The sequence below is a fragment of the Paraburkholderia tropica genome (assembly GCF_014171495.1).
Taxonomy (GTDB): Bacteria; Pseudomonadota; Gammaproteobacteria; order Burkholderiales; family Burkholderiaceae; genus Paraburkholderia; species Paraburkholderia tropica.
On record NZ_CP049136.1, the window covers coordinates 747,992 to 861,629 of the forward strand.

At 64.6% G+C, this 113,638-nt stretch carries 104 protein-coding genes and 1 pseudogene (2 of these 105 cut by a window edge); 47 read left to right on the top strand and 58 right to left on the bottom strand.

What is annotated here, in order from left to right; all coding sequences use genetic code 11:
* Both G5S35_RS26870 and G5S35_RS26875 read right to left on the bottom strand, forming a co-directional pair.
* On the bottom strand, positions 1 to 445 hold the 5' portion of the coding sequence (locus G5S35_RS26870; RefSeq protein ID WP_065060979.1) for an ABC transporter permease. Its footprint begins 278 nt before the window's first position; 445 of the gene's 723 nt are visible here — the first part of the coding sequence; it begins with the start codon at positions 443 to 445; its stop codon lies beyond the left edge, outside the window.
* A gap of 95 nt (positions 446 to 540) precedes the next feature.
* Positions 541 to 1,389 carry a transporter substrate-binding domain-containing protein gene (locus G5S35_RS26875; protein WP_065060980.1) on the bottom strand — a complete coding sequence of 283 codons (849 nt, stop codon included), beginning with the start codon at positions 1,387 to 1,389 and terminating at the stop codon, positions 541 to 543.
* A gap of 539 nt (positions 1,390 to 1,928) precedes the next feature.
* Here G5S35_RS26875 and G5S35_RS26880 point away from each other — a divergent pair.
* Positions 1,929 to 2,432: a hypothetical protein gene (locus G5S35_RS26880; RefSeq protein ID WP_065060981.1), complete on the top strand. Its 504-nt coding sequence runs from the start codon at positions 1,929 to 1,931 to the stop codon at positions 2,430 to 2,432.
* 183 nt (positions 2,433 to 2,615) lie between these two features.
* On the opposite strand, the gene G5S35_RS26885 is transcribed toward G5S35_RS26880, so the two are convergent.
* The 3 genes from G5S35_RS26885 to G5S35_RS40195 form a co-directional block, all read right to left on the bottom strand.
* Positions 2,616 to 3,158, bottom strand: coding sequence for a hypothetical protein (locus tag G5S35_RS26885; RefSeq protein ID WP_234774686.1), 543 nt, complete (start codon positions 3,156 to 3,158; stop codon positions 2,616 to 2,618).
* Between the two features lie 198 nt (positions 3,159 to 3,356).
* A complete protein-coding gene (locus G5S35_RS26890) occupies positions 3,357 to 3,560 on the bottom strand; it encodes a hypothetical protein (RefSeq protein WP_074981881.1) in 204 nt (67 codons plus the stop codon).
* 49 nt (positions 3,561 to 3,609) lie between these two features.
* Positions 3,610 to 3,843, bottom strand: coding sequence for an RcnB family protein (locus G5S35_RS40195; RefSeq protein WP_110330037.1), 234 nt, complete (start codon positions 3,841 to 3,843; stop codon positions 3,610 to 3,612).
* Between the two features lie 509 nt (positions 3,844 to 4,352).
* On the opposite strand from G5S35_RS40195, the gene G5S35_RS26900 reads away from it, so the two are divergent.
* From G5S35_RS26900 to G5S35_RS26910, 3 genes are all read left to right on the top strand, one after another.
* Positions 4,353 to 4,979 carry a DUF47 domain-containing protein gene (locus tag G5S35_RS26900; RefSeq protein ID WP_065060985.1) on the top strand — a complete coding sequence of 209 codons (627 nt, stop codon included), beginning with the start codon at positions 4,353 to 4,355 and terminating at the stop codon, positions 4,977 to 4,979.
* Between the two features lie 12 nt (positions 4,980 to 4,991).
* Entirely contained in the window at positions 4,992 to 6,002 is a 1,011-nt protein-coding gene (locus G5S35_RS26905; protein ID WP_065060986.1) for an inorganic phosphate transporter, read from the top strand.
* A gap of 129 nt (positions 6,003 to 6,131) precedes the next feature.
* Positions 6,132 to 7,799, top strand: coding sequence for a Na/Pi cotransporter family protein (locus tag G5S35_RS26910; RefSeq protein ID WP_074981877.1), 1,668 nt, complete (start codon positions 6,132 to 6,134; stop codon positions 7,797 to 7,799).
* Positions 7,800 to 7,880: 81 nt separating this feature from the next.
* Here the strand turns inward: G5S35_RS26910 and G5S35_RS26915 are convergent, their stop codons facing one another.
* From G5S35_RS26915 to G5S35_RS26945, 7 genes are all read right to left on the bottom strand, one after another.
* Entirely contained in the window at positions 7,881 to 9,206 is a 1,326-nt protein-coding gene (locus G5S35_RS26915; protein ID WP_237181735.1) for a leucine-rich repeat-containing protein kinase family protein, read from the bottom strand.
* 218 nt (positions 9,207 to 9,424) lie between these two features.
* The gene (locus tag G5S35_RS26920) at positions 9,425 to 10,759 is read right to left on the bottom strand and encodes an MFS transporter (protein ID WP_074981874.1); all 1,335 of its coding nucleotides are present in this window, start codon (positions 10,757 to 10,759) and stop codon (positions 9,425 to 9,427) included.
* Positions 10,760 to 10,851: 92 nt separating this feature from the next.
* Positions 10,852 to 11,535, bottom strand: coding sequence for a 4-carboxy-4-hydroxy-2-oxoadipate aldolase/oxaloacetate decarboxylase (ligK, locus tag G5S35_RS26925; protein ID WP_065061047.1), 684 nt, complete (start codon positions 11,533 to 11,535; stop codon positions 10,852 to 10,854).
* Between the two features lie 2 nt (positions 11,536 to 11,537).
* On the bottom strand, positions 11,538 to 12,563 hold the full coding sequence (locus G5S35_RS26930) for an amidohydrolase family protein (RefSeq protein WP_065060989.1): 1,026 nt from the start codon (positions 12,561 to 12,563) through the stop codon (positions 11,538 to 11,540).
* A gap of 37 nt (positions 12,564 to 12,600) precedes the next feature.
* On the bottom strand, positions 12,601 to 13,950 hold the full coding sequence (locus G5S35_RS26935; RefSeq protein WP_065060990.1) for an MFS transporter: 1,350 nt from the start codon (positions 13,948 to 13,950) through the stop codon (positions 12,601 to 12,603).
* A 963-nt stretch (positions 13,951 to 14,913) separates the two neighbouring features.
* Positions 14,914 to 15,534 carry an H-NS histone family protein gene (locus tag G5S35_RS40050; RefSeq protein ID WP_269453904.1) on the bottom strand — a complete coding sequence of 207 codons (621 nt, stop codon included), beginning with the start codon at positions 15,532 to 15,534 and terminating at the stop codon, positions 14,914 to 14,916.
* A 507-nt stretch (positions 15,535 to 16,041) separates the two neighbouring features.
* Complete coding sequence (locus tag G5S35_RS26945) at positions 16,042 to 16,236, bottom strand: hypothetical protein (protein WP_124263098.1); 195 nt, start codon at positions 16,234 to 16,236, stop codon at positions 16,042 to 16,044.
* Between the two features lie 254 nt (positions 16,237 to 16,490).
* On the opposite strand from G5S35_RS26945, the gene G5S35_RS26950 reads away from it, so the two are divergent.
* From G5S35_RS26950 to G5S35_RS26960, 3 genes are all read left to right on the top strand, one after another.
* On the top strand, positions 16,491 to 16,769 hold the full coding sequence (locus tag G5S35_RS26950) for a hypothetical protein (protein WP_124263097.1): 279 nt from the start codon (positions 16,491 to 16,493) through the stop codon (positions 16,767 to 16,769).
* An 84-nt stretch (positions 16,770 to 16,853) separates the two neighbouring features.
* Positions 16,854 to 18,077, top strand: coding sequence for an MFS transporter (locus tag G5S35_RS26955; RefSeq protein WP_080180775.1), 1,224 nt, complete (start codon positions 16,854 to 16,856; stop codon positions 18,075 to 18,077).
* 68 nt (positions 18,078 to 18,145) lie between these two features.
* A complete protein-coding gene (locus G5S35_RS26960) occupies positions 18,146 to 18,526 on the top strand; it encodes a hypothetical protein (protein WP_065060994.1) in 381 nt (126 codons plus the stop codon).
* A 65-nt stretch (positions 18,527 to 18,591) separates the two neighbouring features.
* Here the strand turns inward: G5S35_RS26960 and phbB are convergent, their stop codons facing one another.
* The 5 genes from phbB to G5S35_RS26985 all read right to left on the bottom strand — a co-directional run bounded on the left by phbB (position 18,592) and on the right by G5S35_RS26985 (position 23,263).
* A complete protein-coding gene (phbB, locus tag G5S35_RS26965) occupies positions 18,592 to 19,335 on the bottom strand; it encodes an acetoacetyl-CoA reductase (RefSeq protein ID WP_176080895.1) in 744 nt (247 codons plus the stop codon).
* 212 nt (positions 19,336 to 19,547) lie between these two features.
* Complete coding sequence (locus G5S35_RS26970) at positions 19,548 to 20,729, bottom strand: acetyl-CoA C-acetyltransferase (protein WP_183039991.1); 1,182 nt, start codon at positions 20,727 to 20,729, stop codon at positions 19,548 to 19,550.
* Positions 20,730 to 20,932: 203 nt separating this feature from the next.
* A complete protein-coding gene (gene phaP, locus G5S35_RS26975) occupies positions 20,933 to 21,466 on the bottom strand; it encodes a TIGR01841 family phasin (protein ID WP_183039992.1) in 534 nt (177 codons plus the stop codon).
* A 330-nt stretch (positions 21,467 to 21,796) separates the two neighbouring features.
* Complete coding sequence (locus G5S35_RS26980; RefSeq protein WP_065061542.1) at positions 21,797 to 22,921, bottom strand: porin; 1,125 nt, start codon at positions 22,919 to 22,921, stop codon at positions 21,797 to 21,799.
* 195 nt (positions 22,922 to 23,116) lie between these two features.
* Entirely contained in the window at positions 23,117 to 23,263 is a 147-nt protein-coding gene (locus tag G5S35_RS26985) for a hypothetical protein (protein WP_167371395.1), read from the bottom strand.
* Positions 23,264 to 23,481: 218 nt separating this feature from the next.
* Here G5S35_RS26985 and G5S35_RS26990 point away from each other — a divergent pair, with 218 nt between their 5' ends.
* Positions 23,482 to 25,932 carry a DNA polymerase II gene (locus tag G5S35_RS26990; RefSeq protein WP_183039993.1) on the top strand — a complete coding sequence of 817 codons (2,451 nt, stop codon included), beginning with the start codon at positions 23,482 to 23,484 and terminating at the stop codon, positions 25,930 to 25,932.
* An 18-nt stretch (positions 25,933 to 25,950) separates the two neighbouring features.
* Here G5S35_RS26990 and G5S35_RS26995 read toward each other — a convergent pair whose 3' ends face one another.
* The 5 genes from G5S35_RS26995 to G5S35_RS27015 form a co-directional block, all read right to left on the bottom strand.
* Positions 25,951 to 26,550, bottom strand: coding sequence for a GNAT family N-acetyltransferase (locus tag G5S35_RS26995; RefSeq protein ID WP_074981866.1), 600 nt, complete (start codon positions 26,548 to 26,550; stop codon positions 25,951 to 25,953).
* Positions 26,547 to 28,571 carry a heavy metal translocating P-type ATPase gene (locus tag G5S35_RS27000; protein WP_237181737.1) on the bottom strand — a complete coding sequence of 675 codons (2,025 nt, stop codon included), beginning with the start codon at positions 28,569 to 28,571 and terminating at the stop codon, positions 26,547 to 26,549. The genes G5S35_RS26995 and G5S35_RS27000 overlap by 4 nt, the downstream gene beginning before the upstream one ends.
* On the bottom strand, positions 28,568 to 29,602 hold the full coding sequence (gene hflK, locus G5S35_RS27005; protein ID WP_183039994.1) for a protease modulator HflK: 1,035 nt from the start codon (positions 29,600 to 29,602) through the stop codon (positions 28,568 to 28,570). Before hflK ends, G5S35_RS27000 begins: the two co-directional genes overlap by 4 nt.
* Positions 29,599 to 30,666, bottom strand: a complete 1,068-nt coding sequence (gene hflC / locus G5S35_RS27010; protein WP_124263345.1) for a protease modulator HflC — start codon at positions 30,664 to 30,666, stop codon at positions 29,599 to 29,601. The genes hflK and hflC overlap by 4 nt, the downstream gene beginning before the upstream one ends.
* A gap of 78 nt (positions 30,667 to 30,744) precedes the next feature.
* Positions 30,745 to 32,799, bottom strand: a complete 2,055-nt coding sequence (locus G5S35_RS27015) for an SPFH domain-containing protein (protein WP_237181739.1) — start codon at positions 32,797 to 32,799, stop codon at positions 30,745 to 30,747.
* Between the two features lie 358 nt (positions 32,800 to 33,157).
* Here G5S35_RS27015 and G5S35_RS27020 point away from each other — a divergent pair, with 358 nt between their 5' ends.
* Together G5S35_RS27020 and G5S35_RS27025 are read left to right on the top strand one after the other, a co-directional pair.
* A complete protein-coding gene (locus G5S35_RS27020; RefSeq protein WP_183039995.1) occupies positions 33,158 to 34,588 on the top strand; it encodes a sensor domain-containing diguanylate cyclase in 1,431 nt (476 codons plus the stop codon).
* A gap of 140 nt (positions 34,589 to 34,728) precedes the next feature.
* Entirely contained in the window at positions 34,729 to 36,264 is a 1,536-nt protein-coding gene (locus G5S35_RS27025; RefSeq protein WP_183039996.1) for an alkaline phosphatase family protein, read from the top strand.
* A gap of 15 nt (positions 36,265 to 36,279) precedes the next feature.
* Here the strand turns inward: G5S35_RS27025 and G5S35_RS27030 are convergent, their stop codons facing one another.
* From G5S35_RS27030 to G5S35_RS27045, 4 genes are all read right to left on the bottom strand, one after another.
* Complete coding sequence (locus G5S35_RS27030; protein WP_237181741.1) at positions 36,280 to 36,945, bottom strand: septal ring lytic transglycosylase RlpA family protein; 666 nt, start codon at positions 36,943 to 36,945, stop codon at positions 36,280 to 36,282.
* A gap of 63 nt (positions 36,946 to 37,008) precedes the next feature.
* The gene (locus tag G5S35_RS27035) at positions 37,009 to 37,782 is read right to left on the bottom strand and encodes a peptidoglycan DD-metalloendopeptidase family protein (RefSeq protein WP_237181743.1); all 774 of its coding nucleotides are present in this window, start codon (positions 37,780 to 37,782) and stop codon (positions 37,009 to 37,011) included.
* 154 nt (positions 37,783 to 37,936) lie between these two features.
* Complete coding sequence (locus G5S35_RS27040) at positions 37,937 to 38,140, bottom strand: hypothetical protein (protein ID WP_183039997.1); 204 nt, start codon at positions 38,138 to 38,140, stop codon at positions 37,937 to 37,939.
* 211 nt (positions 38,141 to 38,351) lie between these two features.
* The gene (locus tag G5S35_RS27045) at positions 38,352 to 38,843 is read right to left on the bottom strand and encodes a flavodoxin family protein (protein ID WP_183039998.1); all 492 of its coding nucleotides are present in this window, start codon (positions 38,841 to 38,843) and stop codon (positions 38,352 to 38,354) included.
* Between the two features lie 98 nt (positions 38,844 to 38,941).
* On the opposite strand from G5S35_RS27045, the gene G5S35_RS27050 reads away from it, so the two are divergent.
* The 3 genes from G5S35_RS27050 to G5S35_RS27060 all read left to right on the top strand — a co-directional run bounded on the left by G5S35_RS27050 (position 38,942) and on the right by G5S35_RS27060 (position 40,965).
* The gene (locus tag G5S35_RS27050) at positions 38,942 to 39,466 is read left to right on the top strand and encodes a DUF1697 domain-containing protein (protein ID WP_183039999.1); all 525 of its coding nucleotides are present in this window, start codon (positions 38,942 to 38,944) and stop codon (positions 39,464 to 39,466) included.
* A gap of 98 nt (positions 39,467 to 39,564) precedes the next feature.
* Positions 39,565 to 40,230, top strand: a complete 666-nt coding sequence (locus tag G5S35_RS27055; RefSeq protein WP_065061559.1) for a DUF2278 family protein — start codon at positions 39,565 to 39,567, stop codon at positions 40,228 to 40,230.
* A 198-nt stretch (positions 40,231 to 40,428) separates the two neighbouring features.
* Complete coding sequence (locus tag G5S35_RS27060; protein WP_183040000.1) at positions 40,429 to 40,965, top strand: molybdopterin-dependent oxidoreductase; 537 nt, start codon at positions 40,429 to 40,431, stop codon at positions 40,963 to 40,965.
* 20 nt (positions 40,966 to 40,985) lie between these two features.
* On the opposite strand, the gene G5S35_RS27065 is transcribed toward G5S35_RS27060, so the two are convergent.
* The 4 genes and pseudogenes from G5S35_RS27065 to G5S35_RS27080 all read right to left on the bottom strand — a co-directional run bounded on the left by G5S35_RS27065 (position 40,986) and on the right by G5S35_RS27080 (position 45,318).
* Positions 40,986 to 41,711: a copper homeostasis protein CutC gene (locus tag G5S35_RS27065; RefSeq protein WP_065061557.1), complete on the bottom strand. Its 726-nt coding sequence runs from the start codon at positions 41,709 to 41,711 to the stop codon at positions 40,986 to 40,988.
* 42 nt (positions 41,712 to 41,753) lie between these two features.
* Complete coding sequence (locus G5S35_RS27070) at positions 41,754 to 42,746, bottom strand: ROK family protein (RefSeq protein WP_183040001.1); 993 nt, start codon at positions 42,744 to 42,746, stop codon at positions 41,754 to 41,756.
* Between the two features lie 165 nt (positions 42,747 to 42,911).
* Positions 42,912 to 44,057: pseudogene (locus tag G5S35_RS27075) on the bottom strand (cysteine desulfurase family protein); the annotation flags it as partial.
* Between the two features lie 169 nt (positions 44,058 to 44,226).
* Positions 44,227 to 45,318, bottom strand: a complete 1,092-nt coding sequence (locus tag G5S35_RS27080) for an aromatic acid exporter family protein (protein WP_183039481.1) — start codon at positions 45,316 to 45,318, stop codon at positions 44,227 to 44,229.
* Positions 45,319 to 45,664: 346 nt separating this feature from the next.
* On the opposite strand from G5S35_RS27080, the gene G5S35_RS27085 reads away from it, so the two are divergent.
* Positions 45,665 to 46,675 carry a glycosyltransferase family 2 protein gene (locus G5S35_RS27085; protein ID WP_074981852.1) on the top strand — a complete coding sequence of 337 codons (1,011 nt, stop codon included), beginning with the start codon at positions 45,665 to 45,667 and terminating at the stop codon, positions 46,673 to 46,675.
* 16 nt (positions 46,676 to 46,691) lie between these two features.
* On the opposite strand, the gene G5S35_RS27090 is transcribed toward G5S35_RS27085, so the two are convergent.
* Complete coding sequence (locus G5S35_RS27090) at positions 46,692 to 48,044, bottom strand: MFS transporter (protein WP_065061531.1); 1,353 nt, start codon at positions 48,042 to 48,044, stop codon at positions 46,692 to 46,694.
* Between the two features lie 286 nt (positions 48,045 to 48,330).
* On the opposite strand from G5S35_RS27090, the gene G5S35_RS27095 reads away from it, so the two are divergent.
* The gene (locus G5S35_RS27095; protein ID WP_065061530.1) at positions 48,331 to 48,783 is read left to right on the top strand and encodes a PRC-barrel domain-containing protein; all 453 of its coding nucleotides are present in this window, start codon (positions 48,331 to 48,333) and stop codon (positions 48,781 to 48,783) included.
* Between the two features lie 121 nt (positions 48,784 to 48,904).
* On the opposite strand, the gene G5S35_RS27100 is transcribed toward G5S35_RS27095, so the two are convergent.
* Positions 48,905 to 49,849, bottom strand: coding sequence for a LysR substrate-binding domain-containing protein (locus tag G5S35_RS27100; RefSeq protein ID WP_065061529.1), 945 nt, complete (start codon positions 49,847 to 49,849; stop codon positions 48,905 to 48,907).
* A 154-nt stretch (positions 49,850 to 50,003) separates the two neighbouring features.
* On the opposite strand from G5S35_RS27100, the gene G5S35_RS27105 reads away from it, so the two are divergent.
* The 6 genes from G5S35_RS27105 (at position 50,004) to G5S35_RS27130 (ending at position 56,428) form a co-directional block, all read left to right on the top strand.
* Positions 50,004 to 50,849 (top strand): HTD2 family dehydratase, encoded by an 846-nt coding sequence (locus G5S35_RS27105; protein ID WP_183039482.1) that lies wholly within the window; start codon positions 50,004 to 50,006, stop codon positions 50,847 to 50,849.
* Positions 50,850 to 50,904: 55 nt separating this feature from the next.
* A complete protein-coding gene (locus G5S35_RS27110; RefSeq protein WP_065061528.1) occupies positions 50,905 to 52,068 on the top strand; it encodes an acyl-CoA dehydrogenase family protein in 1,164 nt (387 codons plus the stop codon).
* A 15-nt stretch (positions 52,069 to 52,083) separates the two neighbouring features.
* The gene (locus G5S35_RS27115) at positions 52,084 to 53,262 is read left to right on the top strand and encodes a CaiB/BaiF CoA transferase family protein (RefSeq protein ID WP_183039483.1); all 1,179 of its coding nucleotides are present in this window, start codon (positions 52,084 to 52,086) and stop codon (positions 53,260 to 53,262) included.
* Positions 53,263 to 53,375: 113 nt separating this feature from the next.
* Positions 53,376 to 54,785, top strand: coding sequence for an MFS transporter (locus G5S35_RS27120; protein ID WP_065061526.1), 1,410 nt, complete (start codon positions 53,376 to 53,378; stop codon positions 54,783 to 54,785).
* A gap of 157 nt (positions 54,786 to 54,942) precedes the next feature.
* On the top strand, positions 54,943 to 55,107 hold the full coding sequence (locus G5S35_RS27125) for a hypothetical protein (RefSeq protein WP_167371394.1): 165 nt from the start codon (positions 54,943 to 54,945) through the stop codon (positions 55,105 to 55,107).
* Positions 55,108 to 55,450: 343 nt separating this feature from the next.
* A complete protein-coding gene (locus tag G5S35_RS27130) occupies positions 55,451 to 56,428 on the top strand; it encodes a LysR family transcriptional regulator (RefSeq protein WP_065061525.1) in 978 nt (325 codons plus the stop codon).
* Positions 56,429 to 56,671: 243 nt separating this feature from the next.
* On the opposite strand, the gene G5S35_RS27135 is transcribed toward G5S35_RS27130, so the two are convergent.
* Positions 56,672 to 57,964 carry an NAD(P)/FAD-dependent oxidoreductase gene (locus tag G5S35_RS27135; protein WP_065061524.1) on the bottom strand — a complete coding sequence of 431 codons (1,293 nt, stop codon included), beginning with the start codon at positions 57,962 to 57,964 and terminating at the stop codon, positions 56,672 to 56,674.
* Positions 57,965 to 58,184: 220 nt separating this feature from the next.
* Here G5S35_RS27135 and G5S35_RS27140 point away from each other — a divergent pair, with 220 nt between their 5' ends.
* A complete protein-coding gene (locus G5S35_RS27140) occupies positions 58,185 to 58,844 on the top strand; it encodes a TetR/AcrR family transcriptional regulator (protein WP_183039484.1) in 660 nt (219 codons plus the stop codon).
* A gap of 305 nt (positions 58,845 to 59,149) precedes the next feature.
* Complete coding sequence (locus G5S35_RS27145; protein WP_237181476.1) at positions 59,150 to 59,638, top strand: hypothetical protein; 489 nt, start codon at positions 59,150 to 59,152, stop codon at positions 59,636 to 59,638.
* Positions 59,639 to 59,659: 21 nt separating this feature from the next.
* Here the strand turns inward: G5S35_RS27145 and G5S35_RS27150 are convergent, their stop codons facing one another.
* The 5 genes from G5S35_RS27150 to G5S35_RS27170 form a co-directional block, all read right to left on the bottom strand.
* The gene (locus tag G5S35_RS27150; protein ID WP_065061523.1) at positions 59,660 to 60,400 is read right to left on the bottom strand and encodes a GGDEF domain-containing protein; all 741 of its coding nucleotides are present in this window, start codon (positions 60,398 to 60,400) and stop codon (positions 59,660 to 59,662) included.
* An 11-nt stretch (positions 60,401 to 60,411) separates the two neighbouring features.
* Positions 60,412 to 60,798, bottom strand: coding sequence for a DUF1987 domain-containing protein (locus G5S35_RS27155; RefSeq protein WP_110329193.1), 387 nt, complete (start codon positions 60,796 to 60,798; stop codon positions 60,412 to 60,414).
* Between the two features lie 17 nt (positions 60,799 to 60,815).
* Complete coding sequence (locus G5S35_RS27160) at positions 60,816 to 61,379, bottom strand: SiaB family protein kinase (RefSeq protein ID WP_065061521.1); 564 nt, start codon at positions 61,377 to 61,379, stop codon at positions 60,816 to 60,818.
* A gap of 14 nt (positions 61,380 to 61,393) precedes the next feature.
* On the bottom strand, positions 61,394 to 62,509 hold the full coding sequence (locus G5S35_RS27165; protein ID WP_420874548.1) for a SpoIIE family protein phosphatase: 1,116 nt from the start codon (positions 62,507 to 62,509) through the stop codon (positions 61,394 to 61,396).
* A gap of 488 nt (positions 62,510 to 62,997) precedes the next feature.
* Entirely contained in the window at positions 62,998 to 64,131 is a 1,134-nt protein-coding gene (locus tag G5S35_RS27170) for a GGDEF domain-containing protein (RefSeq protein ID WP_183039487.1), read from the bottom strand.
* Between the two features lie 234 nt (positions 64,132 to 64,365).
* On the opposite strand from G5S35_RS27170, the gene G5S35_RS27175 reads away from it, so the two are divergent.
* Positions 64,366 to 65,955: a tetratricopeptide repeat protein gene (locus tag G5S35_RS27175; protein WP_183039488.1), complete on the top strand. Its 1,590-nt coding sequence runs from the start codon at positions 64,366 to 64,368 to the stop codon at positions 65,953 to 65,955.
* A 20-nt stretch (positions 65,956 to 65,975) separates the two neighbouring features.
* Here G5S35_RS27175 and G5S35_RS27180 read toward each other — a convergent pair whose 3' ends face one another.
* Both G5S35_RS27180 and G5S35_RS27185 read right to left on the bottom strand, forming a co-directional pair.
* Positions 65,976 to 66,383 carry a DUF2000 domain-containing protein gene (locus tag G5S35_RS27180; RefSeq protein ID WP_110329209.1) on the bottom strand — a complete coding sequence of 136 codons (408 nt, stop codon included), beginning with the start codon at positions 66,381 to 66,383 and terminating at the stop codon, positions 65,976 to 65,978.
* A gap of 50 nt (positions 66,384 to 66,433) precedes the next feature.
* Positions 66,434 to 67,315, bottom strand: a complete 882-nt coding sequence (locus G5S35_RS27185; RefSeq protein ID WP_237181477.1) for an AraC family transcriptional regulator — start codon at positions 67,313 to 67,315, stop codon at positions 66,434 to 66,436.
* Between the two features lie 185 nt (positions 67,316 to 67,500).
* Between G5S35_RS27185 and zwf the strand changes: the two genes are divergently transcribed.
* Together zwf and G5S35_RS27195 are read left to right on the top strand one after the other, a co-directional pair.
* Positions 67,501 to 69,138, top strand: coding sequence for a glucose-6-phosphate dehydrogenase (gene zwf, locus G5S35_RS27190; RefSeq protein ID WP_183039489.1), 1,638 nt, complete (start codon positions 67,501 to 67,503; stop codon positions 69,136 to 69,138).
* A gap of 139 nt (positions 69,139 to 69,277) precedes the next feature.
* Complete coding sequence (locus G5S35_RS27195; protein WP_065061517.1) at positions 69,278 to 70,078, top strand: ROK family protein; 801 nt, start codon at positions 69,278 to 69,280, stop codon at positions 70,076 to 70,078.
* A 35-nt stretch (positions 70,079 to 70,113) separates the two neighbouring features.
* Here G5S35_RS27195 and G5S35_RS27200 read toward each other — a convergent pair whose 3' ends face one another.
* Both G5S35_RS27200 and G5S35_RS27205 read right to left on the bottom strand, forming a co-directional pair.
* Positions 70,114 to 70,755: a DUF1109 domain-containing protein gene (locus G5S35_RS27200; RefSeq protein WP_065061516.1), complete on the bottom strand. Its 642-nt coding sequence runs from the start codon at positions 70,753 to 70,755 to the stop codon at positions 70,114 to 70,116.
* Entirely contained in the window at positions 70,752 to 71,297 is a 546-nt protein-coding gene (locus G5S35_RS27205; RefSeq protein WP_074981830.1) for a sigma-70 family RNA polymerase sigma factor, read from the bottom strand. The genes G5S35_RS27200 and G5S35_RS27205 overlap by 4 nt, the downstream gene beginning before the upstream one ends.
* Positions 71,298 to 71,741: 444 nt before the next feature.
* On the opposite strand from G5S35_RS27205, the gene G5S35_RS27210 reads away from it, so the two are divergent.
* The 7 genes from G5S35_RS27210 (at position 71,742) to G5S35_RS27240 (ending at position 78,010) form a co-directional block, all read left to right on the top strand.
* Positions 71,742 to 72,401: a cytochrome b/b6 domain-containing protein gene (locus G5S35_RS27210; protein WP_183039490.1), complete on the top strand. Its 660-nt coding sequence runs from the start codon at positions 71,742 to 71,744 to the stop codon at positions 72,399 to 72,401.
* A gap of 51 nt (positions 72,402 to 72,452) precedes the next feature.
* Positions 72,453 to 73,238, top strand: a complete 786-nt coding sequence (locus G5S35_RS27215; protein ID WP_074981827.1) for a molybdopterin-dependent oxidoreductase — start codon at positions 72,453 to 72,455, stop codon at positions 73,236 to 73,238.
* Between the two features lie 85 nt (positions 73,239 to 73,323).
* Complete coding sequence (locus G5S35_RS27220; RefSeq protein ID WP_074981826.1) at positions 73,324 to 73,599, top strand: pentapeptide MXKDX repeat protein; 276 nt, start codon at positions 73,324 to 73,326, stop codon at positions 73,597 to 73,599.
* A gap of 283 nt (positions 73,600 to 73,882) precedes the next feature.
* On the top strand, positions 73,883 to 74,977 hold the full coding sequence (locus tag G5S35_RS27225; RefSeq protein WP_176080924.1) for an LLM class flavin-dependent oxidoreductase: 1,095 nt from the start codon (positions 73,883 to 73,885) through the stop codon (positions 74,975 to 74,977).
* Positions 74,978 to 74,997: 20 nt separating this feature from the next.
* Positions 74,998 to 75,810 (top strand): class II aldolase/adducin family protein, encoded by an 813-nt coding sequence (locus tag G5S35_RS27230; protein ID WP_183039491.1) that lies wholly within the window; start codon positions 74,998 to 75,000, stop codon positions 75,808 to 75,810.
* The gene (locus G5S35_RS27235; protein WP_065061511.1) at positions 75,810 to 76,406 is read left to right on the top strand and encodes a cysteine dioxygenase family protein; all 597 of its coding nucleotides are present in this window, start codon (positions 75,810 to 75,812) and stop codon (positions 76,404 to 76,406) included. Before G5S35_RS27230 ends, G5S35_RS27235 begins: the two co-directional genes overlap by 1 nt.
* Complete coding sequence (locus G5S35_RS27240; protein ID WP_065061510.1) at positions 76,403 to 78,010, top strand: rhodanese-related sulfurtransferase; 1,608 nt, start codon at positions 76,403 to 76,405, stop codon at positions 78,008 to 78,010. Before G5S35_RS27235 ends, G5S35_RS27240 begins: the two co-directional genes overlap by 4 nt.
* A gap of 49 nt (positions 78,011 to 78,059) precedes the next feature.
* Here G5S35_RS27240 and G5S35_RS27245 read toward each other — a convergent pair whose 3' ends face one another.
* The gene (locus tag G5S35_RS27245) at positions 78,060 to 78,971 is read right to left on the bottom strand and encodes a LysR family transcriptional regulator (protein WP_065061509.1); all 912 of its coding nucleotides are present in this window, start codon (positions 78,969 to 78,971) and stop codon (positions 78,060 to 78,062) included.
* Between the two features lie 180 nt (positions 78,972 to 79,151).
* On the opposite strand from G5S35_RS27245, the gene G5S35_RS27250 reads away from it, so the two are divergent.
* Both G5S35_RS27250 and G5S35_RS27255 read left to right on the top strand, forming a co-directional pair.
* Positions 79,152 to 80,111, top strand: coding sequence for an ABC transporter substrate-binding protein (locus G5S35_RS27250; protein WP_183039492.1), 960 nt, complete (start codon positions 79,152 to 79,154; stop codon positions 80,109 to 80,111).
* A gap of 232 nt (positions 80,112 to 80,343) precedes the next feature.
* A complete protein-coding gene (locus G5S35_RS27255) occupies positions 80,344 to 81,429 on the top strand; it encodes a porin (protein WP_065061507.1) in 1,086 nt (361 codons plus the stop codon).
* Between the two features lie 109 nt (positions 81,430 to 81,538).
* Here the strand turns inward: G5S35_RS27255 and G5S35_RS27260 are convergent, their stop codons facing one another.
* Positions 81,539 to 83,095: an amino acid permease gene (locus tag G5S35_RS27260; protein ID WP_183039493.1), complete on the bottom strand. Its 1,557-nt coding sequence runs from the start codon at positions 83,093 to 83,095 to the stop codon at positions 81,539 to 81,541.
* A 561-nt stretch (positions 83,096 to 83,656) separates the two neighbouring features.
* Positions 83,657 to 84,892, bottom strand: coding sequence for a DUF1444 family protein (locus G5S35_RS27265; RefSeq protein WP_183039494.1), 1,236 nt, complete (start codon positions 84,890 to 84,892; stop codon positions 83,657 to 83,659).
* Positions 84,893 to 85,172: 280 nt separating this feature from the next.
* Between G5S35_RS27265 and G5S35_RS27270 the strand changes: the two genes are divergently transcribed.
* Both G5S35_RS27270 and G5S35_RS27275 read left to right on the top strand, forming a co-directional pair.
* A complete protein-coding gene (locus G5S35_RS27270; RefSeq protein ID WP_065061504.1) occupies positions 85,173 to 85,661 on the top strand; it encodes a cupin domain-containing protein in 489 nt (162 codons plus the stop codon).
* Between the two features lie 129 nt (positions 85,662 to 85,790).
* A complete protein-coding gene (locus G5S35_RS27275) occupies positions 85,791 to 86,222 on the top strand; it encodes a MarR family winged helix-turn-helix transcriptional regulator (RefSeq protein WP_065061548.1) in 432 nt (143 codons plus the stop codon).
* Here G5S35_RS27275 and G5S35_RS27280 read toward each other — a convergent pair whose 3' ends face one another.
* Positions 86,223 to 87,005 (bottom strand): enoyl-CoA hydratase, encoded by a 783-nt coding sequence (locus G5S35_RS27280; RefSeq protein ID WP_074981813.1) that lies wholly within the window; start codon positions 87,003 to 87,005, stop codon positions 86,223 to 86,225.
* 208 nt (positions 87,006 to 87,213) lie between these two features.
* Between G5S35_RS27280 and G5S35_RS27285 the strand changes: the two genes are divergently transcribed.
* The 3 genes from G5S35_RS27285 to G5S35_RS27295 all read left to right on the top strand — a co-directional run bounded on the left by G5S35_RS27285 (position 87,214) and on the right by G5S35_RS27295 (position 89,448).
* Entirely contained in the window at positions 87,214 to 87,936 is a 723-nt protein-coding gene (locus G5S35_RS27285; protein ID WP_183039495.1) for a GNAT family N-acetyltransferase, read from the top strand.
* A complete protein-coding gene (locus tag G5S35_RS27290; RefSeq protein WP_183039496.1) occupies positions 87,933 to 88,391 on the top strand; it encodes a GNAT family N-acetyltransferase in 459 nt (152 codons plus the stop codon). The genes G5S35_RS27285 and G5S35_RS27290 overlap by 4 nt, the downstream gene beginning before the upstream one ends.
* A gap of 202 nt (positions 88,392 to 88,593) precedes the next feature.
* Positions 88,594 to 89,448, top strand: a complete 855-nt coding sequence (locus tag G5S35_RS27295) for an alpha/beta fold hydrolase (RefSeq protein WP_074981811.1) — start codon at positions 88,594 to 88,596, stop codon at positions 89,446 to 89,448.
* A gap of 52 nt (positions 89,449 to 89,500) precedes the next feature.
* Here the strand turns inward: G5S35_RS27295 and G5S35_RS27300 are convergent, their stop codons facing one another.
* From G5S35_RS27300 to G5S35_RS27320, 5 genes are all read right to left on the bottom strand, one after another.
* A complete protein-coding gene (locus tag G5S35_RS27300; RefSeq protein ID WP_183039497.1) occupies positions 89,501 to 90,547 on the bottom strand; it encodes an ABC transporter substrate-binding protein in 1,047 nt (348 codons plus the stop codon).
* A gap of 50 nt (positions 90,548 to 90,597) precedes the next feature.
* Entirely contained in the window at positions 90,598 to 91,464 is an 867-nt protein-coding gene (locus G5S35_RS27305) for an ABC transporter ATP-binding protein (RefSeq protein ID WP_183039498.1), read from the bottom strand.
* Positions 91,458 to 92,495: an ABC transporter permease gene (locus G5S35_RS27310; protein ID WP_183039499.1), complete on the bottom strand. Its 1,038-nt coding sequence runs from the start codon at positions 92,493 to 92,495 to the stop codon at positions 91,458 to 91,460. The genes G5S35_RS27305 and G5S35_RS27310 overlap by 7 nt, the downstream gene beginning before the upstream one ends.
* A gap of 25 nt (positions 92,496 to 92,520) precedes the next feature.
* Entirely contained in the window at positions 92,521 to 93,522 is a 1,002-nt protein-coding gene (locus tag G5S35_RS27315; protein ID WP_074981809.1) for an ABC transporter substrate-binding protein, read from the bottom strand.
* 158 nt (positions 93,523 to 93,680) lie between these two features.
* Positions 93,681 to 94,106, bottom strand: a complete 426-nt coding sequence (locus tag G5S35_RS27320; protein ID WP_065061495.1) for a VOC family protein — start codon at positions 94,104 to 94,106, stop codon at positions 93,681 to 93,683.
* A gap of 113 nt (positions 94,107 to 94,219) precedes the next feature.
* Between G5S35_RS27320 and G5S35_RS27325 the strand changes: the two genes are divergently transcribed.
* Complete coding sequence (locus G5S35_RS27325) at positions 94,220 to 95,095, top strand: LysR family transcriptional regulator (RefSeq protein ID WP_183039500.1); 876 nt, start codon at positions 94,220 to 94,222, stop codon at positions 95,093 to 95,095.
* A 113-nt stretch (positions 95,096 to 95,208) separates the two neighbouring features.
* On the opposite strand, the gene G5S35_RS27330 is transcribed toward G5S35_RS27325, so the two are convergent.
* On the bottom strand, positions 95,209 to 97,320 hold the full coding sequence (locus G5S35_RS27330) for a phosphocholine-specific phospholipase C (protein ID WP_183039501.1): 2,112 nt from the start codon (positions 97,318 to 97,320) through the stop codon (positions 95,209 to 95,211).
* A gap of 92 nt (positions 97,321 to 97,412) precedes the next feature.
* Positions 97,413 to 97,778 (bottom strand): hypothetical protein, encoded by a 366-nt coding sequence (locus G5S35_RS27335; protein ID WP_156773814.1) that lies wholly within the window; start codon positions 97,776 to 97,778, stop codon positions 97,413 to 97,415.
* 515 nt (positions 97,779 to 98,293) lie between these two features.
* On the opposite strand from G5S35_RS27335, the gene G5S35_RS27340 reads away from it, so the two are divergent.
* The 3 genes from G5S35_RS27340 to G5S35_RS27350 all read left to right on the top strand — a co-directional run bounded on the left by G5S35_RS27340 (position 98,294) and on the right by G5S35_RS27350 (position 101,378).
* Positions 98,294 to 99,433 (top strand): DUF2252 family protein, encoded by a 1,140-nt coding sequence (locus G5S35_RS27340; RefSeq protein ID WP_375790454.1) that lies wholly within the window; start codon positions 98,294 to 98,296, stop codon positions 99,431 to 99,433.
* A 180-nt stretch (positions 99,434 to 99,613) separates the two neighbouring features.
* On the top strand, positions 99,614 to 100,678 hold the full coding sequence (gene zapE, locus G5S35_RS27345) for a cell division protein ZapE (RefSeq protein WP_183039503.1): 1,065 nt from the start codon (positions 99,614 to 99,616) through the stop codon (positions 100,676 to 100,678).
* 97 nt (positions 100,679 to 100,775) lie between these two features.
* Positions 100,776 to 101,378, top strand: a complete 603-nt coding sequence (locus G5S35_RS27350; protein WP_065061490.1) for a flavin reductase family protein — start codon at positions 100,776 to 100,778, stop codon at positions 101,376 to 101,378.
* Between the two features lie 2,542 nt (positions 101,379 to 103,920).
* Here G5S35_RS27350 and G5S35_RS27355 read toward each other — a convergent pair.
* Both G5S35_RS27355 and G5S35_RS27360 read right to left on the bottom strand, forming a co-directional pair.
* A complete protein-coding gene (locus G5S35_RS27355) occupies positions 103,921 to 104,916 on the bottom strand; it encodes a ParB/RepB/Spo0J family partition protein (protein ID WP_183040030.1) in 996 nt (331 codons plus the stop codon).
* Entirely contained in the window at positions 104,913 to 106,121 is a 1,209-nt protein-coding gene (locus G5S35_RS27360) for an AAA family ATPase (protein ID WP_065061489.1), read from the bottom strand. Before G5S35_RS27360 ends, G5S35_RS27355 begins: the two co-directional genes overlap by 4 nt.
* A gap of 1,413 nt (positions 106,122 to 107,534) precedes the next feature.
* Here G5S35_RS27360 and G5S35_RS27365 point away from each other — a divergent pair.
* Positions 107,535 to 108,863 carry a replication initiation protein gene (locus G5S35_RS27365; protein WP_234774693.1) on the top strand — a complete coding sequence of 443 codons (1,329 nt, stop codon included), beginning with the start codon at positions 107,535 to 107,537 and terminating at the stop codon, positions 108,861 to 108,863.
* Positions 108,864 to 109,142: 279 nt separating this feature from the next.
* Here the strand turns inward: G5S35_RS27365 and G5S35_RS27370 are convergent, their stop codons facing one another.
* From G5S35_RS27370 to G5S35_RS27380, 3 genes are all read right to left on the bottom strand, one after another.
* The gene (locus G5S35_RS27370; RefSeq protein WP_074981800.1) at positions 109,143 to 109,625 is read right to left on the bottom strand and encodes an SET domain-containing protein; all 483 of its coding nucleotides are present in this window, start codon (positions 109,623 to 109,625) and stop codon (positions 109,143 to 109,145) included.
* Between the two features lie 158 nt (positions 109,626 to 109,783).
* Positions 109,784 to 110,176 carry a YybH family protein gene (locus tag G5S35_RS27375; RefSeq protein WP_074981798.1) on the bottom strand — a complete coding sequence of 131 codons (393 nt, stop codon included), beginning with the start codon at positions 110,174 to 110,176 and terminating at the stop codon, positions 109,784 to 109,786.
* Position 110,177: 1 nt separating this feature from the next.
* Positions 110,178 to 111,074, bottom strand: a complete 897-nt coding sequence (locus G5S35_RS27380; protein WP_074981796.1) for a helix-turn-helix domain-containing protein — start codon at positions 111,072 to 111,074, stop codon at positions 110,178 to 110,180.
* Positions 111,075 to 111,223: 149 nt separating this feature from the next.
* Here G5S35_RS27380 and G5S35_RS27385 point away from each other — a divergent pair, with 149 nt between their 5' ends.
* Entirely contained in the window at positions 111,224 to 112,075 is an 852-nt protein-coding gene (locus G5S35_RS27385; RefSeq protein ID WP_065061484.1) for an SDR family NAD(P)-dependent oxidoreductase, read from the top strand.
* 40 nt (positions 112,076 to 112,115) lie between these two features.
* On the top strand, positions 112,116 to 113,638 hold the 5' portion of the coding sequence (locus tag G5S35_RS27390; RefSeq protein WP_183039504.1) for an FAD-dependent oxidoreductase. The gene runs 262 nt beyond the window's last position; only the first 1,523 of its 1,785 coding nucleotides appear in the window; the start codon lies at positions 112,116 to 112,118; its stop codon lies beyond the right edge, outside the window.

Here is a 113,638-nt window from a genome sequence, read left to right on the forward strand (position 1 = left end):
GCGCCATCGTGAGCGTGGGCATGCCGATCGCGCGCGCGGCTTCGAGTTCTCCGCGCGACACCGCCTGCACGGCGGCGCGATAGACCTCGGCCTGATACGCGCCGGAAATCATGCCGACGGCGAATGCGCCGATCACGAACGGCGGCACGCCGATAAAGCCGTCCGCGCCGAACCACTGCCCGATCGAGGACACCAGCGACGAGCCGCCGAAATAGAACAGATAGATGACGAGCAGTTCCGGCACGCCGCGAAACACCGTCGTGTAGAAGTCGCCGATCACGCGCGCCGTGCGAAAGCGCGAGAGCTTGGCGGCCGCCACCATCGCACCGAACACCGCGCCGATCGCGAGCGCTGCGATCGTCAACACCACCGTCATGAGCGCGCCGAGCAGGAGCACGCCGCCCCAGCCTTCGGTCCCGAAACCGAGCATTTGGAAAAGAGCCATCACGCCACCTCAAGCAAGCCTGCGAAACCCACCGCGCGACAGCCGCCGCTCGCTCCGGAGCCGGCGGCCGCGCGCGCTCACGCGACGCGCGCCAATCAGGGCGTCACGTCGGTCTTGAACCACTTCTCCGAGAGCTTCTTCACGGTGCCGTCGGCAATCGCCGCCGTGATTGCCGCGTCGAACTTCGCCTTCAGGTCCGCGTCCTGCTTGCGAAACGCGAGGCCCTCGCCGGGTCCCCAGATCGGGCCGCCGATCTTCGGGCCGGCCGCGACGGTGGGCACCGCCTCTTTCTTGTCGGCGTTCGCGGCGTAGTAAGTCACGTCGTCGAAGGAGGCATCGATACGGCCGTTGGACAGGTCGAGATCGCGTTCCGGCGAGGTCTTGTAGACGCGGATCGAAGCAACGTCCTTGAAGTTCTCGTTGATGAAGCGCGTGTACACCGTGCCCGACTGGATGCCGATGGTCTTGCCCTTGAGCGCGGTGCGCAGCGCCTGCACGGCGGGCGCGTTCGATTTCGCGTCGGTGTCGAGCTTGAGCGCCGCCGCGGTCGGGCCCGCCTTCGGCAGGATCTTTGTGTCGGTCACGGCGAAGGTCGCCGGCGTGGACGCATACGGCTTCGAGAACGCGATGATCTTCTCGCGCTCGGGCGTGATCGAAATCGCATCCATCAGGACGTCGAACTTTCCGGCCTGGAGGCCCGGAATCATGCCGTCCCAGTCCTGCGCCACGAGATTGCACTTGAGCTGCGCGCGTGCGCACAGATTCGCGGCGAGTTCGGGCTCGAAGCCGCCAAGCTTGCCGCCCGGCAGCGTCATGTTCCATGGCGCGTAGCCGCCTTCAAGCGCGATCGTCACATCCTTCGCCTGCGCGGCGCCGCCGAACAGGGCCGTGCCGATGGCCGCCCCGATCATTCCCTTGGCCAACTTGCTGTACTTCGACTGCATCTCGATGCTCCTTTGATTGGCGAAACAGCGGAACGGCTCGTGAGGCGATGACGCCTCGCGTGTTGTCTAGACAAGATGCGGGAACAAAATAATTGAAGCAAGCGGAATTCTCAGAAATTCACCCGCTCCAGGGTATGCCCTGGACATTGGGCCCGCTTCAGACAGCAGGAAGCGCGTATTCGTCGGACGCATGCCCCAGAATCGTGCGGGTCGACAGCAAATAGAAAGCGTCCGTGCGGCGCATGCACACAGTTGACTAGACGAGATCGCGCGAGCGAGATGGCTTGCGGTGCGGAGGCTGCTGCACGACGCCGCCGGGCCAACAGACGAGCGTTGAATCGCGCACTTGATAGATTACAAAAAATACAGCCAGAATGATGCCGCGACGAGTGATGGCGATCCGTATGTATGTATCTGCATACATCCCTACCCAATGACACTCCCGAGGATTTCGAACATTGCCGAAAAACCGCATTCCCCTTCGAAACGCCGGCCAGAAAAATCACCCAGAACCTGCCTCCAACCCTCGGGAGCCGCAAATGAAGTCTCTTTGGCGCTTTTTTACGCTGATCCATGGGCTGATGGCGGCTCTCTTCACATGTGCCGCGCTGATGTTGATTGCGATTGCCGCACACACCGGATGGACAGCGTTCACACACCAGTGGGACCAGACAGCCGCGCTATCGATCATCGAAGCGCTGGGACTGCTGGCCGGCGCCGTTGTGGCAATCCAGATTGCCGAGACGATCGTCGAAGAAGAGGTCATCCGGGAAGCGGACGTTAGCGGACCGACTCGCGTACGACGTTTCATGTCCCGGTTTCTTGTCGTTGTGGTCGTCGCGCTTGCCATCGAGGGACTCGTGGCGACATTCAAGGCGCTACATCAGGATCCCTCGCAGCTCTGGTTTGCGGCGGCGCTGATCGCGTCCACTGCCTTGCTGCTTGCGGCCTGGGGGGTGTTCGTCCACCTGAATCGGTCGGCGGAAGAACTGGAACCGGAAGCCATGGAGAAAGCAAAACGCGAAGACGCGAAGATCCAATAGACCCGCACTCAACGCACTTCTCCGGCACAAAAAACGCCGCGCGGTTTTTAGCGCTGCCGTGCCAATACCGGAGCGTGCAGATAAAAAAACAGCCGGCAATTGGCCGGCTGAAATGTCGTAGCGATGCACTTCGCTACGCGATTTGCGATTTGCGATCCGGGGTTATCGGAATCGCCCTTAAAGTCACGACTTTTTCTTGTCCTTTTCCTGATGCGCCGGCGCCTTGGCAGGTGCATGTTGCGCCGTCACCTGCGCATGTGCGGCCACGGCATTACCACCACGTTGCTGGCCGCCGGGTTGAGCGCCGGTGTGCGCGGCTCCAGCCGCCATATGCGGATTGCCCGTCGCATGATCCGGCAGATGACCTTCGTGATGCGCCATCACGTTATGCAGTTCATCTCGTCGATGGAAAACGTCTGCGCGATGATCGCCATGTGCATAGAATTGGCGATGGCGTCTGCCATCCGGACCGATAATCCAGATGTAGGTCGAACCGCCGATGAAAACCACATCGCTATCGGCAACGACCGCGATCGACGCGTCATAAGGCATGGGGGCGTAGTAGTCTTCGACCACGACGGGCGCAGGCGGCGGCGGAGCGAGCACGCTCTGAATCGCCGCGCCCACGTTGGGATCGACGACGAGTTGCCCCTGAGGGTTAGTCACACAGCCTGCAAGCAGCGAAAAAACGGCAAAAGCCGCGCAGCGCGTGGTTGTTATTTTCATGGTCATTCCTCGATGCGGTCATTTTTTGTTTTCGATTCTGTATCAACGACCCCCGCATCGATTTCTTAAGAACTTATTGATAAGTCTATATTTCTGATCGTTACAGCTCCGCCACGCACAAAGCGTTCGCGGCGCGCGTTCGTGGAAGCCTCGCAATTGCCCCGTTCATTCGCGATCGAAGCCGCGGACATTCAACGTTCAAAGGCTCGATATGGCGGATGCCGATGCCCGCATCCACCCGCGCGTGTCGAAGGCGAAAGAGCAATCGATCACGAAGCTCACCAGAGCCTTGCACCAGTATTCGGACACGTCGTGCGATTGCGCGATCATTGCGCCGTCGCGAAACACGCGACACAGCGGCACATCCGTGCGGATGTCGACGTCATCGCCCATATCCGTCATGAAGGGATCGCCAGCGCGCCGCACTCACGCGGCGCGTGGCGTCGATGCGTTAGCGCGGCGAAGCGAGCACGCTCGCGATCACGCCGGTCGCCACCGCTGCCAGCACGTAGTCGCCGTTCACGCCGACCCAGTGATAGCCGCGCGGCGGTGCGGAGAGTCCGTGGCCGCGCCAGTCGTCGACGACATAGTTGCGATCGCGGTATTCCGGCGGAATGCGGTCGCCTTTGTGCCAGTCGTTATGCGGCACCGGACCGCCCGGACGGGAAATCGACGCGTCATGCATCGGCGCACCATGCCCCGGGTTGCCGTGAGGTGCGCCATGCGGCGCCCCATGCGGCGCGCCGTGGCTCGCGCCCGGATGACCCTGACCATCGGGTCCACCGTCCTGATGCGGTTGAGCGTACACAACAGCCGACACACCGAACAACGAGCAAATAAGTGCACTCGCAACAGCTTTGCGATACATAAAGATTCCTCCCTGGGTTATGACTGAGTCATGCTCGCGTCCCGGCTGGATGTTCGCTACACGCCGCCGGTCGCAGCAAAAGGTTAGCAGAGGCAGCTAGCCCCCGCAGAAAAGCACACACTCGCCTGTCGGCAAGCACGCCACGTTCCGCGGCCGACGCCCATGCCAGTCGTTTTGCCGCAAGCCGTCGCCGGTACGATCGTGTGCGCGTTTGCGGCACACAATCCAGCCAATATTGGCCGGACAAGGCGCAATTCAAATGCCTGTATCATGAGCGGTTTTTCGATGACGCGGTCGGCGCGCCATCAAACCCGAGGTAATGCCCTATGTTCGGCCGATTCATGCCCAGAGACGGCAATTTTTTCGAGATTTTCAATGCCCATGCCCGATATATCGTGGACGGCAGTCATGCTCTCGAAAAGCTGATCGAGAATCTCGACGACGCGGAGCGACACCGGCGAAACATCAAGATCAACGAAAAGTCGGCCGATAAACTGACTCGCGACTGCAACGATCTGCTGCACAAGACCTTCATCACGCCGCTGGATCGCGATCAGATCCAGCAGCTCATCAACACGCTGGATGACATCATCGACGTGATTGAGGATGTTGCGAACACCATTACGCTGTATGACGTGCAAGCGTTGCCCGACGATGCGATCGAGTTCGCGCGGCTGAGCACGAAGACAGCCATTCAGGTTCAGCAGGCCGTCAGCATGCTTTCCGACATGAAGCAGGCAGATCAGATCCTGCGATGCTGCAAGGAAATCGACGAACTCGAATCCGAAGTCGACCGGTTGCTGCGTATCGCGATCTCGCGGCTATTCCGCGAGGAAGCCGATGTCAAGACGCTCATCAAACTGAAAAGCGTCTACGAACTGCTTGAAACCATTACCGATAAATGCGAGGTCGCCGCAACCATTATCGAGGGCATTGTGCTGGAAAACGCTTGAGCGAATTCAACCATGCATCCGATTCAACTCGCTCTCTGGGCCATCATTCTGCTCGTCGCGATCGCCCTCCTGTTTGACTTCATGAATGGGTTTCACGACGCCGCCAACGCCATTGCGACCGTGGTGTCCACCGGGGTGTTGAAGCCGCAGCAAGCGGTCGCATTTGCGGCGTTCTTCAACGTCGTTGCGTATTTTGTCTTTCACCTCGGCGTGGCCGCCACCATCGGCAAAGGCACGATCGATCCCGCGATAGTCGATCAGTACGTGGTGTTCGGCGCACTGATCGGCGCCATCGGCTGGAATTTCATCACCTGGTACTACGGCATTCCCTCCAGTTCGTCGCATGCGCTGATCGGCGGACTGGTCGGCTCGGCGCTGGCCAAATCCGGCTGGGGCGCGCTGAATCTCGACGGCGTCATGAAGACCGTGGCCTTCATCGTCATCTCGCCGGTGCTGGGTTTCGTGCTGGGCTCGTGCTTCATGCTCGGCATCGCCTGGCTCTATTTCCGCGTGCCGCAAAGCAAGGTGGATCGCCAGTTCCGCAGCCTGCAATTGATCTCGGCGGGCCTTTACAGCCTCGGGCACGGCGGCAACGACTCGCAGAAGACCATCGGCATTATCTGGATGCTGCTGATCGCCGCGGGCTATGCATCGCACAACGCCGTCGCGCCGCCGCTCTGGGTGGCCGCCGGATGCTATGCGTCGATGGGACTCGGAACCCTTTTCGGCGGATGGCGCATCGTGCGGACGATGGGGCAGAAGATCACGAAGCTCAAGCCGGTGGGCGGTTTTTGCGCCGAACTCGGCGGCGCGCTCACCTTATTCGTCGCCTCGGGGCTCGGCATTCCCGTTTCGACGACGCATACCATCACCGGCGCGATCGTCGGCGTCGGCGCCACGCAGAAGCTCTCCGCGGTGCGTTGGGGCGTGGCGGGCAATATCATCTGGGCCTGGGTGCTCACCATCCCGGCTTCCGCGGCGATGGCGGCAATGGCCTGGTGGATCGGGACCCGGCTGCTTTAAGAAAACGGCCGCCGTTTTTTATCGCATCGAATCGCGCCATTCTGTGTGACACTAGTGTTACATCCAGACGCCGATCGCAAGGCGCCCCGTCAACGGGGCCCCAAAGTCGTGCAGTAACCGTCGCCTATCGTGTTGATCCTTCTGAATCTGCTTTCCGGTGTGTCGCTTCTGGTGTGGGGCACACACATCGTTCGCACCGGCATACTGCGCGTGCTCGGCGCCGATCTTCGCGCGATCCTCGGCCGCAGCACGGGTAGCCGCCTCAAGGCCTTTCTTGCCGGGCTGGGCGTCACCAGCCTCGTGCAAAGCAGTAACGCCACGGCGGTCATCATCTCGTCGTTCGCCGCGCAAGGCATGGTGTCGCTGGCCAGCGGCCTGACCATCATGCTGGGCGCCGACGTGGGCACCGCGCTCATGGCGCGGGTGCTGACACTCGATCTGTCGTGGCTGTCTCCGCTGCTGATACTCGCCGGCGTACCGCTGTTTCTCACGCGCAAGCAGACGCGCGCCGGCCAGACCGGGCGCACGCTCATCGGGCTCGGTCTGATCCTGCTGGCGCTTCACCTGATCGTGGAAGCGGCGCAACCGATGATGCAGGGCACGAGCGTCCGGGTGATGTTCAGCGCCCTGACCGGCGACACGATGCTCGATGCGCTCGTCGGCGCGGCCTTCGCGATGCTCTCGTATTCGAGCCTCGCCGCCGTTCTTTTGACCGCGACGCTCGCCTCCTCCGGCGTCATTTCGTTGAAGGTCGCCTTGTGTCTCGTGGTCGGCGCGAATCTCGGCAGCGGTCTGCTCGCGCTGATGAGCGCATTGCCCCAAAACGCCGCGGCGCGCCGCCTCGCCGTGGGCAGTTTCGCCTTCAAGCTGCTCGGCGCGGTGATTATCCTGCCGTTCGCCTCGTTGCTCGCACGCGCATTGCCGGTCATCATTTCGAATCCGCGCGAGGCCGTGGTCGGCTTCCATCTCATCTACAACACGGTGCGGTGTTGCGCCTGCCTCACGATGGTCGACCGGGTCGCCGCCATCTGCCGTCGCTTGTTGCCCGACCGGCCGCAGGTGGCCGGCGAACTGCGTCCGCTCCATCTCGACCCCGCCGGGCTGGCCACGCCGGGACTCGCGCTGGCCAACGCGTCGCGCGAAGTGCTGCGGATTGGCGACATCGTCGGCGTGATGCTGGAGAACGTGTCGGAACTGCTCAGACGCAACGATCTCGCCGTCGCGCGCGAAACCATGCGCATGGACGACGACGTCGACCAGCTCTACGCCGAAGTGAAAAGCTATCTGACGCTGATCTCGCGCGAGCAGCTCGATGAAGCCGAAAGCCGCCGCTGGACGGACATCATTTCCCTCACGATCAATCTCGAACATGCGGGCGACATCATCGAGCGCATCGTGAGCGACATCGAAGAGAAAAAGATCTCCCAGCGGCTCGCGTTCTCCGAGGAAGGACTGGGTGAACTCGACGATCTGCACGCGCGGCTGGTGAGCAATCTGCGGCTAGGCCTGTCGGTGTTCCTGAACAACGATCTGCGCTGCGCGGAGCAGCTTCTGGCCGAGAAGGAACGCTTCCGCGATCTGGAGCGCGTGTATTCCCACAAGCATCTGGACCGGCTGGCAGGCCAGTCGCTTCGCAGCGTGGAAACCAGCGCGCTGCACCTCGATCTGATCAGCAATATGAAGCGGCTGAATTCGCTGTTCTGCTCGACGGCGTATCCGGTGCTCGACGCCGCCGGCGCGCTTCATGAAACGCGCCTGCGCAAACGTTCGCTCGACAGTCTGCACACGAAGGAGTGACGCCGCTGTTCCTGCTCGCCGACGTGTTCCAGACGGTGCCGCAGACGGTGCATTCGCGGCGCGCCCGCGCCGCCATATCCGTTATAGCGGCGCCAGGCGCTCCACGACCTCGTCGAACGACGGTCTGTGCTCGACGCTTGCGGCCAGACAATCCGTAACCAGCGCCTGAAACGCCGCAGCCAGCTCGCCAGCCTCCCCCACCAGGCGAGACGCCAGTTCCTCGAGCAAACACCCGAACGCCCGCACCTCGATCCGCTCGAGCGACTGCGCCAGCGACTCGTCGCGCGCGTCGAACAACGACGCCGCGCCAAAATCCCCGAGCAACGCGTGCCCCGCGCCGTCATGCAGAATATTGTGCGCATACAGATCGCCGTGCATGATCCCGCGCCGATGCAGATGCCGCGCCGCCGACGCCATTCCGCTCGCGATCCGCAGCGCCACGGTCCGGTCGAACAGCGTATCGGCGGCGTACACATCGCGCGTGCACGAATCGAGACTCGGCGGCCCGGCGAGATTGCCGAACGCCGGATCGATCAATGCCATCACGAGCCCATGCTCGCCGAGCGGATGCCCCGTGGCCTTGCCCAGCACGGGAATCAGATTCGGATGCGGCCCCGCCTGCAAACACGCCGCCATTTCCAGTTCCGGCAATCCGTCGCTGGTCACCGCGCCCTTGAACAGCTTCACGGCGACCGCTTCGGCCGGATGCCCGTCCTTCAACAGACGCGTCGCGCGATGCGTCACGCCCGACGCGCCCTCGCCCAGCGTTTGCCCGAGCGCGAGCGTATGCCAGTCGATATCGGGCACCGAGGCATCCGTGAGCGCAGCCTGTTCGCGCGTCGCATTCAGCGGATTGCCCGCATAAGCCAGCCACGCGAGCCGCGGCAGACGCAACAGCCAGTCCGGCAACGCGTCGAGCCGGTTCGCCGACACCCGCAGCAGTTCGAGCCGCTCGCAGGCCGCCATCGTCTCCGGCAGCGCGCGCAGCCGGTTGCCCGCCAGCATCAGTTTCTGCAATTGCGGACGATCGCCGATTTCCTGCGGCAACGCATCGATGTTGTTGTCGGTCAGGATCAGCCAGCGCAATGACGGCGGCAGCGCGCTCGCCGCAACGTGGCGAATGCGGTTCGCCTTGAAACCGACCATGCTCAGCGACGCGCAATCGCCGAGCATCGGCGGCAGCTCGGTGAACGGATTATTCGACGCGAACAGAATGCGCAGATGGCGCAGCTTCGGCAGGTCGTCGGGCAGCGAAGTCAGCGCGTTGCCCGAAAGGTCGAGCACTTCCAGCGTGTCGGCGAGATCGAAAATCTCGCGCGGGAATTCGGTCAACCCGCAAGCGAGCTTGAGCTGTCGTGCGCCGGCAAGGCGGCCGGCGCGCAGTTGTTCGAGGGTGGCGGTGGTCACGCGTGGATCGAATCGGAGAATGGCAGGGAGTGTCGGATGCGCGCAGGCGGCGTCCATGCTGCCAATTCTAGCGGGAACGATCCGCGAGGGCGGCGATGGCGCGATTTCACGCGTGTCGAACGGGGCGCGATCCCTTCGCGAGCGCCATGTCGGCGGGCAGAAATGACAACGGCGCCGCGTGAGCCTCCACGCGGCGCCGTTGCTGCATCACGTCTGATTTACGGGCGGCGCGCGCCGCCTGCGTCCTCGGTGACGCTCACGCGTTGCAGACGCGCGTCGGAGGGTTGCGTGTCTTGCGCGCGCTCCGCGTCGTCGTCCGTTGCGACCTGCGAGAGATCGCGGCCGCGCGTTTCGGGCAGCATCAGCGCCGCCGTCACCACGAGCAGATACGAGACGCACGCGCAGATGCCCATCGCCGCGCCGAGTTCGAGTTTCGCGCTCAACACGCCGACCATCGTCGGCATGATCGCGCCGATCGCGCGGCCCGCGTTGCCGCACAGCCCTTGCGCCGATGCACGGATGCGCGTCGGGAACAGTTCGGCGATATACGCACCGGTGCCCGCCGCCGTGCCCGATTGCAGCGTGCCCAGCACGAAGCCGAGCACCAGCGTGACCGGCAGCGTGATGTGCACGAGCGTGTACGTGGCCACGGCAATCGCCTGCAGGCACGCGATCACGATGAACGTATAACGGCGGCCGAAGCGATCCGCCATCCAGCCGTTCAGGAACGCGCCCGCGAACGAACCGAGAATGTTGATCGCGAGATAGCCGCCCACGTTCGTGATCGACAGATGCAGCGCGAGTTTCAGATACGCCGGCAGCCACGTAATCATCACGTAGTTGCCGCCGTAGATGCCGAACGTCAGCAGGATCGCCTTGAAGGTGGTCATGCGCGTGGGCGCGGCGAACACTTCCCAGATGCTCGGGCGGTCCTCGGCGTGCTCGCGCTGGATCTGCGCGAACACCGGCGCTTCCTTGATGTGTCGGCGAATCCACAGCACGAGCAGCGTCGGCAGCAGGCCGATGGCGAACATCACGCGCCACGCGAGCGCCGGTTCGAGCGTGTTGAACAGCAAGGTGGAGAGCAGCACGGCCACGCCGTAGCCCACGGCCCAGCCCGCCTGAAGCGAGCCGACCGCGCGGCCGCGCACTTGCGGACGGATCGTTTCGCTGATGAGCACCGCGCCCACGGCCCATTCGCCGCCGAAGCCGAGGCCTTGCAGCCCGCGCGTGATCATCAGTTGCCAGAACGAGTCGGTGAACGCGGAGAGCAGCGTGAACGCCGAGAACCACAGAATGGTGATCTGCAGGATGCGCACGCGTCCGTAGCGGTCGGCGAGAATACCCGCGATCCAGCCGCCCAGCGACGCCATGATGAGCACCGTCGTGCCCAGAATGCCGGCCTGGCCGCGCGTCATGCCCCAGAGGGCGATCAGCGTGGGAATCGCGAGGGCATACATCTGCGTATCCATCGCATCGAGTCCCCAGCCGCTGAAGCACGCCCAGTAGGTGCGCTTCTCCGGCTTCGTCAACTCGGTGTACCACTTGAACATGCTCTGTCTCCTTCCACCTGCCTGATGCCGTGCCTCACTTGCCTGCATGCGCCGAAGCGCTACGACAACCGCGACAACCCAGCGAAAACCACTCAGTCGATATAGCGCAGCCCGAGCTTTTCGAGCGGCTCGCGCATCTTGTACATGTCGAGGCCGAGCACGCCCGAAGCGAGCTTCGCGCGTTTTTCGCCTTCGAACGATTCGCGTGCGATGGCTTTATCGAGCGTATCGACGGCCTTCGCCGACGGCACCACGACCACGCCGTCGTTATCGGCCACGATCACGTCGCCCGGATTCACGAGCGCGCCCGCGCACACCACGGGAATATTGACCGAGCCGAGCGTCGCCTTGATGCAGCCCTTCGACGAAATGGCCTTGCTCCACACCGGGAAGCCCATTTCCTGCAGCACGCTCACGTCGCGCACGCCGCCGTCGATGATCAGCGCACGCGCGCCGCGCGCCTTGAAGCTGGTCGCCAGCAGGTCGCCGAAATAACCGTCGGTGCATTCGGCCGTGATGGCCGCGACCACGATGTCGCCGGGCTGAATCTGCTCGGCGGCCACGTGCATCATCCAGTTGTCGCCGGGATGCAGCAGCACCGTCACGGCCGTGCCGCTCACCGGCGCGCCCGCGTAGATCGGCCGCATATACGGCTTCATCAGGCCGACGCGGCCCATGGCTTCGTGCACGGTCGCGCTGCCCAGCGCGCCGAGTTCGTCCGCCGCGCGGCGTTCCGCGCGGGCGATGTTGCGATACACCACTCCGAGTTCAGTCATGTTCAACGTCCTTGTGCCTTGAGCGTGGCGTCGAGGCGCGAATACACGCGACGCGCATTGCCTTCGTAAATCTTGTAGCGCTGGTCCGGGTTCATGTCCGCGGCTTCCACGTAGCGCTTCGTATCGTCGAAATAATGGCCCGTTTGCGGATCGATGCCGCGCACCGCGCCGATCATTTCGCTGGCGAACAGAATGTTGTCGACCGGAATCACCTTCGTCAGCAGGTCGATGCCCGGCTGGTGATACACGCAGGTGTCGAAGAAAATGTTTTTCAGCAGATGCTCTTCGAGCAGCGGCTTTTTCATTTCCTGCGCGAGACCGCGGAAACGGCCCCAGTGATACGGCACCGCGCCGCCGCCGTGCGGAATCACGAATTTCAGCGTGGGGAAATCGCGGAACAGATCCGACGTGAGGCATTGCATGAACGCCGTCGTGTCCGCGTTCAGATAATGCGCGCCGGTGGTGTGGAAGCACGCGTTGCAGCTCGTGCTCACGTGCACCATCGCCGGAATGTCGTACTCGACCATTTTCTCGTAGATCGGATACCACGAGCGGTCGGAGAGCGGCGGGCTCGTCCAGTGGCCGCCCGAGGGATCCGGATTCAGATTGATCGCGACATTGCCGTACTGCTCCACGCACTTCACGAGTTCGGGAATACAGGTGGCGACATCCACGCCGGGGCTTTGCGGCAGCATCGCGGCTGGAATGAAATGCTCCGGAAACAGCTGGCTCACGCGGTAGCACAGCTCGTTGCAGATCGCGGCCCACGTAGCGGAGACTTCGTAATCGCCGATGTGGTGCGCCATGAAACTGGCCCGCGGGCTGAACACCGTGAGGTCGAGGCCGCGCTCGCGCATCAGGCGCAACTGGTTCTGCTCGATCGACTCGCGCAGCTCGTCGTCGCTGATCTTCAGCTCGGAGACGGACGGCATCTCCGACGGGCTGTTGATGCCCGCGATCTGGCGGTTGCGCCACGTTTCCAGCGCCTTGGGAGCGGTCGTGTAGTGACCGTGGATGTCAATGATCATCAGTATTCCGTACTACATGAAAAATTCTTGAAACGGTTCAATGCGAGGCGCCCACCGTCGCGTTCGCCGCCGCCACGCTCGTACGCTGCGCGAACAGGATCGCGATGGCTGCGAGCACCGCCGGCACCGCCAGCGTCGCGAGAATCGACTCGAAACCCCAGCCGAGACCGAGCAGCGCACCGCCGATCGCCGAGCCGAAAATGCTGCCGAAACGGCCCATGCCCAGCATCCAGCTCACGCCCGTGGCGCGCGCCTGGGTCGGATAACGGCCCGGGGCAAAAGCATTCAACCCCGTCTGCGCGCCGCTCATGCAGAAGCCCGCAGCAAACACCAGCATCGTCAAGCTCGACGACAGCGCGCCCACCGACGCCACCGCCAGCACGCACAGCCCGCCGCCCACGTAAGCCGCGCTGATCACCGGCGCGGGACGCGTCTTGTCCATCAGCCAGCCGACGATCACCGCACCGATCGTGCCGCCGATCTGGAACATCGCCGTCACGTTGGCCGCGACCGTCACCGAAAGGCCCGCGTCCTTGATCAGCGTCGGCAGCCAGCCCGTCAGCAGATAAATCACCAGCAGGCCCATGAAATACGTCACCCACAACAGCAGCGTCATCGCGCCATAGCCCTGCGAGAACAGGATGCCGATGGGCTTGCGCGACGGCACCGGCGGCTCGTTCGAGATGAAGCGCTCCTCACCCGTGAAGCGGCCTTCGCAGACGCGGTTCAGGATCTGCGCGATCCGCGCCGAGGCCGCACCACGCACCGCCAGCAGACGCGCCGATTCCGGCAGCAGCCACAGATGCAGCGGGATCATCACCAGCGGCAACGCACCGCCGACGATCAGCACCGCACGCCAGCCGTGCGTCGGAATCAGCCAGCCCGCGACGAAACCAATCAGCGCCGAGCCCAGATTGAAGCCCGTGAACATGATGGTGATCATCAGCGCGCGCTTGCGTTGCGGCGCGTACTCCGACAGCAGCGTCGTCGTGTTCGGCATCGCCGCGCCGAGACCGATACCGGTCAGCAGACGCAGCACGGCCATTTCAGTCGGCGTGCTCGTGAACGCTGTCGCGATCGTGAAGATCCCGAAGACGAAAATCGACGACAGCAACACCACCTTGCGCCCGAAGCGGTCCGACGACGGACCCGCCACCAGCGCGCCAATCACGAGGCCGAGCGGCGCCGCGCTCATGACGAGGCCAAACGCGGGGCGGGAAATCGCCCATTCGTGAAGAATCGGCGGCGCGACGAAACCCATGATCGCCACGTCCATGCCGTCCGCCGTCACCACGAGAAAACACAGTGCGACCAGCAACCACTGGTACGCCGTAATCTTCTGCTCGTCGATGAAGGCCTTGATGTCGATAACCCTGCTCCCCGCCATTGCCTCGTCTCCTCTGTCATGGCGGTGCTGCCCGCACATTCGTGCTACGCGCACCGCGAATTCATCTTGTCTAGCCGCGCTCGCCGGATTTTCCGGTCGATTGGCGCTGACAATAAGGAGACCGCCGACCCGAGGCTACTACGGGTTAACCACAAGTCAAGCGGCCGAACGTGGAATGCAAGGGGCAGCGCGACGCTTTCCGCGCCAGGCTTGCAAGCCTGAAAGGCAAGCCGCATAAGGCCTGGCGCGGCTTGCGGCGGATCACAGCGCGGTGCCCGAACGCAGTGGCGCGCGAACCAGTCGATAAACGAAACAGATGGGGATTGCAAGACTTCGCAATCGGGCTCCGCGCGGGGGCATGAAATCGGAGAAACCCGCTGAATTCGATCGAAGGGCGTGCGGGTGTCCGTGCGGCCGGGTGGAGATCGTCTGTCGAAAGCGTAGGTGAAAACGATCAGGCGGGCACGGCGAGCGCCTGTCGGCCGGACTAACGACAGGCGCATGAAAGCGAACGCCTTGCGATCGAAGGCGCTTGAATCGTTCGGAAAACTGATCAAATATGTGCCGCCTTTAGCCAACTGGCGATGCAGTAACGTGTTCGTACGAAGTCAGGCGAATTAAAACGCGCCTGGGGAAAAACGGTTCGGCTTCCGCGAGTCGCCCAACTTTTGGCGCGCGAGTTTTCTCGTCGCGCGATTCAGGGCTAACTGGAAATGTAGGGAAATCGAGTGGAATTGGCGCAGTGCAGCAGAATGCACCACGCGATTGCAGATTGCAGATTGGAGGAGCGGAAGATAAACCGACTCGCTGTTGAAGTTAGCTGTTGATGTTAGCTGTTGAACTGAGCGGTCGAAACGATCAAGCGGTGAAGCGGTAAAGGAATTAACGACCGTAGCCGGCATTGCGCCATCGAAAAGCGAAGCAGCGCTCCGCCAGCCACGGTTATTCGACCACCATGTGGCTTTATTCTGCAGCCGCTGCCGGTGCTGCAGCAGTCGTTGCCGCCTTTGCAGCCGTCTTGCGCGGCGCACCGCGCTTTTTCGCAGCGACGGTCTTGCGTGCGCGCGTGGCGCCAGCCGGTGCTGCTGCGCGACGGCCAGCGGCCTTCTTCGCTGCAACCGGCTTCTTGGCAGCAGCGCGTTTTGCTGGTGCTTTCTTTGCTGCGGCGGCCTTGCTTTCCACCGCGCCGGCGATCAGGAATTTCGAGCGGTCTTTCACGTCGCGAATCCAGGCCGGTGCACGGCCACGGCCGGTCCACGTTGCGCCCGTTTTCGGGTCGGCGTATTTCGGCGCGACCGGCGCGCTTGCACGCCGCGTTTTAACGACGCCGTTCGCGGCCTTGACGCCCGGCTTGCGACCGCGCCTTTTCCCGACAAAGCTTTCGATATCGACGAGGCTCAAGCCATGCTTGTGCATCAGATCGCGAATTTTCGCGAGGCCGACCGAAGTCTGCTTTTCCGCAATGGCGGTCGCCTGCTTCTGGAGTTTTGCAATTTTCGAGTTGATCGAGTCGAGCGTAACCATTCTTCCCTCCCTGTCAGGAATGCGTCTGCCGGCTCTGCCTGAAAAAGACTTCTTTGGCATCTCGAAGTTTGGCCGGAGACATTGTGGCGATATCATTGCGCCACGCAGATTATGAAGGCAAATCGGCAACACATGCAAATTGCGTGTCCGTATTCGATCAATAGACGGGCTGAAATTGACTTTTTCGCCACGAAAATCTTTCGAACGCTTTCACCACAAGCTAACAGCGAACGAAATACCCAGTCATTTTTCTCTTCGCATGCCATGTCGTGCGCTTGATGAAGCCGGTCCGCAGTTTCAAAAATTGAAACATACGACGCTTGTGCATGCGCTTGCGCAGGCTTCTATCGCCGCGAAAAAAGTGCTGCGCCGTCTTTGCCGCATTTTTCATGCAAGACCGGCATCGTGATTTCGACTATCGGTAGTCGCGCACGTCTGCGGTTGTGTTTTTCTTTTAAGAACGATGATCCGCCAGGACGCCAATGGCCGCCAAGGGCGATTCGATTCGCGCTTGAGTGGCGTGGCGAAATGAAGCGATCGATACCGTCGATCGCGACTTCGCAATCGTCATCGCACACGATAAGCGGTTGCGATTGAAGCGCGTTTTTGCACCGGCTTGTGCGCCTGGCCGTTCATCTGATAGCGCGTGGCAAAAGTGAAGCGACGATCACGTGAAGGCACAAGATCTGCGCCTTCCAGCCCAGAATACCCATCGAGGCACACCGCTTCATGCGCACATTTTTTGGCAAACGGGATCGTCATTGTCTACAAATCATATAATGACGCGAAGAACTGTCCTTCGCGGACGCTTTCCATCGCCGAACGCAAGCTCACGCAACAGCCGATCAGCGCCGCGTCGCGCCGCACGATCACCACCAAGAACGCACGCTGCGTCTCGGTGTGAAAGCGATTTGCCGTTTCGTTTGCGCGCAATATAGTCAGTTGCATATCGGTGGCGAACGAAGCCGGACTCGATACACCCCACATCCGAGATGTCGGCCAACGAGCGCTGATTCGTGATCGCGGATGCGGCGTTGTCATGCGCGAACGTGCAACAGGTGATACGCTGCGAACCGGTCTCATCTGAAAGATGGCAAACCGCCGGGCAATACACCGGCAACATCACTGGCCAAATCACCGGCCAAATCACCGACCGAACCAAACTGACCGAACGCCCACTGAACCGCTCAACGCCCGCTCGCGGTCACCCAAAGCTTTCGTCTGCGCATTCGCTTCACACCGTCTTTTTGCTTGCTTTTTTGCACTTGATTTGTGCATTTATTTTGTTCATTTAACCTGCAGCCTCCGTCAACCCGCTTTCCACCACGCCAAATGGGCAAATCGCCCATCCAGTACGCAATAAGTCTTTAGAAAAATTCATGAGTGCCTCTGCAGAAACCCCTGTTCGGGAAGAACACGTCGAGCGCGTCGTGGCGCCGATCGAGCCGCCGCACGGGCTCGGCATCGCCGAACTGTCGCTTGCCCTGGGCGGATTCGCCATCGGCACCGCCGAATTCGCCGCGATGGGCATCCTGCCCGAAATGGCCGGCGATCTGCACGTATCGATTCCGCAAGCGGGCCATATGATCAGCGCGTATGCGGCGGGCGTGGTCGTCGGCGCGCCGTTGATCACCGTGTTGCTCGCGAGAATGCCGCGGCGCGCGCTGCTGATTCTGCTGATGCTGCTTTACGCGATCGGCAATGGCGCGAGCGCGATTTTCCACAGCTACTCGCTCGTGCTCGTGAGCCGCTTTATTGCCGGTCTGCCGCACGGCGCGTATTTCGGCCTCGCCGCGCTCGCCGCCGCCGCGCTCGTGCCGCCGCACAAACGCGGCGCGGCCATCGGCAAGGTCATGTTGGGACTGAGCGTCGCGAATGTGATTGGCGTGCCGGTCGCCACCTGGCTCGGTCAGGGCCTCGGCTGGCAGGCGTGTTTCGCGGCGGTGGCGATCATCGCGCTCGTCACGGCGGGCATGATCGCGTGGTCGGTGCCGGCATTGCCGATGTCGAACAAGGCGAGCCCGCTGACCGAACTCGGCGCGCTCGGCCGCCCGCAAGTGCTGCTCACGCTGCTCGCCTCGGCGGTCGGCTTCGGCGGCATTTTCTCGGTTTATAGCTATGTGGCGTCCACGCTCACCGAAGTCACGCACGTCGCCAGCTATCACGTGCCGTGGGCGCTTGCGCTGATCGGCGTTGGCATGATTCTCGGCAATATGGCCTGCGGCTGGCTCGCCGACCGCTGGCTCAAGCGCACCATGTTCGGCATGTACGCGTTCACGGCGGTCATCCTGCTCGTGTTCGTGGTCGCCGCGCCGCATCTCTGGGCGATGCTGCCGATTCTGTTCTGCGTGGGCTTCGGTTCCGCCTGCACGCCGGCGTTCCAGTCGCGCCTGATGGACGTGGCCGGGGACGCGCAATCGCTCGCCGCCGCGCTCAATCACAGCGCGTTCAATATCGCCAATGCGCTCGGCGCGTGGCTCGGCGGCATTGTGATCGCGATGGGTTTCGGCTGGATCGCGACCGGCTGGGTGGGCGCGATTCTCGCGGTGCTCGGCATCGCCGTGTTGATGGTGTCGTTCTCGCTCGACCGCAAGGCGGCCTGAGCGGCGCGATCACGTATGATGTTTCGCGAGGTCCCGCTCGTGGCGGGACCGTCGAGGAACCGAACACCATGCCGTCTTCCATCCGCAATTCGCTGGTCTGGATTTTCGACGCCTTCGAGCGCGAACCGAATTACGTCCGCAAGCTGATGTTCGGCTGCGACGCCGCCTATCTCGACGGCCTGCTCTGTCTGATTGCCGCCGATCGCGGCGAGCCCTGGAGCGGCATGCTCGTGTGCACGTCGAAAGACCGTCACGCGGCGCTGATCGACGCGATTCCGGCGCTGCGCCCGCATCCCGTGCTCGGGAAATGGCTGTATATCTCGCAGGCCGACCCGGCCTTCGAAACGGTCGTGGAGGAGTTGACGGCCCTCGTGCTCGCGCGCGATGAGCGCGTGGGCGTCGAGCCCAAGCCGCGTAATCGCAGCCGCAAGAGCCTGTTGCCGAAATAATGGCGCAACGGACAACGCGCGCACCACGGCGCGCGTTGTCTTCACTTCAATACTGCATCACTGCGTCACTGCATGTGCTGGCCGCCGTTGATCGGAATATTCGCGCCGGTCACGAAACCTGCGTCGTCCGAACACAGAAACAGCACGAGCGCCGCCACTTCGTCCGGATTGCCGAGACGGCCCATCGGAATTTGCGGCAGGATCTTCGAATCGAGAATGTCCTGCGGAATCGCGGTGACCATTTTCGTCGCGAGATAACCCGGCGAAATCGTATTCACCGTCACGCCCTTGCGCGCCACTTCCAGCGCGAGCGATTTGGTGAAACCGTGCATACCGGCTTTCGCGGCCGCGTAATTGGTCTGTCCCACCGCCCCCTTCGACCCGTTCACCGACGAAATATTGATGATGCGCCCCCACGCGCGCTCCACCATGCCGTCGCACAAGGGCTTCGAGATATTGAAGATCGAATCGAGATTGGTGCGCAGCACCGCGTCCCAGTTCACCTTGTCGAGCTTGCGGAACGTCATGTCGCGCGTGATGCCGGCGTTGTTCACCAGAATGTCGATCGGACCGATTTCGCTCTGAATCTTGTCGGCGCCGCGCTGGCACGAATCGTAATCCGCCACGTCCATCGCATACGCATGAAATCCGCGGCCCGCCGACTCCATGCGCGACAGCCAGTCCTTCGCTCCGGCGTTATCGGGTGAATGCGTGACGACGACCTTGTAGCCCGCGTCGTGCAGGCGCACGCTGATCGCCTCGCCAAGACCGCCCATTCCACCCGTTACCAATGCAATACGATTAGTCATCCTGTATATCCGCGAGAGTCATACTTCATATAATGGCGTGACACCACTCGATGGTTCGTCACGTTGTTCGTTGCCCGGCAAGCGTCGTGTGTGTGGGGACGCCGCAAGCAAGCGCGCGCGGGTTTTACTAACGTCTGATATTGCGCGAACACTTTTTTGGGGCCCGCCGGCACGCCGGCGCCGTGCGGGACCCCATCAACCTTAAAGGTGGATCAGCCGCGCTCGAGCGCGAGCGCCACGCCCATGCCGCCGCCAATGCACAGCGATGCCAGACCGCGCTTCGCGTCGCGGCGCTGCATTTCGTGCAGCAGCGTCACCAGAATCCGGCAACCCGACGCGCCGATCGGATGGCCGATCGCAATCGCGCCACCGTTCACGTTGATCTTCGACGTGTCCCAGCCCATCTGCTTGTTCACCGCGAGCGCCTGCGCCGCGAACGCCTCGTTGATCTCCATGAGATCGAGGTCGCTCGCCGACCAGCCCGCACGTTCCAGGCAGCGCTTCGACGCCGGTACCGGACCGATGCCCATCACCTTCGGATCGACGCCCGCGCTCGCGTACGCCTTGATGCGCGCGAGCGGCTTCAAACCGAGTTCTTCGGCCTTCTTCGCCGACATCACGACCACCGCCGCCGCGCCGTCGTTGATCCCCGACGCATTCGCCGCCGTCACCGTGCCTTCTTTCGCGAACGCGGGCTTCAGGCTCGCGAGCGATTCCGCCGTCACGCCATGACGCACGAATTCATCGGTCTTGAACACGAGCGGATCACCCTTGCGCTGCGGAATTTCGACCGGCACGATTTCGTCGTCGAACCGACCGGCCTTCTGCGCGGCTTCCGCCTTGTTCTGCGAGGCTGCGGCGAACGCGTCCTGTTCCTCGCGCGTGATGCCGTATTCCTTCGCGACGTTCTCGGCCGTGACGCCCATGTGGTACTGGTTGTACACGTCCCACAGGCCGTCGACGATCATGCTGTCGATCAGCTTCGCATCGCCCATGCGGAAGCCGTCGCGCGAGCCCGGCAGCACATGCGGCGCCGCGCTCATGTTTTCCTGACCGCCCGCCACGACGATCTCTGCGTCGCCCGCGATGATCGCGTTCGCGGCCAGCATCACCGCTTTCAGGCCCGAACCGCAGACCTTGTTGATCGTCATCGCAGGCACGGCCGCCGGCAGACCCGCCTTGATCGAAGCCTGACGCGCCACGTTCTGGCCCGAACCGGCCGTCAGCACCTGCCCCAGAATCACGTCGCTGACCTGCTCGGGCTTCAGTCCCGCGCGCTCCAGCGCCGCCTTGATGACGATGGCACCCAGATCCGGCGCCGCCACCTTCGCGAGCGAGCCACCGAACTTGCCTACCGCGGTGCGGGCGGCCGAAACGATCACAATCTCAGTCATTATCCATTCCTGCGTTAGAAGTACTCACGAAATCCGCGATGCATATTCACGCTGATCGAACGACCCACCACGCATGCGATGACATGATCGACGCAGCGGTTTGAGGTCTTATCACATGCGAATGACGAATCGGTGAAACCGCGAAAGACGCTGAGCACACGACGTCGTGCGCAGCGTCATTCCGCGTGACGTAAAGCGAAGGATTATTGTTTGGCGGCCGCGCTGGCCGTGGCGGCGGCCGTGTCGAATTGACCTTGCGTCGCTTCGATGGCCTGACGGGTCATGCCGCGAATGCTCTCGGCAGCATTGCCGAACGCGGAAAACGTGGAGCGCATGGCCGCGATAAAGGCTTCCGAACCCGCGGGTGCATGCTTTGAGAATTGATCGGTCAACGCCTTCAGGCCGCGCTCTTGCTGCGTGGCCTGCGCTTGCACGACTTCGGTCCATGCGGCTTGAGTCTTCGTGGCGATGTCGAATAGATGGCGGCTATACGAGAGGCTTTTCGCGGCCAGTTGCTGCGAGGCGCTCACTTGCTGCGTGAAGAATTCCACCGGGCTGCCGGTTTGCAAGGCGCCCTTGAACGCGGCTTCGTTCTCGTTGAGCGCCGCGCGCGCTGCCTGCATGTTGAGCGCGATCACGGCTTCCGCGCCTTGCCATGCGGGCGTGATCAGAGCAAACCAGGTCGCGACGCCGGATGCGTAATTGGCGCGAAGATGCTCGGGTGCGGAAACAGTCATCGACGATGCTCCATGATTAGAAATGCTAAATGGATTGACTAAATGGCGCATCCGAAAAGCGGCCCGGAACGTAGCGTTCGATCTCTCATTTCAGCGGCCTGCTCGATTCGCGGCGCCATTTAGAGATTTGATTCTAAGCCAGAAATTTAACAATTTTGTGCAACACGGAATTAGGTATTAACCCTGGTGTATTCGGGATGGGTTTATTTTTTGCGGTTGTCAGGCAAATAAAGAATAGCCCTTGAATACAGGCTAAAACGTATTAGCGAGCGTTGAACGGCCCAATACCGCAGCCGGACAACGCATCGCCATGGGTTGGAGGTCAGACGATCAGAAGCCGTGAATTATTGCGATGCGATAAATCATCTGGTTTTCTCCAGACGAAATATCGGCCGAACCCGGAATGTTCGCGTAGTCGAATTGGGTACCGGTGTGGGCGCTCACTGCATGCTGCCATGCGCCTTCGAGATAAACGGACGTACGCGACGAGAGGTCGTAATTGAGCTTGAGGCTCACCTGATGCCATTTCGGGCGGAAGCTGCCCACGTTCGAGGTGAGATTCGCCTGGGTGTAGGTGTACGCGCCGCCGAGATACAGCGCGTGCGTGAAGTGATAGAGCGCATTGACTTCGACGTTGTCGAACTTCCACGCGTGCCACGTGCCGCCCGCGGGCTGCGTCGAGCCGCCGTCGGACGTGAAATAGGCGTTAGCGGTCGGATCGTAGACATCGACATGCGAATACGCAATGCCGAGCAGCCAGTCCGCAAACGCGTAATTCACGCCCACGCCGATATTCTGCTGCGACGACGCACTGAACGTGCTGTCGTCGGAGACTGCGCCCGAGGTGGTGCCGGGGTGATTCAGCTTCAAATACGACGCCGCGACCGTCAAGCCGCCGTGCACGTATTGCGCGGCGAAGCCATAAAGGCGGTTATCCGCGAATCCGCCTGCCTGATTGCTGAACGCATACATGGCTTCCGCGCTGAATCCGCGGTAGGTCGGCGAAACGTATTTGACAGCGTTATTCGCGCGAAATGAGTAGTCGGTGTTGTCGTTGTCGTAGGGGTGCGCAAAGATGTAGCCGGTCCAGTTGCCGTTGGCCGTCGTCGGCGAAAACATGTCGACGCTCGGATCGTACTGGCGGCCCAGCGTCAGCGTGCCGTACTGGTCGGATGCGATGCCCACCCATGCCTGACGCCCGAACTCGCGGCCGCCCTGGCTATTGCGCCCGGTATTCACGTCGAAGCCGTTTTCGATCTGGAAGATCGCGTGCGTGCCGCCGCCGAGATCCTCGCTGCCCTTCAATCCCCAGCGGCTACCGTAGTCATACCCGCTTTCCAGTTGATACGCGCTTTGGCCCCGGGCGTTGCTCGTGTAATTGAGCCCGTCCTCGATCTTGCCGTACAGCGTCACGCTGCTTTGTGCGTGGGCCGCACCGCTCGCGACCAGCGCCATGAACAGCAGGCCGCCGCTCTTTCCCCATGTTCTTGCGTACAAATCCGATCTCCCCGATTCAATGGGAACGGCACGGCGCGCAAGCCGTGTCGATCCGTTGTTGATGAAGGGAGGAGTGTCGAATACCGAAATTTTCGCACTAAGTGCTTGTGCGAGAAGAGACCTTTGCGAGATCCGGTGGAATCAACGCGTCCTTCAGCGCGGCTGCGCGACCGATGCGATCGCATCGCGACGCACTTTGTCGATGTACTTGCCCAGCGCGACCGTGGAAATCACGCCCACGGCGAGCGTGATGGCGAAAGCGGCGAGATGCTCGAGCGGCGAGTTGTGATGATTGAACATGTGCGTGGCTCCGTTGTGCGTCGTTAAGCGCGCTGCGTTTTGGGCGGCTGCATCAATCCGAGGCGGACGAGCACGCAGCGCAAAGTAATCTATGTCGGCATCCGGACAGGCTGTGTCCGGATGCGCGAACGCGTTCGGACACAGCTGCTGCACGCTGCCGTCGCCCGGCTTGCGCCGCGCCGCACATCCGCACGTCCGCCGCCGCACGCAGCGGTACAATGCCTGCAATCCAAGCAGGCCTGCGGGTACGGGACGTGAGCGAGTTTCAGGGTGAATTGACGGCGGGCGCCGATGCCGACGCGCAGGCGAGTTTGAACGAAGGCTTCATCCTCACCCGCCATTGGCGCGACACGCCCACGCATACCGAAGTCGACTTCTGGCTGGCCACGCCCACGGGGCCGCGCCAGTTGCGCCTGCGCGCGCAAACCTCGGTGGCCTTCGTGCCCGTCGAGCAGCAGGACGCGGCACGCGCTGAATTCGACGCAAAACCCGGCGTGGAATGGCGCCCGCTCGCATTGAAGGACTTCCATCAGCGGCCCGTGTTCGGGCTTTACGCGCGGCAGTATCGGCAATTGTCCAGCGCGGCGAAGCGGCTCGCGAAAGCGGGCGTGAATATCTACGAAGCCGATATTCAGCCGCCCGACCGCTACATGATGGAGCGTTTCATCACCGCGCCCGTGCTGTTTCGCGGCACGCCCGACGCGCGCGGCGTGCTGATCGACGGCGAGATGAAACCTGCGAGCGATTATCGCCCCGCGTTGAAACTCGTGTCGCTCGATATTGAAACCAGCGCGCGCGGCGAACTGTATTCGATCGCGCTCGAGGGTTGCGGACAACGTCAGGTGTATATGCTCGCGCCCGAAAATGGCGACGCGAGCGGGCTCGATTTCGATTTCGAGTATTGCGACACCCGAGCGCAGATGCTGGAGCGCCTGAATGCGTGGATGGCGCTGCACGATCCCGATGCGATTATCGGCTGGAATCTCGTGCAATTCGATTTGCGCGTGCTGCACGAACATTCGCGTCAATATGGTGTGCCATTGCGCCTCGGCCGCGGTGGCGCCGTCATGGAATGGCGCGAGCACAGTATCAATCAGAATCACTATTTCGCTGCGGCGGCGGGCCGATTGATTATCGACGGCATCGAGGCCCTGCGTTCCGCGACCTGGAGTTTTCCGTCGTTCAGCCTCGAATCGGTGTCGCAAACGCTGCTGGGCGAAGGCAAGTCGATCGACAATCCGTATCAGCGCATGGACGAAATCCAGCGCCGCTTCGACGAGGATAAACCCGCGCTCGCGCGCTACAACCTCAAAGACTGCGAACTCGTTACGCGCATCTTCGAGAAAACCGAATTGATGGCGTTTTTGCTGGAACGCGCCTCGGTTACGGGCTTGCCCGTGGATCGCAGTGGCGGTTCGGTCGCGGCTTTCACGCATCTGTATTTGCCGCGCATGCATCGGCTCGGTTATGTCGCGCCCAATCTCGGCGACATCGTGGGCGAAAACAGCCCCGGCGGTTTCGTGATGGATTCGCGGCCCGGCATTTACGATTCGGTGCTCGTGCTCGATTACAAGAGCCTGTATCCGTCGATTATCCGCACGTTTCTGATCGATCCGGTCGGGCTGATCGAAGGCTTGCGTCAGCCCGGCGACGAGGCCTCAGTGCCCGGCTTTCTCGGCGCGCGTTTTTCGCGCACGATGCACTGTCTGCCCGAAATCGTGCGGCAGGTCTGGGAAGGCCGCGAACAGGCCAAGCGCATGAAAAACGCGCCGCTTTCGCAGGCGCTCAAGATCATCATGAACGCGTTTTACGGCGTGCTCGGTTCGACGGGTTGCCGTTTTTTCGATCCGCGCCTCGCCTCGTCGATCACCATGCGCGGCCACGAAATCATGCGTAAAACGCGTGAATTAATCGAGTCGCAAGGTTACGACGTGATTTACGGCGATACCGATTCGACCTTCGTCTGGCTCAAGCGCGCGCATTCGGAAGAGGACGCCACGCGCACGGGCCGCGAACTGGTCGCGCACGTCAACGCCTGGTGGGAAGCGCATTTGCAGACGCGCTTCGGTCTGGAAAGCGCACTCGAATTGCAATTCGAGCGTCATTATTCGCGCTTTCTGATGCCCACGGTGCGCGGCGCCGAGGAAGGCAGCAAGAAGCGTTATGCGGGCCTGTCGCGCGCGAAAGACGGCAGCGAAGAAATCGTGTTCAAGGGACTCGAAACCGTACGCACCGACTGGACGCCGCTCGCACAACAATTCCAGCGCGAACTGTATCGCCGCGTATTTCAGCGCGAGCCGTACGCCGACTATATTCGCGACTATGTGCAGCAGACCTTGCGCGGCGAATTCGATGACCAGTTGGTGTTTCGCAAACGGCTGCGCCGCCCGCTCAGCGAGTATCAGCGCAATGTGCCGCCACATGTGCGCGCCGCGCGTGTCGCCGACGAGTTCAATCGCCAGCTCGGCCGCCCGCTGCAATATCAGAATGGCGGCTGGATCAGCTACGTGATGACCACGGCCGGTCCCGAACCGCTCGAAACGCTCAGTTCGCCGCTCGATTACGCGTTCTATCTCTCGCGTCAGTTGCAGCCGGTCGCCGATGCGATTCTGCCGTTCCTGCGCGAAGAATTCGAAACCGTGATTTCCGGCCAGGCGAGTCTCTTCTAGTTTCCGAATTCACGCAGATTAACGCGACTTCAAACGCGCTTTGAGATTCGCCCGCACGTCCGGCCATTCGTCGTCGATGATGGAAAAGCGCACGGAATTGCGTTTGCGTCCATCGGGCATGATGCGTTCGTGGCGTACGATGCCTTCCTGTTTCGCGCCGATGCGCAAAATAGCCGCGCGCGATTTCTCGTTCAATTCGTCGGTGGTGAATTGCACGCGCACACACTGCAACGTGTCGAACGCATAAGTCAGCAGCAGATATTTCGCCTCGGTATTCGCCGCCGAGCGTTGCATCGACGCCGAGAGCCACGTATGGCCGATTTCGAGTTTGCGATTCGCGCGGTCGAGTTTCCAGAAGCGCGTGCTGCCAATCACACGCCCCGTCGCGCGCTGCACGATCGCGAACGGCATGACGGTGCCTGCGCGCTCGCCTTCAAGCGCCTTGTCGATATAGGCGTCGGCGGTGCCCGGTCCCGGCACCAAGGTCACTTTGAGATTCCAGAGTTGGCCGTCGGCGGCGGCATCGATCAGGGCACTCGCGTCATCCGCGCGCAGAGGACGCAGTTCGACGATGTCGCCCGTCAGCGTCGGCGTTGAATGGGAAGACGTGTCGTTCATGATGGTTCGTGTGTTGGCGTTCGGCGCGAGGTAGCGTGCTGTTCGTGGTCCTCGCGGCGCAGCAGGCGGCCCGCGTTCGCGATCACGACGAACGTGCCTACGTTATGCAGGATCGCCGTCGCCACCGCACCCAATGCGCCCAGCGCCGCCAGCGCGATCACGGCCACCGTCCACGTCAAGCCGATCGCGGCGTTGGCCGTGGCGATGCGGCGACAGCGGCGGCCCAGCCGGATGCAGTCGGGCAGGCGGCGCAGATCGTCGGCGAGCAACACCACGTCGGCGGACGCCACGGCGATGTCGGTGCCGCGCTCGCCCATCGCCACGCTCGTCGAGCCCGCCTTGATCGCGAGCACGTCGTTCAGGCCGTCGCCGACCACGAGCGGATGATGCCCCGCGTCGATCTCGCGCAGCACGTAATCGAGCTTGTCGTGCGGCAGCGCCTGCGCCACCACAGTCGCGATGCCGACCTGCGCCGCCAGCTTGTGCGCTACGTCCGCGCGGTCGCCGGTCACGAGCGCTTCGCGTGCGATGCCGAGCGCGCGCAGATCGGCGAGCGCCTCGCGCGCCTCGGCGCGCAAGGTATCCGCGAAACCGAACCACGCGAGCAGCTTGCCGTTTTGCACGATACCCGCGCGCGGGCCGTCGAATTCAGCGGGCGCGGACGGCAGCGCATCCACGTATTGCGCGAGCAGTTCGTCGCGGCCCAATACGGCTTCGCCGTTGCGCGTGTTCGCGTGCACGCCGAGGCCGCGAAGCTCGCGCAGATCGTGCACGTCCTGCGCCTGCGCTTCGGCTTCCGCATTCAGACCGTCGCGCACCAGCGCGCGACACACCGGATGCGCGCTGCCTTGCGCGAGCCGCACGGCCAGCGCGCGCGCCCGCGCTTCATTCACGCCAGGCTGCCACGCGATCTGCGTGACGCGCAGCTCGCCGTGCGTGAGCGTGCCGGTCTTGTCGATCACGAGCGAATCGATCTCGGCGATCTTGTCGAGAAAAGCCGCGTTGCGAAACAGCATGCCGCGCCGCGCGCCCGCCGCGATGCCCGCAATGGCCGTCGCCGGGGCGGCCAGCACGAGCGCGCACGGGCAAGCCGCGACGATCACCGCGAGCATCGCCGACGCGTTCGCGCTCACGAACCAGACAATCGCCGCGATCAGCAACACGAGCGCGAGATATGCATCCATATAGCGTTCGAGCGCCTGCGTGATGGGCGGCTTCGCGGCTTCCGCGCGCTGCATCAACTCGACGACCTTGCCGAGCGTCGACGCCTCGCCCACCTGCGTGACCTCCACGCGCAGCGGTCCGTCGAGATTGATCGCGCCGCCGTAGACGCTCGCGCCTTCGGCGGCGTCCTGCGGCAGCGACTCGCCGGTGATCGGGCCGTTGTCGACGCTCGACCGGCCTTCGCGCACGCACCCGTCGGCGGGAATGCGTGCGCCCGGCAGCACGTCGACGAGATCGCCGGGACGCAGCGCGTCGTACGCGACTTCCTCGATGGCGCCCGTCGCGCTCACGCGCCGCACGATGCCCGAGGTAAGCCGTCCGAGCGCGCGGATCGCTTCCTGCGAGCCGAGCACGCTGCGTTCTTCGAGCGCGTGGCCGAAGGTCATCACGATGGGCAGCAGCGCGGCGGTCGTCATGTCGCCGACGGCCCACGCGCCCAGCATCGCGAGCGCGATCAGGCGGTCTGTCACGCCGTGCAGACTTGGCGACTTGAGGCTGTGCCACGCACCTGCGAACACCGGCGGCGCGACGACGATCGAAGCGGCCGCCGCGAGCAATTGCGCGAGCGTCGTATCGCCCTGAACGAGATGCGGCCACGCGAGCGAGAGCAGCAGCAAACCGCCCGAGATCAGCGCGAGCAGCGTGTGGCGCGTGATCGCGCGGCGCTCCTCGGCGGACATCGCGAGGCCGGGCGCGAGGTGATCGGCGTGGGCTTCGTGCGTATGGTGAGGCGCCGCGTACGGGTCGAGGCTCGCTTCTTCGCGTTCGAGCGCTTCCGTTTGCGTATTCATCGTCATGGCGCGCGTCCCGGCAATACGAGGCTCGACGCGTCGTTCGGATCGAGCGTCGTCACGCGCGCGGCCCTGGCCAGCACGGCCTGCACGCGCTCGCGATACGCACGCGCCACCAGCCCCGGATCGTGATCCTGCGCGAGCGCCGCTTCGAGCTGCGCGATCGTCGAGGTTTCGGATTGCGCCGTCGCCACGCGTTCGGCGGCGCTCGCCTGCGCATCCTGCACGATGCGGTCGGCGTTCTGCTGCGCGCCCTGGCGCGTTTTCTCCGCGATCGTGCGCGCCTTCGCGACATCGCGTTCGGCGTTCTGCATCGACGTCAGCACCGCATTGAACGCATCGATCGCCGAGCCCGGAAACGACGCCTGCACGTCCACGCGCGCGACTTCGATGCCGAGGCTCGCATGCGCGGCCGCGAGCGCATCGAGATGACGCTGGATCGCGCGCGCGAGATCGCCGCGCAACTGTTCGCGGCGCACGGCCATCTGTTGATCGGCGGCCACCATTTCGGGGCGCGCGACGAGAATCGCGTCGAGGTCGCGCTGCGCCGTCGTCTCCACGACCGCCGCGCTGACGATGCGTTCGAGCGCGTCGTCGAGATGATCGAGTTGCAGCGCGTAGGCGTAGGGATCGGCGACGCGATAGAACAGCGTCGCGCTCACCTGCACCACGCCGCTGTCGCCGGTCAGCACGTAGCCCGAACCGGCGAGCGCGTCGCTGTCGAGGCCGGGCGTGGCGCTCGCGCGCGGATCGCGCGACAGCGACACGATGCGCCGCTCCAGCACGCGCTCGCTGCCCGGCACGAGCAGCACGCTCTCGAACGGACGTGGCCACGCCACGAGCAGGCCCGCGCCCTGGCTGCGCGCGAACGCGCCGAAACGCGTGACCACCGCGCTGCTGTCCGCCGGAATGCGGCGCACGTTCGAGGTCGCCCACGCGAGCGCGGCCAGCACCGCCAGCACGGCGACGAACCAGAACGCCAGGCGCACGGCCTGGGCGCCGGGTCCGAGCGCGGGGAAGTCGTCGCGTGTGCTCATCGGGCCTTTCCAGCGGCTTTGGCGCTCGCGTGCGTCGGCGGCGCCGTGAAGGTCGTGCTCGCGCCGCCCAGTCCCGGCGGCCCTTGCACGAGCGCGCGGAACGGCGCGGCGTCGGTGCGCAGAATCAGATTCGTGTTCGTATTGACGACCGACCCGAGCGTGTCGAGCGAGCGCAGCATCGTATAAAGCTGCGGATCGGCGGCGTAGCTCTTGCCGTAGATCGCGGCCGCGTCCTTGCGCGATTGCGCTTCGAGTTCGGCGGCCTTCACGTTGGCGTCGGCGATCAGCACGCGCGCGTCGCGGTCGGCGTCGGAGCGGATCTGTGCCGCTTCGCGCGCGCCTTGCGCCGTGCGCTGCGCGGCCACGGTCTCGCGCTCGGCGCGCATGCGCTCGACGGTCGCCGCGAGCGTCACGGCGGGCAGCGTGAGCTTCTCCAGCCCGACCTGCGTGACGTGCACGCCATACGCGGTGTACACCTGCGCATCGACCTGACGGCGCAGCTGCTCCTCGAATTCGGGGATATGAACCTGCGTGGGATCGGTATTCACCAGCGAGGCGAGATCGAAACCCGCCGACGTCGTCTGCAACGCGGAGCCCACCAGCGAGCGGATCTGCCGCGCCGCTTCGTCGGGCTCGTTGCGCACCGCGCGCACGAAGCGGCCGATGTCGTTCGCGTTCTCCGGCACGCGCCACGCCACGTACGCCTGCACGATGATGCGCAGACCGTCGCGCGTGCCCACGTCCTGCAAGCCGCTCGACGTCGTATGCAGACGCAGATCGACGGGCACCGCCGCTTCGATCGGCGCGGGCCAGCGCCACGCGAGGCCCGGCTTGAGCAACACGCGCACGGGATCGCCGAAACGCGTGACCACCGTGGCCTCGCCTTCGCGCACCTGCACGAAGCTCGCGACCACGAGCGCGATCAGCACGCAGAGCGCGGCCAGCGTCACGCGCAGCACGAAACGCGGGCGCGGCGCGGGCGCGCCCGCCGCGCCGTGCGCGTGGCCGTGATGACCGTGATGATGATGTGAATGCGCATCGCCGTGCGCGTGATAGTGGCCCACGTTCAAATACCCTTGCTCAAGGTTCGCTCAAGTTTGAACCGGTTGATCCGGTCGAATGCCCGCTCAATGTCGCGCCGCTCACCATGCCGGCCTCACGCCCGCCGCCGCCGTGGCCGGCGTGAACGTGCGCAGGTCGATGGTCGCGCGGTTGCCGCTCGCGAGGCGGTCGTCGATGATCGTCACGCTCGCGTTTTGCAGGCCTTTTTGCAGGCGATGCAGGTAATACTCGAACGCGAACGCGGGGCCGCCGAGGCCTTGCGCGATCACGTCGGCGTCGAAATCGATCTGTTGCACGCGGGCGGCGGCGAGCGTGTCGGCGGCATCGGCGCTGCCTTGCGCCACCGCTTCGATCGCCTGCTGCTGCGCGCCGCCGAGCGTGGCCGCCGCGAAGCCGCGCGCTTGCACCACGCTCGCCTGCGCGCGAATCTGCGCCGCCTGCACGCCGTGATAGGCCGCCGCCGCGCCCGCCGGCGGATGCACGCTCTCGATCACCACCGCCATCACTTCGATGCCGCTCGCGAGACGGTCCAGCTCGCCCTGCACGCTCGCGCGCAGCGTGTTCGCCATCGCGGTCTGCGGCGTGTCGATCAGCGACTGCAAGGTGCGCGAGGCGAGATAGCGCACCACGGCGCGGTTCGCGATTGCGCGCACGGTTTCGTCCATATCGACGGCGCGATAGAGCGCCGCGCGCGCCGCCGCGTCCGAGAGCGCGATGCGGTAGTCGAGGCGCACATCGGCGCTCACGACCTGGAAGGCCTGCTGATCGCCGCTCGTGCCCGCGATCACCTGAGTGGTTTCCCACGGATGCGCGACGTCCCAGAGGCGGTTGAGCTGATCGGGCGGCGCGGCGTCGGCGGCGACGGGCGGCGCGGCCTGGCTCGCATCGTTCGCGCTGCCCGAGACGATCAGTTGATGCACCGCGCCGTTGTCGATCACGCGCGTGCGCCCGAACGGCCAGGGCAAGCCGACGTGCAAGCCCGGTTGCCAGACGGCGACCGGCGCGCCGAAGCGCTCGTACACGGCGCGCTGATCCGGCCCGAGCACGGCGACGCCGCCCAGCAGCCAGCCGAGCACGACCACGGTCGCGATCGCGGCGGGCAGCAGGCGCACGAAACTTTGCAGCGCCCAGTTCTGGCGCAGATCGATGCCGTAACGCATGCGCAACTGCGCGCTCAGCGCCGCGAAGGGCCGCGCCTCGACGCGCAGCGCATTCGCGAGCGCGCTGTGCAGCAACCCCGTATCCGATGACGATGACGACGCCGGTCCCGCAACGAACGCGGCCCACACCGAACGCGCCGCCAGCTCGACAGCGACGAGGCCGCTCAGCACGGCGACGAGACGCACGAGCCAGGTCAGCGCCTCGCCCGTCTGCGCGAACCAGGCCGCGCCCGCCGCCGCGCTCAACGACGCGACGAGGATCACGCGCAGCAGGCCGGCCAGCGCAGCGGGTTCGCGCGAATCCTGTGCGGCTTGTGACGCTTGCGCCGCTTGCGCCGCTAGCGAAGCGCGATGCGTCTGCACGCGTTCGGCGTACAGCGCCGCGAACGCCAGCAGCAACGCCGCCACGCCCGCGACGAGCAACGGCGCGTGCGAGCCGGCCGACGCGGCAACAGACGCATCGGCCATATTGGAGAGATCGGCGGAAATGGAAACCGTCGCGGCACCCGGCGCGGGCATCGTCCACGCGAACACCGCGAGCGCAATCGACACGAGCGCGCCAAACGGCACGACGGCGGGCCGCCACGGCAATGCGCGCAACAAGGCTTGCCACTGCGCGCGCTCATCGTCGGCGGATGAGGCTTCGTGCTGCGCGGCGGCGGCCTTCGAGCGGTCATGCCGGAACGCGAGACGCGCGAGTTGCAGCAGCGTCTTCCAGAGCGGCGTGCTCGCGTGCCTACGCTGCATGGCGAGACGCGTGCCGATCACCGCGAGCAGCAGGTTCAGACACGCACTCGCCAGCACCGCGCACGCACGCGCATCGATCATGAGACGCGGCGCGAGCATGGCGGCAAGCGCGAGCCCGGTCCACACGACGACGAGTCCCGCTGCGCAGCCGGCCAGCTTCGCATGACCCGCGCGGGCGGCCAGGCCGTACCCGGCGTCGCGGTTGTCGCGCGCTGCGCGATGCACCATCGGCAATCCTTACATGGAAATTACGGAGATCGGGCGCGCAAACGTTGTCTATTCACGCGCCCCGAAACGCGCGCCCAATGTAGCGCGCTCGTTAAGGAAACTCAACATTAATAGACCGCCGCTGAAGCCGTGAGCGCGTGTCAAAACGGTCCGCATGCATCGCTGAACGGGCATCGCGTTCACGTACGACAGCGCGCTATCGACGCACTTTCGGCGCACTTTCGGCGCACAATAGCCGAGGCGGTGCGGGGGACAGGCAGGACTCGAATTCAAGCGGACGGCAAGCAGGCGATGGGCGGTTCGAGCGCCTGTGCGAGGCTGTCGTCATCGACGCTCAATCCAACATCGGCCATACGCTATGGACGGCTTGCTGATCGGACCGGCAACACGCAGGCAGGCGATCGCCGCAGCGCTCTGCGCGCTCGCGATCCTGCTCGCGCTCGCCCTCGCCGCGCCCCGCGCGCGCGATGCGCTGCCGCCCGTCGCGCCCTTCATGCCGATGTGCGCGCTCACCGTCTTCACCACGTCGGGCATCGCCGCCTTTCTGCTCGGCGGGCGTTTCGCGGCCACGCGCCTGCCGATGCTCGGCGCGCTCGGCGGCGCCTACGCGTTCACGGCCATCGCCGTCGCGCTCCAGCTCCTGATGTTTCCTGGCGTGTTCACGCGCAGCGGCCTGCTCGGCGCGGGGCCGCACAGCGCCGCGTGGATGTGGGTGTTCTGGCACGCGGGCTTCCCGGTCTTCGTGATCGTCGCGGCAAGCGTGCGCAACCGCGCGAACGCCGTGACATCGTCGATGGCGACGGCGTCGACCTTTGGCGGCGCGCGCGGCTGGCTGCTCGTGGCCGGTCCCGCCGTGCTCGCAGCGCTGCTCGGCGTCCTCGTGATCCAGGTCGATTTCGCGCAGCCGTGGCCGGTGGCGCACGTCGCCGCGCCAGGCGGGTTGAGCGTTCAGGGCAATCCGCTTGCGGCGCACGCCGTGGGCATCGTCATCGGCGTGCTGAATCTGGCGGCCATCGCGGTCGTGCTGCTCAAGGGGCGGCTGCGGCTCGTGCTCGATCTGTGGATCGTGGTGGCGCTGCTCGCCTCGTTCGTCGATGTCGCGCTCAACACGCTGAGCGTCGAACGCTTCACCCTGGGCTGGTACCTTGCGCGCGTGTTCAGCATGTTCGCGCCGGGCGTGCTGGTGTGCGTGCTGGTCTGGGAAGTGACCGCGCTCTACCGGCGGCTCGCGCAGGAGCACGCCTCGCTCGTGCACAGCTCGGCGCACGATGCGCTCACGCGCATCTACAACCGCAGCTATTTCGACGAGCAGTTCCGCCGCGAGGTCGAGCAGGCGGCGCGCGCGGACCGGCCGCTGTCGCTGGTGATGATCGACGTCGATCACTTCAAGCAGTACAACGACGCCTACGGCCATCTGCACGGCGACGCCTGTCTCGGCGCGGTGGCGGGCGCGCTCGCGAGCACGCTGCGGCGGCCCGGCGAATTCGTCGCGCGCTACGGCGGCGAGGAGTTTGCGCTGGTCCTGCCCGATACCCCCGCCGACGAAGCGGGCACCATCGCCGAACGCGCCCGCGCGGCGGTGGCGCGGCTCGCGATCGCCGCGCCGAGCCCGGACGGCCACGTGACGGTAAGCGCGGGCTGCGCGACCCGCAGTCCCTTGCCCGTCACCGTCGACGACACGCCGAACGCCGGCGCCCTCGCACTCATCGAAGCCGCCGACGCCGCGCTCTACGCGGCCAAGCGCGCCGGTCGCAACCGCATCGCGCGCGCGGACGCGAGCCTCGCCTGAGGACGTTTGCGTGACGATCGCGCTGCCTCATCGCCGCCGTCGATTCACCGCGCATGACGCGATTTCCCGCGCCGCGCGGCCCGCGTCGCACCGCGCGAAAGCCGTGCTACGCTAGGCCTCTTCCTCAGCGGGAGACGTCCATGGCCGACATCGCACACGTGTTCGTCCTGATGATGGAGAACCGTTCCTTCGATCACGTCTTCGGGCTAGCGGGCCTCGAAGGCGTCGCGCCGCCGCCCGCTTCGTGGGGCTTCGCCGCGGGTGCGCCCGACCGCATCACGACCGACCCGCCGCACGAATTCGACGACGTGGCCGCGCAGATCGCGGGCACGCCGCCCATGAGCGGCTTCGCAAACGGGCCGAACGCGGCTGTTGCGATGCAGGGCTTCGGCGCGGGCGCGCTGCCCGTCGTGGACCAGCTCGCGCGCGAGTTCGTGCTGTTCGACAACTGGTTTTCGTCGATGCCCGGACCCACCTGGCCCAACCGCTTCTTCGCGCATGCGGCGTCGTCGGGCGGCCTCGCCAACAGTCCGGGCGGACTGACGAGCGCGGCCTCGGAAACCATCGACAGCCTCGGCTTTTCGTTCCAGAACGGCACGCTGTTCGCGCGCCTCGCCGCGAGCGGCAAGCGCTGGCGCGTCTATCACGCCGACGCCTTTCCGCAGGTGCTGGCCATCAAAGGCCTCGTGGGCGGCTTCTTTCACGGCGACACCTTCCGCACGATCCGACCCGGCAGCGCCGACGACGCCTTCCAGCAAGATCTCAACGACAGCAGCGGCTACGACATCGACTACACCTTCATCGAGCCGAGCTACGGACTGCTGAGCGCGAATTTCGCCGATGGCAATTCGCAGCATCCGGTCGGGTCGATGTCCTCGGGCGAGCGCTTCATCCAGTACGTGTACGAGACGATCCGCAACGCGCCGGCCGTCTGGGCGCGCAGCGCGCTGCTGGTGACGTGGGACGAACACGGCGGCTTTTTCGATCACGTGCCGCCGCCCGCCGCCGAGCCGCCGGGCGACGCCGATCTGAACAGCCATCGCGCCGCCGTGCCCAGCGAGTTCGCGTTCGACCGGCTGGGCGTGCGCGTGCCCGCGCTGCTGATTTCGCCGTGGGCGCCGCGCGGACGCACGGGCAGCGCGCTGTTTCCGCGCGCGGCGGGCGCGCCGCAGGACACGGCGTTCGACCATGCGTCGATCGTGCGCTCGGTGCGCGAGCTGTTCGGCCTTGGCGCGCCGTTGACGCAGCGCGACGCGACATCGCCTTCGTGGCTCGGCGCCTTGCTTGCCGCCCCGCGGGCAAGCGGCGACGACGGGCCCGCGCGGTTGAACGTAACCGGCGCGGCCGCTGCCACTGCGCCCTCGCCCGCCGACGCCGCCGCCCCCGCCGTGGCGCGCGCGCCGCTGGCCGGCGTGGCCACGCCCACGTTCAATCAGGTCAGCGGATTCGCGTCGATTGCGCACGCACTCGATCTGCAAATGGCCGAGGACACGAGCGACGTCCCCGCCATCGAGGATCCGTCGCTGTTCGGCGCGCGGCTGCGCGGGCAGTCGCCGGGCTCGGCCATGCCGCGCGCCGCCACGCCCGGACACCCGACCGCGCAAGCCGTGGCCGACTATGTCGCCTATATCGCGAAGCAGACCGACGCGCATCGGCGGCGAAGCGGACGTCGCTGAGCCGCGCGCAATGCGTCAGCGTGCGCGATCGACGCGATCGACGCGATAGCGCTTCGGCGGCGGCACGGGCTTCGCGCGGCGCGCCGGACGTTTGGCGCGCCGCGCGCCGGATTGCGCCGCGGCTTCCCGCGCCGCCACCGGCTCGATGCGCACACGCGCCGACCCCGCGCCCGAATAACCGAGCACGCGCGCCGCGCCGAACGACAGGTCGATCACGCGACCGCGCGCATACGGCCCGCGATCGTTGATGCGCACGACCACGGAGCGCCCCGTCGCGGGCAGCGTCACGCGCGCGAACGAGCCGAACGGCAGCGTGCGATGCGCCGCAGTCAATGCGTACATGTCGAAACGTTCGCCGTTCGCGGTGCGATGGCCATGGAATTCGCGTCCGTACCACGACGCGATGCCGGTCTGAAAGCGTCGCTGCGCGTGCCGCATGCGCTCGACATGCTGGCCGGATACCGCGTGGTGCGACGCGACACGCGTGTGCTTCTGCGCAGAGACTGCGTGCCCTTCGCGCGTCTCATGCCTGATCGGCGAAACCGGCGCGGGCTTGCGCGCCTGCGCCGTGCCCATCAACGCAACAAGCAGCGGCACCAGCGCGACGCGCCAACGCCGCGCGACGGGTGCGTTTTGGCCCCGCGCGCGCCCGAGCGCCACGGCAGACTGGATCTTCTTCAACGTGTTCCCGAGGGTCTGATTGTTCTTCCGCCCGCGCCTGGCAGGCGTGCAGCGTGCGCCCGGTCAGGGCTGCGTGAGCGGCCCCGAGCCGGCAGGCAGATGCGCGAGCGGGTCGACCGGCTTGCCGCCTTCGCGCATCTCGAACTGGAGCAGCGCTTGACCATCGGCGCGTGCCCCCATTTCGGCGATGGACGCGCCCTGCTGCACCGGATCGCCTTCCGCGACGAGCAGGCGGCGGTTGTTGCCGTACGCGGTCACATAGCCGTTCTCGTGCTTGACGATCACCATCAGCCCGTAAGCCTTGATGCTGTCGCCCGCATACACCACGCGCCCGGGCGCGGCGGCGCGAATCGGCGTGCCCGCATGACCGGCGATCTCGATCCCGCGTGCGCCATCGGCACCGAACTCGCGCACGATCACGCCGCTCACGGGCCACACGAAGCGACTGCTCGCGCTCGCCGACACCGCGCCCGCGGACGGCTGCGCTTGAGCCGACGCGCCGTCATGCCACGCACGCCAGTCCGGCGGCCCCATGCGCAGCGTCTGCCCGGCATGCAGCGGCGCGTTTTCCTCCAGGCTGTTCCATTGCGCGACGTCGCGCGCAGTGCGCCCGAAGGCGAACGCCACGCTCTGCAAGGTGTCGTTGGGCTTCACGCAGTAGTAGCCCGCGATCACGCCATGGCACGCGGACGCCGCGCCGCCGCGTTCGAAGTCGCCGTCGAACGCACAACCGGACAGCGTCGCGGCCGTGGTCACCGCCACGGTCGCTACCAGACCACTTGCCCACCCCGCGCCGCGTCCCGGCCTGACCATGAACGACCCCAGCCACGATTTCATTGATTCGTCATCCTATGTTTATCGGCAATGCAGGCGGCGCGTCGATTCGACGGAGGCCGCCACGCGGCCAGTCGAATGCGCAAGCGGCGCAAGTCCCGTTCGGGAGCCTGCGCCGCTGTGAAATGCGCCGCTTCAGGCGGCCATGACGTTGGCGTTAGTGCTGAAATGCCGGCGCCTGATCGAGCGGCTGTGCGCGATCGGCGGGCGATTGCATGGCGACGTCGCGGCGGGCGTGGTGCTTGCCGCTGTGCTTGTGGGCGTGCTTGTGATGATGGCCGGCGGACGCGGCGGATGCCGTCTGCGTGAAGGCAGCGGCGGAAACGAAAAGGGCGAGGCTGGCGATCAGGATGCGCTTCATGGTGTGACTCGATAAAACGGGATTAAGAAGGATCGAGAACCAACCAAGCGATTGGCCCTCGCCCGCAAAACGCCCACCTTATCGCCCAGTTGACGCCCCGCTCTCACACCTGACAATCCTTTACAACAATGCGCGAAACCCGACCATCTCTGCAAATTTCCCTTAAATTGCGGGGCCGTTTTGCGCGTCGCGGATGACCTTCGCGATCGCCTCAGAACACGCCGAGTGCGAGTCCCGCCGCCAGTCCTTCGCCGAGTTCGGCGCAGCGCGCGAGATCGTCGGGGCCGATGATCTTCGGCGCGAGAATGCGCTCCGGCGTTTGCGCGTGCGTGCACACGATCATTCCTTGCGCCACGGCTTTCAGCCGCCAGCCCGTCGCGATGCGTTCGATCTGGCGCAGCGCGTTTTGTCCGTCGCTGCCCGCGCAGATCATCGCGGCATAAGGACGCCCGCTTACGCGGTCGAGTGCCGCGTAATAGCAGCGATCGAAGAAGTCCTTCATCAGCCCGGACATCGATGCGAGATTCTCGGGCGTCGCGAACAGATAGCCGTCGGCGGCCAGGACATCGTTTGGAACGCTGGCGTCGGCGCGTTGCAGACGCACGTTCACGCCCGCCTGCGCACGCGCCGCGCGCGCGGCCGCTTCGGCCATCTGCTGCGTGCCGCCCGTCATCGAGTGATAGACGATCAATAGCGTTTTCATTGCGTCTTTGTGAGCCTGTTCGCTTCGCGAAATGCCGATGATACCGTGCGCGCCCGCGCCCACAGCGCGCGCCCGGCGCTTCGCAGTATTATCAGGCGATGCCTACCTCTACCTATGTCGCCCTGCTGCGCGCCGTGAATGTCGGCGGCACCGGCAAACTCGCCATGACCGAACTGCGCGCGATGTGCGAAGCGCTCGGTTTCGCCAACGTGCGCACCTATATCGCCAGCGGCAATGTCGTGTTCGACAGCCGCATCGCCGCATCGAGCGTGAAGAAGCAACTCGAAGCGAGCCTCGAGGCTTACGCGGGCAAACCCGTCGGCGTGCTGTTGCGCAACGCCGCCGAGATGGCGGCCATCGTCGCCGCCAATCCCTTCGCCGATGCGCCGCCCGATCGCACTGTCGCGATCTTTCTCGACACCGCGCCGCCCGCGAACCTGCTCGAAACGGCGCGCGGCCAGCAAGCGGAAAGCATCGTCGCGGGCAAGCGCGAAATCTACGTGCAGTATCCGGACGGCATTGGCCGCTCGAAGCTCAAACTGCCCGCTGCCGCCGACGGCACCGCGCGCAATATGAACACCGTCGCCACGCTCGCGCAATGGGCCAATCAGCGCGCCGAATAAAAATGAAAGCTCGCTGACGCCTTCGCGAAGCCGCGGTGCAGCACGGCTGTCACGCGTCTGTCTTATGATGAAACGCCATGCACCCGGAGATGCAGACGATGACGCTTCCCTACGGTTTCGCAAAAGGCAAGATCACTTCCGCGCCGCAACTCAAGCCCACGCAGCGGCCGCATGAAGTGCAGTATCACCTGCATTTCGGCCTCGATGTGGGCGGCGCGCAGTGGGATGTGGCGGTCAATGTCGGCACCACCGACGCCGACGACCTGCTCAAATACAAGCTGCTCTTCGATTTTCGCCACGCCATGTTGCAGACGCTGCAAGCCGATGCCTCGGGCGAGCAGAATCTCACGGGCCAGCACGCGCTGCCCGCGCTCGATTTCCAGCGCAGCGACTTTCTCGCCAACACCGGCGCATGGCGCAACAGCGACGTGATGGACGGCACCGATGCCGTCGAACCGGTCGCCACGCTCCAGCGTCTTTTGTTGCGCGCGCAACAATCCAGCTACGACGTTTATGTGTATGGCCGCTTCTACAGCGAAGGCAACGGCGTCCACGACGTGCACATGAATCAGGGATCGAAAGGCGAATTCATTCATCGCGCGGGCAACGACCGCAACGATCACAACGACATCTGGCAGGACGGCGCGCTGCTCGTCGACGTGGGCGCGCCGCAATGGGCGCTCTATGTGGCCGCGTTCGATCAGCAATATCTGCCGACCGACGATCTCGGCAATCCCACCGCGGACTCGAAACCGATCGCCTGAGCGGTCAGCGCGATTCAGCCCCGCCGCAAGATAAGCGCGGCAATATGCGCGACATGTCAGGCCGATCGTTGATACAGCGGCGCGGGCTATCGTAATATACGCGAAGTTATATCGACGCTTTGTCGATTTTTCCGGTCGATTTTCAGCCGATCCCCTGTCGATCGCCGTCAGGCCGCCGCGCGGCCCGGAGCCTCCACGATGAACCTCGCGCCCCACGCCGCTGCGGCCACTTCCACCGATCACACCGATCACACCGATCACACCGATCGCACCGATCCTGCCGACGAAGACGTCGTACTCACGCTCTCCGGCAGCGTGGTACGGCCTCAAACGCTCACGCTCGCAGCCTTGCGCGCGATGCCGAGCGTCACGTGCGCGCCCTTCGATCTGCGTTGCTACACCACGCAGCGGTTCATCCGCACGGTCGAGCCTTATCGCGGCGTGCTGCTGACGGCGTTGATCGAGCACGCGGGCCTGCACTACGAAGCGCCCGGCGACTTCAAGCGCATGATCTTTCTGGCCGTCGGCCATGACGGCTATGCCGTGCCGTTCACGTGGCACGAGCTGTTCAACTCGCCGGTGGGCGAGCAGGCCATCGTCGCCTATGAATGCGGCGGCCAGCCGCTCAGCGCCGCGGACGGCGCGCCCGTGCTGTTCTCCGGCGCGGACAGCGTGCCCGCGCCGCGCCATCTGAAGCGTCTCGCGCGCATCGAAACGCGCGTGCTTGCGCCTTGAACATGCCTTGAGCACGCCGCTCAGGCGAGCGCCGCCATCGCGTGCTTGAGGCCCATCACCGCGCGCGCCGACGTCATACTCCCGCGCTCCGGAAAGAAGCCAAGTTCGACGCCCTTGTGCTCGCCGTGCGCAAACACCGCGCGGCATGACGCGTGCACCTGCGTCGCGCCGCTCGCGCGCACGATGCCCGCCACGTTGAGCGCGTCGATGCCGCTGCCCGGCATGATGCCGATGCGGTTCGCCGCGTGCCGCACGAGGGCGTTCAGCGCGACGATGCCATCGGCCGCGCGCGCGGCGCCGCCCGAGGTCAGAATGCGTTCGAAGCCCAGCGCCACCGCTTCTTCGAGCGCGCGCGCCGGATCGGGCACGAGATCGAAGACGCGATGCAACGTGGTACCGAGCCCGCGCGCGCGTTCGCACAAGACGGCCAGCATCTGCACGTCGAGCTGACGATCGGCCCGCGCCGCGCCGAGCACGACGCCCGCGAGACCGGCCGCGCGCATGGCGTCGATATCGGCGAGCATGGCTTCCGTGTCGGCGGGCGACCACGCGAACGAGCGCGCGTGCGGCCGGATCATCGCGTAGACGGGAATCGGCGCGTGCGCCGCCGCCGCGATCAGGCCGGGCGTCGGCGTGAGGCCCCCCAGATCGAGCGCCGAACACAATTCAATCCGATCGGCGCCGCCCGCGACGGCGGCGTCGAGTCCGTCCACGCTGTCCACGCAGATTTCGAGCGTTATAGGCATCGGCGATCCTTGTTTCATGAGGTGAAAGAGCGTTGACGAGGCTTAGCGGTTTGAAGCCTGGCGCGCGAGCAGCGCCGCGCCGATCAGGCCGCCATCGGCGCTGAAACGGCCGGGCACCACGAGCGGTTCGTCGCGCCGATGCAGCACGTGCGAGCGGACCGCCTGATCGAGCCGCCCTATTAGCGCGGGCGAACCGGCGAGCCCGCCGCCCACCGTCACGCGCGACGCGCCCGTGACGTTGACCACGGCAGCCAGCGGATCCGCGACCAGTTCGAGCCAGACGCCGATCGTGCGCACGGCGGCGCGATCGGCGTGCGTCCAGGCATCGAGGATCGCGTGGCTGTCCAGCGCGGGTGTCGGCGAATCGGTGGTCGATGCCGCGTTCAGGAACACATGCAGCCGCTCGATCCCGCGCGCGCCGCCTATCGTATCGACACAACCGCGCTGACCGCAGCCGCACGCGAAGCGCGGCACGTACAGCGGCTCGGGCTCGCCTTCCGGCTGACATTGCGTGTTGACGATGGGACCGTGCCCCCACTCGCCCGTCACGCCGCCCGCGCCCTGTATCAGCTGTCCGTTCGCGACGAGGCCGCCGCCGACGCCCGTGCCGAGCACGGCGGAGAACACCACGCGATGACCGGCGCCCGCGCCGGCCACGGCTTCCGCGAGCGCGAGGCAGTCAGCGTCGTTCGCGGCGAACACCGGGCGGCCGAGCCGCGCGCCGAGTTCGCTCGCGAGCTTGCGGCCCGTGATACAGGGAATATTGGCGGAAAACGCGGTGCCGTCGGCGGGATCGACGAGGCCCGCAATCGATAGCGCGAGCGCCGCATCGGCGGCACCGTCGACATGCGCCGCGAGCATTGCACTCAACGTATCGACGAATTGAGTCCAGTCGCGCGCGGGCGTGGGCTGCTTCGCGAGCGCGACGAGTTCGCCCGCGTGCGTGCAGGCGGCGAGGCGGATGAACGAGCCGCCGATATCGGCGGTATAGAGCGTGCGCGCGCCCGCGAGTGCGGGCAGGGCGTGATCCGGCATGAAGGGCCTCTCGCAGCGCCGCCCGCGCGGCTTGCGCGCGCCGCGCCGGGCGATCCCGGCCGACGCCTGTGAGCGGCAGCCCTCACACTTTACGCGGCGCGCCGTGGTCGAAGCAAACGCGCCGCGTTCAGCGCCTCAGACCGCCGCCGGCGCTTCGCGGCGTTGCGCCGGCTGGCATTGCGTCACGACCTGGGCGAGACGGGCGATGGCGTGATCGACATCGGCTTCGGTCGTGTAGCGGCCGATGCTGAAACGCAGCGTGCGGCTCGCGGCGTCGGCGTCGAGACCGATCGCGCTCAGCACGTGCGAAGGCGCGCCCGATGCCGAGTTGCACGCCGACGTGGACGACACCGCCACATCCGCCGCCAGCATGAACGGGAAAAAGCCCGCGTGGCCAATCGTGAGACTCAGCGTATGCGCAATGCGGCGCGCCGCGCGCGCGTTCTGCGTGACGCCGTCGAGACGCAGCGCACCGTCGAGCAGACGCGCGGCCAGTTGCGCGATGCGCTGCGTATCGGCGTCCATGCGCTCGGCGGCCAGCGCGCACGCCGTGCCCATGCCGACGATCTGATGCGTCGCGAGCGTGCCCGAACGCAGTCCGCGCTCATGGCCGCCGCCGTGCATCTGCGCCGCGATGCGCGCGGCGGCTTCGCGGCGCACGTACAGCGCGCCGATGCCCTTCGGCCCATAGACCTTGTGCGCCGACATCGACAGCAGATCGATGCCGAGCGCGTTCACGTCGATCGGCGTCTTGCCGAGCGCCTGTGCGGCGTCTACGTGCAGCAGCGCGCCCGCCGCGTGCACGATCGGCGCGATGGCGGCAATGTCGGTCAACGTGCCGATCTCGTTGTTCACGAGCATCAGCGAAACGAGGCCCGTGTCGTCGCGCAACGCGGCCTGCACGGCGGCGGGCGTGATGTCGCCGTGCGCGTCGGGACGCACGAAGCTCGCTGTCATGCCGCGCTTTTCGAGGCTCGCGACGGTATCGAGAATCGCCTTGTGTTCGAGGCAGCTGGTGATCAGATGGCGACGGTCGGCGGCGTTATCCGCGTAGCCTTTCAAGGCGAGATTGTTCGATTCGGTCGCGCCCGAGGTCCAGACGATCTCGTCGGCGTGCGCGCCGATCAGCGCGGCCACCTGGGCACGCGCGGCTTCGACGAGCGAGCGCGCCTGCATGCCCGCCGCGTGCGAACTCGATGCCGGATTGCCAAACGCGCCTTCCATGCCGAGGCATTCGCTCATGGCGGCGATCACGCGCGGGTCGGCCGGCGTGGTCGCCGCGTAGTCGAAATAGTGCAGTTTTTCAGCCATTCTCGTGGTACTGGGAAGAGAGATTTCGAGACTCGAATGGCCATCCATGCTACGCGGCAGCGACGAGAAAATGATTCCAAATCGCTCGCCGATTTCGGGCAAACGCAGAATTATTTTTTCTTTCGTGCCAGATCGCACGCGTCTCGCGTGTCTTTAAAACGAAAAACGGTTAAACCGGCGCTTCGCCGAGATGCTCGGTATGCATGTCGCTCAGGCGGCACAGCAAAATGCCGTAGCCCGTGAGATGCCCGAGATACACGCTGGTGTAGATGCCTGCCGCGGGCAACGATTCGAACAGCGTCTGGAGCGTGGCAAGCCGCAGCGGCTTGTCGTCCAGTCCGGGCCGTTCGACTCGCAGATCGGCGACATCGGCGAGTTGCCGGTGCGCGGCAGCGAGCAAACCGAGCCCGCGCAGATATTCCGTTTTCCAGTGCCCGTCGAGCGCTTCGAATTGCGCATGAAACGTGTCGAACGTTTCGAGAAAATTAACCACCGAATCGAACAGTTCGTGATAACACCAGAACAGCGGCAGGCGCGAACGATTGCGCTGCAAATGCGGCGACACCCACGACTGCGCGAGATCCGCTTTCAATAGGTCGTGCGCCTCTTTCAGATTGCTGCTCGATTTGCGCAGCGCGGCCGTAAGCGACTTCAATTGCGTGCGGTCGAGTTTCTCTGCGGCGATTTGCGTGAGCAACGCCGTCGCTTGTTCATTGCCGTTATTCACGAGCGTATTCGCCCAAAAACCATGATCGGGCGGAAACACAATCTGCTGGATCACGAAACCGAGCAGCATGCCGAGCACCACGCCAATCAGGCGTTGTTCGAGCAGCGGAATATGTTCGCCGGTATAGAGCACGAGCGTCATGGGCACGGTGATGCTCGTCATCTGAAACACCGAGGGACGCAGACTCACGATCGCGAAGATCACGATCGGCAGCAGCAGCACGCCCAGCCATAAATGCGGCGCGGTCAGCCAGATCAGCAATGTGCCGATGGGCATGGCCACGAGATTCGAGGTCACGCGCTTGTAGAAATAACCGCGCGCGGCCGAAATCGAACTGCCGAGCGCCAGCGTGAGCATCGCCGAACCGGCGAGCGCGACGGCCGCGTCGGGATAACCGAAATGGTAGGGAATGGCAAAACCGATCCACAAGCCGAGCGTGAGCTTCGTGTACTTCGCCATTTCCGATAACGAAAAGCGCGCGAACGAGCGGCGTAACGGCGTTAAGGGTTTGTGGACGTATTGGGATGGCGTCATGGGTGTCGATCGGTACAGGCGATATCAGGATGCTAATCGAGCCGACGCATTTTCCGGCAGCCATTTACGCGATGACGTGGCGCTATTTTCCGGAGCCGCGCCGATGACCCGTGGTTATCTTCCAGTTAGCGCACCGCAAGCTTTTATTTGCACTGCACCATGCGTTTTTCTTCTTGAATCGTCTGACGAATTCGCGCAACGCCCGCCCAATCAGCGTTTTCCCGAATTCGCCAAGCTTGCGATTTATTTTCAATTTCTTTCGAGTTTTTATCCCTTACCGTCTTGCAAGTTGTTTGGCGTTCGCATTGCGAACCTCATTATGATTACTGAGCAATGGGGTAGGCCCATGACGATAAAAACCAAGGTCTCGATATGTCTGCCTACGTGCAATCGTCCCGATCTGTTGATTCGCTGCATTGAATCGTGTTTGCAGCAAACACATACAAACATCGAAATCGTGATTGGCGACGATTCGCAGGACGACCGTACGGCGGCTTTAATCGCCGCGCGTTACGGCCGAAATAAGCGCATCGCGTATCGGCGCAACACGCCTCCGCTCGGACAGGCGCGCAATGTCGCGAGTCTGTTCGCGCGCGCCACCGGCGAAAAGATTCTGCTGATTCACGACGACGATTTGCTGGTCGCAAACGGCATCGAAAGGCTGCTGGCGCAATGGACGCGTTATCCGGATCTACAGGTCGCGTTCGGCAATCAATATGAAGCCGATCATCGCGGACGCATCGATCTCGCAGGCAGCCGGCGGCTCAATCTCGCGTTTCATCGCACGCCCGCGGCGGCCGGTTTGCTGGCGCTGCCCGGACGCGCGGGCATCGTGCAGATGTTCCCGAACAACGGCTGGCTCGCCGACGCCGCGCTCGTCAAGCAGATCGGCTATGGCGGTCACGACGAAGTGTGCTGCGACTTCGTGTTCGGCACGCAGTTGTGTCTCGCGGCACGCAAGGTCTGTTACGTCGACGATTACGTGTCGGTCTATTGCAAGACAGACGTGTCGGTTTCGCAGGCCACGCGTCACACGCCGAATGCCGCTTCGCTCGCGGCCTGGCGTTTCGTGCAGGCGCTGGCCTTGCCGCCCGCACTCGAACCCGCGCGACGTATTGCTTTGCGGCGGCTCGTGCCGATCGTCGTGTCGCTGCATGCGCGCAATCGCGAGGCGCGTATCGGCCTGAAGCTCGCGCTGCGCAATCTGCGCGCGTATCGCTTCGGCTTGAGTCCGCGTCTCTACTATCACCTGCTGATGATCTGGCGCAGCGCGCGGCGCGTGAATCCAGCGTTGCCGTCGCTGGATTTCGACGCGAGCGAACAGCCCGTCGACATCACGCGCACGCGACTTCCTTAGGATGCCGATATTTTTGCTATGAGCCCATGACCTTGTGCGCGTCGGACGGTCCGGCGCGGTCGGGCGTGCCCATGGTTTCGAGCGCGGCGTCGTGATGCAGCAGCAGCGCGGCCGCCGCGCCGACGAGGCCCGCGCCCGCGAGGCACAGCAGCCCCGCGCCGAAACCGCCCGTGCTGTCCTTGATCCAGCCCATCGCATAGGGGCCGAAGAAGCCCGCGAGATTGCCAAGCGAGTTGACCGCCGCGATGCCGCCCGCCGCCGCCGCGCCTGAGAGAAAGGCGGCGGGCAGCGTCCAGATCACCGGCAGGCAGCCGAAGATGCCGAAGCCCGCCACCGAAAGCGCGAGCATCTTGAGCACCGGATTGTCGAGTCCCGCCGCCGCCGCAATGCCTGCCGCGGCCACCGCGAGCGCAAACGCCACGTGTTTCTTGCGTTCGAGACGCCGGTCCGAGTGACGGCCCCAGAACACCATCGAAATCACGCCGACGATATACGGCAACGAAGTCACGAAACCGGTCTGCACATTCGTGAGCCCGAACGCCTTGACGATCTGCGGCAGAAAGAAACTCAAGCCGTAATTGGTGGCGTTCGCACCGAAATAAATCAGCGCCACGGCCAGCACGCGCGGATTGATCAGCGCTTCCACCACGCTGAAGGTATGGACCGCTTCGCGATGCTTGCGCTCCTGCGCCTGACGCGCGACGAGCCATTCGCGTTCGTCGTCGGCGAGCCAGGTCGCTTGCGTGGGTTTGTCGGTGAGATAGAACAGCACGACGAAGGCCAGCACGAGCGCGGGCGCCGCTTCGATCAGATAGACCCATTGCCAGCCCGCGAGTCCGGCGAGGCCGTCCATCGACAGCAGCGAGCCCGACACCGGACCGCCGATCACCGTGGAAAGCGGAATGGCCGCCATGAAATAGCCCACTACGCGCGCGCGATATTTGGCCGGAAACCAGAGCGTCAGCAAAAAGATGATGCCGGGGAAAAAGCCCGCTTCGGCAATGCCCAGCAGAATGCGCAGCGTATAGAACACGTGCGCGTTCGACATGCCGCTCCACTGCGCGATATGCGGAATGAACGCCATCGCGCCCGCCAGCAAGCCCCACGTAAACATGATGCGGGCGATCCAGCGCCGCGCGCCGAAACGTTCGAGCAGCAAATTCGACGGCACTTCGAAAAAGAAATACGCAATAAAGAAAATACCGGCGCCAAAGCCAAATGCGCTCGCCGATAAATCGAGCGCCTTGTTCATTTGCAGCGCAGCAAAACCCACATTCACGCGATCCAGATAGGCGATGAAATAGCAGACGATCAGGAAAGGCACGAGGCGTGCCGTCACGCGGGTCATCGTGCGCGTTTCGAGGTCCATCGGTTGTCTCCTTCAAGGCTGGCGTCTCGCTCCGCCGCACCTGCGCCGAATCCGGGCCAGTCCGTATCATGTGGTTACAGACTAGGCGCTCGCGCGCCGTTGCGAAAGGCGCGTTTCATAAAACGTCCGTTATGTCATCGAGTACCGATCGACCGTCGAATGACCGTGGGCTTTCTGCCGCATTGCACCTTAAGCGCAGCTTTTTTTCATTCCGGCTACTATGGCCGTTCGATTTTTATATCGGGCGGCATCGCCGCAAACCCAACCTGATTCAGGAGCACCAGAAATGTCTTTCCGCATGACGATGTTGGCGGCCGCAGTCGTGGCCGCGAGTGTGGCCAGTGCAGGCGCGCAAGCCCAGGTCGCCGGCGCGCAGCCGCTGAGCGTGACGGTCGAACAGTCGCAGGCGCTGCTCGAAGGCTGGAGCGTGAAGAAGAGCGTGCTCGGCAAGGCCGTCTATAACGACGACAACGTCAAGGTGGGCACCGTGCGCGACCTGATCGTGGCGCCGGACGGTTCGGTGTCGGCGGCCATCGTCGCAGCGGGCGGCTTCCTCGGCGTGGCTGCGCACGACGTGGCCGTGCCCATCGCTTCGCTCGAAGTGCGCAAGGGCAATCTCTATCTGCCGGGCGCGACCAAGGAAGCGCTCAAGGCTACGCCGGCCTTCCAGTACGCGAAGATCGAATCGCCGCCGAAGCCCAAGCGCATCGACAACAAGCAGCAAGAACAGCAGCAATAAGCAGTAGCAAGCAGCACGACACGGGCGGCGCAATGCCGCTCTCGCACGCCAGCGTATGTATGACGCTGGCGTGCGGTCGCGAAAACCAGTTGTTTTACCTATGGCTCGCGGGCCGCGCTGTCTAGCCGCCCTGCGCCATCTCCCGCAGTTCGATCCCTTCCCACGACCCGCGCGCGCACAGCGCCTCGATCGTTTCGCAGATCGTGCGGCGCACCGCCAGCGACGCCGAACTCACCGGCAAGGCATTCGGCCAGCAGATGCTCGCAGGCCGCCGGATCACCGGATCGACGATGCGGCGCATTCTGGGCCGGTCGGCGCTCGCCCGCAGCGCCAGCGCCGAAGCGGGCAAGATCGTGCACGCCGCGCCCGACTGCGCGAGCGACAGCAGAATCGGCAACGAATCCACATCGGCGATGATATTCAGCGGCACCTGTTCGCGCGCGAACGTACGCTCCAGCAGCAGGCGCAAGCCGTTCGCCACGCCGGGCGCGACCATCGGCACGTCGGCGAGCGAGGCCAGCGTGACGGTGCGCGTGCGCGCCGACACGCCGCGCGGCTCGCCCAGCAGATACAGCTCCTCGTCGAGCACCGGCAGCGCGGAGATGCCTGGCGTGGCCGTGTCGCGAAACAGAATCGCGAGGTCGAGCCGCCCGTTCGCGAGCAGTTCGTTCAGGTAGCCGCTCATGCTCTCGAAGAATTGCAGGCGAATGCCCGGATAACGCTCGCGCACACGCTCGAATACCGGCATCGCCAGCACGGACGTCATGGTCGTCGGAAAGCCGATGGCGACCGTGCCCGACTCCGCGCCCACGCCGTCGCGCACTTCCTGGCGCAGCTGTTCCATCTGATGCAGCACGAGCCGCGCATGGCGATAAAGCGCCTGCCCGGCCGCCGTGGGCTTCACGCCCTGCGGACTGCGTACGAGTAGCGGCACGCCGAGATCGTCTTCGAGCTTCGCGATCTGCTGGCTCAGCGAAGGCTGCGCCACGAAGAGCTTTTCGGCGGCCTTGCCCAGACTGCCGTAATCGACGATGTGCACGAAATAGCGAAGCTGACGAACGTCCATGAGGTGCTGCCCTTCCTGCCGGTTCAAGCGAGGGTCATAGGATACCCTTATGACCGGCACATTCAATCGGTATTTCCGCCGCGCCGGACATTCGCCTACAGTCGCCTCATTCCTATTGCAAAAAGCGCCGGCCGCACCGGCGCTGGAGACGGCGATGCACGCATGCCAACCCGATCGGCTCGAACAGCCGACGCAGAACGTCACAGATTTCCTCTCCCCCGCTCCCGCCGCCGCGCTGGCCGCCACGCTCGATTGCCGCAGCACGCCGCGTTCGGGCGACGCGCTGCCGCCCATCTGGCATTGGCTCTACTTCTGGTCCGCCGCGCCGCAAGCCGAACTGGGCAGCGACGGTCATCCGCAAAAAGGCGGCTTCCTGCCCGATCTCGGACTGCCGCGCCGCATGGCCGCGGGCGGGCGCATGAGCTTTCATGCGCCGCTCAGGATCGGAGCGCAGGCCGAGCGCGTCTCGCGCGTGCTCAATGTCGAGCACAAGGAAGGCCGCAGCGGGCGTCTCGCCTTCGTGACCGTCGAGCATGCGATCGAATCCGATGGCGTAACGGCGATCCGCGAGGAACAGGACATTGTGTATCGCGAGCCGGCGCAGCCTGGCCAGCCGCAACCAAAGCCCACGCCCGCGCCGGCGAACGCCGACTGGACACGCGAGATCACGCCGAGCGAAACGCTGCTGTTCCGCTATTCGGCGCTCACCTTCAACGGCCATCGCATTCACTACGACCGCGAGTACGCGCGCGGCGTCGAGGGCTATCCCGATCTCGTCGTGCACGGTCCGCTGATCGCCACGCTGCTGCTCGATCTGGTATCGCGCAGCGTGCCCGGCGCGGTCGTGCGCGAATACGCCTGGAAAGCGGTCCGGCCGACGTTTCTCGGCCACCCGTTTCGCGTCTGCGGCCGCCGCGCCGAAGACGCTCAATCCATCGAGTTGTGGGCGCAGGACCACGACGGCGCGCTGACCATGTCGGCGCGCGCCGTGCTCGCCTGAAGCATCGCGCCCCGCAGGCTCCTTCCTTCCACCGAGATTCACCGAGATCCACGACATGAACGACGCCACGCCCGATCAATTCCAGGACATTCGCGAAGCCGTCCGCGATCTGTGCAGCCAGTTTCCGAACGAATATCACCGCAAGATCGACGAAGCGCGCGGCTATCCCGAAGCCTTCGTCGACGCGCTCACGCAAGCGGGCTGGCTCGCCGCGCTGATTCCGCAGGAGTACGGCGGCTCGGGACTCGGCCTCACCGAAGCGTCGGTGATCATGGAAGAGATCAACCGCAGCGGCGGCAACTCGGGCGCGTGCCACGGCCAGATGTACAACATGGGCACGCTGCTGCGCCACGGCTCCGAAGAACAGAAGCGCAAGTATCTGCCGAAGATCGCCAACGGCGAACTGCGCCTGCAGTCGATGGGCGTGACCGAACCGACCACCGGCACCGACACCACGAAGATCAAGACCACGGCCGTGCGCAAGGGCGACCGTTATGTGATCAACGGCCAGAAGGTGTGGATCTCGCGCGTGCAGCATTCCGACCTGATGATCCTGCTCGCGCGCACCACGCCGCTTTCGGACGTGAAAAAGAAAAGCGAAGGCATGTCGATCTTCATCGTCGATTTGCGCGAAGCCATCGGCAAGGGCCTGACCGTGCAGCCGATTCTGAACATGGTCAATCACGAGACCAACGAACTGTTCTTCGATAACCTCGAAATTCCGGCGGAAAATCTCATCGGCGAAGAAGGCAAGGGCTTCAAGTACATTCTCGACGGCCTCAACGCGGAGCGCACGCTGATCGCGGCCGAGTGTATCGGCGACGGCTACTGGTTCGTCGACAAGGTGTCGCAATACGTTAAGGATCGCCAGGTATTCGGCCGTCCGATCGGCCAGAACCAGGGCGTGCAGTTCCCGATCGCGCGCGCGTTCATCAACGTGGAAGCCGCGAACCTGATGCGCTTCGAGGCCGCCCGCCGCTTCGACGCGCACGAGCCTTGCGGCGCGCAGGCCAACATGGCGAAGCTGCTGGCCGCCGACGCTTCGTGGGAAGCCGCCAACGCCTGTCTGCAATTCCACGGCGGCTTCGGCTTCGCGTGCGAATACGACGTCGAACGCAAGTTCCGCGAGACGCGTCTCTATCAGGTTGCGCCGATTTCCACCAACCTGATTCTCTCGTACGTCGCCGAACATATTCTCGGCCTGCCGCGTTCGTTCTAACCGGAGAGCCGAATCATGCGCCCTCTCGAAGGCATCAAGGTCGTCACGTTCGAGCACGCAATCGCGGCGCCGTTCTGCACGCGCCAGCTCGCGGATCTGGGCGCGCGCGTCATCAAGGTCGAGCGTCCCGGCGTGGGCGATTTCGCGCGCGGCTACGACGAGCGCGTGCACGGTCTCGCCTCGCATTTCGTCTGGACCAACCGTTCGAAGGAAAGCCTCACGCTCGACGTGAAGCGCGCTGAAGCGCTCGAGATCGTGCACACGCTGCTCGCCGACGCCGACGTGTTCGTGCAGAACCTCGCGCCCGGCGCGACGCAGCGGCTCGGCCTCGGCTACGACGCGCTGCGCGAGCGTTATCCGCGTCTGATCGTCTGCGATATCTCGGGCTATGGCGGCGACGGTCCGTATCGCGACAAGAAGGCTTACGACCTGCTGATCCAGAGCGAGTCGGGCTTTCTGTCGATTACCGGCACGCCCGACGATTCCGCGAAAGCCGGTTGCTCGATCGCCGATATCGCCGCCGGCATGTACGCGTACTCGAACATTCTCGCGGCGCTGATCGAGCGCGGCAAAACCGTGCGCGGCCGCCATATCGACGTGTCGATGCTCGAAAGCATGGTCGAGTGGATGGGCTATCCGCTCTACTACGCGATCGACGGCCAGACGCCGCCGCAACGCAACGGCGCGGCGCACGCCACGATCTATCCGTACGGTCCGTTCAAGGCCGGCGACGGCAAGTCGGTGATGCTCGGCCTGCAAAACGAGCGCGAATGGAAGGCGTTTTGCGACGTCGTGCTGCGCCAGCCCGAACTCGCCGCCGACGAACGCTTCGCCTCGAACAGCCGCCGCGTCGAGCATCGCGCGGCGCTCGGCGCGCTCATCGTGGCGGCCTTCGCCAGCCTCAGCGCGCACGACGTGATCGAGCGCCTCGAAGCCGCGAAGATCGCCAATGCGCACATCAACGACATGCAGGCCGTGTGGGAGCACGCGCAACTCGCCGCGCGCGAACGCTGGACGCAGGTGCAGACGCCCGCGGGCGCGGTGCCCGCGCTGCTGCCGCCCGGCGTCACGCTCGCGGACGCGCCGCGCATGGACGCCGTGCCCGCGCTCGGCGAGCACACCGACGCCATCCTGAACGAACTCGGCTACGACGCGACGCAGATTCGCGCGCTGCACGACACCGGCGCGGTCTGACCTGAGCGGACGACCCGCGCCCACCATAGAACGCCGCAGCAATAAGCGGCGCATGGCAGCAAGCCCCCGCGGCCCTTCGGCCCCGGGGGCCGCATCACAATCGGAGACATCACATGCACCACGCGGTCAATGCCGCCGGACGCCTCGACCGGCTACCCGTTTCACGCTTTCACTGGAAGATACTCGGCCTCATCGCGGGCGGCGCGTTCCTCGACGCCTTCGACATCTATCTCGCCAACGGCGCGATGGCGTCGATGGTCAAGGACGGCTTCACCGACATGCGTCACGGCGCGCTGTTCGTCTCGTCGACGTTCATGGGCATGATGGTCGGCGCGTTCATCGCGGGCTGGCTCGGCGACCGGCTCGGGCGGCGCTATTCGTATCAGGTCAATCTCGCGGTGTTCGGGCTCGCCTCGATCGCCGCGTGCTTCGCGCCCAACATCGAATGGCTGATCGTGCTGCGCTTCATCATGGGCCTCGGGCTCGGCGCGGAACTCGTGGTGGCGGCGGGCACGCTCGCGGAATTCGTGCCGCCCGCCACGCGCGGCAAGTGGGTCTCGCTGCTCGCGGTCATCACCAATAGCGGGCTGTTCGCGGCGCTCGCGGCGGGCTACTGGGTCATCCCGCATCTCGGCTGGCGCTATATGTTCGCGCTCGCGGGCGTGGGCGCGCTGGTGGTGTGGTTCCTGCGCCATCGCATGCCGGAGTCGCCGCGCTGGCTCGAATCGGTCGGCCGTTTCGAGGAAGCCGAAGCCACGCTCGCCGAGATCGAACAGGAAGTGCGCGCGCAGGTGGGCGAACTGCCGCCCGTGCAGCGCGCCGTCGATCTGCACAAGGGCAGCGTGCCGCTCAGCGCGCTGTTCGCCAAAGGCATGCGCGGACGCATGCTGGTCGCGGCGCTCACGGCCGTCGGCGTGAACGTGGGGCTGTACGGTTTCATCGCGTGGCTGCCGACGTTCTTCGTCGCGCAAGGTCTGTCGATCGTGAAGTCGCTCGGCTTCGTGTTCGTGATGTCGATCGGCTCGCCGGTGGGCGGCCTGATCGGTTACTTCATCGCCGACCGGGTCGGACGCGCGCGCGGCATCGTGGTGTCGTCGATCGTGAGCGTCGCGCTCGGCTGGCTCTACGTGACGCTGCGCGATCCCACCGCCATCATGCTCGTGGGCTTCTGCCTCGTGAGCGCGATCTACACCATCTGCACGCTCGGCCTGTTCGGCTACATTCCCGAACTCTTCCCGACCGAAATGCGCCTGCGCGGCACCGGCGTGGCGGGCACCTGCGGACGCGCCTCGTCGATCGCCACGCCGTGGCTCGCGTTGATGCTCTACGAACGCTTCGGCGTCTCGGGCGTGATCGCGATGGTGACAGCGATTCTCGCCGTGCTCTGCGTGGCGATTCTCGCGCTGCGCGTGGAAACGAGCCGCGCCGCGCTGGAGGATATCGCGGGCGACGTGGGCAATGCCGGCAACGCAGCCGAAAACCTCGACGACGCGCCGGCCGCGCTCGCGCCGGAAGGCCGCTGATCGAAGCCGATATTGCGGGTCATTTCAAGGCCCGCCGCGAAAGCGCTTTCCGCGCGTAAGGAACGGTAAGCGCTTTCGCAAACCCCTGCTTTCTGTCACAAAGGAAACTTCCCCGGACTGGGTACTATCCGCGCATTGCTTACAAACGGATCACGCCATGTCCGCATTTCGACGAACCCTCGCGGTGCTGAGTCTGTGCGCCGCGCTCGCGGGCCTGAACGGCTGCGCCACCACCATTGGCAATATCGGCCTCGGTGCGGGGTTGGGCGTCGCGGCCACGGTCAGCGCCCTGTATTGCGTGCTCGCCTGCTCGCATTACTGATCCCCATCTGATCCCCGCCTGATCGCAGGCTTTCGAAGCCTGTCCCGCGATATCGAAGCGACGCGCCGTGCAACGCGAGCGCGCCGCCCACGGTCGAACACCTTCATTTCCCTCGCATCCGCAGTCCGCTCCAACCCGGCGATCACCGTCGCGGCCTGACGCTTTCACTCGCTTTCCGGATCTTTCCTTGCACTCGCGCGCGGCGTGCATCCTCGAAAATGCCTACGTAGAAGGCTTTTCGTAAGCATGCACACTTTGACACACGCTCGTCCCGCGCAGTAAAATTATTTCATCACGCGCTGAATATATGCGCGAGTGGCCTCCCCTCCCCCTACGGAATCCGATGGACAAGCTGGGCAGCATGAAGATGTTCGTTGGCGTCGCCGAAGCCGGCGGTTTCGCCAAGGCCGCGTCGCGCGCCGCGCTCAGCACCGCAGCGGTGTCGCGCGCGATCATGGAACTGGAGGCGAGTCTGCAAACGCGCCTCTTCAACCGCACCACGCGCCAGATCTCGCTGACCGAAGCGGGCCGCCGCTATCTGGAGCATTGCGAGCGCATTCTCAACGAAGTCGCGCTCGCCGACGCCGAAGCCATGGGCGCCGCCGCGCAACCCAACGGCCGCCTGCGCGTGCACGCCACTGCGAGCTTCGGCCAGCATTACCTCACGCCGCTGCTCGCGCGCTACACGCAGCAATTCGAAGATGTGTCCGTCGACCTGGTGCTCGCGCAGCGCACGCCCGATCTGCTCGAAGAACGCTTCGACGTGGCGATCGTCGTCGCGCAAACGCTCAAGGATTCGTCGCTCGTTTCGCAGCGGCTCGGCACGTCGCGTTCGGTGCTGTGCGCCGCGCCGCAATATCTTGCGCGACGCGGCACGCCACTCGACATCGGCGATCTGGAGCGGCATACCTGCGTGCAGCTCACGCGCCAGGATTTGCCGGTACTGGCGTGGGAATTCGAAGGCCAGCACGAAGGCGAGCCGGCGCGGACCTTCCGCCCCACGCAGCAGGCGCCGCTCACCGTGAATATTGCGGAGGCGCTCGGCGAGGCCATACGCGCGGGGATGGGCATCGGCATGTTGCCGATCCCCACGGCGCTGCAAGGCATGCGCGACGGCACGCTCGTGCAGGTGCTGCCCGGCGCGCGGCTCAAGCCGTTCAACGTGTTCGCGCTCTATGCGTCGCGCCAGTATCTCGATGCGAAGATCAAAACGCTCGTGGAGTTTCTGCGCGAAGCGGTTCCGCGCCGCATGGCCGAGCACGAACAGGAACTGCAACTGCTGAACGCGCGCTACGATCACGACGTGGTGTGCGAGAGCTGACGCGCGCGGCTTGAAGCTTTACGCGCGTTTTCGCCTGCATCTTATTTGTAGTTATCCGAATCAATTCGAATCGATGCCATGACAAACGGCGCTCAGCGCCTCGCTCGCTTCATCGCATGGCACGCGATGAGCGCGAGCGACGATCCGCGCACCGCGCCTGCCGATGCTCACGACCGTCTGCCCGCTCGCGATGCGCGTGGCGCTTCGTGCGTCTCGCGCTCCCGCACAACCGCCGCACGGACTTCACGCGAGCCGGATCTTCGGCTGCACCCAGCCGTTGATCCGCTCGGCGGTCCACAAAAGCGTGGCCTTGCGCAAGCCATGCAGCGATTGTTGATGGCGGCGATACAGCATCGCGTGGCTCAGTTGCGCCACGCGTCCGCGAATGAAGCCGCCACGGAAGAAGCCGAAGCGCCCGAGCGTGCCGAACGCGTCGTAGTCGCTCAGCGAGACCAGCGCGCCGAAATCGCGGAACGCGAAATCGGGCAACGGCTTGCCCGCCAGCCAGCCGGGCAGATGGCGCGCCAGATACTCCGCCTGCTGCGTCGCCACCTGCGCCGTGGGCGCGAGCGCACGTTCGGCGCCCGCGGGCGTGAGGCTCGAACAATCGCCGAGCGCGAAGATGTGATCGTCGCGCGTGGATTGCAGCGTCGGCCCGACCACGATCTGGTTCGCGCGGGTGGTTTCCAGTCCGCCGATGCCGCTCAGGAATTCCGCCGCCTTCACGCCCGCCGCCCACACCATCAGATCGGCCTGCGCCAGCGCGCCGTCATCGTGGACGAAGCCGCCCGGGCACGCCTCGGTCACGCGCGTGCCGGTCTTCACCGTGAAGCCGATCATCTCCAGCTGCTGCTGGCTCGACGCCGAAATAGCCGGCGGAAACGCGCCCAGAATGCGCGGTCCGCTTTCGAGCAGCGTGAGTTGCAAACGTTCGCGCACCGAAGCGTCGCCGTACGCGCTCGCCACTTCGAGCAGACGGCTCAGTTCGGCCGCCAGCTCCACGCCGGTCGCGCCGCCGCCGACGATCGCCACACGCAACGCCTCGTCGCGCGCCACGCTGCGAAACGCCCGCGCGCGCAGCGCTTCGTTGAAGATCTCGGCCTGCTTCTGGCTGTCGATAAAGTGACAGTGCGTCTTCACGCCCGGCACGCCGAAGTCGTTCGCGCGGCTGCCGAGCGCGAGCACCAGCACGTCGTAACCGACTTCGCGCGGCTCCAGCACCATCGTGCCGTCCGGCATGGTGATCGCGCCCAGTTGCACGCGGCGGCGCTCGCGGTCGAGACCGAGCATCTCGCCCGGCTCGTAGGCGTAGCCGTGCTCGCTCGCATGCGCGAGGAAGATCACCTGCTGCTGCTGCACGTCGCGCGTGCCGGCGGCGATGGTGTGCAGCATCGGCTTCCAGATGTGCGTGGGGCTGCGGTCGATCAGCGTGACCTGCGCCTTGCCCGCGCGCCCGAGTGTGTCGCCGAGCTTCGTTGCCAACACAATGCCGGCGATGCCGCCGCCCACGATCACGATACGAACCGGTTTCGACATTTTCAATTCAACGCGTGATGAATAAAGACCGATGGTAAACCCGCCCCATGCTGTGTGTCAAACGGACGCAGAATCGGACGCAGAATCGAATCCAGATATCGACGCAGCCCCGCAAGCCGAGCCGCGCGCCGCGTCAACGCGTCCGATACGGGCTCCCGCGGTGACGCGGCCAGGCTCGGGTACACTCACGTCCATCGAAAATCATGGAATGCAGACCCGCATGAAAGAGAAGGCCACCGTATCGTTCACGCCCACGCCGATGAAGCGCGGCCGCGGGCGGCCGGCGCAGGACGCCTCGGTCGGCCCCGACGTGCTGCTGCGCAATGCGCGCAAGACCTTCGGCACGCGCGGCTACGACGCGACCAGCGTGCGCGAGATCGCGCGCGAGTCGGGCGTCGATCCCGCGCTGCTTGCGCATCACTTCGGTTCGAAAGAGGCCTTGTGGACGGCCGTGGTCGAGCAGATCGCCGAACACGCCGCGCCCATGATCGCAGCCACGGCGGCCTTGCGCGACTCGGATCTCGGCCCGAAGGCGCGCGTGGACCGTGCGCTGGAAATCTATATCGACAAGGTGTTCGATCAGCCCGATATCGGCCTGTTCTTCGCCACCGCCGCCACCGAAGAAGGCGCGCGCCTCGACCGCCTCGTCGAACGTCTCGTGCGGCCGGTTCACGACGTATTCGTGCCGTTGCTCGCGGATGCCGCCCGCGCGGGCGAGCTCAAGGTGCAGGACGCCGAGATGCTGTTCTTCGTGCTGATGAACGGCATCAGCAAGACCGTCAGCTACGCGCATCTGATGGCCGCGTTCTCCACGCTGCCCAATCATCCGAAGAAATTCAAACGCAGCGTGCTGGAGACGACGCTCGCGCTGCTGGCCTGAGCACGGCCGGCACGCGGACCAAATCAGCCAGACCGGACGCGTCGGGCCCGTACGGTGCGCGCGACAACCGGCTGCGCATCGTTCGCGCGCGTACGGTCGCCAGCGCACACATTGAACTGGCAGGACGCGCAGGACTGACTACAATGCTTGGGTGTCCTTCACGCTTCTGTCGCGCGAAGCGGCACAGGCATTCGCTTTCGGTACTTACCCCAGGCGTACCCCAGGTCGTGTGACGTTTCAATTCCTTCATTGGAGGCATGGTCATGACGTGCCTGAACGAAAGGATTGTCGGCGCAATCATTTTTATGCTGAGCGGATATGCATTCGCGGACGGCATCGCGACCGATGCGCCCGGAACCCTGACGCTGGCGAACATCGCGCCCACCCTGCCCATGGAAGTCGTCGCGGCGATACCCGAGCCGCAACGCTACGTCTATCGCTACGAGATGGCGTATCAGAGCCGCACGCCCGGCGCGCCAGAGACGCAATTCGAGAACTTCTACAGCGCGGATGTCGCGCACGAGTACCGCTTCGCCGATGCGAAGGCGGCGACAGGCAGCGCGCCGCCCGGTGCGGCCGGCCAGCCCGCGCAGGCGTATCTGCGCATGGGGCCGTCCACGGCGCCGCAGCTCTCGATCATGCAGATACCCAACTCCACGCTCACGCTCGGCGCGCAGCCGCAACGCCGCCTGTCGCTGATCGTTGACGACTGGGTGTTCTCCGGCACGGCGCGCGTGGCCGTGCTGCACTCGCACGACACGGGCGCGACGCTGACCGTGCGCCACGGTTTCTAGCGCGCCGCAACGAAGCCGGCGTTACGCCGAAGCGAGCGGCCCGTCGAACGACACGCGGTCGCGGCCGCCGCGTTTCGCCGCGTAGAGCGCGGCGTCGGCGAGACCATAGGCCGTGTCGAAGTCGGTGCCCGCCGCGTTGTCGCTCACGCCGAAACTCGCGGTGATGCTGCGGCTCACCGGATCCGGAAACGCGTGCGCCGCGATCGCCGCGCGCATGCGCTCGGCCAGATCGAGCGCATCGCGAATCTCGAAGCCCGGCAACACCACCGTGAACTCCTCGCCACCCACGCGGCCGATGAGACCGTGCTCGCCCAGAATCCCGCGCAGGCAGTTGACGATGCCGAGAATCACCGCGTCGCCCGCCGGATGGCCGAAGTCGTCGTTGACCTTCTTGAAGTCGTCGATATCGAGCAGGATCATCACCGCGCGATCCGCGCGCAACGCCTTGACGGTGCGCTCGATCACCGCGCTGCGATTGAACACGCCCGTGAGCGCGTCGTGCGTCGCGCGATAGTGCAGTTGCTGCGTCAGCGCCTGCATCTCGCGCTCGGCGCGGTCGCTGCGCCCGATCAGGCGGCGCGTCTCGCGCATCAGGCGCTCGTAATGGCGGATCAGTTCGTCGAGCGCCTGGCGATAGGCGTCGGCATCCGCGTGCGGGTCCGCGCCGATCGCGCGCGCGCGTTCGAGCGCTTCGCTCTCGTTGCGAAACAGGTCCGGCGCATGATCGTGAGAGACCTCGCGGCGATATGCGGTGGCGTCCACGCCCGCGGTCCTCAAGTCGCCACCGGACAATCGTTGAACTGGATCGCCGTGAAGTCGGTCTGCAACTCCTCGCCGAATTCGAGGATCGTCTCGTCTTCCTCGTCGCGATACCAGTTCACCTGCACCTGATTGCCCGCCGATGCCGCGCGGTCGAGCGCGTCGAACACGCTGAACAGCATCTTCGTGCTGGAGCTGTTGAAATACGTGAGCGTGACTTCGACCGTGATGGCCGCGGCCGTGTTCGCATCGAGCCACGCGTTGAGCTGCTCGATGATCGGCGCGTAGAACGCGGCGGCGTTCTCGGGATACGACTCGCCGCGAAGCGAAAGCCATTGCTGATCGAAGCGGAAATCGATTTCCGGCGAAGTCGCCGTGGCGGCGATAAATAGGTTTTCCATTCTGTAACCGGCCCTGGTCAGATGATGGTCTTGAGGCAAAAGAGCGTGGTATCGGGATCGTCCTCGCGCGGATAGAACGCGAATTCGAGCGGCGCGCTCGCATCGCGCGCCATCGTCAGGAAGCCCAGCCCCGCGCCCTTGCTCTCGGTCGGCGTGTCCGCGCGCAGCGACAACTTGTAGGCCTGCTTGATTTCCTCGATCGACATGGAACGCAGCGGCTCCAGCTTCTCGCGCAGATCGTTCACGGCCACTGTCGCGATCGGATTCATGCACACCATCAGATGGCGCTCGCCGTCGGCGGAAATGCACATTGCGCCTTCGCGCACGGCGCCGCCCTGCTGCCAGTTCTCGGAGAGCGCATCGGACGAGTAATGCACGATGTTCTGCGAGAGTTCGATGAACGATGAGAAGATCTTGCGGCGCGTCGGCCCGCTCAGTCCGGCCACTTCCAGTTGCAGCTTCACGACCTCGCTCATGGCGGCCACGATGCTGTGGGAGAAATAGCCCTTGTGATAAAAAATCAGGTTGCGCTGACGCGCAATTTCAAAGAAACAATGGTTCTGATCCAGAATGGCAGACATATTCGTGGATTGCCTTAAACACGTGCAAAGAAAAGTGTGACGTCGTCGCGGCGCGCCTGCGCGCCTTGCCACTTGCCCAGCGCCTCGAGCAGGCGCGCCGAAATTCCGGCGGGCGTGTTCTCGCGGTCGGCAAGGATCAGTTCGAGCGCGCGGCGTTTGCCGAACGCGATCTTGCGCGGGCCGCCGATCTGATCGGTCAAACCGTCGGTCGAGACGAACAGCAGATTGCCTGGCGGCACGTCCACGGTATGCAAACCCCACGCGTAGTCGGCGAGGCTGTCGACATAGCCCACGCCCATGCGGTCGCCCGCAATGCTTTCGAACGCATCGGCGTCGGGGCGCAATACATGCAGCGCCACGCGCGCGCCCGCGAACAGCAGTTGCGCGCGGCTCGCGTCGTACCAGAAGAACGCGGCGTCAAGACCGTCGTTGGATTGCGGCGCGTCGCCCACGCCGTTGATCTGGCCGAGCAGCGCCTTCACGCTGCGATTGACCGACGCCAGCAGCGCGGACGGATCGCGCGGACCCAGTTGCTCCAGCGCCTGCGAAAGCGACGCCGACGCCAGCAGCGTCATGAACGCGCCCGGCACGCCGTGACCCGTGCAGTCGGCCACCGCGCCGAACCAGCCGTCGGCGAACGCGGCGAAGTGATAGAAGTCGCCGCCCACCACGTCGCGCGGTTCCCAGACGAGCGCCGCGTCGGGCAGCGTGGTCGAGAGCGTTTCGCGCGAAGCGCGCAGCATGGCTTGCTGGATCACGCTCGCATACTCGATGCTCTGCATGATCTGGCGATTCTTCTCCGCCTGCATTTCCGCGACGATGCTCAGCAGACGCAGCCCGTTGCCCACGCCCAGGAAACGGCCTTCGCGCGTGACGATGAAGCCATCCACCAGCGCCTTCTCGCCCACCTCGACGGTCTTGAACGTGAGCGCCTCGATGCTCATGTCCGCCTCGACGATCAGCGGCTCTTTGTCCATGAACGCGATGCAGCTTTTTTTATCGTAAAGCTCGCGATGAAACGGCTTGCTCATTTGCGACAGAAAAATATCGCGATTGATCAGGCCGATGGGGCGATCGTTTTCGATCACCGCCAGACTGGCCATATCGCGCCGCGAATAGAAAATCTCCATCACCAGAGAATTTGAATCCGCAGCGTCGATGGCCGGTACGTCCTGTGCCAATTCCCCGGCGCTACGCGGACCTGCTGAAAGTCCCGGTCGACGAAACTGCGCAAGCGCGGGATGCATGGCTATCCGTTCCAATAAATAAGGAAAACCAGCACGCTAATGACTCTTTATGTCAGTTTCGTTACATTCGTCTGAGAAATAGCTCGAATCGATGCGTTCGCATTCGACGGCTTGCACGCTAACGTTTGCGCGTTTTTTTGCCTGCTCGAAGCGGGTAATTTTGACTGCCTCGCGCACGCGGAGGCTTTTTTTTGAGGGTTGCGGTGCAACACGCCTCGTGGCACGAATGTACGATGCGCCGTTAGCCGCATGCGCGCGGCGTGAATGGATTATTTCTGGAAATTAAATAAACAACGCCCGTTGGCAATCGTTAATCTCGGCGCGATTTATTTAGAAAATGGCGAATTGCCATCTGGTTTTTTATCAGCGATTCAAGCATGCATGTCGAGCGTCGATACGCGATTGCGGCCTTCGAGCTTGGCCTGGTACATCGCACGGTCGGCGGCGTCGAGCAGCGTCTGCGCGGTGCTGGCCGCGTCGTCGCGGTTCGTTGCAGCGGAATCGGCGCGATGTGCGCGATGGGCCCGATAAGCGGAAACGCCAATCGACACGCTCAGCTCGAGGCACGCGCCGTCCTCGCTATGGACTACGATCGATTGCACCGCGCGCCGGATGCGCTCGGCCACGTTGAGCGCGTCGGGCATATCGCATTGCAGCAGCGCGACGAATTCCTCGCCGCCATAGCGCGAAATCGTGTCGCCCACGCGCACGTGCTGACGCAGCGCGACGCCAATCGCCGCCAGCGCCTGGTCGCCCACCGTATGACCATGCGCATCGTTGATCTGCTTGAAATGGTCGATGTCGATGAACAGACACGAGATCGGCTCGGCGTGATGCGCCGCGCGATGCACGTCGTGGTGCAGGCGCTCGTCGAAATAGTGCCGGTTCGACAGGCCCGTGAGCCGGTCGGTGATGCCGATCAGGCGCAGATGCTCGCGGTGCGCGACGTTGTCGAGACTCAGCGCGGCGACGTTTGCAAAGCGTTCGAGCAGATCGGTCGCCATGCTCGCCTCGTAACGATGCGGGTCGCCGCTCGCGAGGCACAGATAGCCGAGCACCGCGTCGTGCGCGCAGAGCGGCAGCACGATCGCGCTGCCCTTGTGCGCGCGTGCGTCGATAAAAGTGTCGCGGGTCGCCGCGTCGAGTTCGCTCGCCGGGCCCAGCCAGCAATGCGCAAGGGCGGCCTGCGCGCCGCACAGACGCGCGAGCGCCGCACCGTGGCCGCGCCCGGCTTTCAGGCACGCAGCAGCGGCTTCATGCGGCGCGTCGATCTCCAGCAGCTCGCGCAGCAACGGTTCGCGCTCATCGACCCAGAGACTGACCGACGCAAGCGCGAACACTGTGCGAAGCCGCACGAGCACGCCGTCGAGAAAAGTGCTCCAGTCGCGCGCGCCGATCAATTGCAGCTCAACGCTCTGAAAGCTTCGTAGTGTGCGCTCGTTGCGCTGCACGGTTTCGATCAGCGTAGCCAGATCGCTTGCGGCGGGGGTCGCGGAGTCGGTCAAAATGCGCGCAGGAAATGCCAAATATTACTAATTACGGCAAATTACGAAATTGCTTGAGCGATTTGCGCAATCGGTACGCGTGCACAGCGCTTCGCGGCGGGCCGTTCGTATCATGCGACCGTGCGGGCGATCCCTTACAATGAGCCGCTTTCGGGCCGCGTTGCCGGGCGCGCTTGTCGTTCGTTCACGGCGCGTTTATCGTCGGCCCGACGTCTGCCTTTCTCCCGCCTCGCCATGAATCGTGATATCGAACGCGCGCTCGACGCCGCGCAACAACACGCCGCCGCCGGGCAAACCGACGACGCCGCGCGTCTCCTGCAAGACGTCCTGAACCACGCGCCCGATCACGGCGAAGCACTCGAAGGTCTCGGCTATCTCGCCGCGCGTCAGGGCGATCACGCGCGCGCCGCCGATTATCTCGTGCGTGCGGCGGCCAATATGACGATGTCGACGGAGCAATTGCATTTCGCCGCGCAGGTCTGCCAGCTCGCGCAGCGTCACGCCGATGCACTCGCGCTTTACGAACGCGCACTCGCGCGCTCGCCGCATCACGCGGAATCGGTGCTGGGCGTGGCGATGGCGCTGATTCGTCTGGAGCAGCCGGCGCGCGCGCTGGCCACGATGGAGCAACTCTGCAAATTGCAGCCGCGCTCGCCCGAAGCGCATTACAACCGCGGCACGCTGCTCGGCACCATGGCGCGCTACAACGAGGAACTCGACGCGTACCGGCACGCCATCGCGCTCAATCCGCGCTTCGTGCTCGCGCATGTGAATCTGGGCGTGGCGCTGCGCGATCTCGGGCGTTTCGACGAGGCGATGCAGCAGTTCAAGAAGGCGCTCAGCATCGATCCGAACGATGCGGGCGCGCGCACGAATCGCGCGCAGACCAATTTGCTGCGCGGCGAATTCGAGCACGGCTGGCGCGAATACGAATGGCGCTGGCGCGACGGCAGCCAGGATCACGGCTTCCCGGCGCAGACGCTCTGGACCGGCGCGCAGCCGGTCGCGGGCAAGACGCTGTTCGTGCATCACGAACAAGGTTATGGCGACACGCTGCAATTCCTGCGTTTCGTCGATCGGTTGAGCGCGGCGGGCGCGCGCGTCGTGCTGCGCGTGCAGGACGCGCTGTTGCCGCTTCTGCGCGGCTATCGCGGCGCGGCCGAGGTGATCGGCGAAGCGGACGCAGCACCGCCGTTCGACTATCACATCCCGCTGTTGAGCCTGCCTTTCGTGCTGAAATTGCGCGCGGCCGATCTGGCCGCGACTGCGCCGTATCTCGATGCCAACGTGGATACCGCGCCATGGAACGACGTGCTCGCCGATAACAACGGCAGCAGTGATGGCAGCAGCGAGCGCAAACCCAACATCGGCATCGTCTGGTCGGGCAGCCGCACGCATCTGAACGACCGCAATCGTTCTATGACGCTCGAACAGCTCTTGCCGCTCTTCGACGCCGACGCGCGCTTTTTCGCGCTGCAACCGGATATCCGCGAGCGTGATCGCGACACACTCGCGCAACTCGAACAACGCGGCGTGCTGCGCGACGTGTCGGCGCGCCTTTCGAATTTCGCCGACACCGCCGCGTTCATTTCACGGCTCGATCTTGTGATCAGCGTGGATACGGCCGTGGCGCATCTCGCAGGCGCGCTCGGCAAGCCGGTGTGGATCGCGCTGCCCTTCATGCCCGACTGGCGCTGGCAACTCGCGCGCAGCGATACGCCGTGGTACGCGAACGCGCGCCTGTTTCGCCAGACGCGGCGCGACGACTGGTCGAACGTGGTCGGCGAGTTGCGCGCCGCGCTCGACGCGCTGCCGCGCGACTGATTCGGCGCGAGGCTTGACGCTCACGCGTGCAGCTTGAGACCTTTCACGGCCTTGTCGACGGCTTTCTTCGGCCCGTGCAACGCGATGCCCACGAGATTCAGATGGTCCGCGTCCTCAGCGCGAAACACCTCGCGATTGGCGGCGTCGTGGCCCGTCGAGAACATCGCGTGCACATAGGGCACGATCCGCACCTCGCGCGACATCGCCTGGCGATGCGCGGCCTGCAAGCCCGGCAGATCGGCGGTGAACACCATCATCGGCTGGCCGAGCATGCGGCCGTACCGACGCCCGGCGGCGTCCTCGTACGGTTCGCCCAGCGCGTCGGGCGCGGCGGCGGCCACGCCGGTCGCGAGAAACGCGACCACATTGAGCTTTTGCCAGACGGCGAGATCGTCGCGCACGATCAGGGCCACTTTCGTATCGAACATGATTGCATCCGGAATGAACAAGCCGCCCATGATCGGCGACGTCCGGGGCATCAGTCTGGAACGTTTGTGCACATGCGCCGGTAGGCGGCGGGCGTCATCCGGTAGGCGCGGCGGAACCAGCGTCCGAGGTGGCTCTGATCGGCGAAACCGACTTCCGCCGCGACCTGCGCGGGCGTGCGCCCCGCCGCCAGCAGACGGCGCGCGGCGCGCAGCCGCAAGCGCACCAGATACGCATGCGGCGACGTGCCGAACGCGCGCTGAAATAGCCGCGTGAGCCGGAAACGGTCGATGCCCGCGATCTGCACGAGGTCGTCGAGGCCGAGGTTGCCGTCCATGTGCGCGTGCAGCGCGTCACGCACGCGCGCGATCGCGGGCGGCGCCGCGCTGCCGTTCAGGTGAGCGGCATCGGCCAGCGTCTCGCGCAACTGGCCGCCGAGCAGCATCAGCAGGCGGTCGAGCGACTGGTCGCGCGCGAGGCGGCCCTCGTCGCCGTAGATCGCGAGAAAGGCCTGACGAATCGATTCGACGAGCGCGCGGTCGTCCACGAGCGTCTGGCCGAACGCGGCTTCCACGCCGCCGAGTCCGGGCAGATCGAGCCGCTGCGCGGCATGCGCGACCCACGTCTGCGGCAGGTAGAGCATCGCGTAAGTGAAGCCCTCGGTCTCGGGCGCGTGGCCGTCGTGCAGCGCGCCCGGCTCGATCAGGATCGCGCGGCCCGGCACGCTCGTGTGCAGCGCGCGATGGCACTGGAAACGCTGGACGCCCTGCTCCGTGTAGCCGATCAGCATGTCGTCGTGATCGTGCGGATCGTAGGCGTGACCGCTGAAATGCGCGCGCAGGCCTTCGATGCCCGTCTCGGCGTCGCGGCGCGCAACAAGCCAGTTGCCGTCCACGCTTGCATCGGCGTTCGCATCGGTCATCGCGTTCGTCATGATGGGCGGGAATCCTCGTCTTCGGCAGCGGAATCAGCTGACCAGTTTACGTCAGCCGCGCGCGCCTTCGTGTTACAGATCGCTTTCAGCGCGGCAGACCGATGGAACTCCGCGCGCGGCGCGCGGGTCCGTCAAGGTATCGCACTTGCTCACAGAGAACGTTCACGTTCAACCGAAGCGAAATCATGCCGACGAATACCCCCGCAAGCACCGCAAACCAGGCCGCCAAGCTGCCCGCCGATCCGCACACCGCCCAGAACCCGCTAGCCGCGCCGCGCGCGAGCGCGTCGGCCGCCGGCGAACATCCCGCGCCGCCCTGCACGCTCGTGATCTTCGGCGCGGGCGGCGACCTGACGAAACGCCTGCTGATGCCGGCGATCTACAACCTCGCTGTCGACGGTCTGCTCGACGGCGGCATGCAGATCATCGGCGTCAATCACGGCGAGCGCGCCACCGACGCCTGGCGCAACGACCTGCACGACGCACTCGCGCAATTCGCCGCTGACAAGGCCAGCACCTTTCACGCCGGCAAGCTCGACGAGCGTGCGTGGGACTGGGTCGCGCAGCGTCTGCACTACATGGCCGGCGACTTCGAGGACGACGCGCCTTATCAGCAGCTCGCACAAAAGCTCGACGGCGAAAAACGCGGCAATGTCGTGTTCTATCTCGCCGTGGGCGCGCGCTTTTTCAAGCCGATCATCGAGCGGCTCGGCAAGGCGGGTCTGCTCAAGCAGGACGGCGATGGCGACAAGAATGGCGATCAAGGCAGCGGCCCGTTCCGCCGTATCGTGATCGAAAAGCCCTTCGGCACCGACCTCGCCACCGCGCGCGATCTGAACCAGCATCTGCTGCGTTTCGCGCAGGAATCGCAGGTCTATCGCATCGACCATTTTCTCGGCAAGGACACCGTGCAGAGCATTCTCGCGGTGCGCTTCGCGAATGCGATGTTCGAGCCCATCTGGCGACGCGAATATATCGACAGCGTGCAGATCACGGCGTCGGAAGTGATCGGCGTGGAAGGGCGCGGCAGTTTCTACGAGCCGACCGGCGCGTTCCGCGACATGGTGCCGAACCATCTGTTCCAGTTGCTCGGCATGATCGCGATGGAGCCGCCGAACTCGTTCGACGCGGAGTCGGTGCGCAACCGCAAGGCCGAGATCTTCGACGCACTGCAGCCACTCAAACGCGAGGACGTGGTGTTCGGGCAATACGCGAAAGGTCCGGCGGGCGCGGCGTATCGCGACGAACCGAACGTGGCGAAGGACAGCACGACGCCCACTTATGCGGCCGCGCGCGTGCATATCGACAACTGGCGCTGGGCGGGCGTGCCGTTTTATCTGCGTACCGGCAAGCGGCTCGCGGCGCGGCACACGGAAATCTCGGTGCAACTCAAGAGCGTGCCGTTCCGGCTGTTTCGCGACACGCCCGTCGACGCGCTCACGCCGAACGTGCTGACGCTGCGCATCGACCCGACGCACGGCACGCGCTTCGATTTCAACGTGAAGGTGCCGGGGCCGGTCATGCGAGTGGGCCCGGCGTATTCGTCGTTCGACTACAACCAGTTCTTCGCGGAGCAGGCCAACGTCGGCTACGAGACGCTGCTGTACGACTGCATGCTCGGCGACCAGACGCTGTTCCAGCGCGCCGACAGCATCGAGTCCGCGTGGGCCGCCGTCGATGGCGTGCTGCATCCGCGCGGCGCGCCGATACCGGTGCACGACTATCCCGCAGGCAGCGCCGGCCCCGCCGAAGCCGACGCGCTGCTCGCTCGCGACGGACGCGCCTGGCGCGCGCTCGCTGCGGACGAGCCCGCAAGCTCATAAACTCGAGTTATCGCACGGACGAACCATGGAGGAGCGAGTGGCAACAGCACGAAAAACAACGACGCCGAGTACGTCGGGTACGCGGAAAGCAACGGCGAAGCGCGCTACGGCGGTTAAAAAGACCAGCTCGAAGCAAACCGTGGCGAAGCAAGCCCCGGCCAGACGCACGCGCGCGCCCGAAAACATTCTCGCCATCGACATCGGCGGCACCGGCCTGAAAGCGGCCATCATCGACGCGAACGGCACCATGCGGACCGACCGCGTGCGCGTGGCGACGCCACATCCGTGTCCGCCGGATCTGCTGGTCGAGACCCTGCATACGCTCGTTCAGCCGCTGGTCGAGCAATATCCGCCGCAGCACATTTCGATCGGCTTTCCGGGCTTCGTGCGCGACAACCGCGTGCTCACGGCGCCGCATCTCGGCGTGGACGGCTGGAACGACGTGCCGCTCGCGCGGCTGCTCGGCGAGCGGCTCGGCGTGGCATCGGTGCGCATGATCAACGATGCGGAAATGCAGGGTTTCGCCGCCATCGAAGGACGCGGCCTCGAATTCGTGCTGACGCTCGGCACGGGCGCGGGCACCGCGCTGTTCCGCGACGGCGAGCTGATGCCGCATCTCGAACTCGCGCATCATCCGGTCAGCAAGAAGCACGCGTATGACGAATATATCGGCGACGCGGCGCGCAAAAAGGCCGGCAACAAGCGCTGGAACGCGCGCGTCGAGAAGGTGATCGGCATTCTCGACTCGCTCGTGCATTACGACAAGCTCTGGATCGGCGGCGGCAATGCCGAACGGCTCACTTTCACGCTGCCGCCGAACGTGGCGACCGTGCCGAACGATCGCGGCATCGAGGGCGGCGCGCGGCTATGGCATCCGCGCTCGATGCGCGAGACGCGGCAGTTGGCCGCCGCAACGCAGCGCACCGGCGAATTCGAGTAGACGCCGACTGCCCGATCGACCGCGCGCGGCCGCGCTTACCAGCGCAGCAGCCGCGGCCCGAGCCACGCGCCGATGGCGGCGGGCAGCAACATGCCGATCGCGTACCAGACGCTCCAGAACGCCGGGCTCATCTCCGGGCAATGCGCGCAGTAGGCGATGGTCGCCAGCGCGCTCGCGAACAGTCCGGCGGCGGCGCCCGCCACGCGCGGGCGCGTCGGCGCGAGACCGCGCGCGGCCCAGAACACCGCCGCGAACGTGGGCACCGACAGCAGCACGATATTGAACGGACAGGTGCGCCACGAGAGGCCGAGCACGAGCGTCGCGCGCTGCGCGGGTTCGGCTGCGCCGAGCGTGATCCAGCCGCCCGCCCACACGGCCACGAACGGCACGACCAGCAACGCCCACGCATAACCGCCACGCACACCGGGACGGCCGACACGGCTCACTGCGAGCGCCGCCGCCAGCGCCACGCAAACCGGAAACGCGAGCTTGGCCCAGAAGATCGGCGTCTGCGCGACCGTCAGCAGATCGTGGCGCACACCGAACACGATGCTCATCAGCACGAGCGAACCCGCGAAACCCAGCGGCAGCGCGCGCGCGAAGCGGCGCAGCGCGACCTTGCGGTCCACTCTGGCGACGCCCGTCGACAGCAGGCTGATCAGGTCGTCGGTTTTCATTGCGCCCCCCGGATGCGCGCGGCGAGCGCCTTGAGGCCGCGGTGGATGCCCACTTTCACCGCCGATTCCGAAAGCCCCGTGAGCTTCGCCGTCTCCACCACCGACATGCCTTCGAGCTTCACATGCACGATGGGCAGGCGCTGCTTGTCCGGCAACTGGTCGAGCAGCTTGCCGATGTCGCGGCGCGCCTGCGCCGGTTCGTCGTCGGGCGTGGCGAACAGATCGGCATGGTCGTCGAGCGGATCGTTGAGCGATTCGCGGCGCGCGCGCGAGCGGAAAAAGTCCATCAGTTTGTAGCGGGCGATCGCGTGCACCCAGGCCGTGAGCGGTTCGTCGGGACGCCACGTGTGACGCGCGTTGTGCACCGCGAGCAGGATTTCCTGCACGAGATCTTCGACGTCGTCGTGCAATTGCGGAATGCGGCGGCGCAGATAGCCGCGCAAATGACGCGTCAACTCTTGCAGGAAGCTGCGATAAGCGTCCGCGTCACCTTCCAGTCCGCTGACGAAGAGCGCTTTGAGACGGATTTCCGCGGGATACAAAGGGCGTCCTGGGCTGTCGCAGCGGTCGGTTGGCGTGACGGGAGCGCCCGCCTGGTGAAAGCTTGCAACGGGCTTGCGGCTGGCCGAACCCGCGTGTAATACGGGTTCGATGCTCCGAGCGTAGCCGAACCCGTTGCGCATCGCAATAGCGCCCGCGCCGACGCCGTCGCCACCTCCGCTGTCGGGTTCCTGCATCCGCCATCGCTTTGCCGCTTTTGCCCAGCTCACCTTGTTGATGCTCCGTATTCGTTCGCTCATACGCCGCTCGCGCGTGCCGTGTCGACGTAATTCGTCGCGGGCGGCGCGCCGGTTACACGCGGCGTGAATTGAATCGCGCGGCGCAGCGCGGCACGCGCGAAAATTTTTCACGCGCGCTGTAACCGGCGAAGCGCACGCGGCGAATTCACCGTAACCGCATCGCACTTGCCCCACGAGGAATTCGCCATGGGACCGACCACCGGAACGCCGAACGCCATCGAGCACACCACGCCGCCAGCGTCGCCTGCGGCGCGCCGCGAACGCCCGATTCATCCGCTCTGGCTGCGCGTCACGCACTGGCTCAACGCGCTCGCGGCGCTCGTCATGATGTTCTCGGGCTGGCGCATCTACGACGCATCGCCGGTGTTTCGCGGCATCGTCATTCCGCCGTCGATCACGCTGGGCGGCTGGCTCGGCGGCGCGCTGCAATGGCATTTCACGGCGATGTGGCTGCTGTTCTTCAACGGCCTCGTCTATCTCGGCCTGAATCTCGCGAGCGGCCGCCTGTTCGCGAAGTTCTTGCCGCTGAGTCCGCGCGCCGTGCTGCGCGATCTGCGCGCCGCGCTCGCGGGCAAGCTCTCGCACGCCGACCTGCGCGAGTACAACGCCGTGCAGAAGCTCGCGTATCTCGTCGCCATCGGCGATCTGATCGTGCTGGTGCTGTCGGGTCTCGCGATCTGGAAGTCGGTGCAGTTTCCCCTGCTGCGCGAACTGATGGGCGGCTACGACCGCGCCCGCGTGGTGCACTTCTGCGCGATGGCGCTGCTCGCGGCGTTCGTGGTGGTTCACGTGACGATGGTCGCGCTCGTGCCGCGCTCGCTGCTCACGATGTTGCGCGGACGCTGAACGCCGCGCCGTTTCGCGAAACCGGCATCGAGATTTCCATAAGGATTCCAAATGAATACGAAGAATACGCGCATCGTCACCGTGGACCGCGCGGCGATTCTCACCGACGCGCGCCGCGCGATCGACAAGCTCGACATGCCCGCGCGGCGTCTGTTCGGCAAGCGCCTGCTCACGCTCGGCGGCCTCTCGATGCTGACCGGCTGTTCGATCACCGACGACGCCTCGGTCAACACGCTGCTTGGCGCCGTGTCGCGTCTGAACGACCGCGTGCAGGCGTTCATCTTCAATCCGCACCAGCTCGCGCCGACTTATAGCGAAGCGCAGATCACGCGGCCGTTTCCGTTCAACGCGTTCTATAGCGAGGATCAGGCGCCCGTGGTGGATGGCGGCAGCTACCGGCTCAAGCTCGGCGGGCTCGTGAGCGGCCAGCGCGTGTGGACGCTGCCCGAACTCTACGCGTTGCCGCGCGCCGATCAGATCACGCGGCATATCTGCGTGGAAGGCTGGAGCGCAATCGGGCGCTGGGGCGGCACGCCGTTCGGCGACTTCCTGCGCCGCGTGGGCGCGGACACGAGCGCGCACTACGTGGCCTTTCGCTGCGCCGACGATTACTACGAAAGCATCGACATGGCCACGGCGCTGCATCCGCAGACGCTGCTCGCGTTCGATTATGACGGCCAGCGTCTGCCCGCCAAATACGGCTATCCGATGAAGCTGCGCATGCCGACCAAGCTCGGCTACAAGAACCCCAAGCACATCGTCGAGATTGTCGTCACGAACACGTATCCGGGCGGTTACTGGGTCGACCAGGGCTACAACTGGTTCGGCGGTTCGTGACGCTTCGCTATTTTCACCTCGTTTTTTTCACCTCGTTTTTTCACTCCGCTTTGCGCGGTACATTTCACTCACCAGGAGCACGCTCATGAAGAAGATCACGATCGCCGCACTCGCCGCCGTTTCCCTCGCCGCCACGCTGGGCCTGAGCGCGGGCAGCGCCTTCGCGCAAAGCAACGGCGCGATGTCGAACGACGCCATGTCGAAAGACAGCATGCAGAAGGACACGATGGGCAAGGACGCCATGTCGAAGGACGACATGGGCAAGGGCGGCGCGATGTCCCACGACAAGGCCAGCAAGCCGATGAAGAAGGACAGTGCCATGGGGATGGACCACGGCGCATCGGGCGCGATGTCGAAGTAAGTATCGAAATAAGCGCCACGCGCAGGTCACGTCGCCAGCCGCGCTCCCCGCTCACGCGGGAGCGCGGTTTTTTTTGCCCGCTTGATCGCCTGGCCGGGCCTCCCGCGGGGCATCCTTAACATGCACATCTGAAATCTTTATACGAAATCACTATTTAAATTGCGCATGACGCGGTGATAGGCTGCATTCGATCGGCGGCGTGGCGTTCGTGCGCGCCGCGCTCTCCCCCAACACGACAATGCGCGCCGGCGGCGATCCGGCGTCCGCCAGCCCAGGAGTCACGATGAGCGTCGAATTCATAGGCATGATCCAGCAGCGCAAGGTATCTGAAACCCATCTTGCGCAAGGCCCCGCAATCGACGTCGACTATGTGCGCCAGTTCGCGCAGGCGCACGAAAACGCCGGATTCGACCGCATTCTCGTGCCGCACAGCTCCGTGAGCCCGGACGCGACGCTCACCATCGCCTACGCCGCGAGCGTGACCTCGCGCGTGCATTTCATGCTCGCGCACCGTCCCGGCTTCGTCGCGCCGACGCTCGCCGCGCGCCAGCTCGCCACGCTCGATCACTTCTCGGGCGGCCGTCTCGCGGTCCACTTCATTTCGGGCGGCAGCGACACCGACCAGCGCCGCGACGGCGACTTCCTCACGCACGACGAACGCTACGCGCGCACCGACGAGTATCTGCAGATCCTCAAGCGTGTCTGGACCGAGGAGAAGCCGTTCGATCACACGGGCCGCTTTTATCGCTTCGAGCAGGCGCATTCGGAAATCAAGCCGCGCCAGCAGCCGCACGTGCCGATCTATTTCGGCGGCGCGTCGGCGGCCGCGCTCGAAGTCGCGGGCAAGCACGCCGACGTCTACGCGCTGTGGGGCGAATCGCAGCAGCAGGTGAAGGAACTGATCGAGCGCGTGCGCGGCGAAGCGGCCAAACATGGCCGCAGCGTGCGCTTCTCAGTGTCGTTCCGCCCGATTCTCGCCGACACGGAAAAGGCCGCGTGGGCGCGCGCCGAGCACATCCTCGAAGCAACGCGCCGTCTGCGCGCCGAACAGGGCGTCGCGGCCGGCGGCCCGTTGCAGAGCGAAGGCGCGCGGCGTCTGCTCGCGGCGAGCGGCGACGGCGTGCGCGCCGACGATCGGCTGTGGACCGCCGTCGCGAAGGAAATCGGCGGACGCTCGAATTCGACCGCGCTCGTCGGCACGCCCGAGCAGGTCGCGCAGACGCTCGCCGAGTATCACGCGCTGGGCGTCACGACCTTCCTGATTCGCGGCTTCGATCCGCTCGAAGACGCCATCGACTATGGCCGTGTGCTGATTCCGGCCACGCGCGAACTGACCTCGCGCTTGACCGCTTCAAAAGCGGTGTCGAAGGCGGCTTGATCGACGAACCGGAACGCATCATGACCACCACGCTCGATATCGCCCAGGATTTCCGCCAGCCGCCCGTGCGCCGCTTCTGGTTCGACGACGACACCGCCGCCAGCGCGCGCAGCGTCGCCGAAGAACGCCGTCATCGCCAGGAACGGCTCGCGGGCGCGTTTCGCCTGTTCGCACGCTACGGCTTCGATCAGGGGCTCGCGGGCCACATCACCGCGCGCGACCCCGAATGGCCCGACCACTTCTGGGTCAATCCGCTCGGCCTGCACTTCGGGCGCATCCGCGTCTCGGACCTGCTGCTCGTGAACCGGCACGGCGAGATCGTGGTCGGTCACGGCCCCGTCAATCAGGCCGCCTTCGCGATTCACGCCGCCATCCACGAAGCGCGCCCCGACGTGGTAGCCGCCGCCCACACGCACTCGCTCTACGGCAAGGCGTGGTCGACGCTCGGCCGCACGCTCGATCCGCTGACCCAGGACGCCTGCTCGTTCTACGAGGACCACGCGCTGTTCGACGATTTCCAGGGCGTCGTGCTCGATACCGGCGAAGGCGCGCGCATTGCCGCCGCGCTCGGTCAGCACAAGGCCGCGATCCTCAAGAATCACGGCATCCTGACCGCCGGCCCGAGCGTGGAGGCCGCCGCGTGGTGGTACATCGCGCTCGACAACGCCTGCCACGCGCAACTGCTCGCCGAAGCGGCGGGCACGCCGCAGCGCATCCCGCACGACGTGGCCGCGCTCACGCATCAGCAGGTGGGCCGCCCCGGCGGCGCGCAATACGCGTTCGAGAGCCTTTACGCGGGCCTCGTCGCCGCCGAACCGGACTTGCTCGACTGATGGCGATCCACAAACTGCGTCACTTCGTCGGCGAGATCGCGCGTCTCGTCGACGAAGCGCCCGAAGAACCCGCGCTGATCGAACGCGGCCTCGCCGCCTTGCGCGATCTCGTACGCGACGACGACTGGCTGCCCGACGCGTTCGCGCAACCTTCGCCCGAGCGCTATTGCCAATATCTGCTGCACGCCGACGCGCGCGAACGCTTTTCGGTCGTGAGCTTCGTCTGGGGGCCGGGTCAACGCACGCCCGTGCACGACCATACGGTGTGGGGGCTCATCGGCGTGCTGCGCGGCGCGGAGTATGCGCAGGCGTACCGGCGCGACGCGCAGGGCGCGCTGCGCGAAGACGGCGCGGAAGTGCGTCTCGCGCGCGGCGACGTGGAAGCGGTCTCGCCCGCCATCGGCGACATTCATCGCGTGCGCAACGCCTTCGACGACCGCGTGTCGATCAGCATCCACGTGTACGGCGCGAACATCGGCGCGGTGCGCCGCGCGACCTATCCCGCCGACGCGCCGCCCAAACCGTTCATCTCCGGCTATTCGAACGACCTTCTCCCGAACCTCTGGGACCTCAGCAAGGAACACCCCGTCACATGAAGTCATTTCCCACGCGCAGCCTTCACGACGTGCGCGCCGCCCTGCTCGCGAAACGCGAAATCGCCCTGCTCGACGTGCGCGAGGAAGATCCGCACGCGCAGTGCCACCCGTTGTTCGCGGCGAACCTGCCGCTCGCGAAACTCGAACTCGATGCGTGGACCAAACTGCCGCGCCGCAACGTGCCGATCATCCTGCTCGACGACGGCGAAGGCTTCGCCGAACGCGCGGCGCAGCGGCTCGACGCGCTCGGTTATACCGATGTCGCGCTGCTCGAAGGCGGTCTGCGCGGCTGGATCGATGCGGGCGGCGAGGTGTTTCGCGACGTCAACGTGCCGAGCAAGGCGTTCGGAGAATTCGTGGAAGCGCAGCGTCATACGCCGTCGCTGTCCGCCGAGTCCGTCGATGCGCTGCTGCGCAGCGGCGCCGACGTGGTGGTGCTCGACGCGCGCCGCTTCGACGAATACCGCACCATGAACATTCCCGGCAGCATCAGCGTGCCGGGCGCGGAACTCGCGCTGCGCGCCCGCGCGCTCGCGCCCAATCCGGCCACGCGCGTGATCGTCAATTGCGCGGGGCGCACGCGCAGCATCATCGGCGCGCAATCGCTCGTGAATGCGGGGCTGCCGAATCCGGTCGCCGCGCTGCGCAACGGCACGATCGGCTGGACGCTCGCGGGACAGACGCTGGAGCACGGCAGCGCGCGCCGCTTCGACACACACGCGGGCCGCGACGACGCCACGCTCGACACGTCGCAACGCGCGGCGCGCACGCTGGCCGACCGCGCGGGCGTGGGCCGCACGACGATCGCCGAAGCCGCGCGCTGGGCGGCGGACACGCAGCGCACGACTTATCGCTTCGACGTGCGCACGCCCGAGGAATACGAACACGCGCATGCGGGCGGCTTCGTCGGCGCGCCCGGCGGTCAGCTCGTGCAGGAAACGGAAATGTTCGCGCCGGTGCGCGGCGCGCGCGTGGTGCTGTTCGACGACGACGGCGTGCGCGCGAACATGACGGCGTCGTGGCTCGCGCAGATGAATCACGATGTGTATGTGATCGACGATGCGTCGCCCGCCGACCTCGACGCGCACGGCGCGTGGCAAGCACAAAAACCGTTACCCGCGCCCGTGATGTCGATCACGCCCGAGGTACTCGCGGCGCGGCTCGCCGAAGCGGATCACGGCACCGTGGTGCTCGATTTCACGTCGAGCGCGAATCACGTGAAGGCGCATATTCCGGGCGCGTACTGGACGCTGCGTTCGCATCTCGCGCCCGGTTTCGCCGATCTGCGCGCGTTGCCCGACGCGAAGCGCTACGTGGCCGTGTGCATGACGAACGCGCTTGCGCCGTTCGCCGCGCCCGACATCGCCGCGCTCACGGGCAAGCCCGTCGAGGTGCTGGAAGGCGGCACGTCGGCGTGGATACGCGCGGGGCTGCCGGTGGAGGAAGGCGAAGCGACGCTGGCCTCGCCGCGCATCGACCGCTACCGGCGTCCGTATGAAGGCACCGGCAACGCGCGCGAGGCGATGAACGCGTACCTCGAATGGGAGTACGGACTCGTCGATCAACTCGGGCGCGACGGCACGCACGGGTTCTTCGTGATTTGAGCAGTGTGTTTTGAGGCTGGAAAACAAGGCTCGAAACGAGCCTTGTCCGTCATGCCGCTTTAGCGATGCGCGCCGCCTTGAAGCGGCGCGCGATACTTTGTGCGAGCACCGCAAGCGCCGATTCCATGCGCCCGATTGCGCGCGAACGCACGATCCACACCGCGATTTCCGGCTTGAAATCGGCGATCTGCACGACATCGAGTCGATCCGCGTGCGCGCTCGCGGTCACGAGCGGCTGCGGCACGAGGCCGAGACCCACGCCGTCGGCGACCAGCCCGAGCTGCAATTCCGCGCCCAGCGTTTCAAGGTTCAGCCGCAGCGAATGGCCCTGCGCGGCGAGCGCGTGCTGCAAGCCCGCGCGAAAGCCGCAGCCGTCCGGATTGAGCACCCAGCCATATGCCTGGCACTCCGCCAGCGTATGCGCGCGCCGCTTGAGCAAGCCTTTTTGCGCGACCACGGCGAGCTTGAGCGTGCCGAGCATCTCGCCCGCCAGCGTCTCGGGCAGCGCGCGATTCGCGGGTAGCAGCACCACGGCGGCATCGAGTTCGCCGTCTTCCACTTTTTGCAGCAGCGGTGCGCCCCAGCCGGTCGACACCCGCGCCTGCAATTCGGGATGCGCCGCGCGCAGCGCCTGCAGCGCGTCGAGCATGGCGATGTCGGCGACCGTTTGCGCGACGCCGAGGCGCAGCACGCCCGCGAGCGGCGCGCCGTCGTTCACGAGCTGGCGCAGCGCGTCGACTTCGCGCTGGATCGCGCGGCATTGTTCGTAGACCGTGCGGCCCATCGGCGTGGCGCGCAACGGTTTGGTGTTGCGGTCGAGCAGCGCGACGCCCAGCGCTTCCTCGAAGTTCTGGATGCGGCGCGTGACGGCGGGTTGAGTCAGTTCGAGCGCTTCGGCGGCCTGGCTCAGCGATTCGCTGCGCACGACTGCCACGAAGGCTTCGATCTCGTCGAGTTTCATGAATGGAGTTCCTGCGAAATGCATCTGACGTGCACAAGCTTAGCCGCAATGACCGCTCGGGTTCAAGCTCGGCCTACCGCTTCTTGCATATTTAGATAGAAGAACAATGCGTTTGCGTTATGACGATGCGCTGCTTATCGTGGGGCCATTCCCATCTGTTCAGCTATCGAGGATCGCTCCATGCGCCGTTCCGCTTCACGCTTTCGCTTCGTTCACACCGCGGTCGCCGCGCTCGCGGCGTCGTTCGCCTGTTTCGCCGGCGCGGCGCATGCGCAGACCACGCTCAAGGTCGGCGATCAGCAATTGCAGACGCGCGGCATTCTGGAAGCATCGGGTCAATTGAAGGACGTGCCGTACAAGATCGAGTGGTTCAACTTTCCGGCCGCGCAACCGCTCGGCGAAGCGCTCAACGCGGGCGCGATCGACGTGGGCGGTCTCGGCGATGCGCCGCTCATCTTCGCCTACGCCGCCGGGGCGCGCATTCGCGCGGTCTCCGCCACGCGTTCGGTACCCGTCGATCTCGCGATCCTCGTGAGCGCGTCGTCGCCGATCCGCGATGCCGCCGGTCTCAAAGGCAAGCGTATCGCCACCACGCGCGGCTCGATCGGCCATTACCTCGCCGTGGCCACGCTGGAGCGCGCGCATCTGAAACTCAGCGACGTGACGTGGGCTTTCATGCAGCCCGCCGACGCGAAAGCCGCGCTTGCTTCCGGCACCGTCGACGCATGGTCCACGTGGGACCCGTACGTGGCGCTGGCCGAGTCGCGCGATCACGACCGCAGTATCGCGAACGGCGTGGGCGTCTCGTCGGGCTTGAGCTTCGAGGCCGCGACCGACGAAGCGATCCGCACCAAGCACGCCGAAATCGCCGACTTCGTGCAGCGCGTGGCCGCGGGCCAGCGCTGGGCGCTCGCGCATCCGGACGAAGTCGCCGCCATCCAGTCGCGCGTGACAGGCCTGCCCGCCGACGTGCTCAAGACCGTTTATCAGCGCGCGCAACTGCAACCGGTGGCCATCGACAGCAGCCTGATCGCCGAGCAGCAGCGCACCGCCGACCTCTATCACCGCGCCGACGTCATCAAGACCCGGATCGACGTCGCGCCAGGTTTCAATCAGCAATTCCCCTTAAACACGCATTAAAACGGCTTTAAAAGCGGACCCTGGCAGCGCGCCGAAAACCGTCAACCCCGCGGCAGGGCCTTGTTGCAGAAGGGCGACAGCGCGTCGATTTCATTACAGGAATTTAAATTGTTCGAAATATCATTGCGCCACTTTCAGCGCGCTGGACTCCGCCGGCGCGCACGGGTTATCCAGATCCGACCGCTAGCGCGCCTGCCGCGCGGCGATCCAGACGAATAGAAACGGGGAAGACATGAAAAAGACCACCGCGGCGCTCGGCGTCGCACTGCTGGCCGCATCGGCCCAATCGGCATTCGCACAGAGCTCGGTCACGCTCTACGGTCTCGTCGATACGGCGGTGCGTTACCAGACCAACGCCAATTCGAACAACGACGGCCTCGTCGAAATGCGCGAAGGCGTCGTGACGCCGAGCCGCTGGGGCCTGAAGGGCACGGAAGATCTGGGCGGCGGCACGTCGGCCATCTTCAAATTGGAAAACCAGTTCAATCTGTTCAACGGCAAGCTCGCGAACTCGAACAACCAGTTGTTCCAGCGTAACGCGTACGTCGGCCTTTCGAACACGAAGTACGGCACGCTGACCTTCGGTCGCCAGCAAACGCCGTTCTTCGACGAAATGGGCAACACGTTCGACCCGCTGACCGTCGCCGACTACTGGCAGGACAGCTGGGCATACAACCCGGTCGGCCCGTTCCTCTTCACGAACAACTCGGCGAAGTACACGAACACGATCGCCGGCCTGCACGTCGAAGCGATGTACGGCTTCGGCGGCGTCGCGGGCAGCACGGGCGAGAACTCGATGTACGGCTTCACGGCTTCGTACGCGTTCGGTCCGGTGCAAGGTCTCGTGGGCTTCCAGCAGAACGACGTCTCGGGCAAGAAGTTCAACATCGCCAACGTGGGCCTCGTCTACACGGTCGTGCCGTCGGTGCGTCTGCTGGCCGGCTGGCTGCATTCGCAGGACAACACGGGTACGGTCGACCAGGCACAACAACAGGTCAGCGGCGCGCCCGCCCTGATTTCGAGCCAGAACCGTATCGACGACAACTTCTACGTCGGCTCGACGTGGCAAGCCACGGCGCCGCTGGCGATCACGCTGGCCGGCTACTACGGTCACGCGCGCAATGCCGCGCTGGCTGACGGCGGTTACGGCGTTGGTATCAACTACTCGGCCACGCTGCTCGCCGAGTACTCGCTCTCGAAGCGCACGGAAGTCTACGGCACGGTCGACTTCACGCGCGGCACGGGCGCTTACCTCGCCGACTACCCGGGTCGCAACAACCAGACCGGCGTTGCAATCGGTCTGCGCAACATCTTCTGATGACGCGGCGCCCGCGATGGGCGCCGGGTTCGAAGACGTAAAAAAACCGCCCGCGTTGCAAAACGCGGGCGGTTTTTCTTTGGGCTTTTCTTTTGGCTTTGCGCTCGGCTTACTGCACCGCGCTGTCACGCTGCACAACCACCGTGTCGTTCGACGTCGCCGAGCGGGCGGCGCGTTCGGCGAAGGCCTGAATATCCATCTCGTCGTAACCGATGAAGCGGCTCTTCTTCACGAGACGATAGCCGAGCCACATCAGCGCGAACAGCGGAATGCCGATATACGTGGCCAGCACGCTCGCCCAGTCGATCCTGTCGGCGACGAAGGCCTGATAGTCCTGGCCGAGCATGATGACCAGACACACCACGAACGCGAAGATCGGCCCGATCGGAAACCACTTCGACGTATAAGGCAGTTGCTTGAGCGAGTAACCCTGCGCGACGAAGCCCTTGCGGAAGCGGTAATGGCTCACGGCAATGCCGAGCCACGCGATGAAGCCCGTCATGCCCGAGGTATTGAGCAGCCACATGTAGACGGTCTTGTCGCCGTACATCGACGAGAGAAAACACAGCGCGCCCACGGCCGTCGTGGCGTACAGCGCGTTGCGCGGCACGCCGCTCGACGACAGCTTCGCAAACACCTTCGGCGCGCGATTTTCGACCGCGAGGTTGTAGAGCATCCGCGTGGACGCGTACATGCCCGAGTTGCCCGCCGACAGCACGGCCGTCAGGATGACCGCGTTCATCACGCCGGCCGAGACGGCCAGACCCGCGCGGCGGAACACGAGCGTAAACGGGCTCACGCCGATATCGGTGACGTCGGACTTCAGCAGGTTCGGATCGGTGTGCGGAATCAGCAGGCCGATGACGAAAATCGCCAGCACGTAGAACAGCAGAATGCGCCAGAACACCTGACGCACCGCGCGCGGAATGGTTTGGCCGGGATTCTCCGATTCGCCCGCTGCCACGCCGATCAGTTCGGTGCCCTGGAACGAGAAGCCCGCGATCATCGTCACACCGAGCAAGGCCGGCAGGCCGCCCGTGAACGGTCCGCCTTCGAGCATGAAATTGCCCCAGACGTGATCGGCGCCGCCCTTGAGAATGCCGGCGATCATCAGCAGACCCACGCCGATGAACGCAATCACGGTAATCACCTTGATGAGCGAGAACCAGTATTCCGCCTCGCCGAAGCCGCGTACGGACAGCGCGTTGAGCAGGAACATCACGCAGAGGAACCCGGCGCTCCACCAGACGCCCGAGACATGCGGGAACCAGTAGCCCATCACGAGCTGCGAGGCGACCAGTTCGACGGCGATGGTCACCGCCCAGTTGTACCAGTAGTTCCAGCCGAGCGCGAAGCCGAAGCCCTCGTCGACGAACTTTGCGCCGTAGGTCGCGAACGAGCCGGAGACCGGCATGAACGCGGCCATTTCGCCGAGGCTCGTCATCAGGAAGTAGACCATCAGGCCGATCACGAGGTACGCGGCCATCGCGCCGCCGGGACCGGCCTGCGAAATGGACGCGCCCGACGCGACGAACAGGCCCGTGCCAATCGAGCCGCCGATGGCGATCATGGTGAGGTGTCGGGCTTTGAGACTGCGATGCAGGGACGGTGCGTTGTCCCGGGCGCCGGAACCACTTTCCGGGGCGCGATGCGGATGCGAATCCATATAAATCTGCTTGAGTTCTAACGTGTGTTGCTGGGTAATGAGCTGCTAGCTAATGAGCTGCCGGCGTATGCCTCGAGGCTCCCGGAAAGCCCGTTGACCCAAGCGATTGCGCAAGAAGCTGGCCGCCCGTTGCTGGGCGGTAAGCGGCGCCGAAGTCGCCGCGAAAAGCAGAGCACTTGACACTACATCTTGACGCAACGCCCGGACAGGCGTGCCGATTGATCGAGCGGACCGAACGGATCCAGCACTGACGCCGCTCGTCTCGAAGACTGGAGCCGCGATTCTATAGCAGTGGCCGCCGCGCGTCGCTAAGGTCGCTGAAGTTCGAGGCGGGTTGGGCGGGTGGGCGTGCGCGGATTTATGCACGGATGGAGCGCGGGAGGCGGTGAGTTATCGGGGCGCGAACGCATACGGCGCGTTCGTGTAAACGATGGGGACATAACGCGCGGCCGTGCAGTTGCAGGCCGCGCTTTGGAATCGACGTTGGACGTGTCTCGGGCGCTTTGGCTCCGAGCGAGAGCCTGAATTGGCTGTTAGTTGCAGTAATGCAGATAGCGCCGATCAACCGCCCGACGGCAACTTTTCGTAGCTCGCGAGCATTTCCTCGAATTCCGCCTGGTCGGGGAAGCTCACCACTTCATGCCGCACCGGCAAATACGACGTCGGCTTCAGATGATCGGCGAAACGCGCCATGACCACGGCGCGCGGCACGAACGCGGTCTGCTTCGTCGCCGCGCGCACCAGCACGAAGAAGTCGGTATCGGGCAGCAACGCGTGGACGCCCTCGCTCCACGCGCACACGCTGCGTTGCTCGCCATCGGCGCTTTGCAGAACCGTGTGCTTCGCGACGAATACGTCGCGGCCTTCGCGCGCGTGCAGCGCAACGAGCGCATCCTGCTGGTCCTGATAATCGGCGTCGCGTTCGCGCAGACGCATGCGATGCAGCCGCGCCGCGAGCGCGGGCGGCACGAAGCGCTCCCACGCCTCGCCGTTCCAGCGCAGCATGAGCGGCGGCAGCGGACGCGATTGCGCGTACGCCTGCTCGGCCAGTTCCACCAGCGTCTGCAAGCCCGCTTCGTTGCGATCGCCCGTCAGCAGCAGCACCGCGCGGTTCGGGGCCATCACCACGGGCGCGCCGGAGATCGACTGGCGATACAGCAGGTCAGTCAGCAACAGGCGCGAGGCGTCGTAGAAGTCGCCGAACTGCGAGAGAAACACGCCGTTCTGCAAGGCCAGCCATGGCGTGGACGAAGTCTCGCGCAGATTGTCGATGGCGAAGGCAAGCGCCTCGTCGAAACTCACGCCCCACGTCGCGAGCTGCGCATGGTTCAGCCGCATCACGTTGAACTCGCCGTCGCAGGCAATGCCGATTTCGAGGTTCTCGCACAAGGTGCGGTACGCGAGATCGGGGCGCTTCGCGTGGCCGTGCGTCTGCAGATCGAGATAGCCGCGCTCGGTCGCGCTGCGGATCACAGGCCGCAGTCGCGCCTTCGCCTCGGCGAGCGTGGCGGGCACGTCTTGATGCATCATCCCCGCCACCGCGCGGCGCATCGTGGCCTCGCGCGCGTCGGGCGCGGCATCGGCGTAATCCCGTTGCATGTTCGGCAGATTGATGAAGGCCGGCTGCTCGCCTTCGGCAAGTCCCGTCTGCACGAGACGCGAGTGGGTCAGCTCCGTGCGCCACGTGCGCGTGTCGCCCGCTGCGCGCAACGCGGCCATGAACAGCTCGGCGAATTCCGCCAGGGTCGGCGGCGGCGGCGGAGCCGGCGTTTTGCGGAAACGGTCGAAGAATCCCATGGTCTTTGAGTATTGTTGTCGAGGAAACGGGTGCCGCAGGCCGATGGGTACGGAAACCGGCTGCTGAATGCGGCGCCGCAATAGTGGCGAGCCCCTGCGCGAAGTGCCGTCGATCTCACGGCTAACGGCGCGTTTCACGCATTCTGAAGGCTATTCGCGCCGCAAACACAGGAAACTCGCGCGCAATCGTTTGCCGTTTATTACCGCACTTTTTAAATCGATGGACACCACCGCAGGTCGATGGTGTCATACGCGGATTCTCTTCTCTGGGAGCCCCGTCATGCAACGCCCCGCGTTTATCCGGCACTGGACCGAGCTTGAAGGGCCGGACGACAGCCATTACAGCGGCGACACCGAACTCATGGGCATCGGCGCGCCGCTGGCCCGCACGTTCGGGCTCACGCGCATCGGCATTCATCATGTGCGGCTGCTGCCGGGTCGGCGTACGTCTTATCCGCATGCGGAAAGCGCCGAAGAAGAGTTCGTGTACGTGCTCGAAGGCACGCCCGATGCGTGGATCGACGGTCATCTGCATCGGCTCGCGCCCGGCGATTCGGTGGGCTTTCCGGCGGGCACGGGCATTTGCCATACCTTCCTGAACAACACGCGCGAGGAAGTGCGGCTGATGGTGATCGGCGAAGCCACCAAGCCCGAAAACCGCCTGCACTATCCGCTCAACGCCGAGCATCAAGCCACCCGCGACGATAGCTGGACCGACTGGCCCGAGCGCCCCATCGGCCCGCACGACGGCAAGGCGCGCAGCGAATAACGCACGCGACGCCTGCCGGAAAGCCCGCCTGACCCGCATGTTAATATTCGCACGCGAACTATTAACTCAAGCCATGCCCGCGCGCCAATGCGCAGCGCGGGCGTGGCGAGGCAACGCGAGGTGCGGGGAATGGATCATCGGCTCGTCTATCTGCTGAACGTGGGCCAGCGGCGTCTGCATCGCTGGTCGCAGGCGCGGGCGGCGTCGGGCGGCGCGACGGCGGCGCAGGTCGGGCTGCTGTTCTTTCTCGCGAAGCACGACGGCGCGTTGACGAGTGAAGCCGCCGCCGCGCTCGACCTCAAGGCGCCGGGCATGAGCGGCCTCGTGGATCGCGCGGAACGCGCCGGCCTCGTCGAGCGCCATGCCGACGAAAACGACCGCCGCGCCTCGCGGCTCTGGCTTACGAAAGACGGACGCGCGGCCGTCAAGCGTTCGAAAGCGGGTCTCGCCGATCTGAACGCGCGTCTGACCGAAGGTTTCAGCGAGGCGGAAATCGACGTCGTCGCGCGCTGGCTCGGCAGCTTGCAGGACAAATTCCCCGCCCTCGACGACGACGCGTAATCACCGCCGCGAAAGTTTCGTGAAATCCGGCGCGCGCTTCTGTGCGAACGCCATGAACGCTTCCTTCGCTTCGGCGCTCGCAAGTCGCTCGACGAAAATCGCGCTTTCGCTGTCCATCTGCCCGACCAGCTTTTCCGCGTCGCGCATCAGCCGCTTCATGGCCGTGAGCGAACCCGCCGGCCGCGCGGCGATTTTTTCGGCGATACGGCGTGCCTCCGCGCGCAATTCCGCGACCGGCACCGTGCGGTTCGCGATGCCCCATGCCACGGCGGCATCGGCGGGAACGGGGTCGCCGAGCGCGAACATCTCGAAGGCGCGCGTGTGCCCGATGCGCAGCGGCATCAGATAACTCGACGCCGCTTCCGGCACCAGTGCGAGGTTCACGAACGGCGTGATCAGTTGCGCGTCGTCGGCGAGCAGCACGTAATCGCAGTGGAGCAGCATCGTCGTGCCAACGCCCACGGCCTTGCCCTGCACCGCGGCCACAATCGGCACCGTGGCCGTGGCCAGCGCGCGCAGAAAGCGCAGCACATGGCGCTCCTCGGGGGCGTTGCCCATCGCCTGCGCGGCGAATTCCGATACGTCATTGCCTGCGGTGAACAGGTCGCCGTCGGCCTGAATCAGCAGCACGCGGATGGCGTCGTCTTCGTTGGCGCGCGCGATGGCGTCGGCGAGCGCGCCGTACATCGCATTGGTCAGCGCGTTCTTCTTGTCGATCCGCGTAATCGTCGCGGTCAGCACGCCCACCTCTTCCGCCAGTTGCAGCTGAATTTCCGGGGCCATCGTCTCGTCTCCTGATTGGTGCGTTAAATTTCGCATGCGAAGTATAGTTTTGTTCGCATACGAAGTAAACGGAATCTGGCCATCGATCGTGGCCCCAACGAACCCCATTTCCGTGGATCTTTGCAAGGAACCACCACTGCGCTACCTTATTCATCCTGTCGCGCCTTATCGCTCGATCACGCACGCAACGGACCTCAGGAACGCACTCATGGCCTCCCGCCTCAACGAATACCAGCAGCCCATCGGCCCCGCCGTCGACAACTGGACGCCGCGCGAGCGCCCCGCGCGCGTGACGATCGAAGGCGTGCGTTGCCGCATCGAACCAGTCGATGTCGAGCGTCACGCCGCCGATCTCTTCGAAGCCTATTGCCAGGCCGCCGACGGCCGCGACTGGACCTATCTCTTCACCGGCCCGTTCACCGACTTCGCCGCCTTCCGCGAGTATCTGGTCAAGGCCGCCGCCTCTCCCGATCCGCTGCACTACACCATCGTCGACCGCGCGACCGGCAAGGCCGTCGGCACCTTCGCGCTCATGCGCATCGATTCCGCGCATGGCGTGATCGAGGTGGGCAGCGTGACGTTCTCGCCGCGGCTCAAGCGCACCGCGCTCTCGACCGAGGCGCAATATCTGCTGATGCGCTACGTATTCGACGATCTCGGTTATCGCCGCTACGAGTGGAAATGCGACAGCCTCAACGCGCCCTCGCGTCAAACCGCGCTGCGACTCGGCTTCCAGTTCGAAGGCATCTTCCGGCAAGCGGTCGTTTATAAGGGCCGCAGCCGCGATACCGCGTGGTTCGCCGTCATCGATCAGGACTGGCCGCAGGTGCGCGCCGGCTTCGAGCAATGGCTCGCGAGCAGCAATTTCGACGCCGAAGGCAATCAGCGCGCGTCGCTGGCGAGCCTGCGCGAAGGGAGCCCGCGCGCATGACGCCGATTCACACTGAAGCCATCGTGACTCGCGACGTCGCGCCCGCCGACCGCGACGACTGGCTGCGCCTCTGGGCCGGCTACACGGCGTTCTACGAAACCGAAGTCGCGCCGGAGGTCAGCGCGCGCACATGGGAACGCCTGCTCGATCCGGCCAGCCCGATGCTCGGCCGCGTCGCGCAGCTGGGCGATCGCGTGGTGGGTTTCAGCATTGCCGTGCTGCATGAGGGCACGTGGGTCGTGGCGCCCATCGGCTATCTGGAAGATCTGTTCGTCGATCCGTCCTGTCGCGGCCGGGGCGTCGGCCGGCGGCTGATCGAAGATCTCGTCGCACTCGGACGCGCACGCGGCTGGTCGCGTCTGTACTGGCACACGCGGCGCGACAATCCCGCGCGCAAGCTGTACGACACTTTCGTTCAGGCCGACGACTTCGTGCGCTATCAACTCGCGCTGTAAGGCGCACCCACGGCGGCATGGTGATGCAGGGGCGCATCGCGCACCGCCCGGCTCGTCTGCGCCTTCGCTGGAATCGGTTCCAATTCCGTCGTGAAAGGCCCGTTATCAATCAGAAAACCTTATTGCAACGTTCAATTAATTTCGTTTCCCTTAAGCGTTGACCTGCGGCAAAGTGTCATCTCCGCGACTGGAGTGCATCTCCGTGAACCAACGCATCGATCCGTCCCTTCTTGCCCCGCCCGACCTGTCGTTCGCCACGCTGCATTCGGGTGTCGTCCTGCCGTATCTCGAACGCGGGGAAGGCGAACCGCTCCTGTTCGTGCACGGCTCGCTGTGCGACTACCGCTACTGGGCGCCCCAACTGGACGGACTCGCGGACGATTTCCGCTGCATCTCGCCGAGCCTGAGCCATTACTGGCCGGCCGCCGACGCCTGCATTCAGGGCGATTTCGGCTGGGAAAGCCATCTGCACGAACTGGCTGACTTCATCGAGGCGCTGGGGCTCGAATCGGTTCACGTCGTCGGCCATTCGCGCGGCGGCTCGATTGCCTATCACCTCGCACGCCGTTATCCGCGCCTCGTGCGCACGCTCGTGCTCGCCGATCCGGGCGGCCCGCTGCGCCGTCTCGAAGACGACGAAGACGTGCTGCCGCCGGCGACCAACGCGCTGCGTACGCGCGCCGCAAATCTGATCGAAGACGGTCTGCTCGAAGAAGGTCTCGAACTGTTCGTCGACTCAGTGAGCATGCCGGGCGCGTGGCGCAAGAGCCCGCAGGCATTCCGCGAGATGGCCATCGCCAACGCCACGACGCTGCCCAAGCAGCTCGACGATCCGCTGCCCGCCTACATGCGCCGCCCCGCCGCCGACATCAAATGCCGCACGCTGCTGATCGACGGCCAGCGCAGCCCGCTGATGTTCCGCAACAACGTGGAAGCGCTCGAAGAATGGATCGAGTTCGCGCAGCGCGTGACCATGAAAGGCGCGACGCACGGCATGAACGGCACGCATCCCGACCTCTTCAACACCTACGTGCGCAACTTCATCGCGCAAGTCTGATCGGTCTGACGCAGGCGTTCGGCGCTCGCCGAACGCTTCGCCGTTTGCTCCGCTACGCGAGCACGTCCGCGAACACGCGCGACGCGAACTGATTCGAATCGGTGCTCGCGTTCACCACGCCCACGGTCTTGAGATCGTCGGCGTACAGCGCGATTTCCTTCCTGAACGCCGCGCCCACCGGATGATGACCGTCCGTGTGGCTCTTGAGCATGGCCGTGAGCTGGTTCACATCGGCGTTCGGCGCGTAAGCCGAAAACACCTTCGCCGCCTCCGCCGGATGATCAGCGGTCCATTGCGTCGCTTCCAGCAGCGCCGCCGTGAGCGCCTGCGCCGTCGCGCGATCGCGGCGCACGAGCGTGCCGCGCACGCCCAGCACGCAGCAGACACGATTTGCGTACTCGCCGCACAGATTGTTCGACACCTCGTACAGATGATCCGATTCGCGCAGCGTCCAGATGGTCGGGTCGCCGTCCGCGATCGCCTGCACCTCGCCCTTTTTCAGCGCCGCGCCGAGCAGGTTCGCCGGATACTGACGCCAGCGCACGTCGCTGTCCGGATCGATGCCGATCTTCTTGAGCGTGATCGCAAAGAAGTTCTTCGCCGGACTCGCCATGTCGCTCACGCCCACCGCGCGGCCCTTGAGCCCGGCGAGATCGACGATGCCCGACTGCTTCGTCGCGAGCAGACGCATGCAGCCGCCATGAATGCCCGCGGTGAGCTTCACGTCGAAACCCTGTTCGAGCGGCTTGATCCAGCGTAGCGCCATGCCGACGCCCGCGTCTGACTTGCCCGTGGCGATCGCTTCGAGCAGTTGATCGGTCGAGCCTGCGAAGTTCACGAGTTCGACGTCGAGGCCGTGCTTGCGGAAAAAGCCTTGCGTCGCGGCCACCGGCACGGGCGCGGTGCAGATCGCGCCCGCGTTCCACGAGAGCTTGAGGTGTTTGGCGTTCTCGTCAGCGCGCGCGCGGGACGCGGGCAGACCGAAGGCGAGTCCGCCCAGCGCGGCCGCGCCGGTTGCGAATGCGGTGTTGCGCAGCCACGTGCGGCGTGCAGGTTGAATGGGCTGATCGGGCGTGGCGTGTTGGTCGGGCGGGTTCATGGTTTATCGGTATCACAATTATTTAGGCATTCTGATTAACGACGATGCACTCACGCATCGAGACCGAGTTGCGCGAGCACGTCACGCCGCAATTCGACGATCTTCGGATCGTCGCGATGGCGCGGATACGGCGCGTCGTTTTGCACCTGCGCGACGATGCGCGCGGGCCGCGCGCTGAACACCACCACGCGGTTGGCCATCACGAGCGCTTCTTCCACGTCATGCGTAACGAGTAGCACCGAAACACGCGTGCGCTGCCATAGCGCGACGAGTTCCGACTGCATGCGCATACGCGTGAGCGAATCGAGCTTGCCGAACGGCTCGTCGAGCGCGAGCAGCGCCGGATCGTTGACGAGCGCACGCGCGAGCGCCGCGCGCTGCGCCATGCCGCCCGAGAGTTGATGCGGATACGCCTGCTCGAAGCCTTTCAGGCCGACGAGTTCGAGCGCGGCGTCGATACGCGTCTCGGCTTCGCCATGTGCCGACGTCGCGCGGCGTGCGAACCCGCCGCGCCGCGCGCGCTGCGCCTGCGGACCGAGCCCGACGTTCTCGCGCACCGTGCGCCACGGAAACAGCGTCGGGTCCTGAAACACCAGCACGCGCGATGGATCGGGACCGGCAATCGGTACGCCGTTCGCGTGCAGCGTGCCGCTCAGCGGCGCATCGAGGCCCGCGACGAGACGCAGCAAGGTCGACTTTCCGCAGCCGCTCGGCCCGAGCAGCGCGACGAACTCGCCCGGTTCGACCGTGAGGCTCACGTCTTCGAGCACGGGCAGCGTTTCCCCGCGCAGCGCGAAACCCTGCGTGACGTTGCGCACGTCGATGCGCGCGCCAATGGGCGCATCGTCCGGCGCCGGATCATGCGACTCGTACGGCGCGAGGTCTTCGGGTTGCAATGCAAGCGTCGCGGCTACCATTTGAGCAGTCCTTTTTGCCAGCCGAGCAGGCGGTCGCGCACGCGAAAGAGCAGCGTGATGAGGCCCGAGCACATCAGCGCCATCACGAGCAGGCCCGCGTACATGTTCGAATAGGCGGCCCAGCCCTGGGCCCATTGCAGATACCAGCCGAGCCCGGCTTTCACGCCCATCATCTCGGCGACGATGAGTACGGAAAACGACGCGCCCAACCCCATGAACAGGCCGACGAACACCGACGGCAGCGCCGCAGGAATCGCCACGCGCACGATCAGGAACGCGGGCCGAGCGCCGAGCGTGCGCGCGACGTCGTAGAACGCGGCATTCACGCTCGCGACGCCCGACCACGTGAGGACCGCCACCGGAAACGCCGTGGCGAGCGCGATCAGAAATACGCTTGCGCTGAAGCTCGACGGAAAAAAGAAGAACGCGAGCGGCAGCCAGGCCGTTGCGGGCAGCGGGCCGACGAGGCGCAGCACCGGATGCAGCCAGTAGCCCACCGCGCGCGACCAGCCGATGCTTACGCCGACGACGAAACCCGTCGCCGCGCCGATCAGATAACCAAACGATAGCAATCCGAACGAATGCGCCACGCTCGATAAAAGCCGCGCGTAATCGTCGAAGAACACAGCGATGAGCGCTTGCGGCGGCGCGAAGAACGGACGCGGCAGGATTTCGAGCTTCGCCGTGACGATCTCCCACGCGCTGATGCCGAACGCGAGCGCCAGCAACCACGGCGCGATGGCGGGCGCCACGCCCGCGCGACCGCCGCGCCAGGCGAGCAGAACGGCCACGACGGCGAGCGCGAGTTCGATCGCCAGCAGCGCATCGGTGTGCGGCCAGTCGTCGAGGCTCGGCCAGGCGCGCGTGACGGCCGCCGCGCCGAGCCATGCGAGCGATGCCGCCCAGGCGGTCCATGTTGTCCAGCGTCCGCGCGCGGCGCGCGTGGTCGATGAAGGCGCGCGCGCTGTCGCCGCCTGTTGCGTCTGTTGCGCCGATGGCAGCGTCAACGTTCGTGCTGCGCGAGAAGTCATGATCGATCGTCCTCCGTTGCGAGATTCAGGCCGCGCCGATCTGCGTATCGGACACGGCGCGCACATCGATGCGGCGCGGCAGAATGCCGTCGTCCACGGCTTTGTCGGCGACACGCTGCAGCGTCGTGACATCGTCGCCGGTCACGAAGCGCAGCCTGAGCGCGGAGCGCTGCGTGATGGTGAGCGCCGCCGTATCGGGCGTGCGCGTGAGCGTGCCGTAGACGCGCGCGTAGGCTTGCGGATTCGCGAGCGCCCACTGCCCTGCGTGCTGGATGCGCACGAGCACGTCGGCGATGGCGGCGCGCTTGAGCGGGTCGGCGTGCGCCGCGCCCGACGCGGTGATGAAGTTGAGGCCGCTGTTGATGCCCGTGCCGTCGCGCAGCACGCGCGCGCCGCGCGACACCGCGATGCCGTAGTACGGATCGAAGGTCGCCCACACGTCGAGCGCGCCCGAGGCGAATGCGGCGAACGCATCGACGGGCAGGATGTAGCGCACGTTCACGTCGTGGCGCGACAGGCCCGCTTCGGCGAGCGCGCCGTAGAGCTGGAATTCGGAAATGCTGCCGCGCGCCGACGACACCGCGATCGTGCGTCCCTTCAGCTGCGCGACGGTGCGGATCGGCGAATCCTGCGGCACGAGCAGGCCGAGTTGCGTGGGCGAGCCGACGCGCGTCGCCACGATGCGCAGTGACGGATCGCCGGTGGCCGCCGCGAGCACCGGCAAGTCGCCCGCGGGCGCGATATCGACGGCGTTCGCGCGCTGCGCTTCGAACAGCGGCGCGGCGCCCTGAAAATTCGCCCAACGATAACGATAAGACGCGCCGTCGAGCCCTTTCGCGGCTTCGACGAGCGCGCGCAAACCGCCCGCCTGATCGCCGAGCACAAGCGTAACCGACGAAAGATCGGCGGCGGCCGCGCGACGCGGCGCCGTCGCGAGGCCGAGCGCCGCGAGCGGCGCAGCGGCGCACGCGCCGAGCAGACGCCGGCGCAGCAGGAACGACGTCGAAGCGGAGACAGAAGCGGACATAGGCCCTCGCGTGCAATATGGCTGCAAGCGTAGCGACGATATGTACCGCTGAGAATTATTCTATTTCGATATGTTTATATCGAAACACTATTTATGTTTTGCATGCAGGACGCACTGTTTTCGTGCGCCTGCGTTCGGCCAACATTATTCAGCAAACGTCACTTTGCAAACAGTTGGCCGATATCCTTGAACGCCTTGAATTCGAGCGCGTTGCCGCACGGGTCGAACAGGAACATGGTGGCCTGCTCGCCCACCTGGCCCTGGAAGCGGATATACGGTTCGATCACGAACGCCGTGCCGAAGGCGCGCAGGCGCTCCGCGAGCGCTTCCCACTGCGTCCATTCGAGCACCACGCCGAAGTGCGGCACCGGCACGTCGTGGCCATCGACGGGATTCGTGTGTGCGCTTTCCTGCGACGCCGTTTTCGGATGCTCGTGAATCACAAGTTGATGACCGAAGAAGTCGAAATCGACCCAGGCATCGCTCGAACGGCCTTCCGCGAGACCGAACACGCGGCCGTAGAAGTCGCGCGCGGCGGCCAGATCGTAGACGGGAATCGCCAGATGGAAGGGGGAAAGACTCATGACGCGCTCCGGTTTGCGGGGATGGTGTCGTGGGGAAATCGCCTCATCATACGCACGGGTTTGGCTCAATGAAATCAATATATAATTTTCGAATACATAAAGGAAATTTGTGAATGATTCGTGAGCTGAAAACGCTGATTGCTGTCGCGCGCGAAGGTACGTTCGCCGCTGCGGGCAAGCGCATCGGCCTCACGCAGGCAGCCGTCAGCGCGCAGATGCAGCGGCTCGAAGCCGAACTGGGTTTCGCGCTTTTCGAACGCGAAGGCCGCCATGCGCGCCTGAACGCGCGCGGCGAGCAACTGCTCGTGCAGGCGCAGGAAGTGATCCGTCTCTATGGCAATCTGAGCGCCGTTACCGTCGATCCGGCCGTCGAGATGCGCGTGACGATCGGCGCAATCGCTTCGGTGCAGCGCGCGCTGTTGCCCGACGCGCTCGCCGCGTTCTACCGGCAATGGCCCGGCGCGCACACGCGCGTAATTCCCGGTTTGTCGATGGAACTCATCAATCTCGTCGATGCAGGCGAAGCCGATCTCGCCGCCATCATCCGTCCGCCCTTCGCGCTTCAGAGCGATTTGCGCTGGACCTCGCTGCGGCGCGAACCGTTCATGTTGATCGTGCCGCGTGCCGTCAAGGGCAACGACTGGATGGAGCTGATCGCCACGCAACCGTATATCCGCTATGACCGCGCGTCGTTCGGCGGACGTCAGGTCGATCGCTTCTTGCGGCGTATGCAGTTGAACGTGCGCGAGATCTGCGAACTCGACGAACTCGAAGCGATCGTCAAGCTCGTCGAGAATGGCGTGGGCGTGGCGCTTGTGCCGCAAACGGCCACCTACCGGAAATGGCCCGCGAAAGTGCGCGCGCTCGATCTCGGCCATCACGTGTTTCACCGCGACATCGGCATCGTGCATCGCGCGGCGCGGCAGATGAGCGAATCGGCGAAACGCTTGCTCGGCTTGCTGGAAGAACAGGCTCAGCGCGACGCCTGAAGCATTGAAAAAGCCACGGCGCGCCGCGCGGGCGGCACCGTGGCTTCATCTGTTCGAGCGCATGCGTCGGATGACCGATCGACGCACGCGCGCTCAAACGCTGTCGACAATCCTCATGCGCCGAGTGCCGGATCGCTATAGCTCGGACGGCCCGTTTCCACGTGGCCGGCAATGCGGCGCACGAACGTCGCGTCGCTATCGACGGTAATGGTCAGGTCGTACCAGCCGTGCGCGTTGCGCAGGTCGAGATAGAGTTGCTCCGTATCGCCGCCGCGCACCGTGTGCTGGATCTTCGTGCTCGGGTCATACGCGTTGACGATCGTGAACTGGCAGCGCGCGTGGCCCGTGTTTTCCAGACGCAGTTGCAGATTGCCGTTCGCCACGTCGTAGCCTTCCGCCACTTCCGGACGCGCCACGTCGCTGCCGAACCAGCCAGTCTGCACCTGCTTGCCCGCGAAGCGGCGCAGGAAGCCGTTCGGACCATGCACGGTGAAATCGTAGGCGCCGGTCAGGCCAATCGTGAGCTTGTCTTCAAGACGCTTGCCTGATTCCACCGTGTAGGTGCGCGGCGCATCGAGACTGCCCGCCGTGTAGAGCAGGAACACTGCGCCCGCGCGGCCCGTGTTGATGAAGTGCGCGGCCGCCGTGCCCGTCGACACGTTCGCGTTGAAACGCACGAACAGTTCGTACGGTAGCGCGCGTGCGTGACGCACGCCGGATTCCTGCTTCGGCACCGCGCCGACGGCCGGCGGCAGCGGCACGTAATCGGGGTGACGGTTCTGGTCCGGCGGCGCGTAGCCGGTGGTCGAAGGCAGCGTGGGCAGCGCGGCATTCGGCGTGGCGAAGTCGAACGCAGCGGTCAGGTCGCCACATACGGCGCGACGCCACGGCGTGATATTCGCCTCACGCAAATCGTGATGGACTCCGAAGCGTTTTTCGATGAAGCGAATCACCGAGGTGTGATCGAAGGTTTCGGAGCACACCCAGCCGCCGCGCGACCACGGCGAGACCACCAGCATCGGCACGCGCGGTCCGAGACCGTACGGCCCCGACGCGTATTTGCTGCTGCCGGGGAAAATCTCGTTGGTGGTATCGACCGTCGACAAACCGTTCGCGCTCGACGCGGGCGGGAACGGCGGCGCAAGGTGATCGAAGAAGCCGTCGTTCTCGTCGTAGTTCACGAGCAGCACGGTCTTGCTCCAGAGATCGGGATTCGACGTGAGAATCTGCAGCACCTGATCCACGTACCACGCACCGTAGTTCGCGGGCCAGTTCGGATGCTCCGAATAGGCCTCGGGCGCGACGATCCACGAAACCTGCGGCAGCGTGTTGTTGGCCACGTCCTGCTTGAGCACGTCGAAATAGCCGCCGCCGGCGAGCACGTTCGTGCCCGTGCGCGCGCGATCATAAAGCGGGTTGCCCGGCTGCGCGTTCTGGTATTGCGTGAAGTACAGCAGCGAGTTGTCGCCGTAATTGCCGATATACGGGTTGTCGCCGGTCCAGCCCCACGCGCCCTTCGCGTCGAGGCCCTCGCCCACGTCCTGATAGATCTTCCACGAAATGCCCGCGTTTTGCAGCACTTCCGGATACGTGGACCAGCCGTAGCCCGCTTCGGCGTTGTCGACCACCGGGCCACCGCCGCTGCCGTCGTTGCCCACCCAGCCGGTCCACATGTAGTAGCGGTTCGGGTCGGTCGAGGTCAGCGTCGAACAGTGATAGGCGTCGCAGATCGTGAAGGCGTCCGCGAGTTGATAGTGGAACGGAATGTCGTCGCGCGTGAGATACGCCATCGTCGTCGTGCCCTTCGACGGCACCCACTGATCGTAACGGCCGCCGTTCCACGCGGCGTGCGTGGTGGGCCAGTCGTGCGGCAGATCCTGAAGGAACTGCAGGCCGAGATTGGCGGCGGTCGGATGGAACGGCAGCACTTCGCCGACACCCGCTGCGAGCGGCTGATTCCAAACCGGCTTGCCATTGGGCAGCGTGATGGCGCGCGTGTCGCCGAAACCGCGCACGCCGCGCAGCGTGCCGAAGTAATGGTCGAACGAACGGTTCTCCTGCATGAGAATCACGATGTGCTCGACATCCTTGATGCTGCCCGTGCGATTGTTCGCGGGAATCGCGAGCGCGTTGCGGATGCCTTGCGGCAGCATCGTCAGGGCGGTGGCCGAACCTGCGCTCATCGCGGCGGTGCGGAGAAAGTCACGGCGGCTTCTCGAAGTCATGTTCTGGTTTCCATCTTCAGGTTGAGAAAGCGCGCGCGATGCGCCGACGCCGGTTCGTCCGGCAAGCGGCAAACGTCGCGCGGCCGGGGGCGTCAATCGGCGGTGTGAATCTCGGGTGTGGCGAGTGGTTCGTTCTGCGCGCTTTGCGCGCCGTCGCTCGCGGAAGGCTGCGCGGGCGAACGCACGGTATTCGCCGGCAACGCGGTCGCGCTGCTGGTGGTATCGGTTGAATTCGATGCAGTGGAATCGGACGCGGGCGCGAACGTGGCAGCGAGCGGTTGCTGCTGCGACGGCTGCGATGGCTGTGCTCGTTGCGCGGAAGGCTGCACGTCGGCCAGTTCGCGCGCGGCGCCCGACGTGAGTGAGACGCGTGCGTCATCCGCGCGATCGCTGCACGCGCTGAACGCGCAGGCGGTGATCGCACAGACGAACGTCACGGCGCACGCGCGCATGGACATGCGCGCTCCGGGCAAGCTCAAACGTTTGCGCGGCGCGCTCCACCATAGCGGGCGCACCGGCGCGAAATCGACCGTCATCGAAGTCTCCAACCAGAGAGAGGTGCAACAACGGCTCGAGGAGCGGCCCGAGCGAAGCCCTCACCGCAGGTAAGCAGCGGTAAGGCAACGCTGAAGTGTAGCGAAACTGCTTTTAATTTTTATGACGGCGCGCGCGGGCGTGCACATTGGCCCACCCTCGCGAGTTCGCGCATTCGCGCGCGGCGTCGCGATTCGCTCATTACAGCCTTTCAATTCGTAATGTCGTGCGGCACGCCGTTTGCTGGGTTTGCTGCCTATGCGCGCACAATGAACGCGGTATTGCCGAGCAACGTCACCCGCGCGAGCGAGGATGCATCATGGCCCATGAAAAAAAATCGAAGAAACCCAGCCGACAAGCCCATCACGCAAAGCGGTCCACGCGCTTTCCAAAATCATCCGAACGCCAGGCAATCCTGACTGAACAGCGACGCCTGAAAATGGCGCGCTCGCCGCATGCGTACGTACGCGGCAACACCGCGCAATTCTATGCATGGATCAACGAATCCAACGGCAGCTCGCTGCCGCATGGCCCGGCGATCTGGATCTGCGGCGACTGCCATACCGGCAATCTCGGTCCAGTCGCGAATCAGGACGGCAAGGTCGAAGTGCATATTCGCGATCTCGATCAGACCGTGATCGGCAATCCGGTGCACGATCTGATTCGCCTCGGCCTTTCGCTGGCGACGGCGGCGCGCGGCTCATCGCTCTCAGGATTGACGATCGTGCATATGATGGAAGCGCTTGCGGCGGGCTATGAATCGGCGTTCGCCATCAAGCATAGGAATCCGAATCTTCCTGATCGCCCCGAACCCGTTCACCTTGCGATGAAACTTGCCGTGCGTCGATCATGGAAGCATCTCGCGCAAGAACGTATCGAGGATCTCAAGCCGACAATTCCGTTCGGCAAACGCTTCTGGCCGCTCACGCGCGCTGAAAACAAGGCAATCACGGAGATTTTCCGCGACGAAGCGATCGCCAGTTTGCCCACAGGACTGCGCGGGCGCAACGACGCAGGCAAAGTCGAAGTGCTCGACGCGGCGTACTGGGTGAAGGGTTGCAGTTCGCTCGGACGTCTGCGCTATGCGGTGTTGCTCGACGTCGATGGTGGCGTGATCGAAGGCGACGATCTCTGTCTCATGGACATCAAGGAAGGCGTGAAGGCGGCCGCGCCACGTTATGAAGACGCATCGATGCCGCGCGACAACGCCGAGCGCGTCGTCGAGGGCGCGCGTCATCTTTCGCCGTTTCTCGGCGAGCGCATGCGGGCCGCACGCATGCTCGATCGCGCGGTGGTGATCCGCGAATTGCTGCCGCAAGATCTCAAGCTCGAGATCGACGAACTCGACAAGGACGATGCGCGCGCGGTCGCCTTCTATCTTGCGGCGGTCGTCGGTAAAGCGCACGCGCGGCAGATGGACCCGCCCTCGCGACGCGCGTGGCTCGCAGAATTGCGGCGCAATCGTTCGAAGACGATCAACGCGCCGCTCTGGCTCTGGAACAGCGTCGTGCAACTCGCAAGCAGTCACGAAGCGGGCTATCTGGAACATTGCCGACGCTACGCGACAGGTGTCAACTGACGCCGCAATGCACGCGCGACGGACGCACAAAACCAGCACAACGGGGCGCGAACGACTGCCCGCGAGCGGGCGCGCGATTCGGGCCCCCTGTTAAACTGGCGCGGTTGTGTCGTGAGTGCCGTGCGCATTGCGCGTCGTGCGCCGCGCGCGTTTTCCGAAGCCCTTCCCGTTTTTATCCGCATGCTCGATCCGTCCGCCGTCATTCGCGCACTCGCTGCCAAAGCTATTCGTGCGGACGACAGTCAGCGCCTCGCGATCGACGCGTTGCTGGCCATGATCAATCGCGAAGGCACGCAGGGCGTGTACTGTCACGGGCTGCCGGGACGCGGCAAAAGTCTGGTCGTCGATACGGTGTTCGCGCTCGCGCAATGCCCGAAGCGGCGCATTCACTTTCACGAGTTCACGCGCGAAGTGAATCGCCGGCTCGTGCAAGCGCCGCGCAGCGACGATCGTCTTGGCGACGTCTCGCGCGCGTGGCTCGAAGGCGTCGATCTGCTCTACTTCGATGAATTTCACGTCCACGATATCGCCGATGCTTTTCTGATCGGGCGCTTTCTCGAAACGGCGCTCGAACAAGGCACGCGCATCGTGCTGACCTCGAATTACAGCCCCGACAATCTGCTGCCCGATCCCGAGTTTCACGCGCGCTTCGAGCCGACCATCGCGTTGATCGCGCGGCACTTCAAGGTGATCGCCTTCGACGGTGCGCGCGATTATCGCGAACTCGGCGCGCAAGCGACGGAGCAGCGCTACTTCGCGCCGCTCGACGGCACGCGCGAGGCGTTGTGGTCGATCTATCGCGAGTATGAGGCACAAGGCGCGGTGCATCCGGCGACCATCGAGGTCGCGGGGCGACCGCTCGCCGTCACGGCTGCGGGCAAGCAACTGGTGTGGGCCGATTTCGATGCGCTGTGCGGCACTCACCGTTCGCACCTCGATTATCTTGCCCTCGCGGAACGCTGGCAGGGTCTGATTCTCGATGGCCTCGACACGTCGCTGCTCAAGCGCGGCGACGTGCTGCAGCGATTCGTCTGGCTCGTCGATATTCTCTACGATCGCAAACACGCGCTGTTCATCGCGTCCGACCGGCCGATTCGCGCGGCGCTTGAAGGACTCGACGGCGCGCACGATGTGTCGCGCACGACGAGCCGCCTCGCCGAGATGCAATCGCGCGGCTATGCGAGCGGCCTGGTGCGACGACACATCGCGGCCGCTTCGTCGCCGGATGCGGAAACGGTCGGTTGATGTCGACAGCGCGCGGGTTGACTCAGCGCGCGCCGCACGGTTTTTTCATCTGTTGTACAGTCCGTCGAATCTTGACTCGATGCGGACAGACAGCACGATGACTTCTCCTTCTTCTTTTCAACCCGCGTTTCAACCCGTCAAGCTCGAGCACGCGAGCCGGCTGATCAATCACGGCCCGACGGTGCTCGTCACGAGTTCCGACGGCAAGCGTCGCAACATCATGGCAGCCGCATGGTCGATGCCGGTCGAATTCACGCCGCCGCGTCTCGCGGTGGTCATCGACAAGAAAACGTTCACGCGCGAGCTCATTCAGGCGAGCGGCACGTTCGGTGTTTGCGTGCCGGGCTTCGCGGCGATGGATCTGACTTTTGCGGTCGGTACGATTAGCGGCCGCGACGCGGACAAGTTCGAACGCTTCGGCATCGATGCGGTGACGGGGCCGGTGCTCGGACTGCCGTTGCTCGAAAAGGGCTGCGCGGCGTGGATGGAGTGCAGGCTGATTCCGGAGAAGCATACCGAGGATGCTTACGACACGTGTTTCTGCGAAGTGGTGTCGGCGGCTGCGGATCCGCGGGTGTTCAACAACGGACATTGGATCTTCGACGATAGCAACACCGACCTGCACACGCTTCATCATTTGGGCGCCGGGAATTTCGCGCGCGCGAGCGGGATGGTGAAAGCGCGGGAAATTGGTGGTTAAATGCGGGATTGGCGTGGTGCGGGCAAGGTTTTGATGGTTTTTTGGCACCGCAGCGCGCTAATTTGGCTTCGATAATTACAGAATACGTAATGTTTTATACATTGAGGCCTTGCTCTGGGTTTTGTGGGCTCGCAGTGAGGGTCGGCCGGTAGTTTTTAGGTTCGAAAGTTCACCCATCCGTGGAACATTGGGGGTTGAACCCGTAGCTCAATCGCTGAATCGTCCGCCCCACGGGCGTTTCAGCGATTTGGCGATATTTTCTGAAATGTTTCACGCGAGGCGGCGTCTCGATGCTCTAGCGGGCGCTGTGACGCGGTTCCAAGGGTTCTAGCGCCGGATTTAGAGGTGGATAGAGCTAGAATTTTGGGCTTATTTTGACCGTTAGTTGCGTTAATGGAATATGGAAGCGGCTCCTCTCGACGTGGTGATATCAGACTGTCTGGCCATGCCGAGAGTCTGCAAGATTAGTGTCGAGTCCAATCGCCGTTTGCGCGCGTGCCTGGCGGTCATCCGGTGCGGGAGTCCCGATGGTTCGTGTGCCGTAGCGACCGATAGACCGCCGACTCGAAATCGTTTGTCAGGACAGCCGCTGATGATTGAGGGCCGATCGATTCGCTCGTGCGCCATCATGCTGCGTTCGGCAAACCATTCGCATCAGGCTGGTCTTCGGTTGGTGTGACTTCTGCCGGGCGCGTGGTGCAACGAGCGCAGCCAAAGAAAAATTTCAATTCGGCTCGTCCGCCCTTTTGATGTTCGGTTAGGCAGTCTGAGAGTGCGGCTGGTGAACTTCGTCCAACCCCGTTCGCGAATCGTCATTGTCCCCCGCTAAGCGTACCGAGTATGAAGTCGACACATGTTTCGCCTGGTATTTGCCGAAGCGCTGGATACCGTCCTGCAAACCTGGCAACCCTTCCCCACCACCGCTAAGCGTTCGACACACTTCATTGTGTCGAGTCGACACATCGCAAAGGGCGCGACTTAAGCGATTTGCTGTCGAATATCCGCGTGCGCTCGATGAGTGCACGGCGCGCGTTCGGCACTGCAATGAGGCTAGTCGGGCGCAGTGTTATTTACTGGCAGAGGAAAGGTTGGCCTGTGTCGAGTCGACACAGGTCGTGACCCCAGCATGCTGCCGGCAGACGTCAGGCTGATTTGACTTTGGCGGTTTGGTCGATTCGGCGACGGCGCTGCAAACCGAGCGCTCGATGTAGCACTGTGTCGAGTCGACACAGTGGGCTCAGTTCGGCGGTGCGCCCCTCCCATGCACCCAGGGCTCCTTTGAGCGGGTCGTTGCGGCCATCATGGCTGCGAATCAGAGGTGATTGATGCGTCGACTCGACACATGAATCGTTAAGTAACCAAGGGGAGACAGACCGTCAACAACTGGCTTTGTGTTGTGTTGTGTCGTCTCGACACAGACTCGCGCATCATCTAGTCGCCACGATTGCCAGTGCCAGCTCTAACAAAGGAGGATGTCGCGGATCCCCCTTGGCGATCTCCCCGCCCAGCGATCGTACTTGGGGCAGCAACGGACGCAGATGGTGTGTCAAGTCGACACAATCAAACTCAACGGGCGCTTCACAGGTTGAATGTCTGAAGCCGGTTTGCCAAGTCGTGCAGATCCGGTCCGTTTGGCTGATCAGAAACCTGTGTCGAGTCGACACACGCCAATGGCCCCCTGTCGCGAGTCACCACGATCGCGCCGGGCCAAGCTACGTAGATCGCGCAGCGAATTTTCCGCGCACGGCGCCTTACGTCGATCTTGTGTCGAGTCGACACAGCAAGCGCTTACTCTTCCCGGCCACTCGGGTGACCTCAACTGATTACCGAAACGGCCAGGTATCCGCCATGAGATATTGCTTCACGGCGAGCGCGCTTCGTGTGTCGACTCGACACACGCTCCTACCCCCAACATCGGATTTGTTCCGTGCAGAGCGCTGCGTTCCCGGCGCTCCACGCCATCAATCAAACGCACGTCACGAAATACCATCGTGTGTCGACTCGACACATTCAGTCAGGCCGGCGAACTTGAAAAGAACTTCTGCTTATCGCGAACAAAGCCAAGATCTTCGTCAGACGCGATACAAGGCGAATCAGCAAGGGTTTTACAAGCTGTGTCGAGTCGACACAGCAGCAGCTAGCGGAATGATTGCAGCATCCGTTCCTCTTCCCAAAGCAGCCCCCGAGACGCGCACGACACATTGGGCTGTGTCGACTCGACACACGTCCGCCCTTTCCTTACCTCGCGGCTTTCAACTTTCTCTCCGATCGAGATTGCGTAGAGGGATCTAGATAACCCAGCACTGCGAAAACCTAAAGCGTGTCGACTCGACACATCGAGGCAGACAACCTGATCGCAACCGATTCCATCCCGAGCGAAGCCAGAGCGACATCACCAGCAAACCCTCCCGCCGCGAGTCGCAACGCTGTGTCGACTCGACACAGCTTCAAGCCCCCCACACCCTCTCCTTTCCGCGACAGCAATAAAAAAAGCCCGCATATGCGGGCTTCGAATGTCAGCGTACATCCTACATACCAACCATCAGCCAGGCTTCACGTTAAACAGTTGGCTGATGAGTTCGCGAATCTGCGTCTCCTGCGCATCGGAAAGCACGCCGGTCTTGAGCTTCACTGTGAAGCTATTCGTATCCTTCGTGATGCTGCCCGCGTGACTCTTGCCCGAGAAAATCTTCTCGATGCTACGTTCCGACACGCTGCGCTCATCCACGGTCCGGTTCGACTGAGCGCCGATCGCCGCAGCCAGCTTACCCTGATCGAGCGTCCCTGCCACCACCGCCGGCCAAAGTTCGCGAGCCGACGCGAGCCCTGCCGCGCCGTGCTTCTTGACCGCCGACACAATCTCATCCGCTGCCGATCCACCCAGCAGACGCGGATTCAAATCGAGGTCCCGGCGCACAAAATCCGGCAGGCTTTCGAAGGCGAGAAATCGATACAGCCCTTTACGCGACATACCCAGCGCCTCAGCCATGCGCGTGCGCGTCGGGAATTCGTGCTCGGCACGACGCAGCGATTGAGCGATTTCGTAGTCAGTCAGGTCTTCGCGGCCAACGTTCTCGACGAGCGCCAGCACTGCCATATCCTGATCCGAACAGTCGATCACCGACGCGCGGATCTCTTCCTCGTGCAGCAGCACGTGCGCACGCAGGCGTCGCTCCCCGGCGATCAGTTGATAGCCGTTATCCGAGCGCCGCACGACAACCGGTTCAACGAGGCCCACTTCGCGAATCGATTCAGCCAGCGAAGCCAAACCTTCGTCGCTGAAAATCTTGCGCGGCTGCCACGGGTTCGGCTGGATCGCGTTCACTGGCAGCATGAGCTTGTCGCTCTTGGTCTCCAGTTCCTGAATGCGCTGCTGCGCAACCGCAAGCGCGCCGAGCATACCCGGGCCGGTCTTGAACGCGCTGCTGCGGCGCGGCTCGGGCGGCGGCGCCGCAGGACGCTCGGTGGTCGTCTGACGCTCTGCCGTCGAACCGAGCTCGGCAGTCTTCGCCGCCATCTTGTCGCGGAATGAACTCACTTGCCGGCCCTCCATTGTTCTACGTAAAGATCGTCGATCCAGCGCACGTAATCGGTAAGCGGCTGGCGCACGCGTGCGACCGTTTTATCGGCGAGATCGCCCTTGCTGATGTCGAATACCGTTGCCATGGCAAGCGCGCCGTTACTCATCGCCGAGCTTGCTGGCACTTCGATCGCGCTCAGCCAGTCCTTATAGGTGCGCTGCACCCACGAGCGTACGACCGGCGCCGACGATGTCTTGCCGTAATCCACCTTCGACAGCAGCACTGAGACGAAGTCATAGGTCTTTTCGTCGCCGCGCTCCATGATCGTGTGCGCGAGATCGGAGAACAGACTCCAGAACGAGACAGAACTGATGAAGTCGAGACTCTCGGGCACCAGCGGCATGACCATCGCGTCGGCGGCCATCAGTGCGTTGATCGTCAGATACGACAGCGACGGCGCCGTATCGAGAATGATGTAGTCGTAGTGCTGGCGCAGCGTCTCCACGCCCTGACGCAAGAGGTCCCAGAATTTGAAGCCCGGGTTCTTGATCACGGTACCCGGAATATGAAATTCCGCCGAGAACAGCGTGGGGTGCGCCGGAATGACATCGAGGCCATCCCAATAAGTCGGCTGCACGAAATTAAGCAGACCGCCTTCCATGTGCGGATCGTAGATGTACGGCAGGACCGTACTGTCTTCTGTCACTTCCTTTTCCGCGTACAAACCGCACAATTCCGTGAGCGACGCCTGCGGATCGAGGTCGATCAGCAGCACGCGCCGGCCGCGCAGCGTCAGACCTTGCGCCAGGCACATCGTGGTCGTGGTCTTGGTCGAGCCGCCCTTGAAGTTGGCGACGAGCAGCACCTTGCCGTCCGCGTCGCGCACGCCGGTGTGCAGCGGCGTCTGATAAATATCCGAAACCTGCTGGACCCAGGTGCGTGCATCAGGCAACGTAAACACGCGGCTGCGCCCCGAACCTTGCGCCTCGCCTTGCGGCAATCCTTCGCGCGTGGCCAGCAGGTTATTCAGCTTGATGCGGTCGATACCGCACATCTCGGCGACCTGCGCCGACGTGAACGTAGGCGCTGCCTTGCGCGGCTTCGGTGCCAGCATCATTTCCCGAAGCTCTTCTGACAGATGACCGGCTTCCTCCGCGAATTGCGTAACCGTCGAAAGGTCGACGCGCCGATCAATTGATGGGAATTCGATAGTCTTTGCCATTAATACGCTTTTTATCGGAATTTGGATAAAGCGTAGAATACAGGAAAAGCGTTTCAGAACACACTGATTGAGGCCAGTATTTTAAAAAAACGACCTTTTTATTCGTCTTTTGCGGGCTTCCCGGACCTTGGTCAAGGCTCAGGCCTTCGCCGGACCCTCAAGCCCGCTAAGAGGCGTTTAGAGGGGTTTTCGGCGGCCTGCTTAATTCTTCAGCAAATCGTCAGTTGAATGACAGGTGATTTTGCCTGGCTGCCTTCAATTGCGTTCTATTTTCTCGCGCTTTTCTGACTTCTCCTTCGGCGAGTCGCACCGAGGTCACGGTTTTTGTGCGCTTTCCTGAATCGCGGATTCACCGCTTCGCGCCATCGTTCCGCGGTAACGGATTTTGTGCAGCTAATCCGCGATCTATCGCCGCGACGCCCGACCTCGCACAAATTCCGTTACCTCTGAATCCCGGTCTCCAGAGCGGATAAGCCTTGGCGGCGACAAGCGCTCACGCATTGCACAAAAAACGTCACCTTTCCAATGCAGTTCTGCCAAATTGCATTTCTGTGCAGTCGCGTGTGCAGTATCGCGTCGCTACGGGCCGTGCTCCGCCTCTACGAACGCACAAAAACCGTTACCACGATGTCCTTGAGTGACCTCTTTCGATCGACGCAGGCACGTTCCGACCTTTCCGCGATCGCTGCACATTAAACGTTACCCTCGCGATGCCCCACGGCCCTGCACAGAAAACGTGACCTTCAAGGTCGCCCTCCGTCGACGCACAAAAATCGTTACCTCGAGGAGATTTCTCCGGGCTTCATCTCACGTCGCCGCAGCTGAAAACGGTCATGCACAAAAACGTCACCTCCTGGAATAGCAGACGCACACAAAACGTTGCCTCTCGCCAAGGCTTGTATGCCCGAATCGCTCGATGAGGGATCGAAATACGCCCGTCTGGCTCACACTCCTCCCTGTAAATGGCCAGAAAATCTACCTCTCGCGCAGAAATTCGCCTTCGTGTTGCAAGGCAATCTGCGTCGAAATTTGCGTGAAGCGTCTTTTGCAGCACCGGGTTGGTTTGTTTACTTAAAGATAGAAAACCCACAAACCCACTAACAGCAGGCTCGGGATCGTTCACAATCAAGCACTTGGCATCCAGAAGCATCGGTCTATGTGCAAGAGGCAGCGATTTATGTGCAATGGATTGCCGTTTTTTGTGCAAGTGATGTCGCGTTCTATGTGCAGCAAGGTACGGTTTTTGTGCCGGACCCCAATCCACACCCTGCATCGGGTAACGTTTATTGTGTTGACTTGTGTTTGAGGAGTGATAGAGTCGCGGCCAATATCGACGGAGAGAGCACGCGAATGTCGGAGGACATCGGTCGAAGGACGACGACCCAGCAAATGTCGCTGGGGCTGTTTGAGGAAATGTCCGGACAGCCCATCAGCGAGAGCACGCGGGAAATCGGCTTTCAGCGCAATAACGTTTTTGTAGCGATCAACGGGCTCGGCCTGTCGTCGCGGCGTTTCATCGACGCCGCGTATTTCATCGCGGCCCAGGAACCGATTGCGCACGAGACCTACGACGTCGACCTGAACTACTTCAAGTGGCTCATGCGTTACGAGAGCCGCAACGTGCGCCACCTGCAGAGCGTGATCAAGGAGGCGCAGCGCGTGCTGATCGAGGTGACCGACACGCCGCCCGACCGCGCCCCCACCGAAGACGATCAGTGGGTGTCCGAGCAGCTCATGGGCAGCGTCAAGATCGGCAAGGGGCGCATCCAGTTCCGCATTCCCCCGCTGATGCTGCGTCACATCACCGGTCCGGAAAAGCATCACTGGCTGAACCTGTGCATCACGGCGGCGTTTTCGCAGACCTTCGCGCGCGCGATCTACGACTACATTCAACCCTTCGTGACGGCGGGCCTCACCGACTGGATCGAGCTCGACGTCATGCGGCGCTGGCCCGGCAAGCTCGGTTCGAGCGCGTCGGAGTTCAAGCATTTCCGGCCGAAGTATCTCGATCCGGCGGTCAAACAGATCAACGAGCTTTCCGACCTCGACATCAGCTACGAGACGCGCGCGGACGGCGAAAGCTCGCGCAAGATCAACAAGATCCGCTTCCGGCTGAAGCGCAAGGACACGGTCGCGGCCATGCTCACGCGGCAGCCGAACGCGCACGACCTGCTGCTCACGCTCAAGGAGGAGTTCGGCCTGAGCAACAAGCAGTTCGACGTGATCGCCGAGCACCGCATGAGCTGGAACGACGAGCGCATCCAGCAGGCGATCGAGTACACGCGCTTCCGTCTGAACCAGGGCAAGGTCACCAAGAGCCCGGCCGGCTATCTGATGAAGGCGCTGAGCCACAACTGGCAGGTGTCCGAGGCCGAGCGCAAGATGGTCGCGATCCAGACCGAGATCGCCACCGCGGAAACGGCGAAGGAGGCGGCGAAGGAAGCCGCCAAGGCCGAGGCGGGCGCTGCCGTGAAGCAGAGCATCGCCACGCGCGACGAAGAGGCGCGCACGCGCCGCAACGACGAAGTGCAGCGCGGCCGCGAGCACTTCGAGTCGGCCGACGACAAGACGCGCAAGGAGCTCGTGCGCCTCTACATCGCTTCGCAGGCGGGCAAGCTCATGCTGCGTCGTCTGAAGCTCGAGGCCGGCGCGCTGTCCGACGCCAACATCCTCAATCACTCGGATTTGTCGTGGTATTTCGGTCAGTTCGTGTACGGCAAGCTCAAGCAGAACGCAGCTTAAGCGGGCGGATATCGCGCGCCGCCAGGGCCTGAAATCGCCGATTTCGGGCTGGTTTGCTCATTGTGTGTTCGCCCCGAAACGGGGCGTCGCGCTATCTGCGAATTAGTTGCAAAATCAGTCGCTTAGTTGATTCGTCCCTGGGCGTGTCCACAGAGTTTTCAACAAAATCTGTGGATAAATCAGACGTGAACCGGCGCGCTGATCCGCACAGTCCCGCAAGTCCGAAAATGCGGTTTTATCGACCGTGATTCCATCGGATTCCTGATTAATGTTGACCGTTCAGACGGTCACAGCCACCGGCGCCGCCGCCGTCATGGCGGCGGCGGCCAGCACGCCCAGCATCGTCCCCCGGCACAACGACGACCCGCATCGGCACGCATACTGGCGCTGCGCTTCGTCGGCCTCGCACTGCTCAATCACCAGCGCATAGTCGATGAACAGTTCCTCGCCGGGCGCGATGTCGCGAACGGCTTCGATGAAGACGCGTCCATCGTCCTCGATCGCCTCGCAATTCGCGGCGCATGCGTGATTGAGCCAGCGTGCGCCGTTGCCGCCGCGCCCGCCGTCGATCACGCGTCCATCGGAAAGTCCGAACAAAAACGTGTGCCCCGACTCGTCGCGACGCGCGTTCCAGCGCGTCGCCTCGCGCCACGTCGTCACCTTGCCCTTGTATTCGAAGATGCGCTCGCCGGCACGCAACGCGCGCAGTGCGAAGACGCCTTTGCCATGCACCGGCGATTGCCGGACGGTCATACGTTTCATAGTCGCCGCCGTGGGGAAGATGGAAGTGGCGAACTGAGTATAAGTCGAGAAAATGACGGCGAATCATGGATGCGCGATGCGCTGAAAAATAACGGACGCAAGTGGCGGGCGACGCCGAGCGGCCACCGTTCTGGTGCAGCGAGCGAGCGCGAACAAGCCTATGCGTCGGTCTGGAGCGTGAGCAGATTCGCGTCGCGCGCGAGCACCCAACTTCCCGCTTCACGTCGATAGATCGAGAGCACGTTGCCTGCACGGCGCATGGTTGCGCCGCCCGCACGCGGGATCACGCGCACGTCGAGCGCGTTCCAGCAGTACGCGAAACCGCCCTCCACCACCAGCTCGCGGATCTCGCCCGACGACGTCATGCTGTGCGTCACGAGCAACGCCGAGAGCGCATCGGCAAATGCCTCGCGGCCGCGCATGGGCGGCTGACCGGCAACGAGGAACACGACGTCGGCCGCCATCAGGCCGCGCAAGGTGTCGATGTCGCCGGCGGCCGTCGCGGCGTGCCAGCGCGCGATCAGATCGCGAATCTGCGTTTCGTCGTTCATCTCAAGGCTCCTGGGTCCATTGACGGTGCGCGGCCGCGCGGAACGCCACCGGCGTGAGGCCCGTCTGCTTGCGGAAATAGCGGCTGAAATAGGCGCTGTCCTCGAAGCCCATCGCGTGCGCGATCTGCTTCACGCTCAGCGCCGAATAGGCGAGCTCGCGCTGCGCCTCGCGAATCAGATGCTCGTTGACGACGGTCGTGGGCGACTGCGCGAGCGCCTCGCGGCAGACACGCGCGAGCTGGGCCGCCGCGACGCCCAGACGCTGCGCGTAGAACGCCACGGGCCGATGCTCGCGTCCATGGGCCGCCACGAGCTCCCGGAAGCGTCGTAGCAGCTCGGCGCGGCGATTGCCACCCGCACCGGCGGGCGCCGCCGCGAGGTCGCTCAGGCGCGCGACATGCACGAATAGCGCGGCCATCAGCGCCATGCCGGCCGCGGCGTGCCCGCGCCCGCCGCTGCGGTACTCCTGTTCGAGCAGCGCAAAGAGCGGCGCAAGCATGCCGACGCTCGGATCGGCCCCGCGTACCGGAATGACGGCGGCGCGCGCGCAGATCGCGGCGATACCCGGCGCGGTGACCTCCACGAGCGCTTCGAGTGGCCGCTGCGCCGCCGTGATGACGAGGCCGTCGATCTGCGGGGAGAACGCGAAGGCATGCACGGTTTGCGCGGGCAGCACGACGAGGCAGGGCGGATCGAACGCGTGCCGGACGCCTTCGATGGTGACGTGACCGCCGCCGCCGCGTATGTAGAGCAGTTGCAGCAGCGCGTCGTGCCGATGCGCGGCGATCTGCCAGTCGTTCGGGCGGCTGCGCTCGGGAATCCACTCGAAGTTGAACGCGCCGTATCCGGGCGGCTGTGCCGACTCGCCGTACAGATCGTAGTTAGGGATTCTCCGCATGCGGTCTTGCCTCCTGTGTACAAATTGTCCTGTTCATCGACACGTTTGTCCACTTCGCGCGCAACCCCCGCCTCTATACTTCTTCGCAGATCGACGCAGCCACGGTGAATGCCGTCGCTAGCGTATCGTCAATTCAATCAGGATTCCAGATGAATAATGAAAGATCGAAAAAACCGAGCTCGGGATGGCTGCAACTCGATGGTCAGGTCTGCGTGATAACCGGCGCGGCGGGCGGTATCGGCGCGGCGATTGCGCAGACGCTCGCGGCTGCCGGCGCGCGAATCGCATTGCTCGATCGCGACCTCGATAAAGCCCAGGCGCTCGCCGCACAATTGCAGAATCAAGCTGAAAAACAGGCACAAAACGCGATCATCGCCATCGGTTGCGATATCGGCGATGCGGCAAGCGTGGCAGCCGCCGCCGCGCGCGTGGCAAGCGAATTCGGCACAGCCGACGTGCTGGTGAACAACGCAGGACTGCTGCGTCCGGGTGGAATCGAATCGCTGTCGCTCGACGACTGGAACGCGATGCTGCGCGTGAATCTCACGGGCTACATGCTGTGTTCGCAGGCGTTCGGCAGGCCGATGCTCGCACGCGGGTCGGGCGCGCTCGTGCACGTGGCGTCGATCGCGGCGCGTTATCCGCAGACGCATAGCGGCGCGTACAGCGCGAGCAAGGCGGCCGTCGCGATGCTGGCGCGTCAGCTTGCGGCGGAATGGGGGCCGCGCGGCGTGCGCAGCAATACCGTCTGCCCCGGCATGATCCGCACGCCGCTGTCCGCAGCGTTTTATACGCACGGCGATATCGAGGCGCGGCGTAGCGCGATGACCGCGAGCCGCCGTATCGGCGAGCCGCAGGATATCGCCAACGTGGTGGCATTTCTCGCAAGCGATCGCGCGGCGTATGTGAACGGCGCTGAACTTGTCGTCGACGGCGGCCTCGACGCGATGCTGATGGATCTCGTGCCGCGTCCAGGCTACGAAGGCGCGGCGGCGCGCTAAAGCATGTGCCTATCGACATGAAGACATGAAGGAGACAAACATGAAGCAGCGAAATAGCACGAATACGCCGCCGATTCCCGCGACCTGCGATGTGCTCGTGATCGGCGCGGGCGCGGGCGGACTCTCGACGGCCATCACGGCGCGCAAGGCGGGACTCGACGTGGTCGTGGTCGAAAAAGCCGAAGTTTTCGGCGGCACGACGGCGTTTTCGGGCGGCGTGCTCTGGATTCCGGGCAACCGTCACGGCATGCGTTCCGACGCGCGCGAAGCGCCGGACACACGCGAAGCCGCACGCACGTATCTGCGCGGCGAACTCGGTGCGTTCTACGATGAAGACGCGATCGAAGCGTTCCTCGAACACGGTCCGCGCATGCTCGAATTCTTCGAACGCGAGACGGATGTGCAATTCGCGCCGACGCTTTATCCCGACTATCATCCGGATGCGCCCGGCGGCGTCGATGTGGGACGCTCGGTGGTCGCCGCGCCATACGACGCGAGTCGCCTCGGCCGCGATCTCGCGCGTCTGCGGCCGCCGCTCCGGAGCATTACCTTTGTCGGCATGATGTTCAATTCGTCCAATGCCGATCTCAAGCACTTCTTCAACGCCACGCGCTCGCTGGCGTCGGCGTGGTACGTGGCGAAGCGGCTCGGATCGCATCTGAGGGAACTGGCGATACACGGACGCGGCGTGCAGGTCACGAGCGGCAACGCGCTGGCCGCGCGCCTTGCGAAGTCCGCGCTCGATCTGCGTATTCCGATTCTCACGGCCACGGCGGCGCGCGAATTGATCGTCGAAGCGGGGCGCGTGACGGGCGCGGTGGTCGAACGCGCGGGCGAGGGCGGGCAGCGGATTGCAGCGCGCCGCGCCGTGGTGCTCGCGGGCGGCGGCTTCTCGCACGACGCTGTGCGCACCGCGCAAACCTACGCGCATCTGCAACGCGGCGGCACGCACGCCTCGCCGGTTCCGGAGGACAACACCGGCGACGGCGCGCGGCTGGCCGAGCGTGCCGGCGTGCGCGTGACGCCGCGTTATCCGCAGCCCGCCGCGTGGATGCCGGTCTCGCGCGTACCGCGCGGCAAGGGCCGCTTCGCGGTGTTCCCGCATCTGCTCGATCGCTACAAGCCGGGCATCATCGGCGTGACGCGTCGCGGCGAGCGCTTCACCAACGAAGCGAATTCGTATCACGACGTGGGCGCGGCGATGATCGAGGCGTGCCGCGGCGACGCGCAGACCGCGATGTGGCTGATCTGCGATCACGCGACGATTCGCCAATACGGCCTCGGCTACGCGAAGCCCGCGCCGGTGCCGCTCGGCCCGATGCTGCGCAACGGCTATCTCGCGAAAGGGCGCACGCTCGCCGAACTCGCGCAGCGCGCAGGCATCGACGCGCACGGACTCGAAGCGACCGTGCGCCGCTACAACGAGCATGCGGTGCGCGGCGAAGATCCCGCGTTCGGGCGCGGCACGACGTCGTTCAACCGCTATCTGGCCGACCCCGCGCAGCGCCCGAACCCGTGCGTCGCGCCGATCGGCGACGGCCCGTATTACGCGCTGAAGGTCGT

Bases quoted from the DNA above. Each gene is read 5' to 3' on its own strand.
- G5S35_RS26990 (WP_183039993.1), top strand. From the start codon at position 23,482: ATGCCTGCAATCCAAGCAGGCCTGCGGGTACGGGACGTGAGCGAGTTT.
- G5S35_RS27025 (WP_183039996.1), top strand. From the start codon at position 34,729: ATGGCCGACATCGCACACGTGTTCGTCCTGATGATGGAGAACCGTTCC.
- G5S35_RS26960 (WP_065060994.1), top strand. From the start codon at position 18,146: ATGCCGTCTTCCATCCGCAATTCGCTGGTCTGGATTTTCGACGCCTTC.
- G5S35_RS40195 (WP_110330037.1), bottom strand. From the start codon at position 3,843: ATGCATGACGCGTCGATTTCCCGTCCGGGCGGTCCGGTGCCGCATAAC.
- G5S35_RS27110 (WP_065061528.1), top strand. From the start codon at position 50,905: ATGAACGACGCCACGCCCGATCAATTCCAGGACATTCGCGAAGCCGTC.
- G5S35_RS26955 (WP_080180775.1), top strand. From the start codon at position 16,854: ATGAGTGCCTCTGCAGAAACCCCTGTTCGGGAAGAACACGTCGAGCGC.
- G5S35_RS27130 (WP_065061525.1), top strand. From the start codon at position 55,451: ATGGACAAGCTGGGCAGCATGAAGATGTTCGTTGGCGTCGCCGAAGCC.
- G5S35_RS27325 (WP_183039500.1), top strand. From the start codon at position 94,220: ATGATTCGTGAGCTGAAAACGCTGATTGCTGTCGCGCGCGAAGGTACG.
- G5S35_RS27080 (WP_183039481.1), bottom strand. From the start codon at position 45,318: ATGACGCCATCCCAATACGTCCACAAACCCTTAACGCCGTTACGCCGC.
- G5S35_RS27220 (WP_074981826.1), top strand. From the start codon at position 73,324: ATGAAGAAGATCACGATCGCCGCACTCGCCGCCGTTTCCCTCGCCGCC.
- G5S35_RS26930 (WP_065060989.1), bottom strand. From the start codon at position 12,563: ATGATCATTGACATCCACGGTCACTACACGACCGCTCCCAAGGCGCTG.
- G5S35_RS27225 (WP_176080924.1), top strand. From the start codon at position 73,883: ATGAGCGTCGAATTCATAGGCATGATCCAGCAGCGCAAGGTATCTGAA.
- G5S35_RS27265 (WP_183039494.1), bottom strand. From the start codon at position 84,892: ATGGGATTCTTCGACCGTTTCCGCAAAACGCCGGCTCCGCCGCCGCCG.
- G5S35_RS27370 (WP_074981800.1), bottom strand. From the start codon at position 109,625: ATGAAACGTATGACCGTCCGGCAATCGCCGGTGCATGGCAAAGGCGTC.
- G5S35_RS27245 (WP_065061509.1), bottom strand. From the start codon at position 78,971: ATGAAACTCGACGAGATCGAAGCCTTCGTGGCAGTCGTGCGCAGCGAA.
- G5S35_RS27180 (WP_110329209.1), bottom strand. From the start codon at position 66,383: ATGTTCGATACGAAAGTGGCCCTGATCGTGCGCGACGATCTCGCCGTC.
- hflK (WP_183039994.1), bottom strand. From the start codon at position 29,602: ATGAGCACACGCGACGACTTCCCCGCGCTCGGACCCGGCGCCCAGGCC.
- G5S35_RS26920 (WP_074981874.1), bottom strand. From the start codon at position 10,759: ATGTTCAAGTGGTACACCGAGTTGACGAAGCCGGAGAAGCGCACCTAC.
- G5S35_RS27145 (WP_237181476.1), top strand. From the start codon at position 59,150: ATGCTGAGCGGATATGCATTCGCGGACGGCATCGCGACCGATGCGCCC.
- G5S35_RS27060 (WP_183040000.1), top strand. From the start codon at position 40,429: ATGAACCTCGCGCCCCACGCCGCTGCGGCCACTTCCACCGATCACACC.
- G5S35_RS26890 (WP_074981881.1), bottom strand. From the start codon at position 3,560: ATGACGGATATGGGCGATGACGTCGACATCCGCACGGATGTGCCGCTG.
- G5S35_RS27020 (WP_183039995.1), top strand. From the start codon at position 33,158: ATGGACGGCTTGCTGATCGGACCGGCAACACGCAGGCAGGCGATCGCC.
- G5S35_RS27260 (WP_183039493.1), bottom strand. From the start codon at position 83,095: ATGGATTCGCATCCGCATCGCGCCCCGGAAAGTGGTTCCGGCGCCCGG.
- G5S35_RS27155 (WP_110329193.1), bottom strand. From the start codon at position 60,798: ATGGAAAACCTATTTATCGCCGCCACGGCGACTTCGCCGGAAATCGAT.
- G5S35_RS27255 (WP_065061507.1), top strand. From the start codon at position 80,344: ATGAAAAAGACCACCGCGGCGCTCGGCGTCGCACTGCTGGCCGCATCG.
- zapE (WP_183039503.1), top strand. From the start codon at position 99,614: ATGCTCGATCCGTCCGCCGTCATTCGCGCACTCGCTGCCAAAGCTATT.
- G5S35_RS27240 (WP_065061510.1), top strand. From the start codon at position 76,403: ATGAAGTCATTTCCCACGCGCAGCCTTCACGACGTGCGCGCCGCCCTG.
- G5S35_RS27280 (WP_074981813.1), bottom strand. From the start codon at position 87,005: ATGGCCCCGGAAATTCAGCTGCAACTGGCGGAAGAGGTGGGCGTGCTG.
- G5S35_RS27335 (WP_156773814.1), bottom strand. From the start codon at position 97,778: ATGTCCATGCGCGCGTGCGCCGTGACGTTCGTCTGTGCGATCACCGCC.
- phaP (WP_183039992.1), bottom strand. From the start codon at position 21,466: ATGACTGTTTCCGCACCCGAGCATCTTCGCGCCAATTACGCATCCGGC.
- G5S35_RS26880 (WP_065060981.1), top strand. From the start codon at position 1,929: ATGAAGTCTCTTTGGCGCTTTTTTACGCTGATCCATGGGCTGATGGCG.
- G5S35_RS27350 (WP_065061490.1), top strand. From the start codon at position 100,776: ATGACTTCTCCTTCTTCTTTTCAACCCGCGTTTCAACCCGTCAAGCTC.
- G5S35_RS27230 (WP_183039491.1), top strand. From the start codon at position 74,998: ATGACCACCACGCTCGATATCGCCCAGGATTTCCGCCAGCCGCCCGTG.
- G5S35_RS27290 (WP_183039496.1), top strand. From the start codon at position 87,933: ATGACGCCGATTCACACTGAAGCCATCGTGACTCGCGACGTCGCGCCC.
- G5S35_RS27330 (WP_183039501.1), bottom strand. From the start codon at position 97,320: ATGACTTCGAGAAGCCGCCGTGACTTTCTCCGCACCGCCGCGATGAGC.
- G5S35_RS27305 (WP_183039498.1), bottom strand. From the start codon at position 91,464: ATGGTAGCCGCGACGCTTGCATTGCAACCCGAAGACCTCGCGCCGTAC.
- G5S35_RS27040 (WP_183039997.1), bottom strand. From the start codon at position 38,140: ATGAAGCGCATCCTGATCGCCAGCCTCGCCCTTTTCGTTTCCGCCGCT.
- G5S35_RS27385 (WP_065061484.1), top strand. From the start codon at position 111,224: ATGAATAATGAAAGATCGAAAAAACCGAGCTCGGGATGGCTGCAACTC.
- G5S35_RS26905 (WP_065060986.1), top strand. From the start codon at position 4,992: ATGCATCCGATTCAACTCGCTCTCTGGGCCATCATTCTGCTCGTCGCG.
- G5S35_RS27315 (WP_074981809.1), bottom strand. From the start codon at position 93,522: ATGTCCGCTTCTGTCTCCGCTTCGACGTCGTTCCTGCTGCGCCGGCGT.
- G5S35_RS27200 (WP_065061516.1), bottom strand. From the start codon at position 70,755: ATGAAAACCGACGACCTGATCAGCCTGCTGTCGACGGGCGTCGCCAGA.
- G5S35_RS27065 (WP_065061557.1), bottom strand. From the start codon at position 41,711: ATGCCTATAACGCTCGAAATCTGCGTGGACAGCGTGGACGGACTCGAC.
- G5S35_RS26970 (WP_183039991.1), bottom strand. From the start codon at position 20,729: ATGACTGAGATTGTGATCGTTTCGGCCGCCCGCACCGCGGTAGGCAAG.
- G5S35_RS27160 (WP_065061521.1), bottom strand. From the start codon at position 61,379: ATGTCTGCCATTCTGGATCAGAACCATTGTTTCTTTGAAATTGCGCGT.
- G5S35_RS27360 (WP_065061489.1), bottom strand. From the start codon at position 106,121: ATGGCAAAGACTATCGAATTCCCATCAATTGATCGGCGCGTCGACCTT.
- G5S35_RS40050 (WP_269453904.1), bottom strand. From the start codon at position 15,534: ATGCCAAAGAAGTCTTTTTCAGGCAGAGCCGGCAGACGCATTCCTGAC.
- G5S35_RS27085 (WP_074981852.1), top strand. From the start codon at position 45,665: ATGACGATAAAAACCAAGGTCTCGATATGTCTGCCTACGTGCAATCGT.
- G5S35_RS27070 (WP_183040001.1), bottom strand. From the start codon at position 42,746: ATGCCGGATCACGCCCTGCCCGCACTCGCGGGCGCGCGCACGCTCTAT.
- G5S35_RS27015 (WP_237181739.1), bottom strand. From the start codon at position 32,799: ATGGTGCATCGCGCAGCGCGCGACAACCGCGACGCCGGGTACGGCCTG.
- G5S35_RS26980 (WP_065061542.1), bottom strand. From the start codon at position 22,921: ATGGCGCTGGTCGCGAGCGGTGCGGCCCACGCACAAAGCAGCGTGACG.
- G5S35_RS27120 (WP_065061526.1), top strand. From the start codon at position 53,376: ATGCACCACGCGGTCAATGCCGCCGGACGCCTCGACCGGCTACCCGTT.
- G5S35_RS27165 (WP_420874548.1), bottom strand. From the start codon at position 62,509: ATGGAGATTTTCTATTCGCGGCGCGATATGGCCAGTCTGGCGGTGATC.
- G5S35_RS27285 (WP_183039495.1), top strand. From the start codon at position 87,214: ATGGCCTCCCGCCTCAACGAATACCAGCAGCCCATCGGCCCCGCCGTC.
- G5S35_RS27090 (WP_065061531.1), bottom strand. From the start codon at position 48,044: ATGGACCTCGAAACGCGCACGATGACCCGCGTGACGGCACGCCTCGTG.
- zwf (WP_183039489.1), top strand. From the start codon at position 67,501: ATGCCGACGAATACCCCCGCAAGCACCGCAAACCAGGCCGCCAAGCTG.
- G5S35_RS26945 (WP_124263098.1), bottom strand. From the start codon at position 16,236: ATGACGATCCCGTTTGCCAAAAAATGTGCGCATGAAGCGGTGTGCCTC.
- G5S35_RS27115 (WP_183039483.1), top strand. From the start codon at position 52,084: ATGCGCCCTCTCGAAGGCATCAAGGTCGTCACGTTCGAGCACGCAATC.
- G5S35_RS27175 (WP_183039488.1), top strand. From the start codon at position 64,366: ATGAATCGTGATATCGAACGCGCGCTCGACGCCGCGCAACAACACGCC.
- G5S35_RS27000 (WP_237181737.1), bottom strand. From the start codon at position 28,571: ATGACGATGAATACGCAAACGGAAGCGCTCGAACGCGAAGAAGCGAGC.
- G5S35_RS26995 (WP_074981866.1), bottom strand. From the start codon at position 26,550: ATGAACGACACGTCTTCCCATTCAACGCCGACGCTGACGGGCGACATC.
- G5S35_RS27140 (WP_183039484.1), top strand. From the start codon at position 58,185: ATGAAAGAGAAGGCCACCGTATCGTTCACGCCCACGCCGATGAAGCGC.
- G5S35_RS26885 (WP_234774686.1), bottom strand. From the start codon at position 3,158: ATGAAAATAACAACCACGCGCTGCGCGGCTTTTGCCGTTTTTTCGCTG.
- phbB (WP_176080895.1), bottom strand. From the start codon at position 19,335: ATGACTAATCGTATTGCATTGGTAACGGGTGGAATGGGCGGTCTTGGC.
- G5S35_RS26900 (WP_065060985.1), top strand. From the start codon at position 4,353: ATGTTCGGCCGATTCATGCCCAGAGACGGCAATTTTTTCGAGATTTTC.
- G5S35_RS27340 (WP_375790454.1), top strand. From the start codon at position 98,294: ATGGCGCGCTCGCCGCATGCGTACGTACGCGGCAACACCGCGCAATTC.
- G5S35_RS27125 (WP_167371394.1), top strand. From the start codon at position 54,943: ATGTCCGCATTTCGACGAACCCTCGCGGTGCTGAGTCTGTGCGCCGCG.
- G5S35_RS27055 (WP_065061559.1), top strand. From the start codon at position 39,565: ATGACGCTTCCCTACGGTTTCGCAAAAGGCAAGATCACTTCCGCGCCG.
- G5S35_RS27100 (WP_065061529.1), bottom strand. From the start codon at position 49,849: ATGGACGTTCGTCAGCTTCGCTATTTCGTGCACATCGTCGATTACGGC.
- G5S35_RS27375 (WP_074981798.1), bottom strand. From the start codon at position 110,176: ATGAACGACGAAACGCAGATTCGCGATCTGATCGCGCGCTGGCACGCC.
- G5S35_RS27045 (WP_183039998.1), bottom strand. From the start codon at position 38,843: ATGAAAACGCTATTGATCGTCTATCACTCGATGACGGGCGGCACGCAG.
- ligK (WP_065061047.1), bottom strand. From the start codon at position 11,535: ATGACTGAACTCGGAGTGGTGTATCGCAACATCGCCCGCGCGGAACGC.
- G5S35_RS27320 (WP_065061495.1), bottom strand. From the start codon at position 94,106: ATGAGTCTTTCCCCCTTCCATCTGGCGATTCCCGTCTACGATCTGGCC.
- G5S35_RS27300 (WP_183039497.1), bottom strand. From the start codon at position 90,547: ATGAACCCGCCCGACCAACACGCCACGCCCGATCAGCCCATTCAACCT.
- G5S35_RS27135 (WP_065061524.1), bottom strand. From the start codon at position 57,964: ATGTCGAAACCGGTTCGTATCGTGATCGTGGGCGGCGGCATCGCCGGC.
- G5S35_RS26935 (WP_065060990.1), bottom strand. From the start codon at position 13,950: ATGGCGGGGAGCAGGGTTATCGACATCAAGGCCTTCATCGACGAGCAG.
- G5S35_RS27095 (WP_065061530.1), top strand. From the start codon at position 48,331: ATGTCTTTCCGCATGACGATGTTGGCGGCCGCAGTCGTGGCCGCGAGT.
- G5S35_RS27185 (WP_237181477.1), bottom strand. From the start codon at position 67,315: ATGACGAACGCGATGACCGATGCGAACGCCGATGCAAGCGTGGACGGC.
- G5S35_RS27215 (WP_074981827.1), top strand. From the start codon at position 72,453: ATGAATACGAAGAATACGCGCATCGTCACCGTGGACCGCGCGGCGATT.
- G5S35_RS27310 (WP_183039499.1), bottom strand. From the start codon at position 92,495: ATGACTTCTCGCGCAGCACGAACGTTGACGCTGCCATCGGCGCAACAG.
- G5S35_RS27050 (WP_183039999.1), top strand. From the start codon at position 38,942: ATGCCTACCTCTACCTATGTCGCCCTGCTGCGCGCCGTGAATGTCGGC.
- G5S35_RS27210 (WP_183039490.1), top strand. From the start codon at position 71,742: ATGGGACCGACCACCGGAACGCCGAACGCCATCGAGCACACCACGCCG.
- G5S35_RS27380 (WP_074981796.1), bottom strand. From the start codon at position 111,074: ATGCGGAGAATCCCTAACTACGATCTGTACGGCGAGTCGGCACAGCCG.
- G5S35_RS27035 (WP_237181743.1), bottom strand. From the start codon at position 37,782: ATGAAATCGTGGCTGGGGTCGTTCATGGTCAGGCCGGGACGCGGCGCG.
- G5S35_RS27275 (WP_065061548.1), top strand. From the start codon at position 85,791: ATGGATCATCGGCTCGTCTATCTGCTGAACGTGGGCCAGCGGCGTCTG.
- G5S35_RS26875 (WP_065060980.1), bottom strand. From the start codon at position 1,389: ATGCAGTCGAAGTACAGCAAGTTGGCCAAGGGAATGATCGGGGCGGCC.
- G5S35_RS27250 (WP_183039492.1), top strand. From the start codon at position 79,152: ATGCGCCGTTCCGCTTCACGCTTTCGCTTCGTTCACACCGCGGTCGCC.
- G5S35_RS27235 (WP_065061511.1), top strand. From the start codon at position 75,810: ATGGCGATCCACAAACTGCGTCACTTCGTCGGCGAGATCGCGCGTCTC.
- G5S35_RS27105 (WP_183039482.1), top strand. From the start codon at position 50,004: ATGCACGCATGCCAACCCGATCGGCTCGAACAGCCGACGCAGAACGTC.
- G5S35_RS27270 (WP_065061504.1), top strand. From the start codon at position 85,173: ATGCAACGCCCCGCGTTTATCCGGCACTGGACCGAGCTTGAAGGGCCG.
- G5S35_RS27365 (WP_234774693.1), top strand. From the start codon at position 107,535: ATGTCCGGACAGCCCATCAGCGAGAGCACGCGGGAAATCGGCTTTCAG.
- G5S35_RS26985 (WP_167371395.1), bottom strand. From the start codon at position 23,263: ATGTTCAATCATCACAACTCGCCGCTCGAGCATCTCGCCGCTTTCGCC.